Raw genomic sequence first — 115,343 nt, forward strand, 5'->3', positions numbered from 1 at the left:
TTCACCCGCAAGCTGGCTCTTTTTGGTTCCGTAATCAGCTTCCTGGTCACGCTGCCGGTTTACTTTGGTTTTGACGGCTCAACGGCACAAATGCAGTTTGTCGAAAACACGCCCTGGATTGACGCGTTCTCTGCTACCTACCATCTGGGAGTTGACGGTATTTCGATGTGGCTGGTGCTGCTCACTTCCTTTATCACCGTCATTGTTGTACTGGCTGGCTGGGAAGTGATTACCAAGCGCGTTGCCCAGTACATGGCAGCGTTCCTGATTCTGTCCGGTCTGATGGTTGGCGTGTTCGCTGCGCTGGACGGCCTGTTGTTCTACCTGTTTTTCGAAGCCACCCTGATCCCGATGTACATTATCATCGGTGTGTGGGGCGGACCGAACCGCGTCTATGCCGCGTTCAAGTTCTTCCTGTATACGCTGCTGGGTTCTCTGCTGACGCTGATCGCGTTCATCTACCTGTATACGCAGACCGGTTCGTTTGATATTCAGGTCTGGCAGCAGGCCAAGCTGGGTTATACGCCCCAACTGCTGATTTTCTTTGCGTTGTTGGCTGCCTTTGCTGTGAAAGTGCCGATGTGGCCGGTGCATACCTGGTTGCCCGATGCTCACGTGGAAGCGCCCACGGGCGGGTCTATCGTGCTGGCGGCCATCATGCTCAAGCTCGGCGCCTACGGCTTTCTGCGTTTTTCCCTGCCAATTGCGCCGGATGCCTCGCACAGTATGGCAGGCATGATGATTGCCCTGTCTCTGATCGCCGTGATTTATATCGGCCTGGTGGCAATCGTGCAGGACGACATGAAAAAACTGGTGGCCTATTCATCGGTCGCACACATGGGTTTTGTGACACTGGGCTTTTTCCTGTTCAATACGACTGGGATGGAAGGCGCGATTATTCAGATGATCTCGCACGGCTTTGTGTCGGGCGCCATGTTCCTGTGTATCGGGGTACTGTATGATCGGCTGCATACCCGCCGCATTGCCGATTATGGTGGCGTGGTCAATAGCATGCCCAAATTCGTGACGTTCTTCGTGCTGTTCTCCATGGCCAATAGCGGCCTGCCGGCGACCAGCGGATTTGTCGGTGAATTTTTCGTCATCCTGGGTGCGGTCGAGCATAATTTCTGGATCGGCCTGCTTACGGCAACGGCCCTGATTCTGGGTGCATCGTATTCATTGTGGATGCTCAAGCGCGTTGCGTACGGCGAAATCACCAATGAAGCGGTAAAGCAGATGAAGGACGTCAATTGCCGCGAATATGCATTGCTGGCCGTTTTGGCGATCTTCGTGCTGGTAATGGGTATCTACCCGAAACTCTTTACCGACGTTATGCACGTGTCTGTTCAGCATTTGCTGGATCACGTGGCCGTTTCTAAACTGTAAGACTGAGTCATCATGGAAAATCAATTTAATTTTGCACTTGCAGCGCCTGAAATCATTCTGGTGATCATGGCCATGGGCATTCTGGTTTACGATGCATTCAGTCGCGAAGCCACACGCAAAACCACCTATGTGTTTTCTCTGTGCGCGCTGATCATTCTGACAGTGGTATCACTGATTCAGTGGAATAGCGGTATTGGCGGCATCACTTTTTACGGCATGTATGTAGCCGATCCCCTGGCGCACCTGTTGAAGATCGCCTCGTATCTGGCAGTCCTGGTCACACTGATCTATAGCCGTCAGTATGTGGTGGATCGTGATATGTCCAAGTCCGGAGAGCTGTATCCGCTCACGCTGTGCGCGCTCCTGGGCCAGATGGTCATGATTTCGGCCAGCAGCATGCTGACCATTTACCTGGGCCTGGAATTGATGTCCCTGGCCTTGTACACGCTGGTTGCACTGCGCCGTGACTCGCTGAGCGCGACCGAATCGGCCATGAAATATTTTGTCCTGGGTGCACTGGCATCGGGTTTCATGCTTTATGGTATTTCAATGGTGTACGGTGCAACGGGCCATGTGGATCTGGCTGGCGTTATGCAGGTTATTCGCAATGGCGAGGCCGGTGAGATGACGCTGGTGCTTGGCACTGTGTTTGTTGTGGCCGGCTTGGCATTCAAGCTGGGTGCCGTGCCATTTCACATGTGGGTTCCCGACGTATATCAGGGTGCGCCGACGGCGATTACGTTGACTATCGGCGCCGCCCCCAAGCTGGCCGCGCTGGCTATCACGCTACGCCTGCTGATCGAGGGCCTCAATGGGGTGGCTTTAAGCTGGCAGCCAATGCTCATTATTCTGGCCGTGCTGTCGCTGGCCATCGGTAATCTGACCGCGATCATGCAGACCAATTTCAAGCGTATGCTGGCGTATTCGACCATTTCGCATGTCGGCTTTGTCCTGCTCGGATTGCTCTCTGGTGTAGCCGCCAACGGCTCGGTCATCAGCGGCGCTTATGCATCGGCGCTCTTTTATATCGTGACCTATGTCCTGACTACGCTGGCCAGCTTCGGTCTGGTGCTACTCATGAGCCGCAAGGGTTTCGAGTGCGAGCAGATTGATGACCTTAAAGGCCTGAACCAGCGCAGCCCTCTGATGGCTTTTGGCATGCTGTTGTTGATGTTCTCGCTGGCCGGTATTCCGCCGCTGGTAGGCTTTCATGCCAAACTGGTTGTGCTGCAGGCGGTTGTGTCCGCAGGGCATGTATGGCTGGCTGTTTATGCCGTGGTGTGTTCGCTGATTGGCGCGTTCTATTACATTCGCGTGGTCAAGGCGGTGTACTTTGACGAGCCGGTTCAGGATGTTCCTGCGCCTGATACCTCATGGTCATTCCGCAGCGGCGTAATGTCCGTGAACGGTCTGCTGATTATTGTGCTGGGTGTTTTGCCTGGCGGGTTGATGACCCTTTGTGTACAGGTCATCGACGCTTCACTTAAATTCTGACGGTTGCGCCTTTATGTATCCTTCTGAATCCATCTGGATTTTCATTGTTCTCGCCTTTGTTTTCGCCATGGTGCCGTTTCTGACGGAAAGGGCGTTTGTCTTTACACCATGGCAACAAGCGGGCGAGGTCGAAAAACCATTCTGGTTTTATCTGCTGCGCGCCTTTGTTTCATACGCGGCGATTGCCGCCGGTTGCTGGCTGTTAGCGACACAGGCAGGCAATCTGCCCTATATGCTAGCCGGTGTTTTGTTGCTCGGTCTGACGGTGTATACGCCGGGCACCATGGTGAGTCCGTCAGTGCCGGTCAAGCATATCAGTACGCGCTTACTGGAGGTGCTGGCTGGCTATTTCGTTGTCGGTGCCGTCGGGTGCGCCATCGAAGCCAATTATGCGAATCCGTCCCAGAAAAACTGGGAATTCTATGCGATTGCTGCGTGTCTTTACGTAGTGCTGGCCTATCCAGGCTTCGTCTGGCGGCATTTGATGAAACATCCCAGGCGGCCTAAGGCTGCATAAGGCGGGCTAAGGTGGCATCAATGGCCTGTGGGTGCCGGTGTTGACCCTTTGATATCGTGATCCCGGCGGTGCTCGCACCGACCGGGATTTTTTTCGGCTTATCTGTTTTCTATCTCGGCTTATCTGTTTCCTATCGCCCGATGAGTTGTCGGTAATGCCTTTCGGCCGTGGCTAGACGGTTGAGTGTGAGCCATCCTTGTTGCTCGCATTTTTTATTCAGGCACAGGAACAGTTCGGCGCTGGCCAGCGCATCGGAGACCGCATGGTGACGGTGATGATTCCGTATATTGAATAGATGTGTCCAGTCATCCAGGGTCCGGTAATTGAGCGCTTGCTCGCGCAACAGAGCCGGGGCCAGATAGGCCAGGTCTATCCATAGTCTTTGTTGCAGATCGGCCTGCAGCCATGTTTTCAGGCTTTTTTCCAGCATGGTCTGATCAAACGCGACATGGAAGGCGACTAGCGGTGCCGCGCCGATGTATTCAAGAAACTGCATAAGGGCTTCGGCCGGGTCTATGCCGCTGCGCTGCTTTGCGCCGGCAATGCCGTGGACCAGAATATTGCTTTTGCTGCTGGACTGCTGCTGTCGCAAGACGATCTCGAAGGCGTCGTCAAGCATGATACGTCCCTGTTCTATGGCCACCGCGCCAATGGCAATCAGCGTGTCTTTTTTCAGATCCAGACCGCTGGTTTCCACATCCAGCACAACGATTCGGCTGTCTCGAATGTTTTGCTTGCCGTCGGCACGCGGCAAGGTGCGCCAGGCGTTGAAGCGCTCGTCAAGGCAACGCGGACGCGGATGCCGCTGGCCAGCACGGAACAAATCCAGGACATTCATATCGGGATCCTGCTGCGTTCAGGGGTGAATAAAATGGACAGACTCATGTGGGTATCCTGCTGCGACAGATGCGGAACCCGTCCAGCAAACTCATGCTGGTTGCTTGTTGTGGTCGGGCGAGCCGGCCTTTGAGCGTCACGCTGAAAACTACAACGCATATCTCACCGACAACATGCTCTGCAAAGACTTGGCAAGCCGGAATGCTTCGCGCAGGATGCGATTATCAAGGGCGTTTAACGTGCCGGGATCGATCTGGTTAGTATAGGGCTGGTTTTTCTCTGCGGCCTGATGATGTAATTGCATTCGCAATAACTGTATGTATAGGAACGCTTCTGCATAAGCGTCTGCTTGCGCCTGGCGCAGTCCTGCTTGCGGTCCTGCTTCTTTAAGGCGCAGCACCGTATTGGTGTGGCTGCTGCCCGTTTGCAAAGCCAGTATTCTGGCGGCGTCGACAAAGAGCACCGCCGCCTGGGTTTTCAGGTCTAGCATATTGTCCTGGCCGGTCACGAAGTCACGAAAGAGCCCTAGTGGTGGCCTGCGTGATACCGCATTTTGTGTCAGAAAACGCAGGAACAGAGGATGTTGAGCGAGCGTCTGGTTCAGCCACTGACGCAGCGACACTGCCAGTTGTTCATTGCCGTCAAGCGCGCGAAAGTCAAAAAAAATGCTCGAATGCATGATCGCGACAGGATCGGGGCTGTTGATCCAGGCGCTGAAGCGGGCACGCCATTCTTCGGTGCTAAGGCACCATTCGGGATTGGAGGCCATGATATTGCCCTGGCACAATGGAAAGCCACAGGTGTCCAGCGCCTGGTTCACGTCGTATGCAAATGACAGCAGGATTTGCCGCGTCGCCTGCGCTTGCCGGGGGTCTGTGGCGCTGAAAATAATGCCGTTGTCCTGGTCGGTATAAAGTGTTTGCTCCATGCGGCCTTCGGAGCCCAGCGCCAGCCAGCAATAATCTAGCGTTTGTACCTGCGGGTGCCGCTCCCGCATCAGACGCCCGATCTGGCACAACGTCAGATCGTTCAGGGCGGAAATGATCTGTGTTATCTGCTCCACGGCGATGCCCTGCGCCATCATATTGTCGCCGAGCTTGCGGATGTCGCCGCAGCAAGCGGCGACTTGCTCGACAGACTGTGCAGCCTGCAGGCGCAAATTAATTTGCCGCAGACTGATTCGCTGCAGCGAGAACAGATCTTTTTCGGACACCAGGCCGTGCAGCCGTCCGGTATCGGGGTCGGTGACCACGATATGGCGAAAGCCGTGCCTGGCCATGATCAATGCCGCTTCGGAAGCCGGCGCGGTCGGCGGCAGTGAGACCGGATTCGGCGTCATATAGGTGGCAAACGGTGCGTCCAGATCTGCCTGAGGCAGTGTGACGCGAGTGAGCAGGTCCGGCAGGGTAAAAATACCGATAGCCCGCTCGCTGTCATCGACGGCTATGATAGAGCCGACCTGCTGTTCCTTCATATGTTGCAGCACATCACGCAGTGGCTGTGAGGACGGGCAGGTGACGGGCGGCCTTCGAATGAGCTGCTGCACCGGTATGGTCAGCGCCGGTTGTTCTGCATTGCCGCGGCTGTATTGGGCCTGGATAATCTGCTTGGAGTACTCAAGCAGCAGCGCGGTACGTTGCTCGCAGTAGTCCCGGAAAACGGGTGATTCGGCGCGCAGTTGCTGAAAGCCCGCCAGGCTGAGCTCATAGACGAAGGTATCGGTGGCTGCGACAAACTGGCTGCCCGGCGAGCGATTTGCCAGAATGGCCCCTAGCGGAAAGCATTCGCCTTCATGCAATTCGAACGTGTCGCGATACTGGCGCGCTGAACTGGCCAGCTGTTCTGTCTGGACAATGCCTTGCTTGACGATATAAAAGGTATCAGGCGGCGGCGCATTGGCCGGAATAATGATTTCGCCGGCGGCAAAGTAATTGATGGTCAAGCGGCTGGCCAGCGCTTCCAGCACTCGGTCTAGCATATTCTGAAACGGCGGGAAGCGCTTCAGATGATCGACAACAGCCTGGTTCAACTCCATGATAGGCCCCCGGGACAATGGACTTTTGCCGATTTGACAGACGGCGATGTGATTCGCGCCGGTCTATCTTATCGATGTGACACACGCTGGTCTATTTTATACGTTCCGGCGCATTTTCGATATGTACCAGAATATTGATAAGGCGATCAAAGGGGTCGCGTACGTAAAAGCGACGTACTCCCCACGGTTCGACCACCGGCCCGTATTCAATGGCAATCGCCGCTGTCTGACAGCGCTGCAGCGCCTCATCCAGGTCATCGACTTCAACGGACAGGTCAGGCACCGGTGTGTCCGATCCGCCCTGTGTGGCTATACTCAGTTGCGTCTGCATTGTCTCGTTTGAGCCGTAGGTGGCAAGCCAGCCGTGGTCCATCAGCAAGTCCATGCCCAATACGTCTTGATAGAAAGCTCTGGCGACCGAGATGTCGGGGCTCTGGATGTTGGCGACGATGCGTTTGACTTTCATAGGTTTTGCTCCATTGCTGTGGGTAGACACCTGGGCCCCGCAGGAAGGGCAGGCGCCTGACGCCCGGGTGAGGGCCGCTCAGTGGCCCGGTATCTTGACGCCCTGTTGTGCGGTGGGACCTTCGTTACCGGCTGCCCAATGCAAGCGTTTGCCTTCGGTAGTTGTGGCGGCGAACCGAAACCGAAGGCGTTGCAGTGCGAGTTCGGTGACTGCTTAGTCTTCAAACCAGTTAAGCACGGCGTCCAGGCCTGAATAATTGATCCGAAATGCGGCCGCTTTTTGCAATACGGGTTTGGCGCGATAAGCCACCGAATAAGCCGCGTTCGACAACATCTCCTGGTCATTTGAACCGTCGCCAATGGCGATGCACTGCTCGGTCGTGGCGCCCAGCGAGGCCGCGAGCGTTTGCAGATGCGCCGCCTTGCGCTGGCCATCGACAATGTCTCCAATCACCTGGCCGGTCAGCTTGCCATTGTTCACTTCTAGGACATTGGCATGGACACTGTCCAGTCCCAGGCGGGTACGCAGTTTTTCCGTGAAGAAAGTAAAGCCGCCGGAGACCACCATGACATGGACGCCGGCGCCTTTCATGGCGCGAATCAGCTTTTCAGCGCCGGTATTGAGCTGCAGCCGCTCATCGTAAACGCGCTGCAGGTCGGTTTCGGGAACGCCCTTGAGCAGGGCGACGCGCCGGCACAGGCTTTCACTGAAGTCCTTGATCTCGCCGCGCATTGCCGCTTCGGTAATGGCAGACACTTCTGCCTTCTTGCCGACCATGCCGGCGATTTCGTCGATGCACTCAATATTGATGAGCGTCGAGTCCATGTCCATGGCCAGCACTTTCATCTGTGCCAGCGGGCGAATGAGCTGCAGTGCGGCGATGTCAACATGGCGGCTCCTGGCCCAGTCCTGCAACTGCTCCACCGTGGTTTCATCAATATCTTCCAGCCGCATGGCACAGGCATTCAGCGGGGTAATACGGTTGGCGCTGGCCAGGGCGGCGGCCTGTTCGATCAGGTCATGGCGGATGCCGGTAGCTTGGAGTACGAGATGCATGTTCAGGAAAATCCGGGTAAAAAGTAATCAGGCTGCCAGTGTCTTGAGCAGAAGGCGAATGGTATCGATGCGGCGATTGATGTCGGGCATATTGTTCAGTTCAATGCGTAATTTGTCAGCGCCGGAAAAACGGATGTGCTTTTGTTTTTGCACCAGTTCAATCATCTTGAGCGGATCGGCGTTGGTCTTGGGGCCAAAGGCCAGCAGCGCCTGCTCGTCACTGATGTCTACTTTGATGATACCGAGTGCTTCGGCCAGAATGCGCAACCGGTGGGTCGCAATCAGCATGCGCGCAGGCTCGGGCATTTTGCCGAACCTGTCGGTGAGCTCTTCCTGGATGGCCAGCAGATCGTCTTCGCTTTTCGCGTGCGCCAGCTGTTTGTATAGCGACAGGCGGGCGTGGATGTCGGTGCAGTAATCGGCCGGCAGCAGGGCAGAGGTGTGCAACTTGACTTCGCATACTGAATTGAATGGAGTTTCCAGGTCGGGCTCTTCGCCGGCCTTGAGTGCACGCACGGCCTCATTGAGCAGATCGCTGTACATGGTAAAGCCGATTTCGTTGATATTACCTGACTGCGATTCACCCAATACTTCGCCTGTGCCGCGTATTTCAAGATCGTGCATGGACAAAAAGAAGCCCGAACCCAGTTCTTCCAGGGACTGGATGGCTTCCAGCCGCTTTTTCGCATTGCTGGTGATAGCGTCTTCGCCCGGTGTCAGCAAATAGGCATAAGCCTGGTGGTGAGAGCGGCCGACTCGACCGCGCAACTGGTGCAATTGCGCCAGGCCAAGGCGATCGGCGCGATGAATAATAATGGTGTTGGCGCTGGGCACGTCGATGCCGGTTTCAATAATGGTGGTGCATAGCAGAATATTGAAGCGTTGCTGGTAAAAACCCTTCATGATTTCTTCTAGCTCGCGCTCGGGCATCTGGCCATGCGCCACGGCAATACGCGCCTCAGGAAGCAGTTCTTCCAGGCGAGCGCGGCGGTTCTGAATGGTTTCCACTTCATTGTGCAGGAAGTAAACCTGCCCGCCCCGCTTCAGTTCGCGCAGGGCGGCTTCACGGATCGTGCCGTTGTCTTCACGTCGCACGAAGGTTTTGATGGCCAGGCGCTTTTGCGGCGCCGTGGCGATGACGGAAAAATCACGGATGCCTTCCAGGGACATGCCCAGCGTGCGTGGGATGGGGGTCGCGGTCAGGGTCAGAATGTCTACCTCGGCGCGCAGCGCCTTGAGTGCCTCTTTCTGGCGCACGCCGAACCGATGCTCTTCGTCGATAAGAACCAGTCCCAGGCGCTTGAACTTGACGTCTTTGCCCAGCAGTTTATGCGTGCCGATAACGATATCGACGGTGCCGTCTTCCAGCCCCTCCAGCGCAGCCTTGACTTGCTTGGTGCTGCGAAAGCGGGATAATTCGGCGACGCGCACCGGCCAGTCGGCGAAGCGATCAGAGAAAGTCTGGGCATGCTGTTCAGCCAGCAAGGTGGTGGGGCACAGCAGCGCCACCTGCTTGCCATTGGCGACGCACAGAAACGCGGCGCGCAAGGCGACTTCGGTCTTGCCAAAGCCCACATCGCCGCAAACCAGACGGTCCATCGGCTTGCCCGAGGTCATATCGCTAATCACGGCATCAATGGCTGCCTGCTGGTCAGCCGTTTCTTCAAAGCCAAAGCCTTCGACAAAGGTCTGATAGTCGCTAAAAGGCAGCTTGAAGGAAAACCCTTCGCGCGCAGCGCGCAATGCATACAGGGCGAGCAGCTCGGCGGCGGCATCACGAATTTGCTTGGCGGCTTTCTTGCGGGCACGGTCCCACTGGCCTGAACCCAGTTGATGCAGCGGCGCCTGCTCAGGATCGGCGCCGCTATAGCGGGAAATGACGTGCAATTGCGATACCGGCACATACAGTGTGCTGTTGCCCGAGTATTGCAAATGCAATAGTTCGATATTGCCTTCGCCCAGGTCCATGGTGACCAGACCATGATAGCGTCCGATCCCGTATTGCATATGGACGACCGGATCGCCTTCGCGCAGCTCGGACAGGTCGCGCACCATGGCGTCCACGTTGCTGCTGCGTTCCTGTTTTCTACGTCTTCGCTGGGCCACAGACGCCGAGCCGGGGTACAGGTCGTTTTCGGTGACCAGGCAAAGCTGCCGGTCACGAATAATAAAACCGGTGTTCAGCGGTGCAATGGCAATGCCAAAATCAATATCAGACGCGACAAAGTCCTGCACATTGTCGAAAGCGGCGCTTGGCTCCAGTTGCTGTTCGCGCAGCAATTGCAACAAGGTTTCGCGCCGTCCGGCCGAGTCTGCGCACAGTAGCAGGCGTTGCTCGCCCCGCTGCAGCCAGTTGCGCAGTCGCGCAAAGGGATCATCGCTGCGCCTGAGCACGGCGATATCGGGCGCCGGTGCGAAATGATCATTGGCCGTTTGCTCGTTCAGGTGCAGCCGGGCAAAGGCTTTCAGATGGACAAACAGTTGTTCTTCTGAAAGAAACAGGTGGTCGGGTGGCAGCACGGGGCGCTCGCGATCGCTTTTAAGAAACCGGTAGCGGCTGTTCGTATCGTCATAAAACTGTTTGATTGCCTCTTCGATATTGCCGACGGTAACCATGATGGTTTCAGGGCGCATATAATCGAACAGCGTGGCCGTTTCGTCAAAGAACAGCGGTAAATAGTACTCGACCCCGGCAAACGCAATGCCGTTGCCTATGTCTTTGTAAGGCGTCGCCCGCGATGGATCGCCTTCGAACAGGTCGCGAAAGCGCGAGCGAAAATGCGCACGGGCGTCTTCGTCCATGGGAAATTCGCGGCCAGGCAGCAGTTCGACGTCGTTGACCGGATACAGGCTGCGCTGGGTGTCCATGTCAAAACTGCGGATGGATTCTATCTCATCGTCAAACAGATCAATGCGATAGGGCAGTACCGAGCCCATCGGAAACAGATCAATCAGCCCGCCGCGGATACAGAACTCGCCGGGTGCGGCCACTTGTGAGACGTGGGCATAATTGGCCAGCGTCAGCTGTTCGCGAAGTGCGTTTTCATCAAGTTTGTCACCCTTTTTGAATGAAAACGAGTAAGCGGCCAGAAATGCGGTGGGCGCTAAGCGATACAGGGCGGTTGTGACCGGCACCGTCAGTATGTCGACATTGCCCTGCATGAGTGCAGACAGCGTCTTGAGCCTTTCGGAAATCAGATCCTCGTGCGGCGAAAAGCCATCGTAAGGCAGGGTTTCCCAGTCTGGAAACTGGCGCACCCGCAGATTCGGATCAAACAATACCACTTCATCGTGCAGCCGCTGCGCTTGCAGCGGGTCGGCGCACAGCAGTATGAGTGGCTTGCCGGCTTGCTTGGCAAGTTCGGCGCACAGCCACGCGTCTGCCGAGCCCGGGGGACGCGGGTAACTGTAGCGTTGACCAGGTTTGAGCGCGTTCAGAAGCGGGGTGAGGACGGTGTTTGACACAGGGACAGAGACAGGGAATCGAATCTGTTCATTTTATCAGATACCTGGCCCCCGCCGCCCGTGCGGGCAACGGATCGGGGCAGGCCGTGCACGCACGCAAAGGCCGTCGGGTGTTGCAAGGGGCCCGCGATAGGGACCGATGGCTTTTTTTCCTGTCGCCGCTGCGTGCAGCTACCGCGTCGCGCTGCCGCAGCTGCAATGCCGGTGTCTGCGATTTGGTTTGTCTGGCGGCGAGCGTGATATTATCTGATCTCTTGAATGATGCGATGGCCGTTCAATGGCGGCTACCTATATGTCTGACACTATTTTTGCGATTATTCCCGCCGGCGGCGTAGGCAGCCGGGCGCTGGCAGCGGGCCGGCAAATTCCAAAGCAGTATTGCAAAATCGGCGGCGTGACCATGCTGCAGCGTGCCGTTGATGCCCTGCGCAAAGATAACAGAGTGGCCTCGGTCCATATCGGAGTGACGGTCGAAGACAACTGGATCGATACGCTTGAGCTGGACGATCATGTTCACGTGCACCGCACCGCAGGTGCTACGCGAGCTCATACGGTGGCCGCAACGCTGCGGGCTGTGCTGGATTATTACGGTCGTGATGGCTGGGCGCTGGTGCACGACGCGGCAAGGCCGGGCTTGCAGTCTGAATCGCTTACCGCATTGATTGACGCCTGCCTGAGCCAGCAGCAGGGGGGGCTGCTGGCATTGCCAGTGCCTGATACCGTCAAGCGCGCCACGGTCAATGAGCAACAGCAGGTTTGCGTTGCGCAGACGATACCGCGTGAGGGCCTGTGGCTGGCGCAGACACCGCAATTTTTTCCGGCAGGCGCACTGCTGCAAGCACTCAACGACGGGATTGAGACCGGGCTGGATATTACGGACGAAGCCTCGGCCATGGAGGCAGCGGGCATCAGGCCGTTATTGGTGCGCGGTACGGCAGAAAATATGAAAGTCACCTGGCCTGCCGATTTCGCCATGATGGAAAAATGGCAATTGTGATCGCAGGAAATCGTATTGGAACCCGCGATGAGTATCGAGAAAGAATTGTGATGGAATCGCACCGAAGCTGTGGAGCAATTGCGGGGAACCAGGATAGCGCAGCGAGGGCACTGCGACGGAAACCCGATGGAACCGAAAGCGGCCCAGGATTCTACGGTCTGGCGAATGCCTGGCACAGACCATATTTGTAAGTAAGATGTTAACGAATTATGAAGGGAGTGCGTGATGACAATTGGCTTGCGGGTCGGACAGGGATTTGATGTCCATGCGTTGCAAGAGGGACGGCCGCTGATATTGGGCGGTGTCACCATTGCCCATAGTCACGGACTGCTTGGGCATTCCGATGCCGATGCGCTGTTGCATGCCATTACGGACGCAATACTGGGCGCGGCGGCGCTGGGCGATATCGGTCGCTTGTTTCCCGATACCGACCCTGCATTCAAGGATAGTGACAGCCGGGTCTTGCTGCGTGAAGCGTATCGCCGTGTAAGGCAAGCGGGGTGGCAGGTGGTCAACGTGGATGCCACCGTTCATGCTCAGGCGCCCAAGATCATGCCGTATGCGCCGGACATGGTGCGCAACATTGCGGCCGATCTGCAACTGGATCCCGGTTGCGTGAACGTCAAGGGAAAAACCAATGAGCACCTGGGCTACCTTGGGCGCAAGGAAGGAATCGCGGCGACTGCGGTCGCTTTGCTGGCCAGCCTGTGACGTGACGTTTTGCGTACGTAAAAAAGCCGATTCGTACAGCCGCCAGCAGAAAAAAGGCTGTCCCTTGTGCCGCCAGCGCCATTTTTCCCATCTGGCCGGCGCCGCCCGGCGGCGCTGAGCAAGCAAAAAAAGCCGCGACAATGGGTCACGGCGTGGCAGTGTTCAGAACACGGCGATTGTTATTTTCCTGTGGCTGTCAGGGCGAGTGCAGCAGCATTCACAACAGAGGCAATGCGCCCTGCATCACGCAGTTGCTCGATCGTAAAGCCGGCTTTTTTCAGATTGTCGAAATGCGATTTCACGCAGAAGTGGCATTTGCCGACAATTGAAGCGGCCAGGGCAAACAGCTCAAAACGTTCCTGCTCGATGCCCCCATGAGAGGAGTAGGCATTCATGCGTAGCATGGGTGGCAGGCTCTTTAGCTGGCTGTCGTCTGTCATTTCCACATAGGGATACCAGATGTTATTCATTCCCATCAGGGCCGCAGCGGTCAGTACGCCATTGGCATCTTCTTCAGACAAGCCAGCCTTGAACTGTTCGATCAGAAACGCATTTTTGGCCGCATATGCGCAGGCCAGGGCCACCCCGACTGCATCGGCCGGCTTGAGCGAAGAGCGGGCAATAGTGCCATCCAAGTTCAACCGGATATCCTTGGCCCAGTCCGGAATTTCATTTTTTATCGTGGTTAGAAATTGCATAGTTTTTTCCTATTGAAAGGTGGAGGAAAAACCCGGCGAACCGGGTTTGATGCAAATTACAGTGTATCGCCACCCGCAGCGCGATTGCACGGGCACAGTTCATCTGTCTGCAAGCCGTCCAGAATACGCAGGATTTCCTCAGGACTGCGACCCACGTTCAAGTTGTTCACCGAGACGTGCTGAATAACGTTGTCGGGATCAACAATGAAAGTTGCGCGCAGGGCCACGCCTTCGTTGCGCTCGCGCACGCCCAGCTGATCGATCAGCGAGCCGGTGGAGTCGGCAAACGAGTAGTGAGCCAGTTTGTTCAGGTCTGGGTGCTCGCGGCGCCATGCCAGTTTGCAAAACTCATTGTCAACGGAACCGCCCAGCAGCACGGCATCACGATCTTCGAAGTCTTTGGCCAGGTTGTTAAAGCCAACGATCTCAGTCGGGCATACGAAGGTGAAATCTTTTGGATAGAAGTAAATAACTTTCCATTTACCCGGGAAAGAGGATTCTGTTACGTCTTCGAACGCAGATACGCCGTTTTCTTCGTGATTGTTAAAACCCGGTTTGACACCGACGACTTTAAACGATTCAAGCTTTTCACCAACTGTTTTCATAACTTTACCTCATAAGAAGTTGAACAACCGCCCGGTATTGCCGAGCCTGCTTATTGGCCTCGCCAAATGGCGTGGCAAGAGAACGATCCGAATTTCCGCAAGGAGATTCGATCTTCTCCAATATCAATCTTAATCATATTTTACACTATCAAAACTGGGTGTCTAATTGATAATTTCTATCTCGCGCCTTGGGAATTTCTATGTGCCCGACCAGGCCGGTGGGTTGGTTTGGTAGCAGTTTTAAGGTGCCTCCGACGTGCTGTAGCAGTCGCTCGACGATAGAAAGACCCAGGCCGGCGCCAGATACGCCGGTGCGCGCGGCTTCGCCCCGTGAAAAGGGCCGCAGTAGCCTTTCGGTGTCCTTGGCGTTGATACCCGGTCCGTTGTCGCAAATATCGATTTCAATCACGCCGCCTCTTTCCCGTGCCAGCACCAGGATATGGGGCTGGCCGTCAGCGACAGAACGACCGTAGCGTCGGCTGTTTTCAATCAGATTGCTGACAATCCGCTTCAAGTTCAGTTCTCCGATGCGCGCGTACAGATTCGGCTGAATTCTAGTGTGTAGCGTGCCGCCCAGCGATTCTGTATGCGCCTTTTCCCGATCGGTGATGTCCCGCAAAATTACGGAAACATCGATTGCTCTTTCGGGCAGTACAGCCGCAGGCCGGGCATATTCCATCAACTGCCCGATACTGTGATCAATCTGTCCCAGGTCTTCGTCGATCGCGGTGCGGGTTTCGTCGCTCACGTTGCTCAGTTCAATCTCCAGACGCATGCGCGCCAGTGGGGTGCGCAGGTCATGGGAAATGCCGGCGAGCATCAGTTCGCGATCGGCTTCAGTCTGACGGATGTCGCGCGCCATGCGATTGAACGCATTATTGAGTTCACGTATCTCAAGCGGCCCCTGGTCATCCGGCAGTGGGGCGGGGTTTTCACCGCGCGCGACTTGCTGGGCTGCCTTGGCCAACCGAGACAGCGGCGTATTGACAAAACGTACGCTGATGGCAGCGCCGATCAACGCCAGCAACAGGGCAATTACGCCCCAGCCGATCCACTCGCGCATTTGCGGCAGGTTTTCCGTGGATGATTTAAGCAGTAGCCAGTAAAGTTCGTCGCCCACATTGAAACTGATCCAGATGCCCGGTTCTCCGTTCATGCTGGAAGCGATCTTGGTTTCGGTCTGAGTGTCGGAGCGCTGGATCTTGTCGGCGAAGATGCGCCAGAAGGTCGTGTCGGGCAGGGGCTGCAGGACATCATCAAGTTGCCGGGGGAAAACCTGGATGTCTCCGGTTGTGGCCAGGTCAATGACCAGCGCATTGCGATCATTGGGTGGCACGTAGGCCAGCGATTTGCGGGTGATCTTCAGGGCCGTGATGCCGCGTTCGGCCATTTGCGTGGCTCGTGGCTCTTCCTGCATATTGAAAAAAACAATCAGCCAGCACGTCAGACTGACGGCCAGAAGTGCCGCCAGTAAGAAAAAAGACCGGCTGAACAAGCTCAGCCGGATCTTTGATGCGAAATTCTGCAGTTGAGGAAATTGTACCGGAGCAGCAGCCATGGTGGCGCCGTCTTTTTAGTTACCGCCGTCAGGAACGAAGACGTAACCCAGTCCCCAGACGGTCTGGATAAACACCGGTTTGGCCGGATTCGGCTCTATCAGCTTGCGCAGACGGGAAATTTGAACATCAAGGCTGCGGTCAAAGGCTTCGTATTCGCGACCACGGGCCAGCTCCATCAGTTTGTCGCGCGAAAGCGGCACTTTAGGATGACGGGCGAAAACCTTCAATACCGAGAATTCCCCGGTCGTGATGGCTACAACGTCTTCGCCGCGGGACAGCGTGCGAGTCGATAAATTCAGTGTATACGGCCCGAAAGCGATGGATTCGTTTTCCTGGCTGGGTGCGCCCGGATGCTCTTCGGAGCCGCGACGGCGCAATATGGCGTTGACGCGGGCCAGCAGTTCACGCGGATTGAATGGCTTGGAAAGATAATCGTCGGCGCCCATTTCCAGCCCCAGGATACGGTCGATTTCTTCGGCTTTGGCCGTCAACATAATGATGGGGGTGTTGTCGTTGGCGCCGCGCAGCCGGCGACAGATGGACAGGCCGTCTTCCCCGGGCAGCATCAGGTCCAGCACCAGCAGGTCGAAATGCTCGCGCTGCCAGAGCTTGGTCATTTCCTTCCCGTCTTCGGCAACGAACACATTGAAACCTTGTTCAGTCAGATATCGGCGCAGCAGGTCGCGAAGGCGAGGGTCATCATCGACTACCAGAATTTTGCGTGGGGGTGTTGACGAGGCAGTTTGTGGTGTATTCATACTAAATGATTAAGAGCTTCCGAGAGAAGTGACAGGACTATTTGAGCACATGTTACAGTTTCTGCTGTCGCCGATGGCTCAATTTTCACCATCAGTTACACTAAAAATATTTCACCGCGCCTGTATGGGTAATACAGACATATTGATGCAGTTTGTTTCAAAAAGAAACAATAAAGCGCTGGTGTGCTAGCGGGTTGTGGTCAATCGGCAGCATCGGAACGAGCAAGCAGACTACGCTATTCATTTTAGCGCAAATCGGACCGGACACATCCCGCTTCCTGTTTATAATTGCGGGATCAGATGCCAGGCTTGCAGGGGCTGCCCGTTACCGTGCAGCCGGGCATCGACCGCCTGGCCAATACGAACCCATTTTCCGAAAAAGCGCCGTTTATGAATGTCAACCTGATCTCCCTTGAAAGCTCGGCCACCTGTTCGTCGGTGGCGCTGTTGTGCTACGAGGGCGGGCAGTCACAAACCACCGAGCAGGTCAGCAACCAGGCCCAGGGCCACGCAGAACAAGTGCTGCCCATGATTGAGCATTTACTCAATTCCGCCGGCATAAGCCGGAGCGATATCAGCGGTATTGTCTTCGGCCAGGGGCCGGGTGGCTTTACGGGCTTGCGCATCGCCGCCGGCATGGCGCAAGGAATGGGGCTGGGGCTGGATATCCCGGTATTTCCGGTGACCTCGCTGCTTGCCGTGGCTGAAACGGTCAGGCCGGTGGCGCCGTCGACATTGATTGTCAGCTTGCTGGATGCCCGCATGCAAGAGATTTTTCTGGCATGTTTCAGGGAAACGGGCGACAGTGACCTGCAGCAGGTGCAGGCGCCGTGTCTGGTCGCTGCCGAACAGATCCCCTTGTGGCTTGAGCGCGTTCGGCTTGCGGCCGGTAGTAGCTTGACTGAGCAGGGTTCGGGTACGCTATTGCCCGATGCGCCGGCGCTAGTATTGGCAGGCTCCGGTGTCAGGGCGTGCCCGGGGCTGGCGCAACTGGCCGGGGTAAAGCTTGTTCCCGATGCACAGTCGCGTGCGGCGGTCATGGCCAATATTGGTTTGCGAGCGTGGATCGCCGGCCGTTTCATTCCTGCAGATCAGGCAGCGCCGTTGTATGTGCGCGATAAAGTCGCATTTACCACAAGTGAAAGGCAGGGCGGGCAAGGGGGTAATCCGCGCGCCGTCCCCCTGAACCCGGCGCGGAATGAGCAGGATGCAGAGCCGACAACGCTCTCGCAAGCGGCCCGCGAGCGTACTCAGACCATTGAATCACTGCAGCAGCGCCATCTGATACGGCGCATGACGCACGAGGATATCGAGGCGGTCGTGAAAATTGAACGCCGGGTGCAGTCACATCCCTGGACCGAGGGGAATTTCCGCGACGCGTTAAAAGCTGGTTACGAAGCGTGGGTCGTGTGTCACGACGGCGAGGTAGTAGCATTTTCGTTGCAACTAATGGCGCCCGATGTGTCGCATCTGCTGCTAATTGGTGTGAGACCCGATTGGCAGGGTCAAGGCGTGGGGGCAGGTCTGCTTGCCTGGGGAGAGGCGCGCTTGCTTGATCAAAAACTGGACACTCAAGTGCTGGAGGTGCGACCTTCCAATACCCCGGCCATTGCCTTTTATCGCCGCTGGGGTTATGAACAGATAGGCGTGCGCAAGGGCTACTACCCGGATGGACGCGGCAAGAGTGAAGACGCCTGGGTCTTGCAAAAAGCCGTGGTATCCTGATGGCTATGGAATCTTCTTCAGTTTCTGCCGGTACTCAGCCGGTGACGCATCCGGTCAATGTCGCCGTCAATCCCCTGCAGTTGCTCTGGTTGCAGGAGAGCGGGATTGATCGCCTTTGGGGGCGCCCCCTCACCATCTCTGGCCCGGCCGCAGCGGAACAATCAGCACCGGCGCCGTCCGGCAATGTGCCAACAGCTGGCACGGCCTCTGCTGCGCAAACGGTCCGGGCCGAACTTGTGCACAGCGCTGCCGCCCGGCACGATAGCGCGGCAGCAGCGTCGGCGGGCGAACCGGCAGCAGCGCCGGCCGCGCGCACGCATGAGCAGCCGCAAAACTCGCCGGCCCGACAGGCATTGGCAAAACTGCGCGAACAAATGCAGCGCCCCCGACGGACTGCGGGGCAAGCGGGCGCCGCAACGCAACACGCTGCCCCCATGGAACAGGCCGCCCCCTTGGCGCATGCGGATTCAATAGAACAGGCTACCGCAGCGCAAGCGAGCAATGTGAGCGCAGGCGCTGCGGCAGCCCAGCGCGGGGCGGTATTGTCAGAGTCTTTGGCCCGCCCAGCGCCGCCGCCATCGCAATATAGCGATAGCGAGTGGCCGGATTTGGCGGCAACTATCCGGCAATGTACCCGGTGCAGCTTGTCCGAGCATGCGCGCCAGCCGATACCCGGGACCGGCACCGTGACGGCGCGCCTGATGATTATTGATCAGGCACCGGGCGCGCAGGACGAAATCAACGGCGAGCCACTGAGTGGGCAGGCTGGTCAATTGCTGGATAATATGCTTGCTGCTATCGGTCTGTCCCGTGACGCCACGTTTATTACGGATGTGGTCAAGTGCAGACCGATGGTGAGCCGTCCGCCCGAGTCGCATGAAATTGAGGCCTGCGCAGATTTTCTGCAACGGCAGTTTGCCCTGGTGCAACCCGCTTGTGTCCTGTTGTTCGGCAATGCCGCCCAATCTGTGCTTGGCACCTCGAAGCCGGTAGGGCAACTGCGCCAGGACGAAGACCTGACGATCACCATTAACGACAGAGCAGTCCCGGTTATTGTCACTTTCCATCCAAATCATCTGCTGGCCAATCAGGCGGCCAAGCCCCTGACGTGGGAAGATCTGAAGCGACTGAGAAAAATATTGTTGCAGCTATAGCAGGGCGGGGCTTGGCGTTAGCAGGCCACGTCCAGCGTTTGCCGCTCGCAGCGCAACGTTGGGTTTAATGGCCGCTCTGCGCCCGACCATGGCCTTCATCACCGATCTCTGCAAATGTTGCCGGATAGCGTCGCTGGTTGCTGTAGCACCAGACGATGACCAGGGTCATCAGCAGGGCGACGATCATGCCAAAGATAATAATGATCGTATTGATGTGCAGGTCCATTTCCAGCATAAACCAGTACATGGCTACCATGAACAGAATATTCAGCTGTTCGTTGAAGTTCTGCACGGCGATCGAGTGACCTGCCGACAAAAGCACATGTCCCCGGTGCTGCAGCAGCGCATTGAGTGGCACGACGAAAAAGCCGGACAGACCGCCAACCAGAATCAGGGTGAAATACACCGCCCAGGTTTGTTGCACGACCGTCATCAACATAACGGAAAATCCCATGACGATGCCGATAGGCAGCACTTGCAGCGCACGCGTCAGGGGAACCCGGCCGGCCAGCACCGAACCGACAATGGTGCCGATTGCGGCCACGCCCATCAGATTAGCTGACTGTGCAATGCTCAGGTGCAGGTGATCTCGCCCCCATTGCAGCACGATTAGTTGCAATGTGGCGCCCGCCCCCCAGAACAGGGTCGTGACGGCCAGTGAAATCTGCCCGACCTTATCCTTCCACAGGATGCGTACATAGCTGGAAAACACGCTGAGCAGCTTGACCGGATTGGATTCCTGTTTCGGATAGACAAAATGGGTGTTTGGAATCAACAGGTTACAGGCCGCGGCCAGAATGTAAATCCCGCCGATGACGACAATGGCCGCTTCGGCCGGCGTTTTGGCCAGTACCGATATCCATGGCAGCGCAAGCAGGAAGTCGGACAAGGGCGGTTCGATCAGCTTTCCGCCCAGCACAACCCCGAAAATAATGGAAAGGACAGTCAGTCCTTCGATCCAGCTATTGCCCTTGACCAGGTCCCGGGGGGGCAGCAATTCAGTCACAATACCGTATTTGGCCGGAGAGTAGGCGGCTGCGCCAATGCCGACCAGTCCATAGGAAAAGCAGACAATGTAGGCGTGCAGGCTCTTGTCGGACGGCGCCAGCATGGCAAAGCCGAACATCAGCAGACAGCCGGAAATCTTAATGGCATTGGTGACAAACATGACCCGGCCCTTGGGGAAAGAGTCGGCGATGGCGCCCACGAAGGCAGCCAGAATGACGTAGGCAAATGCAAAGAACCATTTCATGGCTGGTGTCATCCAGTCCGGTCCGGAAAGCTCAGCGATAAGGGCAATGGCAGCGATAAAAAGCGCGTTGTCGGCCAGTGACGAAAGTGCCTGAGCCAACATGACGAGAAAGAAACCTTTTTTCAAACTGAATATCCCGTTGTAACTTGTTATCGCTTGCGCGGATCCGGTGATAACACCTGAGAAAACAATGCCAATGCAACGCCATGGGCGACCCTGCGCCATACGTTGTCGTTGAAATGGTGGCTTTTGGGAAGGCCCGGACCGAAGCCGGTTTTTCCGTGGCGCCCAATCGCAACATAATATCAGGTTCAGTGGTGTTTCGTTACCGATTGGCGACACCTTTGGATGAATTAGATGCAAAAGGGCGCGCAAAAAGGGTCGCTAGCCGATAAGGCCATGCCCGGCCCGTACGCATTCGATGTAGCCAATTGAAATATTTGTGTGGCAGCCACCACCGTACCCCTGCCAGCAGCGCAGTTCAAGGTTTGTCGTGACGGTTCTGCGCTTGCAGCAGTGCGGGACCCCGTCTTGGGCCACCGTTGTCGTAACCCAATCGCCAGGCCGTTTTTCACCGGGCAAATATTACGCTTCTGACTGTTGTTGACTATCAAATTCCATCGCCTGAGTTATCATACAGGGCTGGAGCCTGACCGGCGGGCCCGACGTTTATCGGCATCGCCTCAGGATATTTTTTTCACTTTGTATTGTTCCATACGTGCGCCTTACCCAACTCAAACTCGCTGGATTCAAGTCTTTTGTTGATCCTACGGTAATCCCGGTGCCCAGCCAGATGGTGGGCGTGGTAGGTCCCAATGGCTGCGGAAAATCCAATATCATCGACGCCGTGCGCTGGGTGATGGGCGAAACACGCGCCTCTGAACTGCGCGGCGAATCCATGCAGGACGTGATCTTCAACGGCTCGGGCAACCGTAAGCCGGCCGCTCGCGCCTCGGTGGAATTGGTCTTTGACAATAGCGATGGTCGTGCCGTTGGGCAATGGAGCACTTACGGAGAGATTGCCGTGCGGCGGGTGCTGACCCGCGATGGCACCAGCAGTTACTACGTCAACAATCAGCAGGTCCGGCGCAAGGATATCCACGATATTTTCCTGGGTACGGGGCTGGGCTCGCGCGGATACGCGATCATTGGCCAGGGCATGATTAACCGTCTGATTGAGGCCAAACCCGAAGAGCTGCGAGTCTATCTGGAAGAAGCTGCCGGCGTTTCCCGATACAAGGAGCGGCGTCGCGAAACGGAAAATCGTCTTGGCGACACCCGCGAAAACCTCACGCGTGTCGAAGACATTATGCGTGAGCTCGAGTCGCAGCTGACGCGACTGGAGGCGCAGGCCGAAGTGGCGCGCAAGTATCGTGATCTGCAGCATGACGGCGAAAAGAAACAGCATGTGTTGTGGCTGATCCGAGAAGAAAACGCCCGGGCCGACCAGGAGAAAAAAGCGCTGGAAATCGAAAAGGCGCAGACCGAGCTTGAGGCCTCGCTGGCCGAGCTGCGCGCTTCCGAGAGCGAAGTGGAGAAACGTCGCCAGGCCCACTATCAGGCCAGCGATGCGGTCCATGCGGCCCAGGCAGCCATGTATGAGGCAAACACCACAGTCAGCCGCCTGGAAACCGAAATCCGTCATGTGGTTGATGCCCGTAATCGGTTGCAGGCGCGCAAGGCGACGCTCAATACCCAAATGCAGGAGTGGCAGGATCAACTGACCCACTGCACCGAACAGATCGCTGAACTGGAAGAAGAATTGGCTGCCGCGGCAGAGCGCGCAGCCATCGTGCAGGATGAGCTGGAATCGCAGCAAGCCCTGATGCCTGATCTTGACGATAAAGTGCGCAGTGCGGCAGCGGCACGAGAGACGATGCGATCCGAGCTGGCACGCGTTGAACAGAAACTGGCACTGACCGCCCAGACGCAGCGCGATGCTGACAGGCAACTGCAGCAGCTGGAACAACGGCGCGAACGACTGGAGCGAGAACTGGGGGAAATCCAGAGTCCAGATGCGGGCCGCCTGGAGCAGCTGAGCGGCGATCGTAATGCGGCCGAGGCCCAACTGGAAGAAGTGCAGGCCACTTTGCAGGATATGGAAGAGCGTTTGCCGCAGCTGGACGAGGCTCGGCGCACCGCGCAGGCCAATTCGCAACAGGAAACCCAGGATGTGGCCCGGCTGGAAGCCCGGCTCAACGCCCTGAGTGCGCTTCAGGAAGACGTGCAGAAGAAGGGGGCGCTGGAGCCCTGGCTGCAAAAACATGATCTTGCCAGCTTCGGTCGGCTATGGCAGCAAATCCATATTGAGCCGGGTTGGGAAGCGGCGCTTGAATCGGTATTGCGCGAGAAACTGACGGCGCTGCCGTTGCGCGACCTGGATATGGCGCGTGCCTTCACTGACGATCCGCCACCCTCGCGTCTCGCTTTCTATCAGAAACCCGCAGCCGAGGCGCTACCGGCATCGTTACCGGGTCATACGCCGTTGCTGTCGCTGGTGCGCTGCAGTGATCCCGACCTCAAAAGCCTGCTTGGACGCTGGCTGCAAGGCGTCTATACGGCGTCAACGCTGACCGAGGCCCTTGGACAAAGACAGTCATTGCCGGTCGGTGTACAACTGGTGGTGCGTGACGGACACATGATCGATGCGCACGGCCTGTGCTTCTACGCCGCCGACTCCGAGCAGTCCGGCATGCTGGCTCGCCAGCAGGAAATCGACAACCTCAAGCGTGAAATCAAGGCACGCCAACTTATTGCCGATCAGGCCGTGACGCAGCTGGCGCGCAGCGAAGCGGCCTGGACTTCCTTGTCCCAGTCGATGACGCCTGCCCGTCAACGCCTCTCAGAGCTCACGCGGCGTGCACACGACCTGCAAATGGAACATTCCAGGCTGCACGCGCAGATCCAGCAAAGCGATGAGCGCAATGCGCGCATCAACGAGGACCTGGCTGATATCCGGGTGCAGCAGGAAGAGCTATTGGCCCTCAAGGAAGAGTCCGAAGCCGGTTTCGAGACGCTGGACAATGAGTTAGCCACATTGCAGGAAGCCTACGCAGAAGCCGAAATGGCAGGCGAGTCGCTGGCTGAAACGGCCGAAGCGGCGCGCCAGCAGATTCGTGAACTGGAGCGCAGTGTACAGGAAGCGGGTTTTACCCAGCGCGGCCTCACTTCGCGGATTGCCGAGCTGACGCGCAACCGCGACCTGGCAGGCAATCAAATCAACCAGGCCTGCAACGAACTGGAAAACCTGGAAACAGAGCTGTTCGACTTTGATGAGTCCGCTACGCAGGCCGGTCTGCAGGAAGCGCTTGAAACCCGCGTGATTCGCGAGGAAGCGCTGGCCGCCGCCCGGCTTGAGCTGGACAATCTGGCTGCTACACTTCGCGGCGCCGATGAAGTACGCATGCGTACCGAACAGTCTCTGGAACCGCGACGCGCCCAAATTATGCAGTTGCAACTGGACGAACAGGCTGCCCGTCTGGCTGTCGAGCAGTTTTCCGAACAGCTGGACCAGCACGAGGTCGACCGCGCCGCGCTCAAGGCCGATCTGAACGATTTGCCCGAAGACTGGTCTAAAGTGACTTGGCTGCATGCCGAAGTGCAGAAAATTTCCCGGCAGATCGAAGCCCTGGGTTCGGTCAACCTGGCCGCGCTGGATGAACTGACCGAGTCGCGGGAACGCAAGGGGTTTCTGGATGCGCAGCATGCAGACCTGACCGAGGCGATCGAGACACTGGAAGACGCCATTCGTCGAATCGACCGGGAAACGCGTGACCTGCTGCAGGAGACCTTTAATCAGGTCAATACGCATTTTGGCGAGTTGTTCCCTAAACTGTTTGGCGGTGGCGAGGCGCGTCTGTCCATGACTGGCGAAGAGATTCTGGATGCAGGGGTACAGGTCATGGCGCAGCCGCCTGGTAAACGCAACAGTACGATTCATCTGCTTTCCGGCGGCGAGAAGGCGCTGACCGCCACAGCGCTGGTGTTTGCGCTGTTCAAGCTCAATCCGGCGCCGTTCTGTCTGCTGGACGAGGTGGATGCGCCACTGGATGACGCCAATACCGAAAGGTATGCCAACCTGGTTGGCAGTATGAGTGAACAGACACAGTTTTTATTTATTTCTCATAATAAAATAGCCATGCAGATGGCGAAACAATTAATCGGTGTTACGATGCAAGAACAAGGGGTTTCCCGAATTGTTGCTGTGGATATCGAGTCCGCCGTCCAGCTTGTTGGCGAAGCGTAAACAAAAGGGTCAATCACACAATGAGTAATTTGCAACTGGCTTTAATTGCGATCGGAATCGTGCTGATTCTGCTGGTGCTGCTGTTCAATTGGTGGCAGGATCAGCGGGTGCGCAAGCAAATGCACGAGCAATTTAGCATGGGCGACGAACACGAAAACGATGTGTTGCTCAAAGATCGCAGGCAGGTTGCGCCTACCCAGAAAGCGCAGGCCGATCGACGCGATCCGGTGTTTGTTGACAGTGAACCCGACGTCTCGCCTGAAACGGCCGTGCCTGCGGCTGCAGATACCACAATATCCGCAGCGCAATTGGACGAGCATCATGATGAAGAGGCCGTTGATGAAATGACCGAAGGCGTGATCGAACTGCATTTTGCCACGCCGGTCAGTGGCGCCGATCTGCATCGTTACACCCGCACTGCGCTTAGCGCCGGCACCAAGCCGTTACGCTTTTTTGCCGAAACCGAAGAGGGTCTGCATCGCGCTGACCTGCGCGCCGATGAGTATTACGTTTCCCTGCAGATGGCCGTACTGCTGGCCAATCGCGGCGGCGCGCTGGGCGAAATCGAATGGTCGCAGGCATGGGCCAAGGCTGACGAAATTGCCCATGAATTTGATGCCAGCGTCGAGAGCCCAGACGTGCCTGCCTTGCTGCGACGCGCTGAGAAACTGGACCAGGTATGCGCTAACCTGGATACACAAGTGGGCCTGACAGTGCAGCTGACACAGCCGCATCCAGTACGCAGTGTGATCGATGTGGCCCGCGCCAAAGGATTTACCGAATACCGCAATGGCCTGGCCTGGATGAACCATGATGGTTTGCCACGCTTTGTGCTGCTGCTGGCCGGCGAACACGCCGAAGATCCGGCCAACGCCGGCGTCAATCGCGTGGATTTGCTGCTTGATGTTCCGTGCAGCCCGCCCGACGAGACTCCGTTTGCCCGCATGATGGCCGTTGGCCGTGATCTGGCACTGTCGCTTGACGGCCAGCTGATTGATGATTCGGGGCGCCCGGTAATGGAAGGCTCCGAGCACGCCATCGACGAGCAGATTCGCGGCATATACGAAGAGCTGGAGCAACAGGGCCTGCAGGCCGGTTCGCCGCGCGCCTTGCGAGTTTTCTCTTAAGGCACTGTCATGACGCAGGACAAAGAACAACAGTTGCGGGCTGAACTGGAGAGCCTGCGCGCGCAGATCAACGCGCATAATCACGCTTATCATGTTCTGGATGCACCCACCGTCACTGATGCGCAATTTGACGGCCTGATGCAGCGGTTGCTGGCCATCGAGGCCGAGCATCCCGACTGGATTAATGCCGACTCGCCTTCACAACGCGTGGGCAGCGCGCCATTACCTTTTTTTGAAAGCGTTCGCCACGCCGTGCCCATGCTGTCGCTAGGCAACGCATTTAGCACTGAAGAAGTGACCGCGTTTGACAAGCGGGTTTGTGACGCGCTGCGCGCCGCCGGACTACTTGGGCCGGCGCAACAGGTTGAATATAACTGTGAAGTCAAAATGGACGGCCTGGCCATAAGCATTCGCTACGAGAACGGTCGCCTGGTGCGAGCCGCGACACGCGGCGATGGCTTATCCGGCGAGGACGTGACGGCCAATATCCGCACCTTGCGCTCGGTGCCGCTGACGCTGTCTGCCGGCTTTCCGGCAGTGCTGGAAGTGCGCGGCGAAGTGCTTATGCATCGCGCCGACTTTGAAAAACTCAATCAGCTTCAAGCCGCAGCAGGCGACAAGACCTTTGTCAATCCGCGTAATGCCGCGGCCGGCAGCCTGCGCCAGCTTGATCCACGGTTGACCGCCAAACGGCCGTTACGATTTTTTGCCTACGGCTGGGGTCAGCTTGACGGGCTGACCAAGCCCTTGCCGGAAACACATTCGGGAATGCTAGACTGGCTGTCTGACCTCGGGTTATCCGTCGGAAAATACCGAGAGCGCGTGACGGGGCCGGATGAACTTGTCTCTTTTTATGAAGAGATCGCACAATCTCGCGCCACGCTACCATTTGACATTGACGGTGTGGTTTATAAAGTCAATTCACTGAAGGCTCAAACTGAACTCGGGTTTGTCTCGCGCGCGCCGCGTTTTGCGCTGGCCCACAAATTTGCCGCTGAAGAGGCGACCACCCGCCTGCTGGATATCGAAGTGCAGGTCGGGCGCACGGGGGCGCTGACCCCAGTGGCTCGATTGCAACCCGTTTTTGTGGGCGGCGTCACAGTGACCAATGCGACGCTTCACAACGAAGACGAAATACGCCGCAAGGACGTCAGAATTGGCGATACTGTGGTGGTTCGCCGGGCAGGCGATGTCATTCCCGAGGTGCTTCGCCCGGTTTTGGAACTGCGACCTGCCGATGCCCGGCTGTTCGCCATGGCAACATCGTGTCCAGTCTGTGGTTCAGCGGTCGAACGCCTGCCCGACGAGGCGGCAACGCGCTGCACGGGTGGTCTTTTTTGCGCAGCGCAGCGCAAGCAAAGCCTGCTTCACGCTGCAGGGCGCAAGGCCCTGGATATCGAAGGGCTAGGCGAGAAGCTGATTGACCAGTTGGTTGACCATGACTGGGTCCGCTCAATTGCCGACCTGTATTCGCTGTCGGTAGAGAAGGTCATGGGACTGGAGCGCATGGGGCGCAAGTCTGCAGAAAACCTGATTGCGGCGATCGAAGCCAGCAAGCATGTGGAATTGTCCCGTATTGTCTATGCGCTGGGCATCCGGCATGTGGGCGAGACCACCGCACGCGATCTGGCGCGTTACTTCGGTTCACTTGATGCGCTAATCGCTGCCGACGAGGCGGCTTTTCTTCAGGTTAATGATGTGGGGCCGGTTGTCGCCGAGTCGCTGCGGTCATTTTTCGCTGAACCGCATAATCTTGCGGTGCTGCAAGCCCTGCGCGATGCGGGGGTGACCGTCAAGATGCCGGAATCGGTCAAAAGCACGGTTCTGCAGGGCAAGACGTTTGTACTGACCGGAACGTTGCCGACGCTGACACGCGATGAGGCCGGTAAACTGATCATGGAAGCGGGTGGCAAAGTCAGCGGTAGTGTGTCAAAAAAGACCAGTTACGTTGTGGCAGGAGAAGAGGCTGGCAGCAAACTGGAAAAGGCCCGCGATCTATCGGTGCCGATTCTGGATGAAGACGGTCTGCTGAAGTTGTTAAAGGAAAACGACGGTTGATATGGTCTAAGGCCATACGGCTCGGCAAGCCGACACGCGTCAGATGCGTCTGATACGTTCGATACACAGCTAAACCAAATACGTCCAATACTGGCGCGGCGAACAGGCAATAAAAATCCCCCAACTGGCAAAAATCTGCTTGGCAGTTGAGGGATAACCGTCAGTAAATGGGTCAGTCGAATCACCGACCCGGTTTACAAGTGCTTACTGTTTCGGTGCTTCTACTGCGGGCGCAGCATCGGGTTTTTCAGCAGAATCTTCTGTCGCGGTTTTCTCGATCTTGGCTTCATCGCGCAATTTTTTCATTTGCTCTTGCAGCGATTGCTGGCTGAGCATTTGACTGATTTGCGGTTTGGCTTCTTCCAGGCTTGGCACTTTAACCGGACGAGAGTCGGTCACTTCAATGATATGCCAGCCGAACTGGCTTTTTACCGGCTTATCCAGCAACTCTCCTTTTTTGGCGGCCTTTACGGCTTCGGCAAATTCAGGTACGTAGTTCTCGGCAGGTGCCCAGCCCAGATCGCCACCTTTTTTGCCGCTACCTGGATCAATTGAGTTTTTCTGAGCCGCATCAGCAAAACTGACTTTCTTGGCCTTGATGTCCTTCAGCAGGTTGTTGGCAGCCGTTTCGTCCTTGACCAGAATATGCTTGACCTGATACTCGTTCTCACCGTCTGATTGAGTCTTGAATTCCTCGTAGGCTTTCTTGATATCATCGTCGCTGACCGGATGCGTCTTGGCCCAATCGCGCATCATGGAACCAATCAGAATTTCCTGACGGGCGTTTTCGATCGCGAACTGAACTTCGGGATCTTTGTCAACGCCCTGTTTTTCCGCTTCCTGGGCTAACACGGCACTGTTAATCAACTGTTCTGTAATCTGTTCACGTAGCGCAGGACTGTCTGTCGCGCCGCGGGCAATGAGCGTTTTCACCGCCGTATCTACCTGATCTTTGGTAATGGTTTTACCATTCACAGTGGCCACGTTCTGGGCCAGGGCCGGTACTGTCATGGCGCAAGTTACAGCGAGTAAAATAAAACGTTTCATAGTTTTCCTTTTGGTTAAGAAATCGGTTGGGTCTGTATGGACAGAGCATGAATCGGATAGGGGATCAAGTCGCCCAGGGCGTCATAGACCAGACGCTGGCTGGCGACTCGGGACAGGCCATTGAACCGGGCCGACCGAATGCTGAGCCGGTAGTGGCCTGCGCCATTGCTGGCGCCTGCGTGCCCTATGTGCAGATGAGACTCGTCTTCTATATCCAGTGACAACGGCTCCAGCGATGCCAGACGCTCACGGATAAGGGCAATGCGATCTTGGTCAGTCATGGGTTTTCTCCGGCAGGGTCGCGGGTCCTGGGGTGACGGGCGTCTCCTGCATATGACGTCCGAGCCAGACTGATTGGCCAATCGCAAAAATAACCAACAGCACGGTCATGCCGAAGGCCTTGAAGGTGACCCATTGGTCCTGTGTAAAGTAACCGGAAAAGGCCACTGCCAAATTGATGGCGCCGGCAAACAGGAAAAAGCCGGCCCAGCTATCGGACAGACGGTCCCAGATACGGTCCGGCAGGCTCATTTGCGTGGCGAGCATTTTACGCAATACGTTTTTATTCATCAGCAGACGCGCGCCCAGCAGGATCAGGGCAAACATCCAGTAAAGCACGGTTGGTTTCCATTTGACAAAGGTATCGTTATGGAAATAAATGGTGGCGCCGCCAAACACCGAGATGATGATTACATTCATCCAGTTGGTGGCTTCAATCGGGCGGCCACGCAATTTAAGCCACACGATCTGAAGGACGCTGCAGACAATGGCAACCTTGGTGGCCACGTAAATATCGGCAACCTTGTAGGCCACAAAGAACAGGACCAGTGGGAAAAAATCGAACAGGAGTTTTTTCATTCTACGGGATCAAAGCGAAGGGACAGCGAATTGATGCAATAACGCAGACCGGTGGGAGCAGGGCCGTCGGGAAACACATGGCCAAGATGGGCGTCGCAGACATTACACAGCACTTCGGTGCGAGTCATGCCGTGGGAAGTGTCGACTTCTTCGCGGACATTTTGGGGATTAAGAGGCTCGAAATAGCTGGGCCAGCCGCAGCCGGCGTCAAATTTCGTGTCTGATGCAAACAGCGGCGTACCACAGGCGACGCACGTATAGACGCCGGGCTGAAAATGATCCCAGTATTCTCCGGTGAAGGCGCGTTCGGTGCCTTTCTGCCGCGTGACATGATAGCTTTCCGGAGAAAGCAGTTCACGCCATTGCTGTTCGGACTTGATGACTTTCAATGGTGACCTTTACATCAAAAACAGTCGGGGCTATCGAAATCGTGTTGATGCACCGTACCGGGTTTCATTAAAGCGACTGCCTGCAGCGCTGATACAGCACTTGCCTGTAAAGCTGTGAACCGCGTATTCAAAAATGCAGGCTGTAACTACTCTATTTTAGAGTAAATTGGCGCGACATTCCTGAATTGCCTGGACAAAACTGTATGATTACGCGTTTAAGTGTGACATATTATTGTCCGTATCTTGGGACTATAACGTGCAATCGGTGATTGACAGACAATTGTAATAAAGCGAAATCACAATATTTGAGAGACAAATCATGAAAAAGTTCCTGTGCCCTTTACTGGCTGTTGCGCTTTCTGCCACCGCTGCGTCTGTATTTGCCCAACAGAGCACTGTGAATGTTGGCGTTGTCGTATCTGCAACCGGCCCGGCGGCGTCGCTGGGCATGGCCGAGCGCAATACGGTGGCACTGCTGCCACGGCAGATCGGAAAGACGACGGTCAACTATACCATTCTTGACGATGCAACCGATGCGACGCTGGCCGTGCGCAATATGCGCAAGCTGATCAGCGAGAATAATGCAGATGTGATTATCGGCACAACGGCCACACCTGGCTCGCTGGCAATGATCGACGTGGCGGCCGAAAAGAAGGTGGCGATGATCAGCCTGGCGGCCAGCGCCAGCATCGTTGAACCTGTAGAAGGCGCAAGACAGTGGTCATTCAAAACGCCACAGAACGATGTGCTGATGGCCAGCGCTGTGGTAGAGGCCATGGAGAAAGCCGGAATGAAAAAAATCGGCTTCATCGGTTTTTCGGACGCCTATGGACAGAACTGGCTCAAGGAGCTGAAAAATGCGCTGCAGGGCAAGCAAATAGAAATCGTGGCAACGGAAAGCTATGCGCGACCCGATACCAGCGTGACCGGCCAGGTGCTCAAATTGCTTGCCGCAAAACCGGATTCCATCCTGATCGCGGGTTCAGGCACCGCGGCAGCTCTGCCGCAGCGTGAACTTAAGCAGCGCGGGTTCAAGGGCCAGATCTACCAGACCCATGGCGCCGGCAACAGCGAGTTTCTGAAAATGTGCGGCAGCGCCTGCGAAGGATTGATATTGCCGGCAGGCCCGATTCTGGTCGCGGACCAGTTACCGCAGACCAATCCGATGCGCGCGACCGGCCTGGATTACACCCAGAAATACGAGGCGCAGTACGGCAAGGGATCGGTCAGCGGTTTTGGCGGACATATGAACGATGCCGGCGCGCTGGTTGCGGCGGCCATCCCCAAGGCACTGGCCACTGGCGCCACGCCTGGCACCGAAGGCTTTCGTGTGGCGCTGCGTGATGCCCTGGAAAGCAGCAAGGAAGTGGTCGGCGTGCATGGTGTATTCAATATGTCCGCTAAAGACCACGCCGGGCTGGATGAGCGGGCGCGGGTATTGTTGCGCGTCAAAAACGGCCAATGGCAATTTGCCCAGGATCTGAACTGAGCGCTGGGAGACAAGGGATACAACCGGAAAGATAATGGACTGGTCAATCGCAAAGATTCTGATGCAAGACGGGCTGGTGACGGGCGTCATTTATGCATTGCTGGCAGTATCACTGGTATTGGTGTTTGCTGTTACGCGCATTATTTTGATTGTGCAAGGCGAGTTCGTGACCTACGGGGCGCTCACCTTTGCTGTTCTGGCAGACAATCAGGTGCCTGGGACTCGCTGGTTGCTGGTCGCCGCCGGCCTGTTGGTATTCGTGCGTGAACTGTGGCTGGTTTCTCATGGCAAGCCCGTGATGACGCTGGTCCGCTCGGCACTGTTTTGCCTGGTCTTCCCGCTGGTCGTGTTTTTTGCGGTACCTGCCATCCTCGGCGCCACGCCGTCGCTGTGGGTCAAGGCATTAATGACATTGCTGCTGGTCGTCCCGCTCGGGCCCATGCTTTACAAGCTTGCTTATGAGTCGATGGCCGACAGTTCGGTGCTGGCGCTCTTTGTGATTTCCATCGCCGTGCACTTTGTATTTGTTGGCATGGGCCTGGCTTTTTTTGGGGCAGAGGGGCGCCTGGTGGCACAGCCGTTCTTCGACGGGCAACTGGAGCTGTTCGGCTTGAGCTGGACGTTTCAAAGCCTCTTTGTGATTGCAATGACAGCGGTAATCATTGTGGCATTGTGGCTGTTCTTCGGCTATACCCTGTATGGCAAGGCTTTGCGTGCGACTGCCGTGAACCGTCGCGGCGCGCGGCTGGTCGGCATCAGCACCAGTATGTCGGGCTTTCTGACTTTCCTGTTGTCGTCCATCGTGGGCGTGCTCTCGGGCATCATGATTGTCTCGTTCATCTCCATTACTTACGAGACCGGCTTTATGATCGGGCTCAAGGGATTTGTCGGCGCCATCATCGGCGGATTGGTGAGCTATCCGATCGCTGCCGTCGGCGCGCTGCTGGTGGGCATCATTGAATCGTTTTCGACATTCTGGGCAAGTGAGTATAAAGAAGTGATTGTTTTCGCGCTGATCATTCCGATATTGTTGATTCTGTCCGTGACAAACCGTCACGACGAAGAAGAGTAAGCCATGAAAAAATGGCCCGTACTGGTTTTCATTTTGCTGCTCGCCCTGTTGCCGATCGTGCCCGGCGTGCCCGAATTCTGGATCAATCAACTCAATGCGATCGGTATTGCCAGTCTGGTCGTGATCGGGCTGGTTGTGCTCACTGGCGTGGGCGGCCTGACTTCATTCGGGCAGGCCACGTTTGTGGGTATTGGGGCCTACGCAACCGCATGGCTGACTGCCACCATGGGCGGCTCGCCCTGGCTAGGGCTGGTGCTGGGCATTGTGCTGACCTTGCTGCTGGCGTTTGTACTGGCGCAGGTGACATTGCGTCTGTCGGGACATTACCTGTCGCTGGCGACGATCGCGGTATGTCTGATTTTCTACTATTTGTACGGGAATATGCCGTTTCTTGGGCGGCACGACGGCATCCCTGGTATCCCGCCAATTTCGCTCTTTGGCTATCGGCTGCTGCAGGCCCAGAGTATTTATTATCTGATCTGGCTGATGGTGCTGCTGGCGGCATGGACCGCAATCAATCTGCTGGATTCACGCAGCGGTCGCGCCATTCGTGCGATTAAAAACGGCGAGAAAATGGCGGCTTCTTTCGGCATATACACGTTCCATTATAAGGTGATCGCCTTTGTGTACGCGGCGGTACTGGCAGGTCTGGCCGGCTGGCTGTATGCCCACGAGCAGCGAGCGGTTAGCCCCAGCACTTTCGGTATCAACTACGGCATTGAATATCTGTTCATGATGGTGGTGGGCAGTGTGTCCTCGGTCTGGGGTGGCATTTTCGGCGCGGCGGTGATCCTGACACTGAAAGACCAGATCCAGGACATTGCGCCGCGCCTGTTCGATACCTCGACCAACTTCGAGCTGATTGTTTTCGGTGTGCTGGTCGTGCTTGTGCTGCATCATGCGCGTGAAGGACTATGGCCTATCGTGACTCGGTTTTTTTCCGGCGCTGCCGATAAACGCAAAGCAACGGCCGCTCCCGCCGCACAGTGGTGGAGTCATGCCGACTTGCTGGAGAAAAACGGGAAACCAGGGCATGGCGGAGCGAGTAACGGCGGGCCGGGACATGCTTCGCCGGGACATGACGGAGCACATAAAGACCCTAAGTCTAATGGTGCAGCGGACAATAGCGCGCCGCTATTGAAAGTAGAGGCGGCCCGCAAGGAGTTTGGCGGACTGGTGGCGGTCAATGATATCTCGTTCTGTGTTGACGCCGGCCAGATCGTTGGCCTGATCGGCCCCAACGGCGCAGGCAAAAGCACAACGTTTAATCTGATTACCGGCGTCATGCCACTGACCAACGGGTCTATTGCCTTTCGGGGCAAACCCTTGAAATCGGCGAGCGCACAACAGATTGCCCGCCTGGGGATTGCCCGGACCTTTCAGCATACTCAATTGCTGCCGCAGATGAGTGTGCTGGAAAATGTCGCCCTGGGTGCGCACCTGCGTTGCTCTGCCGGGGCAATACGCAGTATCTTGCGACTGGATCGGCACGACGAAGCGGCTTTGCTGCGCGAAGCGGCCACGCAGCTGGAGCGGGTTGGGCTGGGCGACTGCCTGTTCGAGTTGGCAGGCAATCTGTCGCTGGGTAAACAGCGTATTGTGGAAGTAGCCAGGGCCCTGGCGCTTGATCCGACACTGCTGTTGCTGGATGAGCCAGCGGCGGGCCTACGCTATATGGAAAAACGGGAACTGGCTGCGGTGCTCTCGGCATTGCGTGACGAAGGCATGAGCATTCTGCTGGTCGAACACGATATGGATTTTGTGATGAAACTGACCAACCATCTGGTGGTCATGGATTTCGGCACAAAAATTGCAGAAGGCACGCCATCTCAAATTCAGCAGAATGACAAAGTGCTGCAGGCCTATCTGGGTGGGATAGACGACGCGGCTATCGCAGATGAAATTAATGACGATACGGCGGACAACATCGGAGTGCGCGCATGAGCCGGCTATTGGAAACCCATAAGATCAGCGCACAGTATGGCAAAGTGCGCGCCGTCACCGAGGTGTCTCTGGGCATGGATCAGGGGCAGGTGGTCACCGTGATCGGCGCTAACGGCGCCGGCAAGTCAACGCTGCTCAATACTCTCATGGGCGCATTGCCCACCACCGGGCGTGCCCAGGGTCGTATTCTTTACCAAGGCCAGGATATCAGTCGCATGCCGGTGGAAGAACGCGTCGCCGCGGGCCTGTGTCTGGTACCCGAAAAACGCGAGTTATTCACCAGTATGTCGGTGCAGGACAATTTGCTGCTTGGCGGGTTTCGCCAGTATCGGCAGCGTGTTGCCGGCTGGCGCGATACGCTGGATCAGGTTTATCAGCTGTTTCCGCGTTTGCTGGAGCGACGCGAGCAGCGCGCCGGCACGCTTTCGGGCGGCGAGCGGCAAATGCTGGCAGTAGGACGGGCGATGATGGCAAGACCCACGGTGCTGATGCTTGATGAACCCAGCTTGGGACTGGCGCCGCGCGTGGTGCAGGAAGTGTTTCGCATTATCCTGCGCTTGCGTGAAACCGGCGTATCGATATTGCTTGTTGAACAGAATGCGCGTGCGGCATTGCAGGCCTCTGATTACGGCTATGTGCTGGAGATGGGCGAGGTCGCGATGGAGGGCTCATCGCAGATTTTGCGCGCCGATCCCAAGGTGGCGCAAAGTTATCTGGGATTGGGTCACAGCGATAGCACTCAAGCGCAGGACGGTTCCAAATTTCAAGATGGGGACAGGTGACGCGGGCGGGGTGCTAAGCCGCGCTGATGTCGAAGTTTTCACAGAATGATAGAAAATTTCTTTAAATCGAGAATGAAGTCGTTATGGTTATGCGGGACCCGGACCTCCATATTGCCTGATCTGTACTTTGCTTGATGTCGATTGATAAAGACTAAAGTTCGTCATATCGGTTTGGCGAAAAATAGTGTATCGATTTAAGCGGACTATTTTCTTAACGTTTATTGGTTTTTTAAGAAACTCAATATCGATGTTCCGAGACTTCGACCACTGACTATGCTTGTGCGTTCGCGATAAATCTGCAAGCGGAGAAGGGGGCTACCAAGGCCCAACACGCAAGGCTGTGTCATGTACGTATCCAAGATGGCGGGTCGACTTGCCCCATCACATAGCGCTTGGCAGGGCCCTTGCATTATGCTCCGTACTGCTTTGATTGCGCCCGGCGTATGCACCAGGACAGAGTAAGGGCTAGCAGACAGATTCCTGCGATAATCACAAATGTGATTGTAAAGGCCCGGGCAACACCGTCTGCCGCAGTGTCGGCAATGCCCTGTGGTCCAAGTGCCATGGCGAACACGCCAGACATGAGCGATGCGCCGGTCATCAATCCCAGATTGCGTGATAATCCCAGCAATCCCGAGAGCAAGCCGCGTTGCGCCTGGGATGCGCCTAGCATGATGACAGTACTGTTGGCTGCCAGAAAGAGCTGAAAGCCAGGGGTTAGCAGTACCAGCGCCATGATATAGCCGGCGACGCCCAGCAACCGCGGAAAATAGGCCAGCGCAATCAGACCGAGCGTGGTCTGGATCAGGCCGGCCATGCGCGTGCGCTGCGCGCCAATGCGGTCGGCCAGGCGACCCGCGGGTACCCCGGAGACGGCTGCCATCAACGGACCGACGGCCATCACCAGACCGATTCCGGCTTCGCTTAAACCAAGCCCGAAGGACAGGAAAAAAGGACCAATTACCAAGGTGGCCATCATCGGAATGGACACCAGCAGATTCATCAGCAGCGCCGTGCCGGTAAGCGGATCGCGCAAGTGTGCGAGCGGGACCAGAGGCGAGGGCACGCGCGACTGGACCCGAATAAACAGGACAAGCGCGCCGGCGGCGCACACCAATAGCAGGGTTGAGCGCATTGCCGTATTGCTGTCGCCGCCGACCGTGCCTAGTCCGTACAGAATGAGCGTTGCCGTCAGCAAGGTGGCACCCACCCAGTCTGGTGAGGCGGCGCTCGGGCTTCTGTCGCTCGTTACAGCCGGGATGACCCTGCCTGCAAATATCAAGAGACCGGCGCCAAGAATAGCCAGCATGATGAACGCTGCGCGCCAGCCCATATTGCCAATGAGCACACCCCCGAGCGAGGGACCCAGGGCGGTGCCGATGGCGGACATGGTCCCGAATAACCCCATCGCTGAGCCGATCCGCTCCTTGGCCACGAACTCATGCGCAATCGAGATGGGCAATGCCATCAGAGTTGCGCCACCCACGCCCTGAACCACCCGCCCCAGTACCAGCATGTCCAGGGTCGGCGCGGCCGCGCAAAGTCCTGATGCCAACATAAAAAGCGTTAGCCCGACGATGAGCACGCGTCGATGACCGATAAGATCACCGAGCTTGCCCGCCAGGACGATTGCAACTGTGATTGTGATTAGGTAGGCAAGCATGACCCATTGCACGGCGGGCAGCGTTGCGTTGAAATCCCGCGTGAGGGCGGGCAGCGCCACCGTGGCGATACTGACCCCAAGTGATGCCAGCAGCATTGCACCAGCCAGTGCCATCAATATGAGTGTCGTTGTTTGTTTCCCGGGAAGTCCATGCATGATTTTTCCTTGCCTGCAGATGTCGTGGCAAGTATTATGCAACTTCAAGCCAACTTTAAGTCAAGCCATGAATCTGATTGATATTGCCGCGCTGTCTCAAAGCAGTGGCGTGCCGCCTTCGACCTTACGTTACTATGAAGAACTCGGATTGATTCATTCCTGCGCGCGGCATGGTCTTAGGCGCCAGTACGATGAGCAAACGCTTACTCAACTGGCCTTGATATCATTGGGAAAGGCTGCCGGTTTTTCTCTGGAACAGATCAAGGGAATGTTCCGCCAGGATGGGTCACCGAACCTGTCGCGTCCCATTCTGCATGAACGTGCCGATGCGATTGAAAATCAGGTCCGCCGCTTAAAGGCGCTGCGGGATACCTTGCGACATGTGGCTGATTGTTCGGCGCCCAGTCATATGCAGTGTCCGAAATTCCAGCAGCTTTTAAGGGTCATACACCCACAAGCAGCCGGCGCACCGCCCTGGCGGCCGAAAAGGCGAAGACAGGGCGAGTGAGTCGCCTGACATTGGCAGCCCGTGTGAGCCAAGGCGTCACCCAAGTGCACGAATCCGATAGTGTGCGGATGATAAAAGAGGGCACAAGGCAAGTCTTACAAACGTTTTTGCAAAAGCAAAATGGGGCTGCCAGCTCTTCGGCCATAGAACACAAAGGTGTTAACAGCCTGTTATGCCGCTTTTTTCAGCGTCTTTTTGACCGGTTTTACGGTCTTTTTAATGCGGCCTTCTTTGCCGGCCGGGCTGTGCCCGTTTTTCTGGCTGATCGACGCTCAGCGCTCGCCAAATTCTTTTCTTTGAATTCACACAGGTCTTCAATCCCGCATTGCGCACACTTGGGCGCGCGCGCCACGCAGATATACCTGCCATGCAGAATCAGCCAGTGATGCGCGTCCAGCAGGTATTCCTTTGGCACGAAACGCATCAGTTTGTCTTCGACTTCCCGTACGTTCTTGCCCGGCGCCAGGCCGGTTCGATTTGACACGCGAAAAATATGCGTGTCTACGGCCATGGCAGCCTGGCCAAAAGCGGTATTGAGAACAACGTTCGCGGTTTTTCGTCCCACGCCGGGCAGCGCTTCCAGCGCTTCGCGCGTGTCGGGCACCACGCCCTGGTATTGCGCTTGCAGGATGGCACAGGTTGCCAGTGCGTTTTTTGCCTTGGTTTTGTAAAGCCCGATCGTGCGAATTTTTTCGGTAAAGGTCTCCAGGCCCATGTCCAGGATATCTTGGGGCGTTTTGCAGATATCGAAAATATGGCGGGTGGCCAGGTTGACCGATCTGTCGGTTGCCTGCGCCGACAGCAAAACGGCGATCAGCAACTGGAATGTGTTTTCGTATTCGAGCTCGGTTGTGGGATTGGCATTGGCAGCGGCCAGCCGCTCGAAAATGCGTTTGCGTTTTTCTGCGTTCATGCGTCGTTGCCCGAGGGGCTTGTTGTTTTGCGGCGTGCGCGCGCCCGTTGCAGCGCCAGCGCAATAGCGGCTTTTTTGGCTTCTTCAGCTGATGGCGGGCCCGATCCTGCGCCGGATGCCTCGTTCGCAGTGGTGTCGGCTACAGGTGCACAATGGCTGGCGCCGGAACGTGCCGGTTCGCCGCCAAGGGCGGCCTGGGCACTTGCGTGGCGCATGCGCTCTTCTTTCTCAATGGCCTCGCGTTGCAGACGCTGCGCCCGTTGTTCATGTCGTGTTCGGGCGGCGTCGGCGTCGTTCTGCGTCCACTCGCGTTTGGCCTGAACCATGGTAATGCAGTCCACGGGACACGGGGCAACGCACAGATCGCAGCCCGAGCATAGGTCGGGAATGACTGTGTGCATGAATTTGTTGGCGCCCATGATGGCATCTACAGGACAGGCCTGAATGCATAGCGTACAGCCTATGCAATGCGCTTCATCGATAACGGCCAGCAGCAGGGGGCCTGGCTGTCCACAGGACGGATCCAGCGGCAGAATCGGCGTATCCAGCACGGCAGCCAGTTTTGCGACGCCTGCGTCGCCGCCCGGAGGGCAACGGTTAATTGGCGTTGTGCCTTCGGCCAGTGCCTGCGCGTACGGACGACAGCCGTCGTAGCCGCATTGGGTGCATTGCGTTTGAGGAAGTACCGCGTCTATGCGGTCGATGAGGAGGGCGTGATTCATAGGGGTAATAAGAAAAGAACGCAGCCGCAGCCACGTCCCCTTCATTGTACCGAAAATGACAGCGCCAGTTGCTCTCAGGCAGTGGCTTTCTCGGGAATGCGGTGTTTTTCTTCGGTTTCGGTAATAAAGGCGTCAACCACGGGGAAAATTTGTTTTCTCCATTTTGAGCCGGAAAAAATGCCGTAGTGCCCGCAGCCTTTGGCCAGGAAGTGTTTCCTGTCGGCTTTTTTCAGACCCGAACATAGTTTCTGCGCCGCCTCGGTCTGGCCATAGCCGGTGATGTCGTCGTTTTCGCCTTCAATGGTCAGCAGACGGGTGCGGGTAATGTCCTGGGGTCTGACCCGTTGATCACGGACTTTCCATTCGCCTTTAGGTAGCAAATGGTCCTGGAATACGACGCGAATGGTGTCCAGATAATATTCGGCGGGCAAATCCAGTACGGCATTGTATTCATCATAAAAGCGCCGATGGTGTTCGGCCTCTGACAACTGATCGGACATCAGGTTCATATAGAAGTCATAATGCGCTTCCATATGCTTGTCCGGATTCATGGCGACAAAGCCTGCATGTTGCAGAAAGCCCGGGTACACCTTGCGCCCAGCGCCCGGGTAGCGTCCGGGCACGACGTGGATCAGCTTGTTTTCGAACCAGGAGTACGGATTGGAATCTGCCAGGCTGTTGACCTGTGTGGGCGACAGGCGTGTGTCGATGGGGCCGCCCATCATGACCATGGATCTGGGCATGGCGTCGTGTTCGCCTGCGGATGCCATGAGCGATACTGCTGCCAGCACCGGCACAGTGGGCTGGCATACCGACATGATATGCATGCCGGGGCCTACCACATGGATGAATTCGCGTACATAATCGACGTAGTCGTCCAGGTGGAACGCTCCTTTGCTGGGCGGCACCATGCGGGCATCAATCCAGTCTGTGATGTACACATCGAAACCGGTGAGCATGGTTTTGACCGTATCGCGCAAAAGCGTGGCGTGGTGGCCCGACAGCGGGGCCACGATAAGCACTTTGGGGTCGCCGTTCGGGTTTTTGCTGTGTTCGCGTTCGAAGTGAATCAGGTTACAGAATGGCTTGGCCAGCGTGGTGGTGAGGGTGACAGCGCTTTTTTTATTTCCCACCGTGACCGTGTCGATATTCCATTCCGGCTTTTCGTAATCCTTGCCCAGACGGTGGAACAGCTCGAAGCTGGCCGCTATGTTTTTTGACAGGGGAAGATAGGTGTAAGGACTGAACGGGTTGGTGAACAGGTTTGAGCCGATTTGTGTGAACGAGGCCATCGGCGAAAGAAAGCTGCGGGTTAGCTCATGGAGCTGGTAAAGCATAATCATAGTCTGTCCATATCCAACGAAGGTTGGCGTTCAATGAAAATTCTAACACTCAGCACGGTTAATCGTGTGAAAGTGTGCGCAGTTGCCTGTTAAGAATCGCCAAGAGGCGAGAATATGTTGCTGCGCAGCAATAGTTGATTGAAACAATAGTAGCAAGAAAGCTGGCCAAATGCCATGCGGTTATATACGGACGTCCGAGGCGGCCGTGACCAGTAAATAACCCGCCGGCCGGCGGCCTGGACGATGTAATCAGTGGTAAACGGCCAGCAAGGGCTCAAAAACCGTGACCACGTCTTTCCTTTTGGCTGGTATGCCGGCCAGACCGTCGTTACCAGTAGTTTTCCACAGCCAGGTTGCCCGGCACACCACGACGCCCCGGCGCAAAGCCCCGGTCGGCCAGAATTTTACGGGCATCGGTCACCATTGCCGGGTTGCCGCAGAGCATGACGCGGGCGATGGCCGGATCCAGCCCGGCGCCGGTCAGTTGCTCCAGTTGCCCGGAGCTGATCAGCGTCGTAATGCGCGCTTGCGGCGTGTTGGGCAACGCCTCGCGCGACGCCAGCGGCAGGTAGACAAACTGTTGCTCGTTGACTGCGTATTTTCGAGCAAGGCTTGCGATCTGCTCCTGATAGGTCAGCTCATTGGCCTGTCTTACGCCATGCACCAGGATGATGCGTTCAAACTGCCGCCATGTTTGCGGGTCGTCCAGCATGGGCAGGTAGGCCGACAGGCCGGTGCCGGTGGCCAGCATCCACAGTTGTCCTCCCTGGGGGAAGCGCTCAATGGTCATGAAGCCGAAAGCGGTTTTATCGACGTATATTGCATCGCCCACCTGCAAATCGTGCAGGCGCGGGCTGAACTGACCTTCGGGCACGACAATCGAATAAAACTCCAGGCCATCGGCATGGGCCGGGGTGACCATGGAATAGGCCCGCCAGATGTCGGGTTTCGCATCGTCGAGGGCATTTTCCGGCAGGCCAAGCCGGGCGAATTGGCCCGGCACAAACTGGAATGCGGGATCTTTGGTCGTCACAATCGAGAAAAGTTTGCCGGGAATCCACTCTGTCCGGCCGGTGATAATCTGGCGAGTGTATTTTTCCTGTGTCATACAGCGGATGCGTGCCTTGTTCAGCGTTCGAGATACTGCAGTTTATCTTCTTTCCCGTTCCATTCGTCGGCGTCGGGCAAAGGCTTGACCGATCGGCTGATGGTTGGAAAGTCAGCACTGAGCTCGGCGTTAATGGCAATAAATTTCATTTGGTCCTGGGGTACATCTTCTTCTGCAAAAATGGCATTGGCCGGACATTCGGGAATACAGACAGCGCAATCGATGCACTCATCCGGATCAATAATCAGAAAATTGGGACCTTCTTTGAAACAATCCACCGGACAGACATCGACGCAATCGGTGTATTTACATTTGATGCAGTTTTCGGTCACGACGTGAGTCATTACCACTCCAGATTAAATATTTATTTGTCAAATTAGGATTTTACCTAATCTTTGGGTGAATATGCTCAAAACCCTATAGCTGTGATATGGTTATGAAAACATAATGACGTCATCATGATCATCCAATCCCTACTCGATACCGATCTGTACAAGTTCAGCATGATGCAGGTGGTACTGCACCATTTTCCGGGAGCGCAGGTCGAATACCGGTTCAAGTGCCGATCCAAGGGCATAAACCTGCAGCCGTATATCGAAGAAATCCGTAGCGAAATCCACGATCTGTGCCAGCTTCGGTTTTCCGAAGATGAACTCAATTATCTGCGTAATCTGCGCTTTATCAAGGGCGATTTTGTTGAGTTCCTTGGCCTGTTTCATCTGCCCGAAAAATGCATCTTCGTGACACCGGGCCAGGAACCGGGCGAAATTTCCATTGAAGTCAAAGGGTCCTGGCTGCACACCATCCTGTTCGAAATACCCGTGCTGGCGATCGTCAACGAAGTGTATTTCCGTAACAAGGCGCCGGGCCTGGACTATGAAGAAGGGCGGCGGCGGCTTGAAGAAAAAATCCAGCTCATCACCAGCGCTGCCGACATGGCCAGCTTCAAAGTGGCCGAGTACGGCACCCGCCGCCGTTTTTCGGGTGAGTGGCATCACGAGGTGGTGCAGACATTGCAAAAGCAGATGGGCGTCAACTTTGCCGGCAGCAGCAATGTGCTGATGGCCAAGCAATATGGTGTCACGCCGCTGGGCACCATGGGTCACGAGTATTTGCAGGCCTGCCAGGCATTGGGGCCGCGCTTGCGCGACTCCCAGGTGTTTGCCCTGGAAAAATGGGCCATGGAGTATCGAGGCGATCTTGGGATTGCGTTGTCCGATGTTTACGGGACCAATGCGTTTTTGCGCGACTTCGACATGTATTTTTGCAAGCTGTTCGATGGGGCGCGGCATGATTCGGGCGATCCTTTCGAATGGGGCGAGCGCTTGCTAGCTCACTACCGCAATAACCGGGTTGACCCGTCAACCAAGACGCTGGTGTTTTCAGACGGCTTAAGCTTCCCGGTGGCAATGGACATTCATCGGCGCTTTAGCGGACGCTGCAAAGTGTCCTTTGGCATTGGCACCAACCTGACTAACGATCTGGGCGTCAAGCCATTGCAGATCGTTATGAAGATGGTTCGCTGCAACGGCCAGCCGGTTGCCAAGGTGTCAGATGAACCCGAAAAAACCATGTGCGATGATCCTGCTTATCTGAGTTATTTGCGTCACGTGTTTGACCTGCCTCCCGCCTGAAAAAATGACGCCGCGGTTGTGTCCGGATGGCGCAGGCTGTGTGATAATGCACGCTTTTCACAACGTTCAGACAGGAGTAGTCATGGGTGATATCAAGCGTACCAATGTGGGCAGCCGCCTTTCCGATATGGCCGTATTCAACGGCGTCGTCTACCTGGCCGGTCAGGTCCCTGAAGATGTCACGCTTGATATGGAAGGCCAGACCAAACAGGTATTGGGTATCATCGACTCGCTGCTCAAGGAAGCCGGCACCAGTAAGGAACGCCTGCTGATGGTGCAGATTTTTGTGGCGAACATCAAAGAATTCGATCAGATGAACAAGGTGTGGGATCAGTGGGTCTCCAAAGAAAACGCGCCGCCACGCGCCACGATCGAAGCGCGCCTGGCCAACCCTGACTATAAAGTAGAAATCATCGCGACTGCGGCAATATAAGCGGGCAACGCCGTCATGGGCGGCATTGTTGGCAGGTAATCGGCCCGTGCTGCTGCCCGCCGGCAGCGCCTTCCAGGTAGAGGCCGAGCGCCTGCCGCCTGCAATGCGGCAGCAGGCCAAACCGCGTTGCTTCACATATTAAGCTATAGCAAGGCAAACAGCGTTGCGCCAATTTCCCGCGCTTGCGCCAGTTGCGTCGGCGACAGGGTCTTGGGCGCCAGAATGGCGGCTTCGGTATCGCTTTGCATGTTAAGGATAATGCCAGGCACACGCTCATTCAGCCTCCAGCCACTGCAAATACGCCGCAACTGGCGTAGCGCACCTTCTCCATCGCTTCCGGCGGTAATAATCACGCTAAAGAGCCGGCCTTCGATGCGATGCAGCAGCGGATAATACAAGCGGTCAAGACATTCTTTCATTTCCCCGCTGAGCGAAGCCAGGTTTTCCGGCGCGCAAAACAGATAGGCTGATGCTTCAAGCATGTCCTGGGGTGTTACATCACAGGCGCGCTTGATGTGTACATTGTGGCTTTCGCCAAGCTCGGCGCGGATGGCCCCAGCCGCTTGGCAGGCTTCTCGCGCTGCAGACTCGGCAGCGCCTGTCCTGGAGTGCCACAGGATCAGCAGCGAACCGGGAGTAATTTCAGTTGGCATAAAATACATTGCCGGCTGGTCTGGGGCTGAGTGTCGTCAAGCCTGTTGCTCGAATACTCGAGAGCCAGCACCGCGTCTCCTGTCGATGACGGTTAATAAAATGAGCAAAGGCCATGCCAGCGTGGGCGGCCGCATTGCAAGAGGCAAGGGGCCAAGCCCGCTTGCATGGGCAACTGCGCAGGAATGGCCTTCTGCCAAATCCCAGGGTTACGGCGTTATTCAAATTGTCTACCGGATGAACAAATCACGCAAGCCCGCTCTTTTTTGCGCCAGCGGCGTTAAAATACGGCTTTGCATGAATGTGCCGCAGCTCGCCGGGTTATTTGTGTCCGCTTATGGCAGGTGCAATACAATGGGTATCCAGGGACGATGGCGCATAATGCTCCTATAGACATTCCGAATATAGCCTTTGGCTTTTGCACATGAAAACAACAGAACCCGAGTTCATACCGGATTCCTTCCAGGACGAAGCGTGGATGAATGCCGTATGTGCCGGTCTGGATGATGCCGGACGCAATATGGTGCAACAGGCGATCAACTGGTGTGACCCTCTCTTGCAAAACGGTGCCATCGCAACCGGAGAGCCGTCTATCCACCACGCCAAGGGAATGGTGCAAATCCTGGCGCTTCTGCAACTGGATGCACCCACGCTTGTTGCGGCGCTGGTGCTGGCCATTCCCATTGATCTGGATGACGAATCCGCACAGGATCGGAAAAATGAGCTCATCGATCTTTTCGGCCTGGAAACGTTCAGCCTGATTAACGGTTCGCGTGCACTGCTGCGGATTGGCGCCATTGCCCGTAATGCCTCGTCCCAGGGACGCAATGAATCGTCGGGACAGCGGGAGATGCTGCGCAAAATGCTGCTGGCCATGGCCAGCGATCTTCGCATTGTGCTCATCCGCCTGGCCTCGCGTTTGCAAACCTTGCGCTGGTACGCAGAAACGAAAAATCCGTGCCCGATCGAACTGGCCGAAGAGACCCGGGATGTCTATGCGTCCCTGGCCAACCGCCTGGGAATCTGGCAGATCAAGTGGGAAATGGAAGATTTATCCTTCCGATTCCTTTCGCCTGAAGTCTACAAGGACATTGCCCGCAAGCTGGAAGGCAAGCGCATCGAGCGCGAAGCCCGTATTCAGTCGCTGACCGATGACATCGCAGGTTCACTGGCAGATATGGGTATCGAGGCGGATGTCTCGGGGCGGGCCAAGCATATCTACAGCATCTACAATAAGATGCGCAACAAGGGCCTGAGTTTCGACCAGCTGTACGATCTGCTGGCCATCCGTATCATTGTGGCCAATGAACGTGATTGCTATGCCACGCTGTCGCTGTTGCAGGCGCGTTGGACGCCGGTCATGAATGAATTCGATGACTATATTGCGCGGCCCAAGCCCAATGGCTATCGGTCGCTGCACACCGTGCTCAAAACGGCTGACGGACATACTTTTGAAGCGCAGATCCGTACCCGCAAGATGCATGATTTTGCCGAGTACGGGATGGCGGCGCATTGGCGCTACAAGGAAGCCGGGCCCAAGGGCGGCCAGGTCGCCGCCGTGTCCATGTACGATCGCCAGGTGTCGTGGATGCGTCAGTTGCTGGCATGGCGCAAAGAGGTCGGCCTGCCTGTCAGTGATCCTGTTGGCGCTTCCCCCGAGGTGCCGGCAGCGATCACCGATAAGGCGGGGGCCGCGCAATCGGATAAGGCCCGGCCGGCGGGGCCGGCTGCGCCACAGTCCAAGGCGCAGCCCTCGCGGCAGGAGCGCGAGAACAAAAAAAACACGGAACGCATTTATGTGCTGACGCCGCAGGCGCGCGTGATCGAGCTGCCCGAAGGGGCGACACCGGTCGATTTTGCCTATCATTTGCATACAGACCTGGGCCACCGGTGCCGGGGAGCGCGGGTCGACGGGCAGATGGTGGCGCTCAACACCAAGCTGCTCAATGGGCAGACGGTGGAAATTATTGCTGCCAAATCCGGCGGACCATCACGTGACTGGATCAACACCCAGCTTGGGTATCTGGCCAGTCCGCGGGCGCGCGCCAAGGTGCGCTTGTGGTTCAATGCCATCGAACTGCAAAAGCGGATCACCACCGGCCAGGACCTGGTCGAAAAGGAATTGGCCCGATTGGGTAAAACGGCGGTCAACCTGGACCAACTGGCCGAGAGACTGGGCTTTGCCAATTGCGATGATCTGTACGTGGCGGTGGCCAAGGACGAGTTCAGTCTGCGCCAGATTGCCACTGCCTTTCAGGAGCCCGATCCCGATCCCGCCGCTGCGTACGATACCATTGTCGCGCGCGAATCAGGCGCGCAAAGTGCGGCCAAGACAGGCAAAAGCGGCGTGCTGGTGGTTGGGGTCGACTCCTTGCTTACGCAGCTGGCACGCTGCTGCCATCCTGCGCCGCCAGATCCGATCGGCGGCTTTGTCACGCGGGGACGGGGCGTATCCATTCACCGCAGCGATTGCCCGTCTTTTGCCGTCATGAAATCCAAGAGTCCCGAGCGTGTTATCGAAGTGACCTGGGGCGATACCGGAGATACCGTTTATCCGGTCAATATTGCCATTCACTCGCAAGATCGCAACGGTCTGCTCAAGGATCTGACCGAGTTGTTTTCCCGAATGAAACTGAATGTGGTGGGTGTCAACACCCAGAGCAAGGCTTCAATCGCCCATTTGCATTTCACGGTAGAGGTCCGGGACGGGGAACAACTGCGAAAAGCCATGAATGCCATATTGGATATCCCTGGAATTATCAGCGCTTCACGCTGTTAAAACATGTAAAATAGCCCTTTACTTCTCGTCTGAAGCCGACGCCAGGAGCCAATTTGACTGCTTATTCCTTTCCCGACAACAGGGGCCACTTCGGTCGTTACGGTGGCGTTTTCGTTGCCGAAACGCTGATGCACGCTGTTTCGGAACTGAATGAAGCCTACGAAAAATACAAGGAAGACCCTGACTTTGTTGCCGAGTATCGTTACGAACTGGCGCACTTTGTCGGGCGTCCCAGCCCTGTGTATCACGCCCGCCGCTGGTCCGAGCAACTGGGCGGGGCGCAAATCTGGTTCAAGCGCGAAGACCTGAATCACACCGGTGCGCACAAGATCAACAATTGCATCGGGCAGATTCTGCTGGCCCGCAAAATGGGCAAAACACGTATTATTGCAGAAACCGGGGCAGGCCAGCATGGCGTTGCAACGGCCACGGTCGCTGCGCGTTATGGCATGGAGTGCGTGATCTACATGGGTGCCGAAGACGTGCGGCGCCAGGCTTCAAACGTCTATCGCATGAAGCTGCTTGGCGCCACGGTGGTGCCCGTTGAATCGGGCTCGCGCACACTCAAAGACGCACTGAACGAAGCTATGCGCGACTGGGTCACCCGAATTGAGGAGACCTATTATATTATCGGCACGGTCGCCGGTCCTCACCCTTATCCGGCCATGGTGCGCGATTTTCAGCAAATCATCGGTCAGGAATGCATAGAACAAATGCCGGCCTGCGCCGGGCGCCAGCCGGACGCGGTTATTGCGTGTGTTGGCGGCGGCTCCAATGCCATGGGCATTTTTTATCCCTATCTGGCGCATGCCAAAGTCAAGCTGATCGGTGTTGAAGCGGCCGGCCAGGGGCTGGATACGTCCCGTCACGCAGCCTCCATCAACGGTGGTCAGGTGGGCGTGCTGCATGGCAATCGTACTTATGTATTGCAGAACCGCGACGGGCAGATCCGGCAAACCCATTCGGTATCGGCTGGGCTCGATTACCCCGGTGTTGGCCCCGAACATGCCTGGCTTCATGACAGCAACCGCGCCGCCTATGTGGCCGTTGACAACAATGCGGCTCTGGATGCGTTTGGTCAATGTTGCCGTCTGGAAGGCATTATGCCGGCCCTGGAGTCGGCGCATGCGCTGGCCTATGCCGCCGAGCTGGCCCCAACCTTGTCGCGCGACTCCATTTTGCTGGTGTGTTTGTCGGGCCGGGGCGACAAGGATATGCATACCGTTGCCGAATATACCGGCGTTGACCTGTAAGGAATGGCAATGAGCCAGCAACGGATCAATAAAACATTTGCAAGACTGGGGCGGCGCACTGCGCTGATTCCCTACATTGCAGCAGGCGATCCTGAACCGGCAGCAACGGTTCCGCTGATGCATGCATTGGTCAGGGCAGGCGCCGATATTATCGAGCTTGGGGTGCCTTTTTCAGACCCCATGGCTGACGGGCCGGTCATACAGCAGGCCACTGCGCGCGCCATCGCCAAGGGCGTAGGTCTGGCGGATGTGCTCGGCATGGTTGCCACGTTCCGCAAGATGGACCAAAGTACCCCGGTCGTCTTGATGGGGTATGCCAACTCCATCGAAGCCATGGGCCAGCACGCCTTCGCAAGCGAAGCCAGTAAATCGGGCGTGGACGGAATACTGATTGTCGACTGTCCGCCAGAAGAATATGATGATCTTTCCGATGATCTTCGCACCTACGGTATTTCGCCCATTTTCCTGCTGTCGCCCACCTCGACCGAGGCGCGTATTCAGGCGGTAGCAAAGCGAGCTGAGGGGTATCTTTATTATGTCTCGCTCAAGGGCACGACCGGCTCATCGGCCATTGATTTGAACGATGTGCGGGAACGGGTGGCGCGCATCAAAAAATATGTTTCCATCCCGGTCGGCGTGGGATTCGGTATCCGGGATGCAGCCAGTGCTGTACAGGTTGCCGACGCTGCCGACGCAGTCGTGATTGGCAGTCGCTTGATAGAAACCATTGCACAGGCGATCTCCCTACAACCATCGGCAAACCCGTCCGAGGTGGCAGTGACTGCTGCCTCGGACTGGTTGCGACAGATCCGGCAGGCGCTGGATCAGAACAGAAAATAAGCATTCAGAAATAAGGATTGATAATGAGCTGGTTAGACAAGATTCTTCCACCACGCATCAACAAGAAAACCGAGCAGCAGGGGCGTCGCGTACCCGAAGGCCTGTGGGTAAAATGCCCATCCTGCGAATCGGTGCTGTATAACGATGACCTGGTTGAAACCGTCCACGTATGTCCCAAATGCAGCTATCACATGCGATTGAATGCGCGTGCACGCATTGAAGCGCTGCTCGATGCAGACGGTCGGGTAGAAATCGGCGAAGGCATTCGCTCTACCGATCCGCTCAAATTCAAGGACAGCCGTAAATATCCCGAGAGACTGGCAGAAGCCACGCAAAAATCAGGAGAATCTGATGCGCTGGTCGTCATGAGTGGCAGCATCTGCACGGTTCCGGTTGTGCTTGCCTGCTTTGAATTCGATTTCATGGGTGGCTCCATGGGCTCGGTCGTTGGCGAGCGTTTTGTGCGCGGGGTTCGTGCTGCAATCCAGAACAAAACACCCTTTATCTGTGTGGCGGCCTCGGGCGGCGCGCGCATGCAGGAAAGCCTGTTTTCGCTGATGCAGATGGCAAAAACCAATGCCATGCTTACCCGCCTTGCCCAGGAAGGGCTGCCGTTTATCAGTGTGCTGACCGACCCGACCATGGGCGGCGTCTCGGCAAGTTTTGCTTTCATGGGCGATGTGGTCATTGCAGAGCCCAAGGCGCTTATCGGTTTTGCCGGACCGCGCGTGATTGAGCAGACCGTTCGCGAGCAGTTGCCCGAAGGCTTCCAGCGTGCCGAGTTCCTGCTTGAGAAAGGCGCTGTCGACATGGTGGTTGACCGACGCCAATTGCGCACGGAACTGGCGCGACTGATGGCCTTGCTCACTCGTCAGTCCAGTGAAGCGGTTTCTGCCTAAGGCAGGAGGCACGGATGGAATCTGACGCGTTTCGACTCGAAAAAACGCTGACCTATCAGTTACATCAATTATCCAAACTGATTGATCGGCGTGTCGACTACTCAGACATTCAACGGATCGCCCTGAATGCCGGGGAAGGGCGCACGATCGCCGTTCTTGGTTACTACGGGACCCTGTCGGTCATACAGCTGGCCCGGCTGGCCAACCTTGATAAAAGCCAGGCAAGCCGGGCGGTCGTCTCCCTGGTCGGAAAGGGCATTATTGAAAAGCGCAGCGACAACCGGGATGCCAGGGCGTTCGAGCTGTTCCTGACCGAGGCCGGGCAACAAGTCTATACCGACATTGTCGATCTCATCGTTGAGCGCAATGAAGTGGCGCTCAAATCCCTCACAGCCCGGGAAAAACAATTGCTGTTCGGCCTGTTTGGAAAAATTCATCAAAACCTGACTGATTGAGATCAGCGCGCATATAAGTCGGCGTACTGGTCGCAACATGTGCGGGATTGTCTGTATCCTTGGCATCATCGGCGTTCACCACATCTTCACATCTTTACATCTCCACATCTTCACATCTTCACATCTTCACATCTCCTGACTCGCGTCTCCTGCTTCGGTATTTTCGGGTAAGTACGAATGCTGGCGTGCTTGAGATCAGTTGATTTGTCGATTAAATTGCGGCGCTGATCAAATAGTGGAAAGTGCCACTATGCATAAAGCGAACGCAGTGGCATCATTTACTGGGTTTATAAGCTCTCTTGTATACGCACTCTTCTCTTGTATAAAGCACTGCCATAAAAGCGGTGCCAGTAATAGAGCTGCCTGTAGAAGAGCTGCTTGTATCAACGACATTTGTATCAAAGCCGCTTATATCAAACATGCCTGCGCTTCTGTGCCGCCATAAAACCCGCCTATATAAAAATCGATTCATGGAGAAACTGAATATGAATATCAAACAATGGTTGTCGTTGGTCGTCCTGAGCGTGGCTGTGACGGGCGCTCACGCTGCGTGGCCGTAAGGCCCGGTAACCTGGGTAGTTCCGTATCCGGCCGGTGGCGGGACAGACGTGATTGCCAGGACTGTTGCGAAGTCTCTGGAGCAAAAGCTGGGGCAAACCATTGTGGTAGAGAACCGGCCTGGCGGCGGAACCGCCATTGGGGCGTCCGCAGTCTCACGGGCCAAGCCCGATGGCCATACAGTGGGTACGGCCGATTCAGGGACGCTGGCCTTCAATCCATCGCTGTATAAAAGCCTGACGTATGATCCGGCCAAATTTACCTATATTGGCGGATTGGCTCGCTTCCCGCTGTTGCTGGCCGTGCCCGCCAGCTCCCCGTACAAGACGGTCAGCGAGCTGATTGAAGCAGCCAAAAAAGAACCGGGCAAACTGTCGGCCAGTTCGGCCGGTGCGGGCTCGCCCCACCACCTGGCGCTCGAGCGCTTCAAGCAATTGACCAAAACCGATATCGTTCATGTGCCCTATAAGGGCGCGGCGCCGGCCTTGCAAGACCTGATCGGCGGCCAGGTCGATCTGATGTTCGGCGACTTGGGAGCGTCACTGCCCAATATCAAGGCCGGCAAGGTGCGTGTTTTGGCCGCAACCGTACCTGAACGTCTGGCTTTGTTGCCGGATGTGCCCACCATGGCCCAGGAAGGGGTGGGCGATTTTGTCGCCTATGCCTGGCAGGGCCTGGTTGGTCCGGCCGACATGCCCGATGAGGTGGTAGAAAAACTGGATTCTGATTTGAAGGCCACACTGCAAAGTGATGAAGTGCGCAAGAAAGTGGAAGCCATGGGTGTGGAAATCATGCCCATGACGTCATCTGAATTCAAATCCTACGCTGACAAGGAGCGGGAAGACTGGGCCAAGATTATCGAGGCCGGAAACATTACGCTGCAGTAACGGGCAAGCCTTGCGATAGATCACTCATTTTTGGGTGTGCAGCCAACAAAAAGCCCCTTGTTGTTGTCCCGCTGTAATGGCTACAGCGAAACAGACAAGGGGCTTTTTTACATTGCGTGGCCAGTTTCCAAGCGGGGAGACCGGCCCACAATGCTTACACGTCGCGGGTTTCGACGATCTCCAGCGGCTCGGCCTCAACCTGATTGCGAGCTTTGCGCGGCCGTCCTGCAGGTTTTGGAGGAGGAGCCATCATCGCTTCTTCCGTGAGGCCAGAGCGGGTTTCTACCCATTCCATGCCAACACCAGAAACGATTTCTTTGAGCGCTTCTTTGTTGGTGGCATTGGCCGGTGCTGAAACGGCAGCTGCCGCGTCGACCGTCTCTGAAGCCGATTCCGGGGCTGCGTCTGAAGCCGAGTTCAAAGTTGGTTCTGAAGCCGATTCCGGCGCGGCATCTGAAACGGACTTTGGAGCGGCTGCAGTAGGTGCCGGTTCTTCGGCAATTGCGGCCGATTGCGGCTCTGTCTGCGGCTTAGCCTGTTTGGCAGGGGGCTGGGCCGGAGTCACGGCATTTTCCGGGACATCAGCAGTTGTCTCGGTTGCAGCAACGTTAGCGGTTGCTGGTGCCGGGGCACTGTCAGAAGCAACAGCGGCAGCCGGTTTCGCTGGTTTGGCAGACTTGCCTGATGTCGCTGGCTCAACTGGTGCGGCTGGTGTCGCTGGTTCAGGGGGCGTGCCTGAGATGGCAGGCTCAACTGATTCGGCCGGTGTTGCTGCTTCAGCGGGTGTTGATGGCGCAACGGGCTCGGCTGCTGCGCTAGCTGGTTCGGTCAGGGCAGCCACCGGATGATCAGCCGCTGGTGTGGCAGCGTCTGCGGTTTTGGACGCAGTGGTATCCATTGCAGTCTTTTCCGAGCGGGCAGTCGACTGATTACCTTGTCCAGACGATGCAGTCTCGCCTGAAGCGACCGTGCTTTCTGCCGGTGTGGAAACAGCTTTGCTGTCTGCATCACCTGTCTGTGCTGATGCGACGGCCTCAGCAGCGGCACCCGCGCCTGTGGCCAGCAGCACTTCATTGGGCACGAAAGACGCTTTTTCACTGTCTGTCGTTTCTACCGAATCATTCTGACGGCGGCCACGACGGCTGCGACGACGACGGCGACGCGGTTCGGCATCACCCGTCTGGGTGTCTTCGCCGTCTGTGGCGCGATCGTTTTCCTCTTCCGAATCGTCGTCGATCAGATCCTGTTCTAGCGGAGTCGGGCGGGCGGCAGCTTCTGCGCTGGCCTGACGACCACGTCGTGGCGCGGGCGCTGCGTCCGTTTGTGCAGAGTCCGATGTCGGCGTTTGTGCGGCGTCTACCGCGGTAGCAGCGCCGGTTGCTGTTGCGACTTCGGTTTCATCCCCGGTGTTGCGTCGGTTGCGGCCGCGTCCACGGCGATTGCGGCTGCGACCTGGGGTCTCTTCCGTGCCGGCGCTCGCCTGGCTGGCTGCGATCGTTGGCGCTTTGCTATCGGCCGCGCTGTCCTGCGTGCCGGTATCATCCTGCTTGCGCTGGCGTCCACGCGGACTGCGGCGGTTTTCGCCTTCCTCTTCAGATTTGGCCGTTGTGCGTTTGTCGCCACGGCGATTGCGTCCACCGCGCTCGCCACGTTCACTGCGTTCACCGCTGGCAGAGGAACGCGAACCGCTACGTGTATTGCGTCCGCCCGTTTTTTCGGTTGGGGATGCTACTTTTTTCGGCTCGGCAGGCGCCGCTGTTTTCGGACCGGCAAGCCAGGACAGCACTTTCTGGAATATTCCCTGAATGCTTGGCGGGTTGCTAGCAGCGCTTACCTGGGGCTGTGCAACCACCGGTGGTTTGATTGCGCTGGGCGCCGGCTGGTCTGGAGAAATCCCTTTGACCAGCGCTTCTGGGCGCTCGTTATGCTCGGATTTTTCCTTGGTCGATTCCCACGTGACCGTGGTGTCCGGCGCTTCAATCAGTTCGATGCTGGCTTTCGGATCATCCAGGCGTGAATCGTCATAGCGAATGCGTTCGATATGATGGTGTGGCGTCTCGAAATGCTTGTTCGGGATCAGGACCAGATTGACTTTCAGGCGAGATTCAAGCTTGACGATATCGGCCCGTTTTTCGTTCATCAGGAACGTGGCCACTTCCACTGGCACCTGTGCGTGCAGGGCAGCGGTATTTTCCTTCATGGCTTCTTCCTGCAACAGGCGCAGCACATTCAGAGCGCTGGATTCGACGTCACGGATGACGCCCGTGCCGTTACAGCGTGGGCAGGTGATATGCGAGCCTTCGTTCAATGCCGGGCGCAGGCGCTGGCGCGACAGTTCCATCAGACCAAAACGGGAAATTTTTCCCATTTGGACCCGGGCGCGATCCACATGCAGGGCATCGCGCAGTTTCTGTTCGACCGCACGCTGGTTTTTGTTGTCTTCCATGTCGATGAAGTCGATCACGATCAGACCACCCAGGTCGCGCAGGCGCAGCTGGCGGGCCACTTCTTCGGCCGCTTCCAGGTTGGTGCGCATGGCGGTTTCTTCGATATCGGCGCCGCGGGTAGAGCGGGCCGAGTTCACATCAATGGCAACCAGCGCTTCTGTGTGATCAATAACGACAGAGCCGCCGGAGGGCAACTGGACGGTACGTGAATACGCGGTTTCAATCTGGTGTTCGATCTGGAATCGCGAAAAGAGGGGAATATCATCCTGATAGCGTTTGACGCGATTGACATTGTCAGGCATGACGTCCTGCATGAATGCCGTTGCCTGTTGTGTAATGGCCTCAGTGTCGATCAGGATTTCGCTGATGTCGGGCGAGAAATAATCGCGGATGGCGCGAATAACCAGGCTCGATTCCTGGTAAATAAGGACTGGGGCAGGGTAGTCTTTGGCGGCGGCGTCAATGGCGTTCCACAGTTGCAGCAGGTATTTCAAGTCCCACTGCAGTTCGGGCACGCTGCGGCCAATGCCGGCGGTACGGGCAATAATGCTCATGCCCGAAGGCAGATCAAGCTGCTCCATGGCATCGCGCAGTTCCTGGCGGTCTTCGCCTTCGATGCGACGCGATACGCCGCCACCACGCGGGTTGTTGGGCATCAGGACCAGATAGCGGCCCGCCAGGGATATGAACGTGGTCAGGGCTGCGCCCTTGTTGCCGCGTTCTTCCTTTTCCACCTGAATAATCAGTTCCTGGCCTTCGTGCAGGGCGTCCTGGATGCGTGCAGTGCGCACATCCACGCCATCCTTGAAATAGCCGCGGACGACTTCCTTGAAAGGAAGAAAACCGTGGCGATCGTGACCATAATTGACAAAGCAGGCTTCCAGGCCGGGTTCAATACGTGTGATGACCCCTTTGTAGATGCTTCCCTTGCGTTGTTCACGGCCGGCGGTTTCGATATCGATGTCGATGAGCTTCTGGCCATCGACAATCGCAACGCGTAATTCTTCTTGATGCGTTGCGTTGAATAACATGCGTTTCATAGAGCAGTTTCTCCGTTAAACGAGTGCAACGAACGCCGTTGCACTCACCACGAATAACTGGTGAAACGTAAGAACAGACGACTGACTCGCGCGGATCCCGCGCGAAGTCGGGGCGCTTTATGTGGGACTATCTGCCGTCGGGTGTCGACGTGCAGCAGAGCCGGTCAGAAAATTAACAGAGTAAAGTAATTTCAATTGTTGAATTCTTCTGTGTTCTGTCCTGCCGCCCCTTGCGGTGGCGTCAGGACAGAATAAAAACTAGGGCGCTTCGTTCATTCTGTACGCTTATAAACACAATGGCGGTGATATCTGTGGGCAGATGATGTATGGCCTGCCGCCTTAATAACAGATACGACAGGCGCCGCAGTGTTTACAAACCAGTCACTCAAAAGACTGAAATACAGATAGCGGATTGACGTTAGGACGGTACAATGCGTATTTGGCTGACGGGCGGAGACCTGCTTGCAGTTTCTTGGACTACGGGTTTCTCAACGCCGGACGGTTTTAATTCAGTCTTTTTGTGGTCTCCGAATTATAAGGCTCTTTTGAGTATGTGCAAACAAACTTCTGATAAAAAACCAACTTTTTCTGTTCGGCTGGTTCGGGCCGATGCCGGATCCGACGGTCAGCGTATTGATAATTTTCTCATTCGCGAGTGCAAGGGTGTCCCAAAAAGCCATCTTTACAAGGCGATTCGTAGCGGCCAGGTGCGTGTGAACAAGGGCCGGGTCCAGGCAGAATATCGGGTAAAAGAGGGCGATGAAATCCGGATTCCGCCCTTGCGGGTAGCCACCCCCGACGAAAAGCGGGTGGTGCCGGCCGGCCGATTTCCTATTGTTTTTGAGGACGACGCGCTGATTGTCATTGACAAGCCGTCTGGCGTTGCCGTGCACGGGGGCAGTGGCGTGTCTTTCGGGGTCATCGAGCAGATGCGCGCGGCCCGTCCCGAGGCACGCTTTCTGGAGTTGGCCCACCGCCTGGACAAGGAAACCTCGGGTTTGCTGATGATTGCAAAGAAACGCGCGGCGCTGGTCGCACTGCACGGGATGCTCAAGGAAAGCCAGGGCCGCAAATGTTACCTGGCCCTGGTCGAGGGCGATTGGGTGAACGACCGGCAGCATATACGATTGCCCTTGGAGAAATACCTGACCCGCGAGGGCGAGCGGCGGGTGCGGGTACGACCCGAAGGCAAGTCCGCCCATACAATTGTGAGCATGCAAATGCGTTTTGGCCGATATACGCTGGTCAAGGCCGAACTGCGCACGGGGCGCACCCACCAGATACGGGTGCATTTGGCCGCTAGCGGTTTCCCCATTGTGGGCGACGAGAAGTATGGTAATGACGACACCCGCATGGCGTTCGCGCGGCAGGGATTTGCCCGCATGTTCCTGCATGCCCATACGTTGGACATTGCCCATCCCCTTACTCAGGAGCCGCTGTCCCTGGTTGCGCCGCTACCCCTTGTATGCCAGCAGCTGCTGGATACGCTGGCCCTCCGCCGCTGAGTGCAGCCGTCCGGTTGTTGCGGTAATTAGCTTTAGCGTTTTATCTGATCATTTCATAATACGGAATTAAAAATGCCTTACTCTCTTGCCATCTTCGATTGGGATGGAACGATTATGGATTCAACCCATACCATTGTCGCCGCGATTCAGGCTGCCTGTCGCGATATGGATTTGCCGGTGCCCACGGTGGCGCAGGCCAGCTGGGTCATTGGCCTGTCGCTCGATCAGGCCCTGCATCGCGCTGTGCCGGATTTGACGGCATCTCAGTTGCCGCGGTTCCTGGAACGATACCGCATCCACTACCTGCTTCGGGACCCTGATTTGCGCACATTCGACGGTATCATGGCGATGCTTGATCAGTTAAAGAGCCAGGATGTCTTGATGGCTGTGGCAACGGGTAAAAGCCGCATCGGGCTCGATCGCGTTCTGAATGGCATGAACATGGGACATTATTTTGATGCTTCCCGTACCGCAGACCAGACATTTAGCAAGCCGCACCCGAAAATGCTGGAGGAAATTCTGGAACAATTGGATGTGCCTGCCGCTCAGGCTATCATGATCGGTGATACATCGCATGACATCCAGATGGCCCAGGCTGCAGGCATGGACAGCATTGCTGTTACCTATGGCGCACACACGGCCGAGGAACTGGTGGCGAGCAAACCCACCCTGATCGCACACACGCCGGCACAACTGCATGGATTTTTGCTGGAACATTGTCAGAAAATGGCTGTCTAATCGATCAAGAAGCGATATTCGCATTTCGAGTAGCGGTCGTGTTTCTGCGTTACGAAGCGATATTCGTACTTATTGTTGCCTTTTTCGAGGCCACAAGTCATCGGAGTCAATCATGTCCTCACGCTTGCGATATCCCCGTATTCCCGCTTCCCAGATTACGCCTGAGTCCGTTTGGCAATCACGAAGGCAATGGATGCAGCAAATGGCGGGCATCGCCGCCGGAACAGGCCTCACCGGTCTGGGCGCGGTGCTGCCTCAGACGGCGGCCGCCGCTTTGCCCGCCATGGACGGCATACAGCCCAATCCGCAATATTCCGCAGCGAAAATCGATCGCAAACTGACCACGGAAAAGGACATCACGTCCTACAATAATTTTTATGAGTTCGGTACTGGCAAGAGCGATCCGCTGGATTATGCGGGGAAGATGCGTATCGAGCCCTGGCAGGTACAGGTCAGCGGTGAAGTGGAGAAGCCGCGCACATTTGATCTGGATGAGCTGGTCAAGCTGGCGCCGCAGGAAGAGCGGGTGTATCGGCTGCGTTGTGTTGAGGCCTGGTCCATGGTTATTCCGTGGGTGGGCTACCCGCTGTCGGCGTTGCTCAAGCAGGTGCAGCCGACGAGCAAGGCCAAATATGTCCAGTTTGTGACCGATACCCAGCCCGAGGCCATGCCGGGGCTGAATGATCGCATCATTCCCTGGCCCTATCGGGAGGCCCTCAGAATGGATGAAGCTATGCATCCGCTTACCTTGCTGACTTTCGGGCTTTACGGCAAGCGCCTGCCCAATCAGAATGGGGCGCCGTTGCGCATTATTGTTCCCTGGAAATATGGCTTCAAGTCGGGCAAGTCCCTTGTCAGAATTGTGCTTTCCGAAAGCAGACCTGAGACTAGCTGGGTGGCGATTGCGCCATCGGAATACGGCTTTTATGCCAACGTGAACCCCGATGTTCCGCATCCGCGCTGGAGCCAATCGCACGAACGGGTCATTGGTGGCGGTTTTTTCGATCCGAAAGTGCCAACCTTGAAGTTTAATGGTTATGCCGAACAGGTCGCCTCCTTGTATAGCGGTATGGATCTGCGCGCCAATTATTGAGCCGGGGGCTGGCTACTATGACTGAACCGACCGGTACCGCCTCGCCAGCGGCAGGCGCACGGGTTGCGCCGGTGGCACGCAGGCGCTGGACAGCCAAACAGGTGGGACGCGGCAAGCCCCTGGTGTTTCTGCTTTGCCTGATTCCCTTTTTGCGCTGGTTTTATCTGGGCTACAACGACGGCCTGAGCGCCAATCCGGTCGAGTTCATTACCCGCTCGTCCGGTTTCTGGACGCTGTTCATGTTGTTGCTTACGCTTGCCGTGACGCCGCTACGCCAAATGCTGGATCAGCCGGCGCTGGTGCGCTTGCGGCGTATGCTGGGCCTGTTCGCCTTTTTTTATGTCACATTGCATCTGCTGACTTGGATTGTGCTCGATCGCAATATGGACCTGTCTTCGATGATCACCGATGTGCTGGATCGCACCTTCATTTTTGTCGGCATGGCGGCATTTCTGCTCATGTTGCCCCTGGCGCTCACCTCCACCCAGGGCTGGATGCGCCGTCTTGGCATGAGCTGGACGCGTCTGCATCGAAGTATTTATGCAATCGGCGTGCTGGGTATTGTCCATTACTGGCTGATGCGCGCGGGCAAGAACGATTTTGCCGATCCGATCCTGTATGGTACGCTGCTGGCTCTGTTATTGCTGTGGCGGGTGGCGCGGGCATGGCGTAATCGCCGCCGTCTGGCTGAGACATAGAAGCGAGTGGCCCATAACCGCCGCCTTCCATTGTTTATCTCCCACCACCGCCGCCATCCATCGTTTACCGTATATCAAAGAGAGGACATGACCATGCAAAGACGGGCCTGGCTGTTGGTGCTGGTAGCCGCCTCATTATGGCTGGGCGGCTGCGCCACCGGCTTGCGGGTCGATACGTCACAGCGCGCCGCAGCGCAGGACAGCAGGGTGCGCTTTATTGTGCTGCACTATACCTCGGAAAATCGTGCCGACTCCCTCCGCTTGCTTACCCAGGGCCGCGTCAGTGCCCATTACTTAATTACCGATGAACCGGTCAAAATCTATGCGCTGGTCGATGAAAACCGGCGCGCCTGGCATGCGGGCCTGAGTCAATGGTTTGAATACCCGAACCTGAATGGTATGTCCATTGGTATTGAAATTGTCAATGCGGGGCCGCTGGATACCGCGCAAACACGCTGGGCGCCATATCCGGACTCACAGATCAGGGCGCTGGCGGCGTTGCTGCGTGACATTCAGTCGCGCCATCAAGTCAAGGCGTGGAATATCGTGGCGCATAGCGACATCGCGCCCTTGCGCAAGACCGATCCGGGTCCGGTTTTCCCGTGGCGGGAACTGGCCCGGCAGGGGCTGGGGCGCTGGTACGATGAGCAGGCAGTGGCGCGGCGAATACCGCAAGTGACGGCGGACATGCTCGCGGATGCACAGTATATTCAGCGCCTGCTGGCGCATATTGGCTATCCGATACGACAAAGCGGGGTATGGGACAGCCAGACGCAACAGGTTATTCGCGCATTCCAGATGCATTACCGGCCCAAAGACATCAGCGGTCATGCCGACGCGCAGACTGTGGCCATTGGCCAGGATCTGGCGGGCCAAATGTCTACGCAGCAGCAGTAATGCCACAGGCTAGCGCGCAGGATCTCGCGGCCGCCGTAAGGGCACAGGCCGGCGCCTAAACCTGGTGGCTACCGTAACGGAGCAGGTCTGCGCTGCGCGTAACCTTTTGCGCAGCAGTCACGACATAGCTCAGTGTGTAAGCCCTCACTGCAGCCCACACCGCCGCCCTGTCATGCCAGGAATAGAAACAAAGTGGGGAACTTGTCCAGGTCCGGTAGCGGGGCTCGTTTCCATCCGGCAATGGTGTCGGTCCGGATCCATTCATCGGCGGTGGTCAGCGCCCGCGCAACGCACAGTCGGGTCGACGGGTTCAGGGTGCCAAGCAGAGTGGTAAACATGGCCTGATTGCGGTAAGGGGTTTCAATAAACAGTTGCGTCTGGTTGTGGCGCGATGAGAGCTGTTCCCAGCTCTTGAGCTGTTTGCCGCGCTCTGCCGGTGCAATCGGCACATATCCATGAAAGGTAAAACGCTGGCCGTCCAGCCCGCTGGCCATCAGGCCGAGCAAAATGGAAGACGGGCCTACCCACGGCACCACGTGTATGTTCAACTGGTGAGCCAGCAATACGACGCGTGCTCCCGGATCAGCCACCGCCGGGCAGCCGGCCTCGGAAACAAGCCCGATCTGGCCGCTGGTTTCAGTCAGCCACCGCCGTATCTCTGCCTCGGGCGTTTTTGCGCCCAGCGTATGAATCGTGACGTCCTGTATTGGGCCCGTGGTGCCCGTTTGCTTCAGATAAGCGCGCGCCGATTTTGCATTTTCAGCGATATAGGTTTTCAGTTCCGACGCCTGTTGTCGGGCGCCGGCGGGTAGCCATTGCTCCAGGGGCGCCTGCCCGAGGCTGACGGGGAGCAGGTGAAGCGTACTAATCATAATGGTTGGGCCAGCAGGGTAGGGTTCAGTTTGAAACTGCGCAATATGCGCGACAATTCAATCAGCGGCAGCCCGATAATGGCAGTGGGGTCGTCGCTGTACATTGACTCCATCAGGCTGATGCCCAGGCCTTCTGCCTTGGCGCTGCCGGCGGTGTCAAACGGCTTTTCCATGTTCAGGTAATGCTCGATTTCCTGGTCGGTCAGGGCGCGAAACCGGCAGTGGGTAACCACATCGGCCACGGCGCTGCGCACGCCGTCGGTGACCGCCAGGGCACTGTGAAACGCCACGGTTTTTCCTGACAGTTCGCGCAGCTGCTCAAAGGCGCGCGCATGCGATCCAGGTTTTCCTATCGGTTTGCCGTCATGGGTGGCAACCTGATCCGAACCAATGACCAGGCTATTGGGGTATTGGCCGACTACGTGTTGTGCCTTGGTCAGCGACAGGCGTTGCGAGAGCGCCTCGGGTGTTTCGCCGGGCAGGGCGGACTCGTCGATATCCGGGGACACGGTATCAAACGGCAGCCCCAGGCGCTGCAGCATGGTCTTGCGATAGATTGATGATGACGCGAGAATAAGACGCGGAGGGGAAAATGACATGGTTTTCATTGACTTATCGGATGTGAACAAGTTATTATCTTATGTTTTCCGGGGATTGTGTGGGTCTGTTGTAGAAACCCGCTGCGAAACCTGGGTCGCCGAATTTGTTTGTCAGTGCAATTAGCAGTCGTTTTTGCAATCGATTTGGCAGTCTGAAATCGGGCCTCATAGGTGGCTCAGCAGTACCGGATTTGTTGTGTTTGTTGTGTATCCGGTCGTTATATCGGGTTTGTTGTCGGATAAAGGTGCAGAACCGGTTTGTGATAAAACCGATTTATTGCGCATTCGATCGCGGGCTCTGTTTAATAACCAGGATTTATGAAATGTCTTTTTTGATAGGGATATTGGCATAAAACATTTATAATGCTCAGCAAGCAGATATCTGTAATACAATATTTGGCTATTTTATGAAACCCGGTCATCCTGTGATCGACGTACTGGATTTTATCTCTCGCAATGCAGAGCAACGCGGGGAGACGCCGTTATCGGCATTTTCACGGATAAGTGACCTATTGCCAGCGCAGGTTTTGCCCGTGGGCGATGCCGATAGCGCTGGCGCAGTCGATGGCCTGGTACGCTGGTCTGTGCGTGGAGAACGCACTCAACACGGAAAACGTTATCTTCATCTGGAAGTCAGCGCCAGACCGATCCTGATCTGTCAGCGTTGTATGCGACCTTTTGTCTATGAGGTCGAGAGCGTTGTGCCGCTGGAAGTGGTCACGCATCAGGCGGCGCTGGACGAAGACAGCGAGATCGACGATCCGGATATGGATGCGCCGGACCGCATTCTGGCTCAGGCCAGTCAGTCGGTGCTGGAACTTGTGGAAGACGAATTAATCCTGAGTCTGCCCTACATACCCAGGCATGATTATGCATGCGTGCAGTATGACAATCAGGAAACACCTGAGGGGACAGACAAGAAACCATCGCCGTTCGCGGCGCTGGCAGCTTTAAAGAAGCAGTAACTTAACTTATTTTTTGCATAATTTTCGGGTTGTGCAGTATTTATTTTCGGAGTCATCATGGCCGTTCAACAAAACAAAAAGACACCTTCAAAGCGCGGTATGCACCGTTCGCACGATTCTCTGACGGCGCCTGCCACAGCGATCGAGCCAACCACCGGTGAACTGCACCTGCGTCACCACATCAGCCCCAACGGCGTATACCGTGGCCGCAAAGTTCTGAAAACCAAAAACGACGAATAATTCTCTGTTTATCCGGTAAGAGAAGGGCAGCCTGTCGGCGGTAATCTCCGGTAAGATGCTGACCGCTTCGATTTATTACCGTAACGGAAACATTATTTATAGTGATCAGAATTGCAATTGACTGTATGGGAGGCGATCATGGCCTTCCCGTCACCGTTCCGGCGGCCGTTCAGGTCGCCGCGAAGTTTCCTGATACCTGTTTTCTATTGGTTGGTCTGCCTGATCAGGTAGAGGCAGCCCTGAAACAGGCGCGTCCGGCAAATCCCGCACAATTTGAAATTGTCGCCGCATCCGAAGTGGTTACCATGGATGATCCGGTGGACATGGCCCTGCGCAAGAAAAAAGATTCCTCTATGCGAGTGACGGTCACCTGTGTCAAGCAGGAGCGGGCCGATGCCTGCGTGTCTGCCGGCAATACGGGTGCCTGGATGGCCATTTCGCGATACGTGCTCAAGACCCTGGAAGGCATTGATCGGCCGGCCATAGCGGCGGCCATTCCGAATCAGCGTGGCGGCACAACCACCGTGCTGGATCTGGGCGCCAATGTCGACTGCACAGCTGAGCATCTGCTTGAATTTGCCATCATGGGCGCCGCGCTGTCCCAGTCGGTGGAACATATTGAAAACCCCTCGATCGGCCTGCTCAATATCGGGCAGGAGGCCATCAAGGGCAACGATGTGGTCAAGGAAGCGGCCGAGCTGCTGCGCGCCAGCAACCTGAATTTCTATGGTAATGTAGAAGGCGACGACATCTTCAAGGGGACGACCAATGTGGTGGTCTGTGATGGATTTGTCGGCAATGTGGTGCTCAAGTCCGTTGAGGGTTTGTCCAAGATGATTGGAAGCATGATTCGTGGCGAATTCATGCGTAACCCGTTCACCATGGCAGCCGGCCTGGTTGCGCGGCCCGTTCTGAATCGCTTTCGCAACCGGGTCGATTCACGCAACCATAATGGCGCTGCATTGCTTGGCTTGCGTGGCGTTGTTATCAAAAGTCATGGCTCGGCCGATATCTATGCCTATACGGTCGCACTGGAGCGCGCACGCGAGGCGGTGGCCAGCAAACTGTTGGAGAAAACCTCCAGCTCTGTCCTGCAGATCAGTCAACTCATTCGCTCAAAAAATACGGAAAGCAGCGCATAATAGCTATAAAAACTATAAAATTGCCTGCTTTACTTATTTATATTGTCTTCGGAGCCATACATGACTTATTCAACCATCGTGGGTACGGGAAGTTATTTACCCGCAAACTGTGTCACAAACACGATGCTTGCTCAAGATATGGCCCAGCGCGGTCTTGAGACCTCCGATGAATGGATTGTGACGCGTACTGGTATTCATCAGCGACATCTGGCTGATGCCGGCGTCACCTCCAGCGACCTGGGTTTTCTGGCGGCCGAAAAAGCGCTTGCCGATGCCGGTATCGCTGCGGCCGATCTGGATCTGATCATTGTCGCTACCTCTACACCCGATTTCATTTTTCCCAGCACCGCCTGCATGATTCAGGCAAAGCTTGGCGCCAAGGGCGGCGCTGCGTTCGATGTTCAGGCCGTTTGCAGCGGCTTTGTGTACGCGCTGGCGACTGCAGACAGTTTTATCCGTGCGGGCAACGCGCGTAACGCGCTGGTCATCGGCACCGAAGTGTTCTCGCGGATTCTGGACTGGAATGATCGCGGCACCTGCGTGCTTTTCGGCGATGGCGCCGGCGCCACGGTTCTGAAGGCTTCTGACGAGCCGGGCATACTGGCTTCACAGCTGCATGCCGACGGCTCGCTTCACACGATTTTGAACACGACCGGCCGGATCGAAAACGGCCAGGTGACCGGCGATCCCTTCCTGCGCATGGACGGTCAGTCCGTGTTCAAGCAGGCTGTGACGGTTCTGGATAAGTCGGCGCGCCAGGTATGCGAAAAAGCCGGTGTGCAGCTTAGCGACCTGGACTGGATGGTACCGCACCAGGCCAATATCCGGATCATTGATTTCCTGGGCCGCAAGCTGGGTATCCCCAAGGAAAAAGTCATCGCTACGGTCGCTGAGCACGCCAATACCTCGGCGGCCAGTGTGCCGCTGGCATTTGATGTGGCACGCCGTGACGGTCGTATCAAAAAGGGCGATCTGGTTCTTATGCAGGGCGTCGGCGGCGGTTTCACCTGGGGCTCGGTACTTGCCCGTATCTGAATTCTTACTTCAACACTGAAAATTATGAAACTCGCATTCGTATTTCCGGGACAGGGTTCACAAACCGTTGGCATGCTTGCCGGATGGGCGGGCAACCCCGTCATCGACGCTGCCATGCAGCGCGCCTCCTCGGCACTGGACCAGGATCTCGTGGCTCTTGTCGAGCAGGGCCCGGCCGAAGAACTCAATCTCACCGTCAATACCCAGCCCGTCATGCTGGCCTGCAGTGTCGCCATGTATGAGGCGTGGTGTCAGGCTGCAGGCCCCAGGCCGCAAGTGATGGCTGGGCACAGCCTGGGCGAATACTCGGCGCTGACGGCTGCCGGCACGTTCTCGCTTGAAGATGCCGTGCGCCTGGTGCGTATTCGCGCCAGCGCCATGCAGGACGCGGTGCCGGTGGGCACGGGCGGTATGGCGGCGATTCTGGGGCTGGATGACGACACGGTGCTCGCCGTGTGCAACGAGGCCAGCGCCGATAACATTGTGGAGCCGGTCAACTTCAACGCGCCCGCCCAGGTGGTGATTGCGGGAAATAAGGAAGCTGTACAGCGCGCGTGCGAACTGGCCAAGGCCCGTGGGGCGAAGCGGGCCCTGCCTTTGCCAGTGTCGGCGCCATTTCATTCCCGGCTTCTGCAGCCGGCGGCCGCAGTGCTGGAGAAGGCGCTGGGCGGTCTGACGCTGGCCATGCCAAGCGCTGCAGTCATTAATAATGTCGATGTCGAAATTGCGCCCAATACACAGGCCATTGCCGATGCCTTGGTGCGCCAGGCCTGGCACCCGGTACGCTGGGTAGAAACAGTCCAGGCGATGAAGGCGCAGGGCGTCACCCACGTGGTGGAGTGTGGTCCGGGCAAAGTGCTGGCCGGACTGATCAAGCGTATCGAGCCCGAGCTGGTAACGATATCAATCAACGATCAGGCATCCCTGGATGCCGCGCTTAGCCAAATCAACGCATAAGGAACAGGCATGTCAGAACAAAACGAACTTTCCGGACAAATTGCGCTGGTCACCGGCGCCAGCCGCGGGCTGGGCAAGGCAATTGCCCTTGAACTGGCCAAACGCGGCGCAACCGTCGTGGGTACGGCCACATCGGAATCGGGCGCGCAAGCGATCAGCGAGATGCTGGCAGCAAACCAGGGTCGCGGCGTGGTGCTCAATGTTACCGATGGTCCCGCTTGCGATGCCTTGCTTGCCGAGCTGGCCAAAGAAGGCGGTCCTCATATCCTGGTCAATAACGCTGGTATTACGCGTGATGGCCTGGCCATGCGCATGAAAGACGAAGACTGGTCCGCCGTTATCGGGACCAATCTGGAATCTGTATTCCGGCTCTCGCGCGGCGTGCTGCGGGTTATGATGAAAGCGCGCGCAGGCCGTATCATTAACGTGACTTCGGTTGTTGCTTCTGCCGGCAATCCCGGGCAGGCCAACTATGCCGCCGCTAAGGCAGGCGTAGCAGGCATGACGCGGGCGCTGGCACGCGAGCTGGGCAGTCGCAACATCACTGTCAACTGCGTGGCCCCCGGATTTATCGATACCGATATGACGCGCGCGCTGGGCGATGACCAGACCGCTGCGCTGCTGGGCCAGATTCCGCTTGGCCGCCTGGGCCAGCCGGCAGATGTGGCCAACGCTGTTGCCTTCCTGGCAGGGCCCGGCGCAGGTTATATTACGGGTACAACGGTGCATGTGAATGGGGGTATGTTCATGCAGTAAGTGGGTTTGGCCGTACAATGGCAGCCGCTGTCAGGCGGCGCTTTGAGGCGGTATCCTGGCTTGCTGATGCCGATAAGCCCATGGGGCAAGGCAGGCAGGGCAGGTAATTTGAGACAGTCGGGTTCTTTTTCTTATACAGAGCTGAAATTTTACTAAAATGCAGGATACGTAAAAGAGCAGTTGTTTATTTTTAAACTGTGTTTTAGTTTTACTGTTTTCATAAACCAGTTTCGCTAAAATATTTTTTTCACATAAAGCCTTTTGCAATCGGTTTGTAGTTGGCTAAAATTGCGGGATTTTCCCCCTTTGGAGATTTACATGGATAGCATCGAACAACGCGTCAAGAAGATCGTCGCAGAACAACTTGGTGTAAATGAAGCAGAAATCAAAAACGAGTCTTCATTTCTTGACGACCTGGGTGCAGATTCACTGGACATGGTCGAGTTGGTCATGGCGCTTGAAGACGAGTTCGAAACAGAAATTCCTGACGAAGAAGCTGAAAAAATCACAACCGTTCAGCAGGCAGTCGACTATATCAACTCTCACAAAGCATAATTTGTGCGGGTCAACCGGCCTGCGCAAGCAGCCGGTTGCAATAAAGAAAGCGGTTTTGGAAAGTGGCTCACGTCTCATCCCCTGGATTCAGACGGTATAAACCTTTTCCAGGCCCTTTTTTTATTTCAGGGTTTTGATTCATATTTACTTCAGTATAGGGTAGGAGCCAACCGTGAAAAGACGCGTTGTCATCACCGGACTGGGAATTGTGTCCCCGGTCGGAAATACAGTACCGCTGGCCTGGGATAATATCGTCAACGGCCGTTCCGGCATTGACCGCATCACACGCTTTGATGCCTCCGGGTTCAATGCGCAGATCGCGGGTGAAGTCAACGATTTTGACGTCACCCAATACCTGTCTGCCAAAGAAGCCAAGCAAATGGACACCTTTATCCATTACGGCATCGCCGCCAGTATCGACGCCTGGAAAGACGCAGGCTTGACGGCGACTGACGAGAACGCTGATCGTATCGGCGCCATTGTCAGTTCAGGAATCGGCGGGCTTCAGCGCATTGAAGAGACCCAGACCGAGTACCTTGCCAAAGGTCCGCGTCGCATTTCTCCATTCTTTGTTCCTGCTTCGCTTATCAATCTGATCTCTGGTCAGGTGTCGATCATGCTCGGGCTCAAAGGGCCAACTTACGCGGTCGTCTCGGCCTGCACAACGGGTTTGCATTCCATTGGCGATGCAGCCCGGTTGATTGAATACGGCGATGCCGATGTCATGCTCGCCGGTGGCGCTGAATCCACCGTGTCTCCGCTAGGCATTGGCGGGTTTGCGGCCATGCGGGCGCTGTCTACCCGCAATGACGATCCTCAGGCGGCCTCTCGTCCCTGGGATGTTGATCGCGATGGCTTTGTGCTGGGCGAAGGCGCAGGCGTGCTGGTGCTTGAAGAATACGAACACGCCAAAGCCCGTGGCGCTCGCATTTATGGCGAGTTTGCCGGTTATGGCATGAGTTCCGATGCGCACCATATTACTGCGCCGGATCGTGATGGCCCGCGTCGCGGCATTCTGAATGCCCTGAAAAACGGCAAAATTAACGCCGATCAGGTGGATTATGTCAATGCGCACGGCACCTCTACGCCCCTGGGTGACAAGAACGAAACCGAGGCGCTCAAGCTGGCCCTGGGCGAGCATGCCTACAAAACGGTCATCAATTCCACCAAATCCATGACGGGTCATTTGCTGGGTGCGGCTGGCGGGATCGAGGCGGTGTTTACCACGCTGGCAGTTCATCACCAGATTTCGCCCCCCACAATCAACCTGGTCAACCAGGATCCCGAGTGCAATCTGGACTATTGCGCCAATACCGCGCGCGACATGAAAATTGATGTGGCGCTATCGAACTCTTTTGGGTTTGGTGGCACCAACGGGTCCATGATTGTTCGACGGGTCTGATTTGCAGTACGACCTGAACCGGCACTGGCAGGTTCGACTTCGTGTCGGGCAACCCGGTTACATTACGGTTTGCCGCGGTATCCTTGTCGCCTTGGCGATGCTTTGCATTGCCGGGCCCCAGGCGGCAGTCTTGTTTTTCCTGCTGGCCCTGGCCGCTCGCCGCCATGTTACCCATGGCCAGGTCGACAAAGATACCGTTCTTGAAGTAACACCCGATGGCCATTACCGGCTTTATCCCCTTGGCACGCAAGAGTACCCCAGCCACGGCACTGCTCGCGTGCTATTGCGGTACTGGCAGGGGCCTTTCTGGTTTACCCTGGTTTTACGCGATCCCTATTTTCCGCTTTCTCCTCCCAATATCGTCACCGTCTGGTCTTCAGGGCAGGCACCTGACGCCTGGCGGCGGTTTTGCGTACTGGTGCAGTCTGCCCAATGGGCAAATACCCAGGGCGGCGCAGCAAGGCATGCGATATGAGCGAGCGTGACGTTGACTGGGAGCTGGTGCAGCGGGTTCAGAAAGGCGACAAGAAGGCGTTCGATCTGCTGGTGCTCAAGTATCAGCGCAAGATCATGGGGCTGCTTGCCCGCATGATCGGCAGTCACAGCGAAGTCGAGGATATCGCGCAAGAAACGTTTATCAAGGCGTACCGCGCCATTCCTCAATTTCGGGGCGAGAGCGCGTTTTATACCTGGCTATACCGGATTGCGATCAATACCGCCCGCAATTGGCTGTCGTCTTCGGATCGTAAACTCAGCTATCCGGATACGCTCGAAAACAAAGACGGTGAAACTTTTTCCCATTCAGACAATCTTATAGATATTGCCACGCCTGAATCGAGCATGGTAACGCAGGAAATTGTGCAAACAGTCAACGAGGCGATCGAATCGTTGCCTGAGGACTTGCGTATGGCAATTGTGCTAAGAGAACTGGAAGGCCTGAGTTACGAAGAAATTGCACAGGCAATGGCCTGCCCGGTTGGTACGGTACGCTCCCGTATATTCCGTGCACGGGAAGCCATTGCGGCGAAGCTCAAGCCTGTTATGGGACAGGCTATGGATCGCCGCTGGTAAGGAATACACAATGGAAAACAAACTGACTCGTTCTGCGATTGACTGGAATGAATCCATCTCCGAAATGGTGGATGGCGAATGCGAAACATTTGATGCATCCAGAATCGACACGCCCTATGGTCGCCAGACTTGGGATAACTATCATCTGATCGGTGACGTGATGCGCAACGAGCATCTGGCCATCAAGCCTTCCGATCTTTTCAATGCCCGGATCAGCAAGCTCATCGCTGCCGAACCAACGCATCATGTCGGCCCTGGCCGGGGCTACCTACGCTGGGGAGCATCCGGTATTGCAGCCGCTGCAGCTGTGGCGGCACTTGTGTGGTTCAACGATCCCTTTGAAGCGGACGTGGCCGCGCCAGCGACGCCCACGCTCGCTGTCAGCCCATCGCCGTCGCCAGCCGATATCCCGCAGAATGAGTTTCAGGATTACGTCGCGGCACACAGCCAGATGGTGGGCGCTTATCCGGTGCGCCGGGTCTCGTATGAAATCGGGGACGTGCAGTGATCAGACAGGACAGGCGGCGATTGACATCAGGTTGTTCCCGTTACGTCATGCTGGCGGTATGCGCCTTGGCGCCCAGTGGGCCGGTATTGGCCGTGACGCCCGCGCAACTGCTGATGCAGATACAGAAAGCGGCAGAGACCACCGACTATAGCGGAACGTTCCTGTATCAGCAGGGCAATGTCATGATTACCTCCAGGGTGACGCATGTGGTTGACGGCGAGGGCGTCAAGGAGCGCCTGGAGGTGCTGGACGGGGACGCCCAGGAGTACCTGCGCAATAACAACGTTGTTGAGAGCCTGATACCCGCCAGAAAAATAGTGATCGTAGACAAACCGCGCAAGGATCGCTTTCCGGCCTTATTGCTCGGCCCTATCGACAATCTCGAAAAATATTATGACGTTCGTGCCGGTCGTGGCAGCACCCGGGTCGCAGGTCGCCCTTGCGATATGATAGAGGTGCATCCACGGCTGGATGATCGTTACGGCTATCGGTTTTGCGCTGATGAAAAATCCCGGTTGCTGCTCAAGTCTCAAACCGTGGACGAGCAGGGAACGGTAATTGAGCAGGTGACATTTACCGGCCTGTCTTTGGGCAGCGATGTCGATACGGCCAATCTGAAATCGTCGTTTGACTACACGCAGTGGAAGCGCATCGCCCACAAGCCGGTGGCCGTGGACCTGATGCTGGAGGGCTGGCGGATCCGTTATCCGGCGGGCTTTGCGCCTATCATGAGCATTGTTCGTCCCAAAGGAACTAAAGGGGACGTAAAGCAACTAATACTTACAGACGGCCTGTCTTCTATTTCAGTGTTTCTTCAGAAAGTGAAAGATTCGGAAAAAACCTTTAATAATCAAGGTAATGCCAAGGTGGGTTCGATGAATGTCTTTCGCCAGCGTATTGATGACTACTGGCTTACCGCCATCGGGGCCATCCCTCTGACGACGCTGAAAGACCTGGCCGTTTCGACAAAATTCATTCAACCTGTTTCAAAACAGTAAAACTGAAAAGGGCTACTCATGAATAACAAGGTCAAAAAACCGCTACAGACCGCTATCGTCGCGGCAATGATCGGACTGGGCAGTGCAACGGTGCTGTTGCCGCAAGCCGCGCTGGCGCAGAATGCGCCCGCCGCTCCGGTGCCAACCTCAACCGCTGTAACGGCACTGCCGGACTTTACCTCAATTGTGGCTGCGACCGAGAACGCCGTGGTCAACATTCGCACCATGGAGAAAATCTCCACGCGCGCCCCCCAGGGGTTTGGCCCGGGCGACAGCCCCGATGATTTGTTCCGCTTTTTCTTTGGCCCGGATTTTATGCCGCCGTCGCGTGACCGAGATCCACGCCCGGGCCGCACGCCACGTGGTGGCGGTGAAGAGCGTAGCGTGCCGCGCGGGGTGGGCTCCGGATTTATTATTTCCAAAGACGGCTACATCATGACCAACAATCACGTGGTCGATGGTGCCTCAAAAATCGTGGTCACCATGAACGATGGCCGAGAATACCAGGCCAAGGTAATCGGCACTGACAAACGCACTGATATTGCGCTTATCAAGATCCAGGCCGATGATCTGCCCGTTTTGAAAATCGGTGATTCCACGGCGCTGAAAAAAGGCCAGTGGGTCCTGGCTATTGGTTCGCCGTTCGGGCTGGATTCCACAGTCACTTCGGGTATTGTGAGCGCGATTAACCGGGATACCGGTGAGTATCTGCCGTTCATTCAGACAGATGTCGCGGTCAATCCCGGCAACTCCGGTGGCCCGTTGATCAATCTGTCCGGCGAAGTGGTGGGTATCAACTCGCAGATCATCTCGCAAAGTGGCGGTTTCATGGGTATTTCCCTGTCCATTCCGATCGATGAAGCGATGCGTGTCGTAGAACAGCTCAAGGCCACCGGCAAGGTGACGCGCGGCCGCATTGGTGTACAGATCGGCGAAGTGAGCGAAGAGGTGGCCAAGGCCATCGGCTTGCCCAAGGCTGCTGGCGCGCTGGTCAGTAATGTGGAGCAGGGCGGCCCTGCCGACAAGGCCGGGGTGCAGGCCGGTGACGTTATTACCAAGTTCCATGGAACAGAAGTGAAAAAATGGTCCGATCTGCCACGTCTGGTAGGCCAGACCAAGCCAGAGTCAGACTCGCCGCTGGAGGTCTGGCGCCGTGGTAAATATGAGACATTGAATGTCAAGGTTGCGGAAATCCCTAGTTCGCCAAGCGACGCCGTTAACAGTAACGAGCCTCAAGAGCAGGCCGGCGCAGCCGATCGCCTGGGCCTGATTGTGGAGTCTGTCCCATCCTCGCTGCAAAGCCGTATGCGGATCAAGGGCGGTGTGCTGGTCAAGGACGTCAAGGGTGCTGCGCTTGAAGCCAGCATCCAGCCTGGCGACGTGATTCTTGCCTTGAATAACCAGGACGTCAAAGATGTGTCGCACTTCCGTGAAGTCGTGAGCAAGCTTGAAAAAGGCAAAGCGGCGGCGCTGTTGATACGGCGTGATAATTTAACCCAGTGGGTGCCTGTAACACCTGCAAAATAAGGCTACAATACGATATGCAGGCCAAGGGGCGCTTCATGCGCCCCTTTTTTGAGTCTGGACCGCTGGGACAGGCCGGCTCGCGACATGTCCGAGCCTGGTCACAGCCCGAGTGCAGGCTCTGCAGCCCAACCATTCCCGATGCCGCAGGCATCCTTACTGTGGTGTAACAGGCGTGCTAACTCTATTGAGTCTTCCGCCGGCACTGCATTTTTGCGCTTTTTATGCAACATATACGTAATTTCTCGATTATTGCCCATATTGATCACGGCAAATCCACGCTTGCGGACCGCCTTATTCACCGTTGCGGCGGACTGGCAGACCGGGAGATGTCCAAGCAAGTGCTCGACTCCATGGAGATTGAGCGCGAACGGGGCATCACCATCAAGGCACAGACCGCTGCGTTGCACTACAAGGCCCGCGACGGGAAGATTTATAACCTGAATCTGATCGACACACCGGGACATGTCGACTTCTCCTATGAAGTCAGTCGTTCGTTATCTGCGTGCGAAGGCGCCTTGCTGGTGGTTGATGCCACCCAGGGCGTAGAAGCGCAGACGGTCGCCAACTGCTATACCGCTATTGAATTGGGCGTGGAAGTCATTCCCGTGCTCAACAAAATGGATTTGCCTTCGGCTGAGCCCGAGGAAGCACGCCAGGAGATCGAAGACGTCATCGGCATTGACGCCAGTGAGGCGATCAAGGCAAGCGCCAAGACCGGCGAGGGCATTGACGAGATCCTGGAGATGATCGTGGCCAAAGTGCCGCCTCCGGTCGGCAGTGTCGAAGAGCCCTTGCAAGCGTTGATTATCGATTCCTGGTTTGACAATTATGTGGGCGTGGTCATGCTGGTCAGAATCAAGAACGGCGTGCTGCGGCCCAAGGACAAAATTCTGTTCATGGCCACCGGCGCCACCCACCCGTGTGAGCAACTGGGTGTATTTGCGCCCAAGTCCCAGTCCCGCGATCTGCTCTCGGCCGGCGAAGTCGGTTTTGTCATCGCCGGTATCAAGGAGCTGGCGGACGCCAAGGTGGGCGACACCATCACCAGTGCCGCCAAGCCGGCCAGCAAGCCGCTACCCGGCTTCAAAGAAGTCAAGCCGCAGGTGTTTGCCGGCCTGTACCCGGTAGAAAGCAGCGAATATGACCAGCTGCGTGATTCGCTGGAAAAACTTCGTCTGAATGACTCCTCGCTCATGTTTGAACCTGAGGTCTCGCAGGCGCTAGGGTTTGGCTTCCGTTGCGGTTTCCTGGGCCTATTGCACATGGAAATCGTGCAGGAAAGGCTTGAACGTGAATTCAACATGGACATTATCACCACTGCGCCAACGGTGGTGTATGAGGTCCAGCGCAACGATGGTGAAATACTCAGCATCGAGAGCCCTTCGCGCATGCCCGAAGTGGGCCAGATCACCGATATTCGCGAACCCATTGTGACCGTGACGCTGTTCATGCCGCAGGAATATGTTGGTGCCGTCATCACGCTGTGTATCGCCAAGCGCGGCAACCAGATCAACATGAGCTACCATGGTCGCCAGGTGCATCTGGTGTACGAAATACCTCTGGCCGAAATCGTGCTCGATTTCTTTGATCGACTCAAATCGGTATCGCGTGGCTATGCGTCTATGGATTACGAATTTCTGGAATATCGGTCCGCTGATGTCGTCCGCGTCGATCTATTGATCAATAACGAAAAAGTCGATGCGCTGTCCATGATCGTGCACCGTGCCAATGCCCGTTACCGTGGTCGTGAAGTGGTTTCCAAAATGCGCGGGCTGATTCCGCGCCAAATGTTCGATGTTGCCATTCAGGCAGCCATCGGCGCCGAGATTGTCGCGCGTGAAAACGTCAAGGCATTGCGCAAGAACGTGCTTGCCAAATGTTATGGCGGAGATATTTCACGCAAGAAAAAATTGCTGGAAAAACAAAAAGCCGGAAAAAAACGGATGAAACAGGTAGGTAGCGTGGAAATTCCACAAGAAGCATTCCTGGCGATCCTTCAGGTTGAAGACAAATAAGGAAGTAAAAGATGAATTTTGCGTTAATCCTGTTTACACTGCTGGTTATCACAGGCTTGGTAAAGCTGCTTGATTTTTTTGTTTTTCGCAAGCAACGCTTGGCCCGCTACGGTGACGATGAACAGGCGCATCGTCCGTGGTGGATTGAGTATTCCCTGAGTTTTTTTCCTGTCATCCTGTTTGTGTTCGTGTTGCGATCGTTTTTGTTCGAGCCGTTCCGTATCCCGTCGGGTTCCATGTTGCCAACACTGCAAAATGGCGACATGATTCTGGTTAACAAGTTTACGTATGGTATCCGCCTGCCTATCATTGATCAGAAAATCATTCCGATCAATACACCGCAGCGGGGCGACGTGATGGTGTTTCGCTATCCGGTCAATCCGGATATGGATTTTATCAAGCGCGTGGTGGGCGTCCCGGGCGATGAAGTGCTCTACCAGAACAAACGCCTGAGCATCAACGGCCAGCAAGTGCCTGTCACCCGCGTGGGGCCTTACGTCAATCCATCACAGCAAAGCGGCTCGCCCGAAGCGCTTGAAGAGAAACTGGGCGAGCACCAGCATGCGATTTTGAACATGCCCGGCATGGGCGCGCTGCTTGGCATGACAAATTTCCCTGGCAGGGAAAACTGCGAATACATGGGCACGGACTTTCGCTGCAAGGTGCCGCAAGGGCAGTATTTTGTCATGGGCGACAATCGTGACAACAGCGAGGACAGCCGATACTGGGGTTTTGTCCCAGACAACCATATTGTGGGCAAGGCGTTTTTCATTTGGATGAACTTCGGCGATCTGGGTCGCATCGGCTCCTTTAAGTGATGAATCTTTCAAGACTGGAACGGCTGCTTGATTATCAGTTCAAGAACCAGCGCTTGCTGGTCCAGGCACTGACGCATCGCAGCCACAGTGCGACACATAATGAGCGCTTTGAATTTCTGGGCGACTCCATCCTCAATTTTACTGTGGCCGCCATTCTGTTTCATCGCCTGCAACGCGAAGACGAAGGCGATTTATCCCGTATCCGGGCAAGCCTGGTCAAGCAGGCCACCTTGGCCGATATTGCCCATCGGCTGGAACTGCCGCAGTTTCTGCAGTTGGGGGAAGGTGAGCTTAAAAGCGGCGGGTTTCGCCGTCCGTCGATACTGGCCGATGCGCTTGAGGCGCTTCTTGCCGCAATCTATCTGGACAGCGATGTGCCAACGGTGCAGGCGGTCATTGAAAAATTGTACGCCCCGTTGCTTGATTCGGTAGACTTCAACACCTTGGGCAAGGATGCCAAGACGCTGTTGCAGGAAGTATTGCAGGGTCGCAAGTTTGCGCTGCCGGTCTATAACGTTGTCGCCACCAGCGGCGCTGCCCACGATCAGCAGTTTGAGGTCGAATGTTTTATTGCCGAGCTGGACTTGCGCAGTCAGGCTACCGGCAGCAGTCGCAGGGCAGCGGAACAGGCCGCTGCGCGCAAAATGCTCGATGCGCTGGAAAAGGTCTTGCCCAAAGGCAATGCCAAAAAGCGGGTGCGCAAGGTCTCGCAACTTACCCTGCCGGTTGCTGTAGAACAGGAGAAAAAATGAGCCAGGAACCCATTGTGCCCGACGAATCGGGCAGCACGCCCGATACCCCGTCAAAAACCGGCTTTATCGCTGTTGTCGGACGCCCGAACGTGGGCAAATCCACACTGACCAACGCGCTTATCGGCAGCAAGATATCCATTGTGTCGCGCAAGGCGCAAACCACCCGCCATCGTATTCATGGCGTTCTGACGCGCGACAATACGCAGTTTGTGTTTGTTGATACGCCAGGGTTTCAGACGCGTCATGGCGGGACAATGAATCGCATGATGAATCGCGTCGTCACGCAAGCGCTGGCCGAGGTTGACGTTATCGTTCATGTGGTAGAGGCCGGCAAGTGGTCTGAGGGAGACGAGCAGATCGTACCCCTGCTGCCCGTGTCAAAAAAATGCATCTTGGCTGTCAGCAAAGTCGATACGCTCAAAAACAAGAACGCCCTGTTTGATTTTGTCAGCCGTATCATGGGCAAGTTTGCCTACGATGCCGTGGTTCCTGTGAGCGCGGTAAAAAGCGTGCAGCTTGATACCTTGCTTACTGAGATCGAACAGCGTTTGCCCGAAGGTCAGTTCATGTTCGAAGAAGATGCGCTCACGGACAGACCCATCCGGTTCATTGCAGCAGAACTTATCCGCGAAAAAATTTTCCGGCTGGTCGGCGACGAGCTACCCTACGCGTGTACCGTTGTCATCGAACAATGGGACGAAGACGACAGCGCAGCCCGCATTGCGGCCTGCGTGATCGTGGAGCGCGACAGTCACAAGCCGATTCTGCTTGGCGCCAAGGGTACGCATATGAAGCGCATTGCGACTGAAGCGCGCCAGGATATTTCCGGCCTGTTGGACAAGCCGGTGTTTCTGGAAATCTACATCAAAGTGCGTAAAGGCTGGTCGGAAAAGGAAAGTGCCCTGCGCGACCTGGGCTATGAGTAAACGGAGCAGCCGGGTACAAGAGACCAGCGCCTATTTGTTGCAGGCAACCGCCTGGAGCGAGTCTTCGCTCATTGCCCGGCTGTTTGCTCGTGATTACGGCATCGTGACTGTGGTCGCCAAAGGGGCCAAACGCCCATATTCGGTGCTGCGCCCGGTGCTTTCCGCGTTCGAACCGCTGCTGGCGTCCTGGTCGGGGCAGGGCGAAGTCAAGACGCTCACCCGCGTTGAACTGGCCGGCTTGCATGGCCTGACAGGCAAATCACTGATGTCTGCCTGGTACATGAATGAACTCCTGATGCGTATGCTGCCGGGCGAAGATGCTCATCCACAATTGTTTGATGCCTATCGACAGGCTCTGCAGCAACTGGCGACCGGCGAGCGCGCTTCGGGCTCCTTACGCCGGTTCGAGTGGATTTTACTTCAGGAAACCGGCTATGGCGTGCCGGGCGTCCGTCCTGATTTTGACGAACCGGCAGCCGAGCCCGGCCTGCGGCGCATGCTGCGCGAGCGCATTGATGAACACCTTGAAAAACGACCACTGATGACCCGGAATGTATTGTTGTCACTTAAACAATACTGAACGTGGTGCGTCATTGACCCGCCGCTTGTACTGAAGCAAGGTCTTCGCGCAACGACGACGGGCCGGATGCAAGTCAGGAGCGCTTTCACGCATGAACCTGACTCAGCCGGCAACATGGGGCAGGCGGTGTTATCGCGCAGGCGCAGATATCGCACAAATACCGCTATCTCATAAGCCTGGACCTCGGGCAAGCATCAATATCACACGAATACACATATGGGGTCATATTGACGCCACCAAAGTAGATACGATATTTTGCGGCGGGCCGTCGGCGGTCGGCGTCAACCTCGGTTATGATTCCGAATAAGACTTCCGGAGAGCATCTATGAGTGAACATCCTTTTGCATCTAACCGCACTTATCACCGGGGCGTGGGACAGTCTGGCCGTCGTCAGTGCAACGCGCTGCAACTGCGTGTGCTGGCCGGTGCGCTGCTGTTCGCCTTGCCCGTATCGCATGTTTACGCCGATACACTGGACGCCGTGTCGCGCATCGATAGTGTCACGGTCTATCCGGACCGCGCGTTGGTACATCGGGTCGCGAGCCAGCCGATTCCAGCCGGTGAGCATGAACTGGTTTTTACCAATTTGCCGGCTGACATGGATGAGAACTCGCTGCAGTTCAATGCCAATGCTTCCGGTGGCGGGTTACAAATTCTGCATGTTTCCAGCACGCCGGACTATGAACGGGTAACGGAGCCAGCCGGCCTGAATGAGGTTGCCGGCCAGATCGATGCGCTCACAAAACAAGTGGCGGGGCTGGACGATCAGATCGACGTGGCTGACAGTCAGATCAATTTCATTCGCAATTATCAGAACGGGCATAGCGTGCAGACCAAAGATGCGCCGGCTTTGTCGACCGATGGGTTTCTCGATCTGATGAAATTTACCGAAGAAAATTTACTCAAGGCCATGCAAACGCGGCGTGAACGCCAAGTGCAAAAGGAGCAATTGCTGGCCCGTATTAAAGTGCTTAAGCAGCGTCAGCAGCAGCTGAGACCGAGCGCCAGGAACGAAACACGCAAAGTGGTGGTGACGCTAAACGCAGCGCAACCGGCCACAATAAACAGTGTGCTCAGCTATGTGGTTAACGGTGCTGCCTGGTCTCCGGTTTATGACGCACGGTACGACTCGGGCAGCGGCAAACTTACCCTGAATTATTTTGGCCAGGTCAGCCAAAGTACGTCAGAGGACTGGTCGGATGTGGCCCTTACCCTGTCCACTGCGCAACCGGTTACAGGTGTCACGCTACCACAACTGCAGCCGTGGCGGGTAGACGTCGCAACGCCAGCCAAGCCCGTTCCAATAGCCCGGATGTCGGCCAGGCGGTCTGCAGCGCCTGCCATGGAGATGGCCGATTCCGCAAGCTACGCCTCGGCCAATGCGAACACCGGCAGCACCAACACAACGTTTGAAGTTCCCGGCAAGCAGACCATCAGAACCGGCGGACAGCAACAGCGCGTGCCATTGACCACCTTGTCGGAAACGGCCGACCTGTCTTATGAACTTGTCCCGTCAAAGGCATCTGCCGTATTTGCGACTGTGAAGATCAACAACGGAAAAGACTTCCCGTTGCTGGCCGGTAGCGTCAATGCTTTTTTTGATAATGAGTTCATTGCGGCTTCGGACATTAAAACCGTCTTTCCCAAAGAGAAACTGGAATTGGCGATGGGCGTGGACCAGGCTATTTCCGTCAAGCGCGAGCCGCTGCAGCGTTTTACGGAATCTACCGGTCTGACCGGCAGCGGCACACGCCTGACGTACGAATACAAAACCGTCATCCGCAACAACCGCAAGCAGCCGGTCGAACTGGTATTGCACGACAGGTTCCCGGTTTCAGCCGATGAAAAAATAGATATCAAGCGACTGGAACCCTCCGGTAGCGGTATCGCCCTGAAGGGGGACGGACGCTATGAACAGACGTTGACGCTGGCGGCCGCAGAAGAGCGCACCGTGCTTCTTAAGTTCACTGTGCAGTATCCCAAGAGCCTGGACGTTGAAGGCTTGCCCTGAGGGCCGTAGAGCCGGTCAGCGACTAAAAGCGCGAAATCGCCCCACTCATACACTGGTTATGAAGGCAAGTCCCCGCAAGAACAAACGTCCCAGTAACCTAAGTTGAATCAGCATGCATCAACGAGAAAGCCGGAGTTTTTACTCCGGCTTTCTCATGCAACGGCCTGCGACCGTTACTGCAATTCAATCAGCAGCACTGGCCTTTTGTGCGCGTAACCGTGTCGGGCGGCATGTATCAGGCCGGTGTGGAACGTTTATTGAGGCTTGACGTCTGCTTTCTTGAATAGTTCGGCCCATACTGGAATTTGCTCTTTGACTTTGGCATCCAGAGCCTGCGGGGTGGCCTGTTCGGTCAGGATCGTGGCGCCCAGTGCGTCCATGCGTTCCTTGAATCTGGGGCTGGCCAAACCGTCTTTGAGTGCGGTTTGCAACTTGTCCACCACATTGTCCGGCGTCTTGGCCGGAACCCACATACCATGCCAGATACCGACGTTAAAGTCCTTAAAGCCTTCTTCCTGCATCGTGGGCAGGTCAGGCAGCTGGGCATTGCGTTCGTCGCTGGTAATGGCATAGGCCTTTACCGTTTTAGCCTTGATGTGCTGGGTGGTATTGGTTGTCTGATCGCACAGCAGATCAACCTGTTTACCCAGCAGATCGTTCATTGCCGGGCCGGCGCCTTTATAAGGCACGGTTAGCAGTTTCACACCCAAGGTATCCATCAGCATGGTGCCGCAAAGATGGCTGGCTGCCCCAACGCCCGCATTGGCCAATGTGACCTTATCCTCATTGGCTTTCAGGTACTCAACCAGCTCTTTCATATTGTTTGCCGGAAAATCAGCGCGGGCCACCAATGTCATGGGCACGTCTACGACCAGGCCAACGGGTCGGAAACTTTTTTCCGGATCGTAACCGAGACGCTTGTACAAGGAGGGCGCTGTGGAGAATCCGATATGCATCAGTAGTACGTTGTAGCCATCAGGTTTCGCATTGGCGACCTGGGTCGTACCGATGGTTCCACCGGCACCGGCCTTATTTTCAATCACAACCGTTTGTCCGAGAGACTTTTGCATGGCTTCGCCAAGAGAGCGGGCGACGTTATCAGTGGGACCACCGGCAGTGAACGGAATAATCATGGAGATAGGACGTTCGGGATAGTCTGCTGCCATGGCGGGCCCCGCCGACAATGCGAAAGCCAGTGCAATAGAGCCGAGCAGGCGGCCGTTTTTCAGTGTGTGTAACATTTGGTTCCTGTATTCTGTTTATTGATTTGAAATCGTGCGGACGAAACAACGGCAAGTCTAGTCAGGTTCTTGAAAGCCGTCACTAGATAATTACCCTTAAACCAATGAAAACAATTGAAAAAATAAGAACGAGACACCGTTATAGCGACCCCGGTCGGACACTGGCGGCTAAGGTGCATTACACAATACACAAGAAAAAAACCGCTATCACAGTTGTGCGTGATAGCGGTTTGAGTCAAGTTTCCTGCTGCGCTAGGGCTGCAGCGTGTCGACAGCGTATAGGCGCGCTGTATTGCAGCGCTTATTCGCGGCTGCCGCCGAAGATGCCCAGCAGAGCCAGCAGATTGGCGAACACGTTGTAGAGGTCCAGATAAATGGCCAGTGTTGCCGAAATATAATTGGTTTCGCCACCGTTGACCACGCGCTGTACATCAACCAGCATAAAGGCCGAAAATATAACAATGGCCATGATGGAAATGGTCAGCACCAGTGCAGGGATCTGCAGGAAGATATTGGCCACGGCAGCCAGCAGCAGAACAATCGCACCAATGAACAGGGTTTTTTGCATGCCGGTGAAATCGCGCTTGCTGGTCGTTGCGATGGTAGCCATTGCACCGAAGATTACCGCGGTGCCTCCGAAGGCTAGCATGATCAACTGTGCGCCATTACCAAAGTCCAGCACATGGCCGATTAGCCGCGACAGCATCATGCCCATGAAGAACGTAAACAGCAGTAACAGGCCAACGCCCAGAGAGCTGTTCTTGTTCTTTTCTATGGCAAACATCAGGCCGAAGGCTCCCACCAGGAAGACAATTGTGGAAATACCCGGAGCCAGAAGGGCGTTCAGATTCAATTGCAGCGCAAGGGCGGCACCCAGCACGGTGGGAACGAGGGAGGCAGCAAGCAGCCAGTAGGTATTGCGCAATACACGATTGCGCACCACCTGGCCCGGTGCATATCCTTCCTGAGGTAGAGTCTGGCGCAAGTCAGTCATGGTCTCTCCAATTACAAATCAATTATCGTGAATTTCAGTATACATCAGACCGCAAATCAGTCTGACAGTTCCCTGAATTTTACCTGAAATGCGTAAAATTCAATAGTCGCTGATGACATCTGCTATTTGTTGTGGCGATATTTGGCAATAATTTCCGGGATCTCTTCCAGAAAGCGTCTTTTTAGGTAGTCATGGGATTCGTCCAGCAACTCGGTAACCAGCGCATCAATTTCCGCCTGCATCTGTGACGATGGATCGGAAGGCGAAAGCTCAGCCGGCGCCACTGAACTTGCCAGGGCGTTTGCCCGCGATGGCGCACGAAACAGCGATGCATCAAACGTTGGCCGGCGCGCAGTGGGCTCGATCCGGTTCAGTGTGAAATCGGATTTTGCGGCCTGGGCGAAAGCGTCATTCTCATCATCCGACCACACATACAATTCCGGCTTGCTGTGATGCCCATGCGAATCCCGGGCCTGATTTAAAAACGGTGCGTAGTCTTCGGCAGTGGGGTGGCCGGGGAACGAGGATGCATCGTCAACGCTGGCCGCAGAGGCCGCAGCAGGAGAAGAAAACGTAGCGCCCGGTGACTTTGCTCCCGTTGCAGGATCAAATGGCGGCACTTGCGTTGGGCGCTGGGCTGGCATCAGAACAGGCATATCGTCATCCTCGTCCTGCCAGGCGGGTTTGTGTGGGTCGCCCGACCGGCTGCGCGTAACTGCCGGTGGGGGTGGAATGTGGACGGCGGGCTCACGAACTCGATGCCCGATCGGGGAGGCAGGCTCTGCGGATTCAGCCATCCGAGGTTCAGCCATCCGGGGTGCTGCTTGAGGTCCGTCAGACGGTGGTGGGCCGTGGCGGGGCGCGGGCATACTTGGGGCAGTGTGCCGCCCGGCTTGATGCGCCGATGGCGAGGTTGGGGGATGCAGGACCGGAATATCGTCATCGTCCGGCGCTTCTTCCAGCCGGGCGTCGATCGAATGCAGATCCAGATGCGGCTCCTTGGCTTCTGGTGGAACCGAGACAGTATGATCAGGGCGTTTTCTGAAGATGATGGACATAATAATAGAGGCTCCTTCCGGCAATGGGCCGGCGTGTCATTGGCTCGAGATATTATGAGCCCGGACATCATGGCGGGCAGCAGTGTACTGTTTGTAGCGAACGCGGGCAGCGGCCTTGTCCAGTTCATGATTGGAGACGATTTCCAGCAGTCGCGCAAACCTGTCAGTATCGGGTGGACATGCCAAGTCCAGATTCAGCAGCCAGGGCACCGGCACACCTTCCTGCAGCGCCTGCGCAGGGCTGTGGCGTGTCACTCGCACCGGACTGTCTGCCGGCGTATCCGGCCCGGCTTCATCGTGCGGAATAAACAACGTATCTTGCAGCGCCCACAGCTTGCGCGAAAATACGGCCAATCGTTTCGGATCTGTGCAATAAATCAGGACCGGTTGCCCGGCCTGATACTGCTTGCGCACGACCTCGCAGGCCATACCAAGCCTGTCGGTCGCGCCGAACGCAAAATCAATCCGCATTCGCTTGAGCCTGCCTTTCAATCAGAAACTGGCACAGCATGGGGACGGGGCGTCCGGAAGCGCCTTTGTCCTTGCCGCCCTTGAGCCAGGCCGTTCCGGCGATATCCAGGTGCGCCCAGCGATAGGCTTTGGTATAGCGCGCCAGAAAACATGCAGCGGTCACTGAACCGGCAGCAGGCCCCCCAATATTGGCCATATCGGCGAAATTGGATTTGAGCAGGTCCTGGTACTCCTCATCCAGCGGCATACGCCATGCGCTATCCAGGGCGCGCTTGCCCGCGCTTAGCAACTGATCGGCAAGGGCGTCGTCGCTTGCATACAGTCCGCTATGGAAATTGCCAAGTGCCACGATGCAGGCGCCGGTCAGTGTTGCGATATCCACGACGACAGCCGGCTCAAAGCGTTCGGCGTAAGTCAGGGCGTCACACAAGATCAGCCGGCCCTCGGCATCGGTATTGAGAATTTCGATGGTCTGGCCAGACATGCTGGTGACGACGTCGCCCGGTTTGGTGGCGCGTCCGTTTGGCATGTTTTCCGTGGCCGGAATCAGGCCGATGACCTCGGTATCCAGCTCCATATGGGCCAGCGCCTTGAACACGCCCAGTACGGAAGCGGCGCCGCACATGTCGAATTTCATTTCATCCATGCCCAGGCCGGGTTTGAGTGAAATGCCGCCCGTATCAAAAGTGACGCCCTTGCCGACCAGGACAACAGGGCCTTCGGATTTGCGTTTTTTCTTGCTATTACCGCGCTCGGGCGAATACTTGAGTACGATAAAGCGTGGCGGCTGATCAGAGCCTGCGGCTACCGATAAAAAGGCATTCATCTTCAATGCTTCAAGCTGCTTGCGCTCCAGCACTTCTGCGGTGATGGATTTATGCTCCTTGGCCAACTGACGGGCCTGGTCACCCAGGTAGGCTGGCGTACATACATTGGCCGGCAGGTTGCCCAGCTCGCGTGTCAGATGCAGGCCCCTGGCAATGGCAGCACCGTGTTGCACGCCTTCTTCAACCTGTTTCTGGTCGGGCTTGTCTACGGTGAACGTGAGTTTCTTGAAGGTCGAGGGGTCGGACCGCTTTTCTTTACTGAAGGTGGCGGTGAATTTATAAGTGGCATTACCGGCAGCAGTGGCTGCCAGTTGCGCGCTGTGGCGCAGGGTGGCTGCCGGGCAAGGCTCTTCAAGCAGCGTGGAAACCGCTTCGGCGAGCGAGCCGTCGGTGCAATAACCGGCAATGGCCACATGCGCTTTGGACATGACATTGCTGTTGAACTTTTCCTTGGCGCCAAGTCCGACCAGCACGACGCGTGCGGCGCGCATGCCGGGCAGGGCACGCAAGTCAAACAGCGTGCCGGGCGCCGCCTTGAACTCCCGTTTGAGCACGGCATCAAGGGCCCCGTCAGATGCATGGTTGACGAGTTTTGCCGTCTCTCCAAGCACACCCTCGGTGTACACCCCGACGAATAAGGCGGGGGTCTTGATTTGATGAATCGAGCGGCTTGTTTGTGTGTTAAATTCCATGTTGTTTCTACCTTGAGACGTCGGAAAGATGTCCTCATTATCCCCCATCTTTACTTATGTCGCTATTCAAACGGTCCGTTGTTGCAGAAATCACCAGTCACGGTGGCGTTGTCTTTTCAACGCTGATTATCGTTTGGCTAAGCGTGCTATTGGTTCGGCTGTTGGGTCAGGCTGCAGCTGGACAGATCGGCGCGGACATCGTGTTGGGTATTGCGGCGCTCTCCAGTATCACGGCCTTGCCTACCATTCTCGCAGTGGCGCTGTTCATTGCCACCATTACAACCGTTTCACGCAATTACCGAGAGTCGGAAATGGTGGTCTGGTTCGCCAGCGGCGTATCGCTCAAGAACTGGATTTCTCCCGTCTTGCGTGTTGCGCTTCCAGTCTGCGTGTTAATCGGGATTTTGACGCTGGAAGTGACGCCCTGGGCTTATCGACAGATCGAGGAGTATCGTCAACGCTACGAACAGCGCTCAGATCTGTCCAAGATCACCGCGGGGCAGTTTATTGAATCGGCAGAAGGCGCGCGCGTTTTTTTTACTGAAGAGCCCAAAAATCCCGAGGACGAGATCGGCGCTGTCTTTGCACGTGTCCTGGATCAGGATTGGTATACGATTGTGACTTCCCAAAACGCCCGTATCCGTCGCGAAGACAACGGCGATCGCTACGTGGTTCTGGGCCCCGGCAACCGCTATGATATGAAAACCGACAGCGCAGAATTCCGGATGGTAAGTTTTGACTCCTACACATTGCGTCTGGAGAATTCGTCCGGAACCAGCGCCGACGAAATCGCGCGCCAGAATGCGCTGACCCAGATGAAATCGCGTCCTACCGTTAATTTGATTCAGGATCGCAAGGCTGAAAGTCAGGCGCAAATCATGTGGCGTGTTTCCCTGCCGGTGGCTGCGCTGAACCTGGCATTGCTGGCCATCCCGCTAGGCGCGGTCAATCCGCGACTGGGCCGGTCCGCAGACGTGTTGCTCGCGGGTCTGGTTGGTCTGCTTTATATGAACATGATTAATCTCATGCGAGGCTGGATCGGTAACGGTAAAATTGATTTTCTCACCGGCACACTGTCTTTGCATGTGATCGTCCTTGCCCTGTGTCTGTATGCGTTCTATACCCGAATGCGCCTGAAAACGCCCAAAAAATCAGCAGCTTAATAAGCGTTCCTGGATATCGGCTGAGTATTTCATCTGTAATAGACTATATGTATATATAAATTAATTATATAAAAACGATTTGTTATAACTTATAATCCGTTAATGTGTATCGCCGCGGGCGGCGATGCGCTGTCACCACCAGCAGGTAGCACGACGCTCCTGGCCTATGGCCTCTGAGCTGTTGTCACTGTTCCGGCGTTCCAGCTGCAGCGACTTGGGTGGTTCAAAAAGGCAAGGATAATGAATCTACAGCAATTTCGTTTTATACGTGAAACCATCAGACGTAACTACAACCTGACCGAGGCGTCCCGGATCCTGTTCACTTCGCAACCCGGTGTGTCCAAAGCCATTATCGAGTTTGAAGACGAGCTGGGTGTCAAGGTCTTTGAGCGTCATGGCAAGCGTATCAAAGGCCTGACCAAACCGGGGCAGGCAGTGGCCAGCATTATCGAGCGCATTATGATCGAAGTCGATAATTTGAAGAAAGTGAGCGACGAGTTTGCGCGACGTGACGAGGGTAGCCTGGTCATTGCATGTACCCATACTCAGGCGCGGTATTTTTTGCCGCGATTCATCCCGGAGTTCCGGCGCCGCTTCCCCAAGGTTCACGTCTCCCTGGCCGAAGGCAGCCCGCTGCAATTGGCGCAAATGGTCTTGCAAGAGCAGGCCGACATTGCTCTGGCGACCGAGTCCCTGTCCGAAGTGACCGGCCTGGCGACATTGCCCTGCTATAGTTGGGAGCACACCCTGGTGGTCAAGCCAGACCATCCGCTGACAGAACTGACTTCCTCGCAGGCAAAGAACCTGTCGCTGGAACAGATCGCGCAATTTCCTCTCATTACCTATGATCGGGCTTTTTCGGGACGCACTTCTATCGACCAGGCCTTTGCCAGCAAGGGCCTGAAACCGGATATTGTCCTTGAGGCCATTGACGCCGATGTGATCAAAACCTATGTCGATGTGGAAATGGGTATCGGTATTATTGCTGGTGTGGCCTTTGACCCGCGGCGTGACGCCGGTTTTGTCGGTATTCCGGTAGGCCATCTTTTCGGTACGCACACTACCCGCATCGGTCTGAAAAGCGGTGTTTTCCTGCGCGATTATGTTTACGATTTCCTGGCCATGCTCACTCCTGAGCTGAGTCGCGATGTCGTTGAAGCCGCGGTCAATTGCACGGGCACAGGCGATACCGATAGCGGCTATGCGCCACCGCTGCGCCGCGTATCGTAGACCGCTTATACCGTCGCCGCGACATTGGTTGATGAAACAGCGTTATGAAAGAGCGTCAAGACATGGTGTCGGGACAAGACACAGTGCGGATAGTGACAAGCCTGTTCGGCAGTCAGAAACAGTACACACACCGAGCAATACTAACAGCCCTGAATACCAAGTAGCACGCTTCAGGGCTGTGTTCTCGATGCCGCCTGTCACGGTCTGCGCTTTCTGTCCAGCGTTAACCCTGGCGGGACGCCTGCTTGCAGCACGTGGCAGCCTGCGCATTTATTCCAGGGTCAATCCTGTGGGGATGCCTGCTTGAGTTCACGTTTGAGAATTTTGCCCACCGGCGATTTGGGCAATTCATCACGAAACTCAACGATCTTGGGCACCTTATAACCGGTCAGTTCGGTCCTGCAAAAATCGATCAATGCGCTTTCCGTCAGCGACGGATCTTTGCGGACCACGACGATTTTGACTACTTCGCCGGATGCGCCGTTATCAGCGCCGATGGCCGCCACTTCGTTAACACCGGGATGCGAAGCCACAACCTCTTCGATTTCCGATGGGTATACATTGAATCCCGAAACAATGATGAGCTCTTTTTTGCGATCGACAAGGAAAATATATCCGTCCTCGTTGATATATCCCATATCTCCAGTGCGCAGGAAACCGTCAGGTTCGAAAGCCTTTTGGGTGTCGGCCGGCCTGTTCCAGTACTCACGCATGACTTGAGGTCCCTTGATACAAAGTTCGCCGGTTTCATTAACGGCCAGCTCCGTGCCCTGGTCGTCGCGAATTGAAATATCGGTAGAAGGAACCGGCAGGCCGATTGAGCCATTGAATTGCTTCAGATCCAGTGGATTGATGGTTGCCGCCGGTGAAGTCTCAGTCAGGCCGTAAGCCTGCGTCAGTGGCTTGCCAGTCAGTTTTTTCCAGCGTTCGGCCACGGTTCGCTGAACTGCCATGCCGCCGCCGAGCGTGAGCGTCAAATTGTCAAAAGATACCGATTTGAAATCGGGATTGTTCATCAGCGCATTGAACAGTGTGTTAACGCCGGTGAAGGCGGTAAACGGATACTTGCGTAGTTCCTTGATAAAAGCCGGAACGTCGCGCGGATTGAGGATTAGCAGATTGGTGGCCCCAAGTTTGATGAACGTGAGGCAATTGGCGGTCAGGGCAAAAATATGATAAAGGGGCAGGGCCGTGACAATGAAGTCTTTACCATCCTCTTTTGCATGCGGTTTTACCCAGGCATAGGCCTGGCACAGATTGGCCACCATATTACCGTGGGTGAGCACCGCGCCCTTGGCAACGCCTGTAGTGCCGCCGGTATATTGCAGGAATGCCATATCCGAATGATCCAGGCTGACCACCTTGAAATCTGCTACGTTGGTACGCTTCATGATATCGGCAAAGCGAAGATGTCCGGGCAATGACCAGCCAGGCACCATTTTTTTGACATGCCGTACGATCAGATTCAAAGCCAGGCCTTTGACCGCGCCCAGCATATCACCCAGCGTGGTAACCACCACATGCTTGAGCTTGGGCAATTCCGGTATGGCCACTTCAAGCGTGTGTGCAAAGTTTTCCACCACGACCACGAACTCTGCTTCGGCATCCTTAAGCTGGTGTTGCAGTTCACGGGCCGTATATAGTGGGTTGCAGTTGACGACCGTGCAGCCGGCAAGCAGGGTGCCAAACAGGGCCACTGGATATTGCAGGACGTTAGGCATCATCAATGCGACCCGTGTTCCCCGTGTTGCGCCCTGTGCCTGCAGCCAGGCCGCAAAGCGACGGGCAGATTCGTGCAGCTGTGCGTAGCTGAGCGACTGTCCCATGGAAATATAGGCCGTCGAGTCGGCAAAGCGCTCGCAACTTTCATTGAACAAGTCCGCCAGAGAGGCGTAATCGTCCACATTGATTTCGGCCGGAACCCCTTTTGGATAATTTTTTAGCCAGATTTTTTCCATTTCTTATCCTGCTCGTAAAGGACAATTAGCGGAACGCTGTGAGCAGCGTCAATTAGCACCCAGCAGGGCTTGCTTCAATGACGACTGAGCCGGATCTTGGCCCAGCCATACGGCAAGCAGCGCCCGCGCAAAAGCCGCGTCGTCAACGGCGCCTTGTTGCGCTCCCTGCGCAGACACGGACACCCGCGATCCTGAGAATACAATATCGATCACACTGCCTCGCTTAAGACTTTTCTGTTTGAGCAGCAGGCTGGCAAACTGTTTTGCCGAAGGCTGTATGGCCTGCCACTGGCGCTCATCGGTGTTATCCCGCAAGCCCTCATCCAGTGCGTCTGCCAGTGAAGCGCTGTCAACGTCGCGCAGCAAAACCAGCCGCATGGCACGCGGTGCAGTACTATTAATCAGCGCCTGTGCCTGGTCGGTTTTCTCCCCAGTGTACAACGCAGCAAGATATACGTCGAATACAACTTTCTTTCGAATGCCCGCACCGTTGAGAATCAGCTGCGTGTTGGCAACGTGTAACGTATCGGGCACGGTATGACCGTTTACCGTCCGCGCGCTGGCGTCTATTCCGTGGATCGACCCAATCGCGACTGCGCCTGCCAGAAAAATTGCGGTCAATTTCATTGTTTGTCTCCGAATAAAATCCTTGTGCTGTGCAGTCCGCGGCGCATGGACCGGAGAGAGTCCGGCCCATGCGTCTTGCAGCTACAGCCAACGCAGTTGCGGTCTATCAGAAGCGGTGCGAGACCTGCAGGCCAACGATATGGCCATGGGCCTTGAAGCTGCCGCTCAGGCGACCGTATTGCGCAAGGTTGCCGTCGTTGGTATTGTCTACCCGTGATTTTTTCAAATACATGTAGCTATAGCCGACGTCGATTGCGGTATTTTCTGAAGGCTTGTACTGTGCACCGACAGAAAACCAATAGCGGTCGTTATCAGGCAGGGACGCCGGCCGGTGTTCAGCCGAGCGCACCGGAGACTGATCCCAGGCAACGCCCGCTTTCAGCTTCCACTGTGGTGCCACTTGATACATGGCGCCCACGGCAAGACGCCAGGAGTCCTTGAATCCCAACTGCAGGCTGGCGCTGGGCAGGGTATCGCTCTTGATGGTCAACTCCGGCAGGCTGCTCCATCCGGTCCACTGGATGTCTCCCAGCAATTCCCAGCGCGGACTGACGCGCTGATAAATACTGAGCAGGGCTGTATCAGGCAGCGTCACACTGGCGCTTGATGACGAGGTGAGCGAAGCGGGCACCAGGCCGTAGATTTGCTGTAGCTGCGCAGGCAGCGCGCCAATCATGGCCGCCGATGGGCGATGGATATCGACATCGGTATCGCCGGTTGCCTTGTATTTGATACGGGAACGATATGACAGGCCGATGCGGGTGTCCTCACTCGGATGGAACATGACGCCGATATTCCAGCCGAACGCGGTATCGTTCATTTTTACCTTGGCATCACCTTCCAGAATGGGACCATACTGGTCACCCGCTGCCTTGCCCATGGCGGCGGCCTGCTGTGGCGGAACGCCGGCGGCCAGATATTGTTGTGTGATTGCACCTGTGACCTGGCTGCGCAGATCGACCACGGTGCTCTTCTCATATTCGGCCTTGATACGCTGAATATTGATGCCCGCGCCGATCGACCAGTCGTTATTGAGCCGGTAGGCCAGCGACGGATTGAAGTTCATGGTCTTGATTTCAAATCTCTTGGAATGGTAGCGGCCCATGAAACCATCCCCATAGTCGGTCGCCAGGCCAAATGGCGCGCCTATACCCAGACCGGCGAACAGACGGTCGGATACCTGCCACGAGACATAAGCATTTGGTACGAATGCACCGCCGCCCGCGTTGTCGCCTTCATCGCCCAGGCGTGCTCCGGAAAGCGCAGCGTTGGGGGTGCGAAAGGCTGAAGGCAGTGAGCTGCGATCGTTGCTGAATTTGAAGGCGGGAACGATATAGTTGCCCCCTAGCGATACGTTAACACCGGGCAGATTCGTCATGCCCGCCGGGTTGTAGTAGATGGTAGAGGCGTTATCCGCCACGGCGCCACTGCCCGCATATGCCAGGCCCAGTCCGCTGGCATTCTGTTCCAGCAAATTGAAACCTGCGGCATGCACCACTGTGACGCCTGATATTCCCATTCCGAGCAGTGCCGCGCTCAGAAGCGTGCGCTGGAGTTTGTGTGTATGTCTCTTCATACGTCCATCCTAAGTGTAAAACCGGTGATCGCTACAATCACGGCCAAGGTGATATCCGGGTCGTGTTAGTGCTATCACATTTGTAATTGAGGGGATTCAGTTCTGTTTCCCTGTCTTTATCGTCATATGCCTCCTTTACTTTGCTTGTAATGTATGGGTCCTCCCGTAAATGGTGCAAACCCTGTTCCAAAAATTACGCCGGCATCGGCAAGATCTGCGTCCTGCACAATGTTCTGCGCGAGCTGCTTTTCAGTCTGTTCGATCAGCGGCTTGATCAGGCGCTGCGCCAGTCCCTGCGGAATGGTTTTATTGCTGCGCTGATCATGCTTGCGATTTTTCCAGACATAGAAACCTTCACCGGTTTTGACGCCAAGCTTGCCTTGGGCAATTTTGTTCTGCAGGCAACGTGGCGGCTCCTGTCCTTCTGACAACTGTTTGCCGGCGGCCATGGCAATGTCCAGGCCAACCGTATCGGCCAGCGCGATGGGCCCCATGGGCATGCCAAATTCCAGCATTGCCGTGTCAATGACTTCGGGGTCCATTCCCTCGTCGATGCAGCGCATAGCTTGCAGCATGTACGGAGCGAGCACCGCATTGACTAGAAAGCCCGGGGTATCCTGAACCGGCAGCGGCAGTTTGCCAATTTTGCCGACGAAAGCCGCAGCGGTGTCCAGAGTCTGTTGCGCTACGCCGTCGGCGTGCACGACTTCAACCAGTGGCATGCGCGAGACCGGGTTGAAAAAGTGGATGCCGACAAAGCGTTCGGGTTGCGCCAGCGCGCTGCGCAGCTCAGTAATGGACAGGCTTGAGGTATTGGTGGCCAGCACGGCACCTTCTTTCATCTTCGGCTCAATATGTTGGTATAGCGACTGCTTGGCCTGGGAGTTTTCGCTGATCGCTTCAATCACCAGATCGGCCGTGGCAACGCCATGGCCTTCCAGGTCGGGGATCAGTCGGTCCCGGGCTGCCTGCGCGGTATAGCGATCCTTGCGGGCGTAGAGCGAAGCAGCGTTCTTGAACGCACCGGCAATGCGCTGGGCGTCGGTATCCTGCAAGGTGGTTTTGATGCCCTGCAAGGCGCACCAGGCAGCAATCCCGCCGCCCATGACGCCGGCGCCGATAACGTGCACATGCTTTACAGGCCGGGCATTGTCTTTTTTGCCGAATGCCTTGAGCCGCTCCTGCAAGTGGAATACGCGGATCAGGTTGCGTGTTACATCTGATTGCAACAGCCGGGTCAGCGCCTGTGGATCGGCCAGCGGATCGCCGTCATGTTGTTGCCAAATATCCAGCATGGTCAGCGTGGCAGGGTAGTGACCGTAGGGGTCTTTTTTCCGGACCTGCTTGCGTGCCTGCGACGCTATCAGCGACTTGAACGGAGCGCGGGTGAGCATGCCGGCAAGCCCCTTGGCCTGGCGTGCAGGTTTGTCCGAGGTGACCAGATCGACGGCAGATTTTTCAGCAATCCGCGGGGCGACCAGCAGATCCACCACACCGGCGGACTTGGCCTTGCGGCCATCCAGTGTGCGGCCGGTCAGCATCATGTTCAGCGCGGTTTGTGGCCCGATCAGGCGCGGCAGTCGCATCAGGCCGCCCCACGCCGGGAAGATTCCCAGTTTGACTTCCGGCAGTCCAATGACGGGTTTGGGCGAGTCTACCGCGATCCGATAGCGGCACGCCAGGGCCAGTTCCAGGCCGCCGCCCAGGCAGGGTCCATGTATTAGCGTCAACGTTGGAAAGGGGAGTTTTTCGACGCGGTTAAACAGATGCCAGCCTCGTTCAATCAGCTTGCGGCCGTTGTCGATGTTGTCCACATTCTGAAACTCCTTGACGTCAGCCCCCGCGATGAATCCATTGGGCTTGCTCGAGCGGATGATCAGAGCTTTGGGCGGCGTCGCTTCGAGGTGACTGACAATATCGGCCAGTTCTTCCATGACGTCGCTGGCCAGCGCATTCATGCTGCGGTCCGGGCAGTCTATGGTCAGCCATGCAATATTCTGCGCATCGTTCTGTATGGTCCAGTTCTGGTATGTTTTCACAGTTGTCATGATTGGTCCTTACTACAGTGTTTCAACGAGCATGGCGCCACCCTGGCCGCCGCCGATGCAGATGGCAGCCATGCCGCGTTTCAGATTGCGCGCACGCAGCGCCTGCAGCAGATGCAGCACAATGCGCGCGCCAGAGGCGCCAACAGGATGGCCCAGGGCAATGGCGCCGCCATCCACATTCAATTTATCCTGATCCAGCGTACCCAAAGCCGGCATGCCAAAGTGCGTCTGGCAGTACTTCTCGCTTTCAAAGGCGCGCAGGCAGCCAAGCACCTGTGCGGCAAAGGCTTCATTGATTTCCCACAGGTCAAGATCATTGACGGCAAGCCCGTGGCGCTGCAATATGGGCGCACTGGCGTGAACCGGACCCAAGCCCATTTGCGCAGGATCCAGCGCAGCCCATTGGGCGTCGACAATGCGACCGATAGGTTGCAGGTTCCATTTGCTCACGGCGTCTTCGGAAGCCAGCAGTAGTGCGGCGGCGCCGTCTGTGACCTGGGAGCTGTTGCCTGCCGTTATGTTGCCGCTGGGCTTGTCAAATACCGGTTTGAGCTTGCCCAGTTTATCCGCCGTGGAGTCGCGGCGGATACCATCGTCTTCAGTATAGGCGTTTCCTTTTGCGTCGATAATCGCGCTGATCTCGTCGAAGGCCTGGCGATTGATTCCGCAGATGGCACGCTCATGGCTGCGCACACTGAATTGATCCATTTCGCGACGGGTAATGCCAAATTCCCAGGCCAGATTCTCGGCTGTCTGTCCCATGGAAATGCCGATGACCGGGTCGGTGAGGCCTTTGAGCAGTCCGATGACTGGCGCCAGATAGCCGGGCCTGAACTGGCGCAGCAGTCCAAGTTTTTGGCCCGTCGATTTTGCACCGTTCCATTTGGCCAGCCATCTGACCATGGCATCGGAAAATAGCAGGGGCGCACGCGAAAGCGCATCGGTGCCGCAAGCCAGTACCAGGTCCGAGCGGCCGGTTTGAATATTGGCGCATGCCGAGTCCAGTGCTTGCATGCCCGAGGCGCAGTTGCGCATGACGGTCCAGGCCGGTACGCGATGACCCGTGCCCACGCGCAACCCGACCACGCGTCCGATATTGGTTTCGTCGGGAGTGGGGGCGGCGCAGCCGACAATGACTTCGGACAGCGACGTGGCCGGGACAGGCTGGCGCAGCAGCAGTGCGCGACCGGCCTGTACAGCCAGGTCGCCGGCAGAAAACGGCCCTGGGCCGCCACGCACCTTCAAAAAGGGTGTTCTGGCACCATCAACGACATAAACAGGTTTGAATGTCATAGTCAGGATTCCTTGGTGGTGTATGTGGTTGAAGAACCGGACGTGGCCTGCATTCTGGCCAGGCCAAGGTCAAAAGGAAAATCATCGACATGAATGACCTTGTCGCGCAGTCTGTCGCGCTCACGCAGCAAGGCGTATTCCGGGTCGCTGATCTGGTTCATTTGATGCGCCAATTCAGAAATGTCGCGCACATTGCCAGCCGGGTGGCCATCGAACACGCCGCGTTTTTCGGCGTCGCGGATTTTTGCGTCTACCGGTTCGGCGCGCATTGTCGCCACCAGGGCTTTTTCGATGACGCCAATCGGATCTTCGTCGGTGTCAGGCACGTAGCAATTTGCCGTCAGGCGGTCGCGTGCCGCACTGGGCTGCATCAGTTGCTCGCAAATGGCGCGATCAAGCCGGTCTTTAGGGCGTCTGAATACACCGCCCCATGGAAAGACAACCAGACGCAGCATGACGCCGACCCCGCGGTGGGGAAAGTTGCGATACACGTTGAGCAACGCCGCTTGTGCCTTTTCCAGCGCGTCCTGAACCGACCAGTGAACAAAAGCTGCATCGTCCGCTTGCGCACCCTGGTCTTCAAACTGTTTTAAGGTGGCTGAGGCCAAATACAACTGGGACAGAACGTCGCCCAGACGGGCGGAAATTTTCTCGCGCTTTTTCAGGCTGCCGCCCAGGACCAGCATGGCTACGTCGGCGCTAAGCGCCAGCGCTGAAGACAGCCTGGTGATTTGTCCATAATAGGGACGCATGGCAGAAGAGGTGCCGGCTTTTACACCCAGCACGCCCGCGCCGAACAGACCGCTGAACAATGATCGCAAGCCGTTTTTGAAGGCAAAGCCGATATGACCGAAGAGAGCATCGTCGAATTTGTCCAGTGCGATCTTGTGATCCGGTTCCTGCACGGCTGCCATTTCTTTGAGAACGTAGGGGTGGCAGCGTATTGCGCCCTGTCCGAAAATGATCAGGCTGCGCGTCAGAATATTGGCGCCTTCCACGGTAATACCGACTGGGATCTGTTGGTACGCACGGCCAAGGAAATTGGACGGGCCAAGGCATATGCCTTTTCCGCCGATAATGTCCATGCCGTCATTGACTATCACCCGGGCCCGCTCGGTGACGTGATACTTGGCAATGGAAGAGACGACGGACGGTTTTTCGCCCAGATCCACCGCGCCGGCTGTCATGACGCGCACGGCATTGGTCATGTAAGTGTAGGCGCCCATCCGGGCAAGGACTTCCTCGATGCCTTCGAATTTGCCGATGGACAAATTGAACTGCTTGCGAATTCGCGCATAAGCGCCTACGGCGCGCACGGTCATCTGCGACATACCCACATTGGACGAAGGCAGCGAGATTGAACGGCCCGCAGCCAGGCATTCCATGAGCATGCGCCAACCCTGGCCCGCCATTTGTGGTCCGCCGATGATAAAATCCAGCGGCATGAAAACATTATTCCCTTCGGTAGGACCATTCATGAACATGGCGTTTAAGGGGAAATGTCGGCGGCCGATCTGTACGCCCGGATGGTCATGCGGGACCAGCGCGCAGGTAATACCGATATCTTTTTTGTCGCCAAGCAGGCCATCGGGATCGAACAGGCGAAACGCCAACCCCAGCAGTGTGCAAACGGGCGCCAGCGTGATGTAGCGCTTGTTCCATGATACCGACATCCCAAGCACCTGTTCCCCGTTCCATTCACCCATGCACACGACACCGCTATCGGGAATGGCCGCGGCGTCGGAGCCGGCCCAGGGGCTGGTCAGCGCGAAAGCAGGGATATCTTCGCCTCGCGCCAGGCGCGGCAAATAGTGATTTTTTTGTTCATCGGTGCCGTAGTGCACCAGAAGCTCGCCCGGGCCGAGAGAGTTGGGCACCATGACCGATACTGCCAGCGCCGAGTTGCGCGTGGAAAGGCGGGTCATGACTTCCGAGTGGGCGAAGGCCGAAAAACCAAGGCCGCCATATTGCTCTGGGATGATCATGCCAAGAAATCGTTTGGACTTGATGTAATCCCATGCCTGGACGGGAAGGTCGAAATCTTCTGTTGTGATTTTCCAGTCATCGACCAAAGAGCAGGCATGCGGCACTTCATTGTCCAGGAAGGATTGCTCAGCTTCAGTGAGAGTGGGCTTGGGGAATTGTTGCCACAGTGACCAGTCTGGCTTGCCGCTGAACAACTGCGCATCCCACCATACCGTTCCGGCCTCGATGGCATCCCTTTCGGTGTCCGACATGGCCGGCAATACCTTCTTGAACTTGCCCAGCAGGGGACGACTGATATGACGTTTGCGAAACGCTTTAATGTGTTGGGAGAGGGGCACGCAGTCCTCCTAATAAAAAGCTCATTAATCGGGGCAGCAGCAGTTCGTCGTACGCATTTTCATCCACCAGCGGTGAAGTCATGTTGGGCAGCACGCCCTGCAAAATATTGATACCGGCAATCGCGTAGGATGTTGCGCCAAGCATGAAATGGAAGCGCCAGATAATTTCGGCCTCGGGTACATCGGGCATGGCTCGCACTAATGCGGCTTTGTATCGGGCGACAACTTCCATGTATTCCTGCGCGAACAGTGTTTTGATGAAACTGGATGGATCGGTCATGGTGCGCTCGAGCAGCCGCATGAAAATGTTCGCGTCGTGTTCGGGATCGGATGCATGACGCAGCAGTGTGCCAAAAAACGCATCAACCAGTTGCGAAGGCTTGACTGCATTGGGTGCAGCCGCCAGTTCCAGCTCATCCAGCAACCGGATGCGTTCGCGATTGATCCATTCCAGACGGCGTTTCAGGACTGCCCGTACCAGTTCTTCTTTACTGCCGAAGTGGTAGTTAATAGAAGCCAGATTGACGCGGGCTGCCGATGTAATTTGGCGCAATGATGTTGCGTCGTAGCCCGCCTTTACAAACAGGGTTTCGGCGGAATCAAGGATAGCCTTGCGAGTTACTTCACTACGATTGGTTGGCATAGTTAAACATGTGATTTAAACGAGTGTTTTAATTCTATGCCTCTTCCTCACGCTTGACTATCGAGTATTAACCCTAGCTGAATGCACAAAATAGACGGAACAAGCAGCAAGGGAAGCAGTACGCCCCGTACCGGAGTGACATACACGGGAAACTCCTAATATTGAGCTGGAATAAATTTATGAAAAATAACATTGCTAATAATAATGATTCTCATTTATAATCAATTTCAGTTTTTAGGAGAAGACTATGATTGGAAACATGAGTGCAGTAGTGGTTGGCGCAGATCGTCTGGGCAATATCCCGGTGCTTCTAAAAGATCATAATATTGAAATCAAGCAGCACATCAGCGGGCGTGAACCGTCACATCAGAAGAAAACCTATCAGTTGCCAACCGGAACGCAAATGGTGATTTTGCTGACGGACTTTCTTGGCCATAACGTCATGAAGTCTTTCCGTTCGGCCGCGCAAAAGGCCGGGGTGCCTGTGGTCGCTTGTCGCCGTTCACTTTGTAGCATGCAGCAGGCGCTCACACAGTCGGGATTTCGTTGCGTCGATTGTCCGCAACGCAAAGCCGGCAAATGTGATTAGTCATTCCCGAGCGGCCGACCTGTATTATTAAGTGCCGCTTTGCCGGAGCGATATTGACGGCCAGGCCGGGGATATTGGCTATTTCTCATCTGCTCACTGGCTCATTGGCTCATTGGCTCATTGGCTCATTGGCTCATTGGCTCATTGGCTCATTGGCTCATTGGCTCATTGGCTCATTGCGCAGAAAGCCATGTTTCCACAAATCGCCGGCTTGTCCGGGAAGCGGCCTCGCTTTTCGACTGCATACCAGATGTCTATTTACTGCACCGGTTTTTTTGTGCCTGTCATGGGCCGTGCCGATGCGCTCAAATAAAAGTGCGGAAGTAAGCGCGGAGCTGACGAGACAGGCAGAGAATGTCCAACGACGCAAGGCCGGATACGGGCAGGGTGAAGAAACAGGAAGAATTGATGAAGTAAAGCCGGATGAAGTACGAGCGATGAAGCAGGATCCGATTAAAGCAAGACCGATTAAAGGATGCCAAACAAAAGCCGGCCACTCTCAACAGAAAATGGCCGGCTTTTGTTCGGGTTTCAGTTTACGTCAGGGCTAACCGTGGGCCTGGCTCATGACGCTTGCCAAATCAATCAGCGTGAGGCAACGCGTTGACCTTCAAGACGACGTGCGCCGTTATAACGCTTGTTCCAGTACACGTTGTCCATCTTGTCTACGCGTACGACAGCGCCGGTGCGCGGAGAATGAACAAACTTGTTCTCGCCGACATAAATACCGACATGCGAGTAGCGTTTGCCGCGGGTATTGAAAAACACCAGGTCGCCGGGTTGAAGTTCGTCACGTTTGACTGATTCGCCTACCTGGGCCATAGACGAGGCAACGCGAGGCAGATTTACGCCCATATACTTGCTGGCTGTATAGTAAATAAGCCCGGAGCAATCAAAGCCACCCTTTGGTGTTGTGCCGCCAAAGCGATAACGTACGCCCAGATAGTTGAGCGCGGCTTCTGCCAGTTCGCTGGAGGCCGATACCGGTGAATCAATGGCAGCGTCCATGTTGTTGCGGCGGAGCTTGGCCTGGGCAATCAGATCGCCAATCGGATCTGAAATGCGCGGATCCCATTCCGATACCGGTTTATCAGTTGTTGCATCAACCACGCCATTTTGCGTGATGACAAGTTTCTGAGCCTGGTCCTGATCAAGATCGTCGGCAGCTGCGACGTGGGAGAAAGAGAATGTACTGAGGGAAATGCAGAGGAGGGAGAGCAATGACCGTTGGATACGGGTACGGAAATTACCGAAACTGACAGGGTAGTGTGGGGGCATAGTCGTTACATATCGTAAATTATAGGGTGTCCGAGCTAGCTTTTCCAAAAGCTGAGCAAATTCTACATAAAAATCAACGCAGTCACAACCGATTTCTAAAGATTTTCTAGAACGAAATTAAGAAAAATTTACATTGTGAGCTCAGAATTCGCATTTTGCTTTTTACGCTCATTCAGCTTTTGTAGAAGCCAGAAGTTAGCGTATTTTCGCTGCATGTTGATCGCAACCTGCCGTTATGTTGCATTCAATTGAATGTCAGCGTTGTTTCGCCCTAAATGTAAAAATAAAATTCAATTGTCACGTAATGTGCTATAGCCTGGGCTGGCCGGCGACATACTTTTGCGCATTTGCCACTCGGATTGCCGGGCAACAAGACATGCGGTCAAAACAAACTTCAATATTATTGCAATCTATTCGTGCGCGATATGACTTGAATCAAATTACGATCATAGGGTTCATTATATTTTCTTGACACCATATTGTGCATGCCGGATATGGTGAATGCATAATATGGCGATTCCGTGATTAGACGCTTGGGAGAATGTCTACGCATGCCAAGTGGATGGTGCCGGAAAAACAAACCGGCAGGCTCGTACGAGTCTGGGGCCGATGGCGGCGGGCACGGGTTGAATCGGCACACCGGATGCGCAAGATACAGGTTGTTGCTGATGACTATTTCATTTATTCTCGGCTAATATATATGCAATAAGGCGGTCGCACACACGATGCGACCAGCCCGCAATGCAACTTTCGTTTTAACTATTTCACACTATACGTTTACAGGAGACCGCTTTTATGTCCACTTCAATTGAGTCCGTGCTCGTCGAAAACCGCGTATTTCCGCCCAATGACGACTTCGTCCGGAACGCGGTGGTATCGGGTATGGATGCTTATAAAGCACTCTATAAGGAAGCAGAGGATGACTTCGAGGGTTTCTGGAAGCGTCAGGCAAATGAACATCTTCGCTGGATCCGACCGTTCACCCAGGTGCTGGACACGTCGGGGGCGCCATTTTATAAATGGTTCGCAGACGGCGAGCTTAATGTTTCATATAACTGCCTGGATAAACATGTGGTCGAAGGTCGCGGTGACCAGACTGCGGTCATTTTCGAGGCCGACGATGGCGCCGTTACGCAGGTGACTTATAAGGAGCTGCTTGCACGTGTCAGTCGTTTTGCCAATGCGCTCAAACAAGGCGGATTCAAAAAGGGCGACACTGCGATTATCTATCTGCCCATGTCCATCGAAGCCGTGGTGGCCATGCAGGCTTGTGCACGCCTGGGCATCATTCACTCGGTTGTGTTCGGCGGTTTCTCGGCCAAGAGTCTGCATGAACGTATTGTCGACCTCGGCGCGTCACTGGTCATTACGGCAGACGGCCAGTATCGCGGCGGCAAGGCGCTGCCCCTGAAGTCCGCTGTTGACGAAGCGTTGGCGCAGAGCAATACAGAAAAAATACGCAAAGTGGTGGTATATCGTCGCACGGGCGTCGATACCGATTGGACCCCCGACCGTGATGTGTGGTGGAATGAATTCGAAGACCAGCAGTCCGATGTTTGCGAGCCGGTCGCGATGAACTCCGAAGACCCGCTATTCATTTTGTATACCTCGGGCTCTACTGGCAAGCCCAAAGGTGTGCAGCATTCATCCGCGGGTTATCTGCTGTGGGCGCAAATGACCGTAAAGTGGACATTCGACCAGCAGCCAGGCGATGTTTTCTGGTGCACGGCGGACGTCGGCTGGATTACTGGCCACACGTATGTTACCTATGGTCCGCTGGCGGCCGGCCTGACACAAGTCGTGTTCGAAGGTGTGCCAACGTATCCGAATGCCGGTCGCTTCTGGGACATGATCGCTCGTCACAAAGTCACTACATTTTACACAGCGCCCACAGCGATCCGCTCGTTGATCAAAGCATCCGAAGCGGACGCCAAGGTCCACCCAAACAGCTTCGATTTGTCCAGCCTGCGCATTATCGGCTCTGTGGGTGAACCCATCAATCCGGAAGCGTGGGTATGGTATTACAAGAATGTGGGTAAAGAGCGTTGCCCCATTGTTGATACCTGGTGGCAAACAGAAACCGGCGGGCAAATGATTACGCCATTGCCAGGTGCAACGCCGCTCAAGCCCGGATCTTGCACATTGCCACTGCCTGGCATTTTTGCAGCCATTGTGGACGAAACCGGCGAAGACGTGCCCGATGGCAACGGCGGTTTCCTGGTCATCAAAAAACCGTGGCCGGCCATGATCCGTAACGTATGGGGAGATTCCGAGCGTTACAAGAGCAGCTATTTCCCACCGGAATACCGGGGTTACTACCTGGCCGGTGATGGCGCCCAGCGGGATGCGGACGGTTACTTCTGGATCATGGGGCGAATTGACGACGTGCTGAACGTTTCAGGCCACCGCCTGGGAACCATGGAAGTGGAGTCGGCGCTGGTATCCCATGAGCTGGTTGCCGAAGCGGCAGTCGTTGGCCGCCCAGATGCGACCACGGGCGAAGCCGTTGTGGCCTTCGTGGTGCTCAAGCGCGATCGTCCGCACGGTGACGAAGCCAAGGAAATAGCCAAACAGTTGCGCGACTGGGTTGCCAAAGAGATTGGCCCGATTGCCAAGCCCAAGGATATTCGCTTTGGTGACAATCTGCCGAAGACGCGCTCAGGCAAAATCATGCGTCGACTGCTGCGTGTGGTCGCCAAGGGAGAGCAGGTCACGCAGGACGTGTCCACACTTGAAAACCCGGCCATACTGGAGCAACTGAACGAGTCTGTCTGAAGCGTTCAGGATAGCCGTCGCAGGGAATCCGGATCCTGGTGTATCCGGTAGACGGCGGACGGTATAAGGGCTGAAGTTCCTGTTTTGGGGACTTCAGCCCTTATAATTTTAGCTATCTGAGGACTGCGGCCCGGACAGTGGGGGCTTTGTGCGCAAGGCCCGGCCCAAATCCACAGTAAATCAAAGACCGTTATATACCGGACCTTCGCCACCCTGTGGTGCGACCCACACGATATTCTGCGTGGGATCCTTGATATCACAGGTCTTGCAGTGAACACAGTTTTGCGCATTGATTTGCAGGCGATCCTGATTCTGCTCATCTTTAACGAACTCGTACACGGCGGCGGGGCAGTAACGCTGCTCGGGTCCGGCGTACACGCGCAGATTGGTCTGGACCGGAATCGAGGCATCTTTCAGCGTCAGGTGCACCGGTTCGTTTTCTTCATGGTTGGTATTGGAAACAAACACCGACGACAGTTTGTCGAAGGTCAGCTTTCCATCCGGTTTGGGGTAGTCTATTTTCGTGCACTCTGCCGCCGGCTTAAGGCATTCGTGATCGGCTTTCGTGCGATGAATAGTCCACGGCATTTTGCCTTTGAAAACCAGCTGCTCGATACCGGTCATCAGGGTTGCAACCAGCCGTCCTTTCTTAAACCACTGCTTGAAATTGCGCGACTTATTCAGCTCGGCGTGCAGCCAGCTTTGTTCGAAGGCAATAGGGTAGGCCGACAGAACATCCTGGCTGCGCTCGGCAGTTAATGCGTCAAAAGCGGCTTCGGCTGCCAGCGCGCCGGTCTTGATGGCTGCATGACTGCCTTTGATGCGACTGGCATTAAGAAAGCCGGCCTCACAGCCGATAAGCGCGCCGCCTGGGAACACCAGCTTGGGCAGAGACAGTAGGCCGCCGGCCGTGATGGCGCGGGCGCCGTAAGCGATGCGCTTGCCGTTTTCAAAATACGGACGGATGCTCGGATGGGTTTTATAGCGTTGGAATTCTTCAAAGGGCGACAGCCACGGGTTGGTGTAGTCCAGGCCTACAACCATGCCGACCATCACAATATTGTCTTCCAGATGGTAAAGGAACGAACCGCCGTAGGTATCGGAATCCAACGGCCAGCCAGCCGTGTGCACCACCAAGCCTTTTTTGAATTTTGCCGGATCAATTTCCCACATTTCCTTGATGCCGATACCGTAACTTTGTGGGTCGCGACCCTGATCTAGCTTGAACTTCTCAATCAGTTGGCGTCCCAGTTGGCCACGGGAACCCTCGGCAAACAAAGTATATTTGGCATGCAGTTCCATGCCGGGCTGGTAATGTGCTGTCTGATTGCCGTCGCGATCCAGCCCCATGTCGCCGGTGGCAACGCCTCGAATTGCGCCGGTATCGTTGTACAGTAATTCCGTGGCCGCAAAACCGGGGAAAACGTCTACGCCCAGCGCCTCGGCCTGTTCGCCAAGCCAGCGCGTGACATAGCCCAGGCGCACAATGTAGTTGCCTTCATTATGAAAACAGGGTGGCAAAGCCCATTTCGGTGTGGATTTGTGCCCTGTTTCGTTCAAAAACAGGAACTGGTCCTCGGTCACCTCTACGCCCATTGGCGCGCCTTTGTCTTTCCAGTCGGGAATGAGTTCAGTCAGTGCCTGAGGATCCATGACCGCGCCGGAAAGAATATGCGCCCCGATTTCGCCGCCTTTTTCCAGCACACAGACTGAATAGTCCTGTCCTTTTTCCTGGCAGAGCTGTTTGAATTTGATCGCGGCCGCCAGCCCGGCGGGCCCGCCGCCGACGATGACAACGTCATATTCCATTGATTCGCGTTCTGACATTCGCGCTAACTCCTGAGATAATGTAATTCTGTGTTAATGACGATTGTATTGCAATGAGCGCGCAATTGCAGTTCTTTATGGCTGAAGTCGTTGTTAACTGCGCTGAAACTGCCAATTGAACTGACAGGCGGAATTGGTCGCGAGCAAGCGTTCTGGTGGTTGGAATCCCAGGCTTGTACTATCCCACGTTTGCCACGAGTTACCGTTAGCAATCCCGGGGCGTACAACCTCTACATTGGCAACCGATCCCATCCTGCAACACGGACGGTCTGCCACCGCTTAAATCCTAAAGCGTCAGGCAGCCCGCCTCTGTGTAAAGTAGACCGACAGAGGGGTGTCGCGTAGCGAAAAAAACCGGGTGGTGCCTGCGCCGGTTTCCAATCCGAAGCGCTTACCTAGGACAAGTACCAATAAGATAGGCGGGTGTCGGGTAGGTGAAACAGAAATCTGCTACAGTATCTTCAGTTGGAAACAAGGTTTTATCAAAGGAGATCGTTCATGCCCGATAGTTTGTTGCCGTCCGGGGCGCAAGACGATTCCCGTCCAAGAGAACATCGCCACGTGTTTGCTTTGCGCTGGGCCGATATGGACATGCTGCGGCACGTGAACAATACCGTCTATTTTCGCGCCATAGAAGAAGCGCGCATGCAGATTTTTGGTCCGCTGCTCCCGCTGTTTGCACCCGGTACCGGGGTTGTGCTGGCGCGTGCCGAATGCGACTTTCTCAAGCCCATGAGCTGGCCCGGCAATATTGAAATTGTACACCGACTCGCAAGAATCGGTCGCTCCAGTCTGGACTGCAATATTCTTATACGCAGGGAAGGCGAGCCCGATACCGTTTATGCCCGTTCTCGGGCGATTGTGGTCCTGAGCGATCTGGCGTCGGGAAAGTCAAGCCCATGGTCAGCTGCGCTGCTGGAGCAATTGCAAAAGCAGTTTGCGGCAACCCCCTCATAATCCGGCGCCTCACTGTGAAAGGCGCAGGCCACTTGTCGTTAATGTTTCATAGTTAGTAAAGGAAGAGTAAATGGATAAGGTATTTACAAATGCCAATCAGGCGCTCGACGGCATCGTAGCCGACGGGCAGATGATCGGCGTTGGCGGCTTCGGTCTTTGTGGTATTCCCGAAGCGCTCATTGCGGCCCTGCGGGATTCTGGCGTGAAAAAACTCACTTGCGTGAGTAACAACGCCGGTGTAGACGGATTCGGTCTGGGGCAGTTGCTCGCGACACGGCAGATCAGCAAAATGATTGCATCCTATGTCGGTGAGAACAAGGAGTTCGAGCGTCAGTATCTGAATGGAGAACTCGAGCTGGAATTTACGCCTCAGGGAACGCTGGCTGAAAAACTGCGCGCCGGGGGTGCGGGAATCCCTGCTTTCTTTACGCGCACGGGGGTGGGCACCATTGTTGCTGATGGCAAGGAAATCCGCGAGTTCGACGGGCATCAGTATGTGATGGAACGTTCGCTCGCACCTGATGTGTCCCTGGTCAAAGCCTATATCGCCGATCGCAGCGGTAATCTGATTTTCCGCAAGACAGCGCGCAACTTCAATCCCAACGTGGCAATGGCCGGCAAAATCACCGTGGCCGAAGTGGAAAAAATCGTTGAGGTGGGCGAACTGGATCCCGATCAAATTCATCTTCCCGGCATTTACGTGCAGCGCATCGTACTGAACGAGAATCCTGAGAAACGGATTGAACAACGCACGACACGTCCGTCCAAAGGAGAATAAACATGGCTTGGAATCGCGATCAAATGGCTGCGCGTGCAGCAAAAGAACTGCAGGACGGATTCTATGTGAATCTGGGTATCGGTCTTCCAACGCTGGTGGCCAACCATGTGCCAGCGGGTGTGGAAGTGTGGCTGCAATCAGAAAATGGCCTGCTCGGCATTGGCCCTTTTCCTACAGACGAGGAAATTGATCCGGACATGATCAATGCCGGCAAGCAGACTGTCACAACACTGCCCGGCTCATCCATTTTTTCATCGGCCGATTCATTTGCCATGATTCGTGGTGGCAAAATCAATCTGGCTATTCTGGGCGCCATGCAGGTCTCGGAAAAAGGGGATTTGGCCAACTGGATGATTCCGGGCAAGATGGTCAAGGGCATGGGCGGCGCAATGGACCTGGTGGCCGGCGTCGGTCGTGTGATTGTCCTGATGGAGCATATCGCGCGTAAAAAAGACGGTACGACCGACATCAAATTGCTGCCCGAGTGCACCTTGCCGCTGACCGGCGTGGGCGTTGTTGATATCATCATTACCGACTTATGCGTCATGGAAGTGACGGAAAACGGCTTGAAAGTTATCGAGCTGGCACCCGATGTCACCGTCGAGGAAGTGCAGGAAAAAACCAAGGCAAAATTGGATATTTCAGCCCTGGCCTGACCGACATCTGTCTGTCCGATAAGCGCCTTGCGCCGCCTGGCGCATTCACTGAATTTTCGTACGTGGATGTGTCAAGGGTGCCGGGCGCTTTTTCTCCTGCTGCAGGTGTGGGCGGCTATTGCCCGCCTTTACTGCCCGCAGCCAATGCCAGGCATAACCAGCCAGCCAGAAAACATACGCCGCCGATTGGCGTAATGGCGCCAAGCCATTTCACATTGCTCAGTACCAGCACGTACAGGCTGCCGCTGAAAATAACAATACCAGCTGCAAAAAGCCGACCGCTCCAGCGCAGCGCTTGCTGGTTCACATGCGCGGCCACACCCACTAGCATCAACAGCGCCAGCGTATGAATAAGCTGATAGAGTACGGCGGTATGCCAAATGGGCAGTAGCGCCGGGTCTACATGGTTTTTCAAGCCATGAGCACCGAAAGCGCCGGCGGCCACGCCAACAAAGCCGCTAATGGCAGCGCCGCGAATTAAAGCAGAGTGGATAGTCATAGAGCAACCTCTTGGAATGTATCTGGGTCGACCGCATGTTTTTTTTGCGGTGATGGTGTATTGTAAATGTTTGCGCACCACTGCGATGACTGTTGCGGTGATGCATATATGATTGTTTCCCGGAGTTCCCGCTTACTATGTCAACCGCTTTTGAACGCCTTCAGCAATTGCGTATCGCGATGGCTGCGCAGCATATTGATGCCTATCTGATTCTGTCTGCAGATCCTCACCAGTCGGAATACCTTCCCGAGTACTGGCAGGGACGACGCTGGCTCAGCGGCTTTACCGGTTCTGTCGGAACCGTGGTCGTGACCAACGATTTTGCCGGGCTCTGGGTCGACTCGCGCTATTGGGAGCAGGCGGAAAAACAGCTATGCGATAGTGGCATAGCCCTGATGAAACAGGGCCAGGCCGATGTCCCCAGCGTCAATACGTGGCTGGAGGCGCATCTGGCAAACCGGCAGGTGGTTGGGGTAGACGGTCATGTGCTCAGCCTGAAAGCCGCGCAGGAATTGCGTCAAGCACTGACGCGCAGCGACAGCATTTTGAAAACCGATAGCGACCTGCTGGCGGCAATCTGGCCTGATCGACCCGGTTTGCCTGCAGCGCCTGTCATGGAACATAACGCTCCTTTTGCCACACGCAGTCGCCAGCAGAATTTGCAGGCGGTGCGCCAGGCTATGACTGAAGCCGGCGCGCAATGGCATTTGATCAGCGCGCTGGACGATATTGCCTGGGCATTGAATCTGCGAGGCTCCGACGTTTCCTATAACCCGGTATTTCTGTCGCATTTGCTGATCGGAACCGAGACCGCTGTGCTGTTTGTCGACAAGACAAAAATGGCTGCCGAACTGATAGCACGACTGGCAGCAGACGGCGTTTCGATCCAGGGATATGATGATATTCAAAATGCATTAACGACGCTGCCGCATGAGACGTTGCTGGTTGATCCAGCTCGTACAACGGTGGGGCTGCTTGCGCATGCCCAGTCGGTATCATTGATCGAAAAGCTCAATCCCTCGCAGCGTTGCAAATCCATCAAAAACCAGGCCGAGATTGCGAACGTGCGACAGGCCATGGAACAGGACGGCGCTGCGCTATGTGAGTTTTTCGCCTGGTTCGAGGCGGCCATGGAAAACGGCGAAACCATAACCGAGCTGACGATTGATGAGCAAATCACCGCAGCCCGCGCCCGTCAGCCCCATTTTGTGTCGCCCAGTTTTTCTACCATCGCCGGTTTCAATGCCAATGGCGCCATGCCGCACTATATGGCAACACCTGAGTCGTTTTCCGTCATTGAAGGCGATGGCCTGCTATTGATCGATTCAGGCGGGCAGTATCTGAACGGCACGACCGATATCACCCGGGTGGTGCCCGTTGGCAATATCGATGCCCAGCATCGTCGCGATTTTACGCTGGTGCTCAAGGGCATGATTGCCCTGGCTACTGCCGTTTTTCCGGAAGACTATCCAGGCCCGTTGCTCGATACGCTTGCGCGCGCACCGTTGTGGTCGCAGTTGCTGGATTTCGGACACGGAACCGGGCATGGGGTTGGATATTTTATGAATGTGCACGAAGGCCCGCAAATGATCTCGCATCGCGCTTACCGTTTTCCCAACACCGAGATGAAAGCCGGCATGATTACGTCGGATGAGCCTGGCCTGTACCGGCCCGGGCAGTGGGGCATTCGAATTGAAAACCTGATCTGTACGGTGCCAGCGGGCCAGTCTGAATTCGGTCATTATCTTAAGTTTGAAACGCTGACGCTATGCCCGATCGATACACGCTGCATTGAACGGCAATTGCTCAATGAGCAGGAACTGTCATGGGTAAATAGCTATCACGAAGAGGTGTATCGCCGACTCGCGCCGCGGGTTTCCGGCCCTGCATTGGCCTGGCTGCAAGCCAGAACCGCAGCGATTTGATTTGCCCTTAGCGGGTCCGGGTAACATCAAGTTGCCGCTGCGGCCAGACGCGGCATGGGTTTATGCCTTGCGCTTATCCATTGCCAGATTATCCGTTGTCAATGAGGAATGCAAAAAAACCGCCTTGCGATTAAATCAAGGCGGTCTATTTGCGGGCCAGGCAACTGTCAGCGCTTCTACATCTGACCCATGGCATATTGCACGATCAGGCTGCTCACTGATACGGCCATCCATACCAGAAAACCCAGCAGGATAGGGCGCGGCCCCGTTGCAAAGATTTTGCGCATATCGGCAGACAAGCCAACTGCAGCCAGTGCGACGACGATCAGGAACTTCGCCGCGACGTTGATCCAGTCGAGCATGATTTCGGGCATAATACCGGTGCTTCGCGTCAGCGAAGCGAGTAGAAACCAGACGATAAACCATGGAAATATTTTTGCCAGACTGACAGACTGATTACCTTGCCGGCGATTGCGCATACCGACCAGAACAACCAGAAACAGGCAGATCGGAATAATGAGTGTGGCGCGTGTCAGCTTGACGATTGTGGCAAAATCCCCGGCCGCATGACTATAGGCGTAACCGGCAGCCACCACAGAAGACGTATCGTTGATTGCGGTGCCCGCCCACATCCCAAAGCCGTAATCGCTCAGGCCCAGCATATGGCCCATGGCAGGGAAGGCGAGCACAGCCAGAATATTGAACAGGAAAATGGTGGAGATGGCAAACGCGGTGTCATGCTCCGACGGCTTCAAAATGGGCGTGACCGCTGCAATAGCCGACCCGCCACAAATGGCCGTACCGACCCCGATCAACGTGGTCAGATTGGAAGGCGTGTGCAGCAGGCGTCCTAGCAACCAGGCACTTACGAATGCCACCGTCACGGTCACCAGCGTCACCGCCAGCGATTCCCCGCCTGTTGCCATAATCTGAGTAAAACTCAGGCCGAAACCAAGCAGGATGATAGAGACCTGCAAGATTTTCTTGGATGAAAAAGTGATGCCGGGCTGCAGCGTGGCATGCAGGCCGAAAGCGCTTCGATACACAATGCCCAGCAGTATGGCGAAGACCGGCCCCCCGATAATTGGCATGGCACGTCCGGCGAATTCGGCCACCAGAGCGATGGCGATGGACAGAAACAACCCCGGCCAGAGCGAATTTTTGCGAGGCTGGGCTGTACTGTTGCCTTTGGCCGAAGACCCGATGCCAGCATCAGGTGATACAGTGGCTGACAAAGCCTGAGAGGATGCTACCGTGAGTGTCATAATATATTAAATTTCCATTAGCTTATTACTGATTAATATCGATCATAGGCGCGAATATGGTATAAGTAAAGTTACAATAATTTATAACTCAAATAAGGAATATTGATGGCTTCGTTCAGTCCGAAACAACTCGACGTGTTTATCAGCATCGCGCGCCTGGGTAGCGTCAAGGCTGCGGCTGATTCCTTGCATCTGTCCCAGCCCGCCGCAAGCATGGCGCTGGCCGAATTGGAAAAGCAACTGAGTGGTCCGTTGTTTGATCGCGACAAGGGCAGGCTGTATTTGAACGAAAAAGGCCGACGCCTATTGCCGCTGGCTCAGGAAATCATCGAAAGAATGATTGAATTTCGCCAGCGCGCCGATGACCAGGCCGACGTATTAACCGGCGAATTTCGTATTGGCGCGAGCAACACGGTGGGCAATTACCGGGTCGGCGACCTGCTAAGCGGATTTGTGCTCAATAACGACAGAGTCACCGTTTATCTGAATGTTGCAAACACCGATGAAATTGTCCGGCAAATTGTCGATCACAGCATTGATGTGGCGTGCGTCGAAGGTCAGGTTCATCATGAAGTCGTCGAATCCGTGCATTGGATGGACGACTCACTGTGTGTATGTACTCGTCCGGATCATCCGCTGGCGGCTATCACGCATTTGCAGCCGGCCGATTTTATGGATGCGCGCTGGATCTTGCGTGAGCGCGGATCGGCCACGCGTGCGGTCAGTGATGTCGAGCTGGATAAACTACCGCAAGCCAAGGTGGTCATGGAACTGGGGCAAATCGAGGCCATCAAGCAGGCAGTGATTGCCGGCCTGGGCATTGCATTTTTACCGCAAGTGGCAGTGACCCATGCTGTGAGTTCGGGCAGACTGGCATTGCTGCATACACCGTTTTTGAACCTGTCCAGGCAGCTGTCGATAATTTATCATCGGTCGCGCTACCAGGGCAGATTGATGCGCGCTTTTCTCGATTCTGTTAAGCATCCCGGAACACCGGCGTCTTGAAAAACAGCGCGCTGTAGGCGGTCCCGATTCGACATACAACTCGGCGATCCTCGCCGTAATTTAAGTCGCTTTCAAATTCCCGAGCCTGGCCACATCCCGTACCGACATACGCCTGTTCCAGCCGGGATACGACTTTCGCATCCATCGGAGAATGGGGGGAATTTTTTATTTCGATAACGAATGAAAAATAAGGTATGTGTTAAACACACTCGCACTTGTTAGTAAATTCTGTATCGAAATCAATTTATGCAAGGAAAATAAATGGCTTACGGCTATCGCTCAAGCGTGAACAATGCAACTAGACTTCCTCGGCACTTTATTTAGGACGAGGTATGTATTCAGACCAAGAGCGAATTGTTGGGTCCTGCGAGAAGTGTCGAATCTTGACAGAGATATCAGGAGACGATCCGCGGTGAAAATGCCCTGTATGTAGTGAAACGCTGGTTAGAACACTCTCGGTAGCAAACAAAACCGCGCCCGAAATAGGCTCGCGCACTTTGTCTGACCACGAGGTTGCATTTCAATGCCCCAGGTGCTTGCAGTTTAGTGCTTGCCCAGAGAATGCATTCCCGGATGTTCTTTGGGATTAAAGTGGATCCTTGCCATTCAGCCTTGTAAGGAACTCATTTACGGTAAATAGAAATGAAAACACTAAAGGATAAGGCAGTCGTATATGGAATGATGATCCTCGTATTAATGCCCATCATTCTCATCATTGGTAACGCAATAGAATTTATATGGCGGCCTGTTACGGGTAAGTTGTGAAACTACGAGTTATCCAAAAAGCAGTCACCCGTACGCTGTTATTCTCGCAGAGATTTGTATGGAAACATAGCCACTGAGTGGCAATAAAAGCCAGGAGGAGGGCAACTACAGGCTAAAATTAAAGGAAAGAAAGTACTTGCATGTCTATCCACTTAGTTATAGTAAGATCGTGGTTGGTTTGCTCAAATAAATCTACAGTTAGCACATCGATTGCTTTATCGACTAGAGTGCGGACTATTTTCCTACATTGGCCTTTATATGCCGCGTCCCCTTTCTTTTCCTCAACTTGAAGCTTTCAAGGCTGTTGTGCTCACTGGCACTACTGTTGCTGCAGCTCGAATGCTGCATACAACACAACCTACAATCAGCAGACTCTTAAGTCAGGCACAGTCTGCTACTGGCTTAAAACTATTCGTCAATGATAGAGGCCGCCTCCAGCTCACGAGAGAGGGTCGTCATCTGTTTGAGATTATTCAGGTAAATTTCCAAGGTTTAGGAAGAATCGAACAGGCGGTCGTTGCACTGCGAGAATCAGGTGCAGGTGTTTTTCGCGTTGCGGCGACGCCTTCGTTAGGGCAAAGTCTGCTTCCCGCTGCAATGGAACGATTTTCCCATGACTACCCTCAAGTGCGTTTTAATGTTCAAACACTGGGAAGACGACAGATTGAAGAAGGATTGCGCTTAGGGCTTTACGATATCGCGTTAACGAATTCCATGCCAGACGGGGCCGAATTTGAGGGTACGGCAGTGCATAATGCGCAGGCAGTCTGCGTTTCATCTCACGACCATCCTTTTGCGCAACGTGACTATGTCACGATAACAGATCTTAAAGATCAAATACTGATAAGTTTGCCAGGCGACGATGTCATAGAAATGGAACTACAACAGGCGTTCAAAAAATCGGGGATTAACAATCCGACGAATATCGAAACGATCTATACGTCAACAATCTGTATATATGCTTCACGGGGTTTAGGTGTTGGAATAGTAAACCCATATATGGCCTCTGTATTCAGAGACCGTCTATGCATAAGGAATTTTCGCCCGAAAATACCTGTTATGACTTATGCTGCTTTCGCTCGGTTCACACCGCCGTCTGAGTTGGCTCAGCATTTTTTGCACAATGTGGTAGAGTCATGCCATACCGAGCAGTTCGGTGTGTGAGTACGGATTTCTATAGAAAAATACCGTCCTGCATAAAAAAGCAGGACGGTGACGATCAGCTCTCTTAGAGCGCAACAACGTCTGCTACATCAATAATATACATGTTGCGATCATGTTCGTGTACAGAATCAATGCAAACCTCCAGGCCATCCGGTCTCCATCGAGGGTGTAGATCACATCGGTTTTCTTTGCTTAATGAAGGGTCAGCGTAGAACGATCCTAGATCATGGCGCTTACCCGTGTCCATATCATAAAGAAAGAGTACACGCTCATGAGTTGTGCTGTCGGGGTAGGTATCGCTCAGCAACCAACGCGGATTTACGGGAGAATATGTCATATGGCCATTTTCTATAAGCACGCCGTCTCCAACCACAGCAATGTTACCGCCATCTCGATCTTCGTAAAGATGATAATGGATATCTCCGTTATGTGGCCCCCAGACGATAATCTCATGATCGGCGCGCCACAGAGGATGAGAAATTTGCCATTCCGATTTCTCGTAATCAAATGTCCCCACTTTGGCTGGGTCGAAGTCCTCTTTCAATTGTGGTAATGGATGATCTGAGCATTCCAGAAGTCGCAAATCGGACCCATCCGGATTCATCGTAACCAGGCGATGCAAAAAACATGTCTCATCTTTCACTCGCTCCGTCCAACGATGCAGAAAAAGTACCCGAGTAGCAGAAGGATTAATCTCAATGTGGCTTACCCAATGAATGGCTTTGCGCATGGACTCACACGGATGAAACGCGGCCAGATCTGTATAGCTGACTGCCAGTTCTATTGCCCCGGTTTCTAGGTTCATATACATGATACCGTCGTCACTGGGACAGTTTTCCAAATCAGGCCTAAAACGATCGCAGGGATATCCTATGGTCTCGTGCGTCACATATAAGCGGCGGTAATCTACGCTAAGCGCCCACTGACCATCGGGTGCTGCAACATACACCGGTAATGGTAATCGTCGGCGCTCACCACTATCGAGGTCAACAATCTCAGAAGCAAAATATGGGTACCGTGACACTGAATCATTGGTTCG

General features: G+C 55.7%; 98 protein-coding genes and 1 pseudogene (2 of these 99 running past the window's edge). 58 read left to right on the plus strand and 41 right to left on the minus strand.

The features are described from left to right. The 3 genes in view from CAP48_RS09390 to CAP48_RS09400 are tightly spaced (at most 13 nt apart) and all read left to right on the plus strand, a layout consistent with a single transcriptional unit that may run on beyond the window. Positions 1–1,386, plus strand: partial view of an NADH-quinone oxidoreductase subunit M gene (locus tag CAP48_RS09390; RefSeq protein WP_100696752.1) — the 3' portion only. It extends 96 nt beyond the left edge of the window; 1,386 of the gene's 1,482 nt are visible here — the last part of the coding sequence; its start codon lies beyond the left edge, outside the window; it ends in the stop codon at positions 1,384–1,386. A gap of 9 nt (positions 1,387–1,395) precedes the next feature. Further along, positions 1,396–2,880, plus strand: coding sequence for an NADH-quinone oxidoreductase subunit NuoN (nuoN, locus tag CAP48_RS09395; protein ID WP_100695837.1), 1,485 nt, complete (start codon positions 1,396–1,398; stop codon positions 2,878–2,880). A 13-nt stretch (positions 2,881–2,893) separates the two neighbouring features. Then, positions 2,894–3,397 (plus strand): DUF2818 family protein, encoded by a 504-nt coding sequence (locus CAP48_RS09400; protein ID WP_100695839.1) that lies wholly within the window; start codon positions 2,894–2,896, stop codon positions 3,395–3,397. Between the two features lie 130 nt (positions 3,398–3,527). On the opposite strand, the gene CAP48_RS09405 is transcribed toward CAP48_RS09400, so the two are convergent. From CAP48_RS09405 to mfd, 5 genes are all read right to left on the minus strand, one after another. Next, positions 3,528–4,235 carry a PolC-type DNA polymerase III gene (locus tag CAP48_RS09405; RefSeq protein ID WP_100695841.1) on the minus strand — a complete coding sequence of 236 codons (708 nt, stop codon included), beginning with the start codon at positions 4,233–4,235 and terminating at the stop codon, positions 3,528–3,530. A gap of 147 nt (positions 4,236–4,382) precedes the next feature. Then, a complete protein-coding gene (locus CAP48_RS09410) occupies positions 4,383–6,269 on the minus strand; it encodes a DUF294 nucleotidyltransferase-like domain-containing protein (RefSeq protein ID WP_100695843.1) in 1,887 nt (628 codons plus the stop codon). Positions 6,270–6,360: 91 nt separating this feature from the next. After that, positions 6,361–6,735 carry a VOC family protein gene (locus tag CAP48_RS09415; RefSeq protein ID WP_100695845.1) on the minus strand — a complete coding sequence of 125 codons (375 nt, stop codon included), beginning with the start codon at positions 6,733–6,735 and terminating at the stop codon, positions 6,361–6,363. Between the two features lie 213 nt (positions 6,736–6,948). Then, the gene (serB, locus tag CAP48_RS09420) at positions 6,949–7,791 is read right to left on the minus strand and encodes a phosphoserine phosphatase SerB (protein WP_100695847.1); all 843 of its coding nucleotides are present in this window, start codon (positions 7,789–7,791) and stop codon (positions 6,949–6,951) included. 27 nt (positions 7,792–7,818) lie between these two features. After that, entirely contained in the window at positions 7,819–11,256 is a 3,438-nt protein-coding gene (mfd, locus tag CAP48_RS09425) for a transcription-repair coupling factor (RefSeq protein WP_242444375.1), read from the minus strand. 292 nt (positions 11,257–11,548) lie between these two features. Here mfd and ispD point away from each other — a divergent pair, with 292 nt between their 5' ends. After that, on the plus strand, positions 11,549–12,253 hold the full coding sequence (gene ispD / locus CAP48_RS09430; protein WP_100695851.1) for a 2-C-methyl-D-erythritol 4-phosphate cytidylyltransferase: 705 nt from the start codon (positions 11,549–11,551) through the stop codon (positions 12,251–12,253). 225 nt (positions 12,254–12,478) lie between these two features. Continuing rightward, positions 12,479–12,964, plus strand: coding sequence for a 2-C-methyl-D-erythritol 2,4-cyclodiphosphate synthase (gene ispF, locus CAP48_RS09435; RefSeq protein ID WP_100695853.1), 486 nt, complete (start codon positions 12,479–12,481; stop codon positions 12,962–12,964). A gap of 179 nt (positions 12,965–13,143) precedes the next feature. Here the strand turns inward: ispF and CAP48_RS09440 are convergent, their stop codons facing one another. The 4 genes from CAP48_RS09440 to ompR all read right to left on the minus strand — a co-directional run bounded on the left by CAP48_RS09440 (position 13,144) and on the right by ompR (position 16,584). Then, positions 13,144–13,662 (minus strand): carboxymuconolactone decarboxylase family protein, encoded by a 519-nt coding sequence (locus CAP48_RS09440; RefSeq protein ID WP_100695855.1) that lies wholly within the window; start codon positions 13,660–13,662, stop codon positions 13,144–13,146. Positions 13,663–13,718: 56 nt separating this feature from the next. After that, the gene (locus CAP48_RS09445) at positions 13,719–14,267 is read right to left on the minus strand and encodes a peroxiredoxin (RefSeq protein ID WP_100695856.1); all 549 of its coding nucleotides are present in this window, start codon (positions 14,265–14,267) and stop codon (positions 13,719–13,721) included. 148 nt (positions 14,268–14,415) lie between these two features. Then, complete coding sequence (locus CAP48_RS09450) at positions 14,416–15,825, minus strand: sensor histidine kinase (protein ID WP_100695858.1); 1,410 nt, start codon at positions 15,823–15,825, stop codon at positions 14,416–14,418. 15 nt (positions 15,826–15,840) lie between these two features. Beyond that, positions 15,841–16,584, minus strand: coding sequence for a two-component system response regulator OmpR (gene ompR, locus CAP48_RS09455; protein WP_100695860.1), 744 nt, complete (start codon positions 16,582–16,584; stop codon positions 15,841–15,843). 300 nt (positions 16,585–16,884) lie between these two features. Between ompR and tsaB the strand changes: the two genes are divergently transcribed. Together tsaB and CAP48_RS09465 are read left to right on the plus strand one after the other, a co-directional pair. Further along, complete coding sequence (tsaB, locus tag CAP48_RS09460; RefSeq protein WP_100695862.1) at positions 16,885–18,309, plus strand: tRNA (adenosine(37)-N6)-threonylcarbamoyltransferase complex dimerization subunit type 1 TsaB; 1,425 nt, start codon at positions 16,885–16,887, stop codon at positions 18,307–18,309. A gap of 5 nt (positions 18,310–18,314) precedes the next feature. Continuing rightward, complete coding sequence (locus tag CAP48_RS09465; protein ID WP_161495227.1) at positions 18,315–19,463, plus strand: uracil-DNA glycosylase; 1,149 nt, start codon at positions 18,315–18,317, stop codon at positions 19,461–19,463. A gap of 64 nt (positions 19,464–19,527) precedes the next feature. Here CAP48_RS09465 and lplT read toward each other — a convergent pair whose 3' ends face one another. Beyond that, positions 19,528–20,841 (minus strand): lysophospholipid transporter LplT, encoded by a 1,314-nt coding sequence (gene lplT, locus CAP48_RS09470; RefSeq protein WP_100696754.1) that lies wholly within the window; start codon positions 20,839–20,841, stop codon positions 19,528–19,530. A gap of 592 nt (positions 20,842–21,433) precedes the next feature. Here lplT and smc point away from each other — a divergent pair. The 3 genes from smc to ligA are packed head-to-tail and all read left to right on the plus strand — an operon-like array spanning position 21,434 to position 28,146. After that, positions 21,434–24,961, plus strand: a complete 3,528-nt coding sequence (gene smc / locus CAP48_RS09475; protein WP_100695866.1) for a chromosome segregation protein SMC — start codon at positions 21,434–21,436, stop codon at positions 24,959–24,961. 20 nt (positions 24,962–24,981) lie between these two features. Continuing rightward, complete coding sequence (locus CAP48_RS09480; RefSeq protein ID WP_100695868.1) at positions 24,982–26,088, plus strand: cell division protein ZipA C-terminal FtsZ-binding domain-containing protein; 1,107 nt, start codon at positions 24,982–24,984, stop codon at positions 26,086–26,088. A 9-nt stretch (positions 26,089–26,097) separates the two neighbouring features. Continuing rightward, the gene (ligA, locus tag CAP48_RS09485; protein ID WP_100695870.1) at positions 26,098–28,146 is read left to right on the plus strand and encodes an NAD-dependent DNA ligase LigA; all 2,049 of its coding nucleotides are present in this window, start codon (positions 26,098–26,100) and stop codon (positions 28,144–28,146) included. Positions 28,147–28,350: 204 nt separating this feature from the next. On the opposite strand, the gene CAP48_RS09490 is transcribed toward ligA, so the two are convergent. From CAP48_RS09490 to msrB, 4 genes are read right to left on the minus strand one after another with little or no spacing between them, the layout of a single operon-like run. Beyond that, the gene (locus CAP48_RS09490; protein WP_100695872.1) at positions 28,351–29,193 is read right to left on the minus strand and encodes a peptidylprolyl isomerase; all 843 of its coding nucleotides are present in this window, start codon (positions 29,191–29,193) and stop codon (positions 28,351–28,353) included. A gap of 14 nt (positions 29,194–29,207) precedes the next feature. Beyond that, positions 29,208–29,474, minus strand: coding sequence for a BolA family transcriptional regulator (locus CAP48_RS09495; protein ID WP_100695874.1), 267 nt, complete (start codon positions 29,472–29,474; stop codon positions 29,208–29,210). Then, positions 29,467–30,051: a septation protein A gene (locus CAP48_RS09500; protein WP_100695876.1), complete on the minus strand. Its 585-nt coding sequence runs from the start codon at positions 30,049–30,051 to the stop codon at positions 29,467–29,469. Before CAP48_RS09500 ends, CAP48_RS09495 begins: the two co-directional genes overlap by 8 nt. Next, the gene (gene msrB, locus CAP48_RS09505) at positions 30,048–30,440 is read right to left on the minus strand and encodes a peptide-methionine (R)-S-oxide reductase MsrB (protein ID WP_100695878.1); all 393 of its coding nucleotides are present in this window, start codon (positions 30,438–30,440) and stop codon (positions 30,048–30,050) included. Before msrB ends, CAP48_RS09500 begins: the two co-directional genes overlap by 4 nt. Positions 30,441–30,759: 319 nt before the next feature. Here msrB and CAP48_RS09510 point away from each other — a divergent pair, with 319 nt between their 5' ends. Genes CAP48_RS09510 through CAP48_RS09525 form a run of 4 tightly spaced genes read left to right on the plus strand, consistent with a single transcriptional unit; the run spans position 30,760 to position 35,727 of the window. Continuing rightward, positions 30,760–31,929 (plus strand): ABC transporter substrate-binding protein, encoded by a 1,170-nt coding sequence (locus tag CAP48_RS09510; RefSeq protein WP_100695880.1) that lies wholly within the window; start codon positions 30,760–30,762, stop codon positions 31,927–31,929. Between the two features lie 34 nt (positions 31,930–31,963). After that, a complete protein-coding gene (locus CAP48_RS09515; RefSeq protein ID WP_100695882.1) occupies positions 31,964–33,001 on the plus strand; it encodes a branched-chain amino acid ABC transporter permease in 1,038 nt (345 codons plus the stop codon). 3 nt (positions 33,002–33,004) lie between these two features. Continuing rightward, entirely contained in the window at positions 33,005–34,945 is a 1,941-nt protein-coding gene (locus tag CAP48_RS09520) for an ATP-binding cassette domain-containing protein (protein ID WP_100695884.1), read from the plus strand. Further along, positions 34,942–35,727 (plus strand): ABC transporter ATP-binding protein, encoded by a 786-nt coding sequence (locus tag CAP48_RS09525; RefSeq protein WP_100695886.1) that lies wholly within the window; start codon positions 34,942–34,944, stop codon positions 35,725–35,727. Before CAP48_RS09520 ends, CAP48_RS09525 begins: the two co-directional genes overlap by 4 nt. Before the next feature lie 409 nt (positions 35,728–36,136). On the opposite strand, the gene CAP48_RS09530 is transcribed toward CAP48_RS09525, so the two are convergent. Continuing rightward, positions 36,137–37,546 carry an MFS transporter gene (locus CAP48_RS09530; protein ID WP_242444376.1) on the minus strand — a complete coding sequence of 470 codons (1,410 nt, stop codon included), beginning with the start codon at positions 37,544–37,546 and terminating at the stop codon, positions 36,137–36,139. 67 nt (positions 37,547–37,613) lie between these two features. On the opposite strand from CAP48_RS09530, the gene CAP48_RS09535 reads away from it, so the two are divergent. After that, positions 37,614–38,054, plus strand: a complete 441-nt coding sequence (locus CAP48_RS09535; protein ID WP_100696758.1) for a helix-turn-helix domain-containing protein — start codon at positions 37,614–37,616, stop codon at positions 38,052–38,054. A 205-nt stretch (positions 38,055–38,259) separates the two neighbouring features. Here CAP48_RS09535 and nth read toward each other — a convergent pair whose 3' ends face one another. The 5 genes from nth to fdxA all read right to left on the minus strand — a co-directional run bounded on the left by nth (position 38,260) and on the right by fdxA (position 42,484). After that, a complete protein-coding gene (nth, locus tag CAP48_RS09540) occupies positions 38,260–38,967 on the minus strand; it encodes an endonuclease III (RefSeq protein ID WP_100695888.1) in 708 nt (235 codons plus the stop codon). Further along, entirely contained in the window at positions 38,964–39,689 is a 726-nt protein-coding gene (rsxB, locus tag CAP48_RS09545; protein WP_242444377.1) for an electron transport complex subunit RsxB, read from the minus strand. The genes nth and rsxB overlap by 4 nt, the downstream gene beginning before the upstream one ends. A 74-nt stretch (positions 39,690–39,763) precedes the next feature. Continuing rightward, a complete protein-coding gene (locus CAP48_RS09550; RefSeq protein ID WP_100696760.1) occupies positions 39,764–41,026 on the minus strand; it encodes a polyhydroxyalkanoate depolymerase in 1,263 nt (420 codons plus the stop codon). Positions 41,027–41,360: 334 nt separating this feature from the next. Beyond that, complete coding sequence (locus CAP48_RS09555) at positions 41,361–42,140, minus strand: ferredoxin--NADP reductase (protein WP_100695892.1); 780 nt, start codon at positions 42,138–42,140, stop codon at positions 41,361–41,363. Positions 42,141–42,160: 20 nt separating this feature from the next. Continuing rightward, positions 42,161–42,484 (minus strand): ferredoxin FdxA, encoded by a 324-nt coding sequence (gene fdxA / locus CAP48_RS09560; protein WP_100695894.1) that lies wholly within the window; start codon positions 42,482–42,484, stop codon positions 42,161–42,163. A gap of 114 nt (positions 42,485–42,598) precedes the next feature. On the opposite strand from fdxA, the gene pncB reads away from it, so the two are divergent. Together pncB and CAP48_RS09570 are read left to right on the plus strand one after the other, a co-directional pair. Beyond that, positions 42,599–43,774, plus strand: coding sequence for a nicotinate phosphoribosyltransferase (gene pncB / locus CAP48_RS09565; RefSeq protein ID WP_100695896.1), 1,176 nt, complete (start codon positions 42,599–42,601; stop codon positions 43,772–43,774). An 82-nt stretch (positions 43,775–43,856) separates the two neighbouring features. Continuing rightward, positions 43,857–44,207: a RidA family protein gene (locus tag CAP48_RS09570; protein WP_100695898.1), complete on the plus strand. Its 351-nt coding sequence runs from the start codon at positions 43,857–43,859 to the stop codon at positions 44,205–44,207. Positions 44,208–44,350: 143 nt separating this feature from the next. On the opposite strand, the gene CAP48_RS09575 is transcribed toward CAP48_RS09570, so the two are convergent. Beyond that, on the minus strand, positions 44,351–44,860 hold the full coding sequence (locus CAP48_RS09575) for a flavodoxin family protein (protein ID WP_100696762.1): 510 nt from the start codon (positions 44,858–44,860) through the stop codon (positions 44,351–44,353). Between the two features lie 422 nt (positions 44,861–45,282). Between CAP48_RS09575 and CAP48_RS09585 the strand changes: the two genes are divergently transcribed. From CAP48_RS09585 to CAP48_RS09610, 6 genes and pseudogenes are all read left to right on the plus strand, one after another. Further along, positions 45,283–47,637: a bifunctional (p)ppGpp synthetase/guanosine-3',5'-bis(diphosphate) 3'-pyrophosphohydrolase gene (locus tag CAP48_RS09585; RefSeq protein ID WP_369806334.1), complete on the plus strand. Its 2,355-nt coding sequence runs from the start codon at positions 45,283–45,285 to the stop codon at positions 47,635–47,637. 53 nt (positions 47,638–47,690) lie between these two features. Continuing rightward, complete coding sequence (gene trpB, locus CAP48_RS09590) at positions 47,691–48,890, plus strand: tryptophan synthase subunit beta (protein ID WP_100695904.1); 1,200 nt, start codon at positions 47,691–47,693, stop codon at positions 48,888–48,890. Positions 48,891–48,893: 3 nt separating this feature from the next. Continuing rightward, positions 48,894–49,730, plus strand: a complete 837-nt coding sequence (gene trpA / locus CAP48_RS09595) for a tryptophan synthase subunit alpha (RefSeq protein ID WP_369806335.1) — start codon at positions 48,894–48,896, stop codon at positions 49,728–49,730. A gap of 23 nt (positions 49,731–49,753) precedes the next feature. Next, the gene (gene accD / locus CAP48_RS09600) at positions 49,754–50,629 is read left to right on the plus strand and encodes an acetyl-CoA carboxylase, carboxyltransferase subunit beta (RefSeq protein WP_100695908.1); all 876 of its coding nucleotides are present in this window, start codon (positions 49,754–49,756) and stop codon (positions 50,627–50,629) included. A 14-nt stretch (positions 50,630–50,643) separates the two neighbouring features. Further along, positions 50,644–51,084: a MarR family winged helix-turn-helix transcriptional regulator gene (locus tag CAP48_RS09605; protein WP_100695910.1), complete on the plus strand. Its 441-nt coding sequence runs from the start codon at positions 50,644–50,646 to the stop codon at positions 51,082–51,084. 479 nt (positions 51,085–51,563) lie between these two features. Continuing rightward, a pseudogene (locus CAP48_RS09610) lies at positions 51,564–52,529 on the plus strand (Bug family tripartite tricarboxylate transporter substrate binding protein). 154 nt (positions 52,530–52,683) lie between these two features. Here the strand turns inward: CAP48_RS09610 and CAP48_RS09615 are convergent. Beyond that, positions 52,684–56,016 carry an Rne/Rng family ribonuclease gene (locus tag CAP48_RS09615; protein ID WP_100695912.1) on the minus strand — a complete coding sequence of 1,111 codons (3,333 nt, stop codon included), beginning with the start codon at positions 56,014–56,016 and terminating at the stop codon, positions 52,684–52,686. Positions 56,017–56,567: 551 nt separating this feature from the next. Here CAP48_RS09615 and CAP48_RS09620 point away from each other — a divergent pair. From CAP48_RS09620 to CAP48_RS09640, 5 genes are all read left to right on the plus strand, one after another. Next, positions 56,568–57,521, plus strand: coding sequence for an RluA family pseudouridine synthase (locus tag CAP48_RS09620; protein ID WP_100695914.1), 954 nt, complete (start codon positions 56,568–56,570; stop codon positions 57,519–57,521). Between the two features lie 72 nt (positions 57,522–57,593). Beyond that, a complete protein-coding gene (locus CAP48_RS09625; protein WP_100695916.1) occupies positions 57,594–58,259 on the plus strand; it encodes an HAD-IA family hydrolase in 666 nt (221 codons plus the stop codon). A 112-nt stretch (positions 58,260–58,371) separates the two neighbouring features. After that, positions 58,372–59,352 carry a protein-methionine-sulfoxide reductase catalytic subunit MsrP gene (gene msrP, locus CAP48_RS09630; protein WP_100695918.1) on the plus strand — a complete coding sequence of 327 codons (981 nt, stop codon included), beginning with the start codon at positions 58,372–58,374 and terminating at the stop codon, positions 59,350–59,352. A gap of 17 nt (positions 59,353–59,369) precedes the next feature. Then, on the plus strand, positions 59,370–60,050 hold the full coding sequence (locus tag CAP48_RS09635) for a sulfite oxidase heme-binding subunit YedZ (protein ID WP_100695920.1): 681 nt from the start codon (positions 59,370–59,372) through the stop codon (positions 60,048–60,050). Positions 60,051–60,143: 93 nt separating this feature from the next. Then, positions 60,144–60,947 carry an N-acetylmuramoyl-L-alanine amidase gene (locus CAP48_RS09640; RefSeq protein WP_100696764.1) on the plus strand — a complete coding sequence of 268 codons (804 nt, stop codon included), beginning with the start codon at positions 60,144–60,146 and terminating at the stop codon, positions 60,945–60,947. Between the two features lie 170 nt (positions 60,948–61,117). On the opposite strand, the gene CAP48_RS09645 is transcribed toward CAP48_RS09640, so the two are convergent. After that, entirely contained in the window at positions 61,118–61,819 is a 702-nt protein-coding gene (locus CAP48_RS09645) for an SAM-dependent methyltransferase (protein ID WP_100695922.1), read from the minus strand. After that, entirely contained in the window at positions 61,816–62,418 is a 603-nt protein-coding gene (locus tag CAP48_RS09650) for a Maf family nucleotide pyrophosphatase (RefSeq protein WP_192871304.1), read from the minus strand. Before CAP48_RS09650 ends, CAP48_RS09645 begins: the two co-directional genes overlap by 4 nt. 407 nt (positions 62,419–62,825) lie before the next feature. Between CAP48_RS09650 and CAP48_RS09655 the strand changes: the two genes are divergently transcribed. The 19 genes from CAP48_RS09655 to CAP48_RS09750 all read left to right on the plus strand — a co-directional run bounded on the left by CAP48_RS09655 (position 62,826) and on the right by CAP48_RS09750 (position 80,676). After that, positions 62,826–63,383, plus strand: coding sequence for a DUF177 domain-containing protein (locus tag CAP48_RS09655; protein WP_100695926.1), 558 nt, complete (start codon positions 62,826–62,828; stop codon positions 63,381–63,383). Between the two features lie 57 nt (positions 63,384–63,440). Then, positions 63,441–63,623: a 50S ribosomal protein L32 gene (rpmF, locus tag CAP48_RS09660; protein ID WP_100695928.1), complete on the plus strand. Its 183-nt coding sequence runs from the start codon at positions 63,441–63,443 to the stop codon at positions 63,621–63,623. 101 nt (positions 63,624–63,724) lie between these two features. Further along, positions 63,725–64,765, plus strand: a complete 1,041-nt coding sequence (gene plsX, locus CAP48_RS09665) for a phosphate acyltransferase PlsX (RefSeq protein WP_100695930.1) — start codon at positions 63,725–63,727, stop codon at positions 64,763–64,765. A gap of 60 nt (positions 64,766–64,825) precedes the next feature. Further along, a complete protein-coding gene (locus CAP48_RS09670) occupies positions 64,826–65,800 on the plus strand; it encodes a beta-ketoacyl-ACP synthase III (RefSeq protein ID WP_100695932.1) in 975 nt (324 codons plus the stop codon). A 24-nt stretch (positions 65,801–65,824) separates the two neighbouring features. After that, positions 65,825–66,757 carry an ACP S-malonyltransferase gene (fabD, locus tag CAP48_RS09675; RefSeq protein ID WP_100695934.1) on the plus strand — a complete coding sequence of 311 codons (933 nt, stop codon included), beginning with the start codon at positions 65,825–65,827 and terminating at the stop codon, positions 66,755–66,757. Positions 66,758–66,766: 9 nt separating this feature from the next. Then, positions 66,767–67,513, plus strand: a complete 747-nt coding sequence (gene fabG, locus CAP48_RS09680; RefSeq protein ID WP_100695936.1) for a 3-oxoacyl-ACP reductase FabG — start codon at positions 66,767–66,769, stop codon at positions 67,511–67,513. A 318-nt stretch (positions 67,514–67,831) separates the two neighbouring features. After that, positions 67,832–68,068, plus strand: coding sequence for an acyl carrier protein (gene acpP / locus CAP48_RS09685; protein ID WP_024005532.1), 237 nt, complete (start codon positions 67,832–67,834; stop codon positions 68,066–68,068). 172 nt (positions 68,069–68,240) lie between these two features. Continuing rightward, the gene (fabF, locus tag CAP48_RS09690; RefSeq protein WP_100695938.1) at positions 68,241–69,470 is read left to right on the plus strand and encodes a beta-ketoacyl-ACP synthase II; all 1,230 of its coding nucleotides are present in this window, start codon (positions 68,241–68,243) and stop codon (positions 69,468–69,470) included. Continuing rightward, entirely contained in the window at positions 69,454–69,945 is a 492-nt protein-coding gene (locus tag CAP48_RS09695; RefSeq protein ID WP_153045673.1) for a hypothetical protein, read from the plus strand. Before fabF ends, CAP48_RS09695 begins: the two co-directional genes overlap by 17 nt. Beyond that, the gene (gene rpoE, locus CAP48_RS09700) at positions 69,942–70,541 is read left to right on the plus strand and encodes an RNA polymerase sigma factor RpoE (protein WP_100695942.1); all 600 of its coding nucleotides are present in this window, start codon (positions 69,942–69,944) and stop codon (positions 70,539–70,541) included. Before CAP48_RS09695 ends, rpoE begins: the two co-directional genes overlap by 4 nt. 10 nt (positions 70,542–70,551) lie before the next feature. Continuing rightward, positions 70,552–71,049 carry a sigma-E factor negative regulatory protein gene (locus CAP48_RS09705; RefSeq protein ID WP_100695944.1) on the plus strand — a complete coding sequence of 166 codons (498 nt, stop codon included), beginning with the start codon at positions 70,552–70,554 and terminating at the stop codon, positions 71,047–71,049. A gap of 20 nt (positions 71,050–71,069) precedes the next feature. Next, positions 71,070–72,047 (plus strand): MucB/RseB C-terminal domain-containing protein, encoded by a 978-nt coding sequence (locus CAP48_RS09710; protein WP_153045674.1) that lies wholly within the window; start codon positions 71,070–71,072, stop codon positions 72,045–72,047. Positions 72,048–72,113: 66 nt separating this feature from the next. Further along, on the plus strand, positions 72,114–73,574 hold the full coding sequence (locus CAP48_RS09715) for a DegQ family serine endoprotease (protein ID WP_369806346.1): 1,461 nt from the start codon (positions 72,114–72,116) through the stop codon (positions 73,572–73,574). 221 nt (positions 73,575–73,795) lie between these two features. Further along, positions 73,796–75,589, plus strand: coding sequence for a translation elongation factor 4 (gene lepA, locus CAP48_RS09720; RefSeq protein ID WP_100695950.1), 1,794 nt, complete (start codon positions 73,796–73,798; stop codon positions 75,587–75,589). Positions 75,590–75,600: 11 nt separating this feature from the next. Beyond that, positions 75,601–76,407 carry a signal peptidase I gene (gene lepB, locus CAP48_RS09725; protein WP_100695952.1) on the plus strand — a complete coding sequence of 269 codons (807 nt, stop codon included), beginning with the start codon at positions 75,601–75,603 and terminating at the stop codon, positions 76,405–76,407. Continuing rightward, positions 76,407–77,159: a ribonuclease III gene (gene rnc, locus CAP48_RS09730; protein ID WP_100695954.1), complete on the plus strand. Its 753-nt coding sequence runs from the start codon at positions 76,407–76,409 to the stop codon at positions 77,157–77,159. Before lepB ends, rnc begins: the two co-directional genes overlap by 1 nt. Continuing rightward, positions 77,156–78,085 carry a GTPase Era gene (gene era / locus CAP48_RS09735; protein WP_100695956.1) on the plus strand — a complete coding sequence of 310 codons (930 nt, stop codon included), beginning with the start codon at positions 77,156–77,158 and terminating at the stop codon, positions 78,083–78,085. Before rnc ends, era begins: the two co-directional genes overlap by 4 nt. Beyond that, positions 78,078–78,665, plus strand: a complete 588-nt coding sequence (gene recO, locus CAP48_RS09740) for a DNA repair protein RecO (RefSeq protein ID WP_100695958.1) — start codon at positions 78,078–78,080, stop codon at positions 78,663–78,665. Before era ends, recO begins: the two co-directional genes overlap by 8 nt. Positions 78,666–78,990: 325 nt before the next feature. Then, the gene (locus tag CAP48_RS09750) at positions 78,991–80,676 is read left to right on the plus strand and encodes a mucoidy inhibitor MuiA family protein (RefSeq protein WP_100695962.1); all 1,686 of its coding nucleotides are present in this window, start codon (positions 78,991–78,993) and stop codon (positions 80,674–80,676) included. 254 nt (positions 80,677–80,930) lie between these two features. Here the strand turns inward: CAP48_RS09750 and CAP48_RS09755 are convergent, their stop codons facing one another. From CAP48_RS09755 to CAP48_RS09775, 5 genes are all read right to left on the minus strand, one after another. Next, the gene (locus CAP48_RS09755) at positions 80,931–81,842 is read right to left on the minus strand and encodes a tripartite tricarboxylate transporter substrate binding protein BugD (protein ID WP_369806347.1); all 912 of its coding nucleotides are present in this window, start codon (positions 81,840–81,842) and stop codon (positions 80,931–80,933) included. A 376-nt stretch (positions 81,843–82,218) separates the two neighbouring features. Further along, entirely contained in the window at positions 82,219–82,911 is a 693-nt protein-coding gene (locus CAP48_RS09760; RefSeq protein WP_100695966.1) for a Bax inhibitor-1/YccA family protein, read from the minus strand. 122 nt (positions 82,912–83,033) lie between these two features. Then, positions 83,034–83,969: a hypothetical protein gene (locus CAP48_RS09765; protein WP_100695968.1), complete on the minus strand. Its 936-nt coding sequence runs from the start codon at positions 83,967–83,969 to the stop codon at positions 83,034–83,036. 36 nt (positions 83,970–84,005) lie between these two features. Next, positions 84,006–84,440 (minus strand): DNA polymerase III subunit chi, encoded by a 435-nt coding sequence (locus tag CAP48_RS09770; protein ID WP_100695970.1) that lies wholly within the window; start codon positions 84,438–84,440, stop codon positions 84,006–84,008. After that, positions 84,430–85,959 (minus strand): leucyl aminopeptidase, encoded by a 1,530-nt coding sequence (locus CAP48_RS09775; RefSeq protein ID WP_100695972.1) that lies wholly within the window; start codon positions 85,957–85,959, stop codon positions 84,430–84,432. Before CAP48_RS09775 ends, CAP48_RS09770 begins: the two co-directional genes overlap by 11 nt. 56 nt (positions 85,960–86,015) lie before the next feature. Between CAP48_RS09775 and lptF the strand changes: the two genes are divergently transcribed. Beyond that, positions 86,016–87,122, plus strand: coding sequence for an LPS export ABC transporter permease LptF (lptF, locus tag CAP48_RS09780; RefSeq protein WP_100695974.1), 1,107 nt, complete (start codon positions 86,016–86,018; stop codon positions 87,120–87,122). Positions 87,123–87,362: 240 nt separating this feature from the next. After that, positions 87,363–88,352, plus strand: a complete 990-nt coding sequence (locus CAP48_RS09785) for a CysB family HTH-type transcriptional regulator (RefSeq protein WP_100695976.1) — start codon at positions 87,363–87,365, stop codon at positions 88,350–88,352. Positions 88,353–88,633: 281 nt separating this feature from the next. Here the strand turns inward: CAP48_RS09785 and CAP48_RS09790 are convergent, their stop codons facing one another. The 7 genes from CAP48_RS09790 to CAP48_RS09820 all read right to left on the minus strand — a co-directional run bounded on the left by CAP48_RS09790 (position 88,634) and on the right by CAP48_RS09820 (position 98,821). Next, entirely contained in the window at positions 88,634–90,310 is a 1,677-nt protein-coding gene (locus tag CAP48_RS09790; protein ID WP_100695978.1) for an AMP-binding protein, read from the minus strand. A 48-nt stretch (positions 90,311–90,358) separates the two neighbouring features. Next, the gene (locus tag CAP48_RS09795; protein ID WP_100695980.1) at positions 90,359–90,937 is read right to left on the minus strand and encodes a chalcone isomerase family protein; all 579 of its coding nucleotides are present in this window, start codon (positions 90,935–90,937) and stop codon (positions 90,359–90,361) included. A gap of 106 nt (positions 90,938–91,043) precedes the next feature. After that, positions 91,044–92,513, minus strand: coding sequence for an OmpP1/FadL family transporter (locus CAP48_RS09800; protein ID WP_100695982.1), 1,470 nt, complete (start codon positions 92,511–92,513; stop codon positions 91,044–91,046). Between the two features lie 122 nt (positions 92,514–92,635). After that, the gene (locus CAP48_RS09805) at positions 92,636–94,561 is read right to left on the minus strand and encodes a 3-hydroxyacyl-CoA dehydrogenase NAD-binding domain-containing protein (RefSeq protein ID WP_100695984.1); all 1,926 of its coding nucleotides are present in this window, start codon (positions 94,559–94,561) and stop codon (positions 92,636–92,638) included. Between the two features lie 12 nt (positions 94,562–94,573). Continuing rightward, on the minus strand, positions 94,574–95,854 hold the full coding sequence (locus CAP48_RS09810) for an acetyl-CoA C-acetyltransferase (protein WP_100695986.1): 1,281 nt from the start codon (positions 95,852–95,854) through the stop codon (positions 94,574–94,576). Between the two features lie 2 nt (positions 95,855–95,856). Further along, positions 95,857–98,178, minus strand: coding sequence for an acyl-CoA dehydrogenase (locus CAP48_RS09815; protein ID WP_100695988.1), 2,322 nt, complete (start codon positions 98,176–98,178; stop codon positions 95,857–95,859). Beyond that, positions 98,156–98,821, minus strand: a complete 666-nt coding sequence (locus CAP48_RS09820; RefSeq protein ID WP_100695990.1) for a TetR/AcrR family transcriptional regulator — start codon at positions 98,819–98,821, stop codon at positions 98,156–98,158. Before CAP48_RS09820 ends, CAP48_RS09815 begins: the two co-directional genes overlap by 23 nt. A gap of 247 nt (positions 98,822–99,068) precedes the next feature. Between CAP48_RS09820 and CAP48_RS09825 the strand changes: the two genes are divergently transcribed. Together CAP48_RS09825 and CAP48_RS20195 are read left to right on the plus strand one after the other, a co-directional pair. Then, positions 99,069–99,410 carry a DUF2325 domain-containing protein gene (locus CAP48_RS09825; protein WP_100695992.1) on the plus strand — a complete coding sequence of 114 codons (342 nt, stop codon included), beginning with the start codon at positions 99,069–99,071 and terminating at the stop codon, positions 99,408–99,410. A 53-nt stretch (positions 99,411–99,463) separates the two neighbouring features. Next, complete coding sequence (locus CAP48_RS20195) at positions 99,464–99,961, plus strand: hypothetical protein (RefSeq protein WP_161495228.1); 498 nt, start codon at positions 99,464–99,466, stop codon at positions 99,959–99,961. A gap of 34 nt (positions 99,962–99,995) precedes the next feature. On the opposite strand, the gene CAP48_RS09835 is transcribed toward CAP48_RS20195, so the two are convergent. Beyond that, the gene (locus CAP48_RS09835; protein ID WP_100695996.1) at positions 99,996–100,688 is read right to left on the minus strand and encodes a C40 family peptidase; all 693 of its coding nucleotides are present in this window, start codon (positions 100,686–100,688) and stop codon (positions 99,996–99,998) included. A gap of 795 nt (positions 100,689–101,483) precedes the next feature. On the opposite strand from CAP48_RS09835, the gene acs reads away from it, so the two are divergent. Beyond that, positions 101,484–103,463, plus strand: a complete 1,980-nt coding sequence (gene acs / locus CAP48_RS09840; RefSeq protein ID WP_100695998.1) for an acetate--CoA ligase — start codon at positions 101,484–101,486, stop codon at positions 103,461–103,463. Between the two features lie 180 nt (positions 103,464–103,643). Here the strand turns inward: acs and CAP48_RS09845 are convergent, their stop codons facing one another. Further along, positions 103,644–105,290 carry an electron transfer flavoprotein-ubiquinone oxidoreductase gene (locus CAP48_RS09845; RefSeq protein WP_192871305.1) on the minus strand — a complete coding sequence of 549 codons (1,647 nt, stop codon included), beginning with the start codon at positions 105,288–105,290 and terminating at the stop codon, positions 103,644–103,646. 498 nt (positions 105,291–105,788) lie between these two features. Between CAP48_RS09845 and CAP48_RS09850 the strand changes: the two genes are divergently transcribed. The 3 genes from CAP48_RS09850 to CAP48_RS09860 all read left to right on the plus strand — a co-directional run bounded on the left by CAP48_RS09850 (position 105,789) and on the right by CAP48_RS09860 (position 107,681). Further along, entirely contained in the window at positions 105,789–106,247 is a 459-nt protein-coding gene (locus CAP48_RS09850) for a thioesterase family protein (RefSeq protein WP_100696000.1), read from the plus strand. Positions 106,248–106,317: 70 nt separating this feature from the next. Further along, complete coding sequence (locus CAP48_RS09855) at positions 106,318–107,025, plus strand: CoA transferase subunit A (protein ID WP_100696002.1); 708 nt, start codon at positions 106,318–106,320, stop codon at positions 107,023–107,025. A gap of 2 nt (positions 107,026–107,027) precedes the next feature. Next, positions 107,028–107,681 (plus strand): CoA transferase subunit B, encoded by a 654-nt coding sequence (locus CAP48_RS09860; protein ID WP_100696004.1) that lies wholly within the window; start codon positions 107,028–107,030, stop codon positions 107,679–107,681. A gap of 115 nt (positions 107,682–107,796) precedes the next feature. Here CAP48_RS09860 and CAP48_RS09865 read toward each other — a convergent pair whose 3' ends face one another. Continuing rightward, positions 107,797–108,180: a DUF423 domain-containing protein gene (locus CAP48_RS09865; protein WP_100696006.1), complete on the minus strand. Its 384-nt coding sequence runs from the start codon at positions 108,178–108,180 to the stop codon at positions 107,797–107,799. A gap of 137 nt (positions 108,181–108,317) precedes the next feature. Between CAP48_RS09865 and CAP48_RS09870 the strand changes: the two genes are divergently transcribed. Continuing rightward, positions 108,318–110,105, plus strand: coding sequence for an aminopeptidase P family protein (locus tag CAP48_RS09870; protein ID WP_100696008.1), 1,788 nt, complete (start codon positions 108,318–108,320; stop codon positions 110,103–110,105). A 176-nt stretch (positions 110,106–110,281) separates the two neighbouring features. Here the strand turns inward: CAP48_RS09870 and CAP48_RS09875 are convergent, their stop codons facing one another. Next, positions 110,282–111,370, minus strand: a complete 1,089-nt coding sequence (locus CAP48_RS09875) for a YeiH family protein (RefSeq protein WP_100696010.1) — start codon at positions 111,368–111,370, stop codon at positions 110,282–110,284. Between the two features lie 105 nt (positions 111,371–111,475). On the opposite strand from CAP48_RS09875, the gene CAP48_RS09880 reads away from it, so the two are divergent. Further along, complete coding sequence (locus CAP48_RS09880) at positions 111,476–112,375, plus strand: LysR substrate-binding domain-containing protein (protein WP_100696012.1); 900 nt, start codon at positions 111,476–111,478, stop codon at positions 112,373–112,375. Positions 112,376–113,398: 1,023 nt separating this feature from the next. Further along, positions 113,399–114,304, plus strand: coding sequence for a LysR family transcriptional regulator (locus CAP48_RS09885; protein WP_100696014.1), 906 nt, complete (start codon positions 113,399–113,401; stop codon positions 114,302–114,304). Positions 114,305–114,368: 64 nt separating this feature from the next. Here the strand turns inward: CAP48_RS09885 and CAP48_RS09890 are convergent, their stop codons facing one another. Then, on the minus strand, positions 114,369–115,343 hold the 3' portion of the coding sequence (locus CAP48_RS09890; RefSeq protein ID WP_100696016.1) for a hypothetical protein. 297 nt of this gene lie beyond the right edge of the window; only the last 975 of its 1,272 coding nucleotides appear in the window; its start codon lies off the right edge, out of view; the stop codon is at positions 114,369–114,371.

The sequence above is a fragment of the Advenella sp. S44 genome (assembly GCF_002810445.1).
GTDB lineage: Bacteria > Pseudomonadota > Gammaproteobacteria > Burkholderiales > Burkholderiaceae_B > Advenella.

Bases quoted from the DNA above. Each gene is read 5' to 3' on its own strand.
- CAP48_RS09555 (WP_100695892.1), bottom strand. From the start codon at position 42,140: ATGACACAGGAAAAATACACTCGCCAGATTATCACCGGCCGGACAGAG.
- CAP48_RS09645 (WP_100695922.1), bottom strand. From the start codon at position 61,819: ATGATTAGTACGCTTCACCTGCTCCCCGTCAGCCTCGGGCAGGCGCCC.
- CAP48_RS09625 (WP_100695916.1), top strand. From the start codon at position 57,594: ATGCCTTACTCTCTTGCCATCTTCGATTGGGATGGAACGATTATGGAT.
- CAP48_RS09835 (WP_100695996.1), bottom strand. From the start codon at position 100,688: ATGCCCCCACACTACCCTGTCAGTTTCGGTAATTTCCGTACCCGTATC.
- CAP48_RS09465 (WP_161495227.1), top strand. From the start codon at position 18,315: ATGGAATCTTCTTCAGTTTCTGCCGGTACTCAGCCGGTGACGCATCCG.
- CAP48_RS09650 (WP_192871304.1), bottom strand. From the start codon at position 62,418: ATGTCATTTTCCCCTCCGCGTCTTATTCTCGCGTCATCATCAATCTAT.
- CAP48_RS09750 (WP_100695962.1), top strand. From the start codon at position 78,991: ATGAGTGAACATCCTTTTGCATCTAACCGCACTTATCACCGGGGCGTG.
- CAP48_RS09850 (WP_100696000.1), top strand. From the start codon at position 105,789: ATGCCCGATAGTTTGTTGCCGTCCGGGGCGCAAGACGATTCCCGTCCA.
- CAP48_RS09810 (WP_100695986.1), bottom strand. From the start codon at position 95,854: ATGACATTCAAACCTGTTTATGTCGTTGATGGTGCCAGAACACCCTTT.
- CAP48_RS09530 (WP_242444376.1), bottom strand. From the start codon at position 37,546: ATGCATGGACTTCCCGGGAAACAAACAACGACACTCATATTGATGGCA.
- CAP48_RS09770 (WP_100695970.1), bottom strand. From the start codon at position 84,440: ATGCGGATTGATTTTGCGTTCGGCGCGACCGACAGGCTTGGTATGGCC.
- CAP48_RS09640 (WP_100696764.1), top strand. From the start codon at position 60,144: ATGCAAAGACGGGCCTGGCTGTTGGTGCTGGTAGCCGCCTCATTATGG.
- CAP48_RS09615 (WP_100695912.1), bottom strand. From the start codon at position 56,016: ATGAAACGCATGTTATTCAACGCAACGCATCAAGAAGAATTACGCGTT.
- accD (WP_100695908.1), top strand. From the start codon at position 49,754: ATGAGCTGGTTAGACAAGATTCTTCCACCACGCATCAACAAGAAAACC.
- CAP48_RS09855 (WP_100696002.1), top strand. From the start codon at position 106,318: ATGGATAAGGTATTTACAAATGCCAATCAGGCGCTCGACGGCATCGTA.
- CAP48_RS09785 (WP_100695976.1), top strand. From the start codon at position 87,363: ATGAATCTACAGCAATTTCGTTTTATACGTGAAACCATCAGACGTAAC.
- acpP (WP_024005532.1), top strand. From the start codon at position 67,832: ATGGATAGCATCGAACAACGCGTCAAGAAGATCGTCGCAGAACAACTT.
- CAP48_RS09510 (WP_100695880.1), top strand. From the start codon at position 30,760: ATGAAAAAGTTCCTGTGCCCTTTACTGGCTGTTGCGCTTTCTGCCACC.
- CAP48_RS09410 (WP_100695843.1), bottom strand. From the start codon at position 6,269: ATGGAGTTGAACCAGGCTGTTGTCGATCATCTGAAGCGCTTCCCGCCG.
- CAP48_RS09500 (WP_100695876.1), bottom strand. From the start codon at position 30,051: ATGAAAAAACTCCTGTTCGATTTTTTCCCACTGGTCCTGTTCTTTGTG.
- CAP48_RS09605 (WP_100695910.1), top strand. From the start codon at position 50,644: ATGGAATCTGACGCGTTTCGACTCGAAAAAACGCTGACCTATCAGTTA.
- CAP48_RS09575 (WP_100696762.1), bottom strand. From the start codon at position 44,860: ATGCCAACTGAAATTACTCCCGGTTCGCTGCTGATCCTGTGGCACTCC.
- CAP48_RS09620 (WP_100695914.1), top strand. From the start codon at position 56,568: ATGTGCAAACAAACTTCTGATAAAAAACCAACTTTTTCTGTTCGGCTG.
- ispF (WP_100695853.1), top strand. From the start codon at position 12,479: ATGACAATTGGCTTGCGGGTCGGACAGGGATTTGATGTCCATGCGTTG.
- CAP48_RS09655 (WP_100695926.1), top strand. From the start codon at position 62,826: ATGAAACCCGGTCATCCTGTGATCGACGTACTGGATTTTATCTCTCGC.
- CAP48_RS09480 (WP_100695868.1), top strand. From the start codon at position 24,982: ATGAGTAATTTGCAACTGGCTTTAATTGCGATCGGAATCGTGCTGATT.
- fdxA (WP_100695894.1), bottom strand. From the start codon at position 42,484: ATGACTCACGTCGTGACCGAAAACTGCATCAAATGTAAATACACCGAT.
- CAP48_RS09490 (WP_100695872.1), bottom strand. From the start codon at position 29,193: ATGAAACGTTTTATTTTACTCGCTGTAACTTGCGCCATGACAGTACCG.
- nth (WP_100695888.1), bottom strand. From the start codon at position 38,967: ATGAACGCAGAAAAACGCAAACGCATTTTCGAGCGGCTGGCCGCTGCC.
- CAP48_RS09845 (WP_192871305.1), bottom strand. From the start codon at position 105,290: ATGTCAGAACGCGAATCAATGGAATATGACGTTGTCATCGTCGGCGGC.
- CAP48_RS09520 (WP_100695884.1), top strand. From the start codon at position 33,005: ATGAAAAAATGGCCCGTACTGGTTTTCATTTTGCTGCTCGCCCTGTTG.
- CAP48_RS09870 (WP_100696008.1), top strand. From the start codon at position 108,318: ATGTCAACCGCTTTTGAACGCCTTCAGCAATTGCGTATCGCGATGGCT.
- CAP48_RS09800 (WP_100695982.1), bottom strand. From the start codon at position 92,513: ATGAAGAGACATACACACAAACTCCAGCGCACGCTTCTGAGCGCGGCA.
- CAP48_RS09550 (WP_100696760.1), bottom strand. From the start codon at position 41,026: ATGCTTTACCAGCTCCATGAGCTAACCCGCAGCTTTCTTTCGCCGATG.
- pncB (WP_100695896.1), top strand. From the start codon at position 42,599: ATGATCATCCAATCCCTACTCGATACCGATCTGTACAAGTTCAGCATG.
- CAP48_RS09875 (WP_100696010.1), bottom strand. From the start codon at position 111,370: ATGACACTCACGGTAGCATCCTCTCAGGCTTTGTCAGCCACTGTATCA.
- serB (WP_100695847.1), bottom strand. From the start codon at position 7,791: ATGCATCTCGTACTCCAAGCTACCGGCATCCGCCATGACCTGATCGAA.
- CAP48_RS09515 (WP_100695882.1), top strand. From the start codon at position 31,964: ATGGACTGGTCAATCGCAAAGATTCTGATGCAAGACGGGCTGGTGACG.
- CAP48_RS09535 (WP_100696758.1), top strand. From the start codon at position 37,614: ATGAATCTGATTGATATTGCCGCGCTGTCTCAAAGCAGTGGCGTGCCG.
- CAP48_RS09755 (WP_369806347.1), bottom strand. From the start codon at position 81,842: ATGGCAGCAGACTATCCCGAACGTCCTATCTCCATGATTATTCCGTTC.
- CAP48_RS09765 (WP_100695968.1), bottom strand. From the start codon at position 83,969: ATGTCCATCATCTTCAGAAAACGCCCTGATCATACTGTCTCGGTTCCA.
- CAP48_RS09825 (WP_100695992.1), top strand. From the start codon at position 99,069: ATGATTGGAAACATGAGTGCAGTAGTGGTTGGCGCAGATCGTCTGGGC.
- lepA (WP_100695950.1), top strand. From the start codon at position 73,796: ATGCAACATATACGTAATTTCTCGATTATTGCCCATATTGATCACGGC.
- CAP48_RS09570 (WP_100695898.1), top strand. From the start codon at position 43,857: ATGGGTGATATCAAGCGTACCAATGTGGGCAGCCGCCTTTCCGATATG.
- ligA (WP_100695870.1), top strand. From the start codon at position 26,098: ATGACGCAGGACAAAGAACAACAGTTGCGGGCTGAACTGGAGAGCCTG.
- CAP48_RS09705 (WP_100695944.1), top strand. From the start codon at position 70,552: ATGGAAAACAAACTGACTCGTTCTGCGATTGACTGGAATGAATCCATC.
- fabD (WP_100695934.1), top strand. From the start codon at position 65,825: ATGAAACTCGCATTCGTATTTCCGGGACAGGGTTCACAAACCGTTGGC.
- era (WP_100695956.1), top strand. From the start codon at position 77,156: ATGAGCCAGGAACCCATTGTGCCCGACGAATCGGGCAGCACGCCCGAT.
- rpoE (WP_100695942.1), top strand. From the start codon at position 69,942: ATGAGCGAGCGTGACGTTGACTGGGAGCTGGTGCAGCGGGTTCAGAAA.
- CAP48_RS09820 (WP_100695990.1), bottom strand. From the start codon at position 98,821: ATGCCAACCAATCGTAGTGAAGTAACTCGCAAGGCTATCCTTGATTCC.
- CAP48_RS09525 (WP_100695886.1), top strand. From the start codon at position 34,942: ATGAGCCGGCTATTGGAAACCCATAAGATCAGCGCACAGTATGGCAAA.
- CAP48_RS09860 (WP_100696004.1), top strand. From the start codon at position 107,028: ATGGCTTGGAATCGCGATCAAATGGCTGCGCGTGCAGCAAAAGAACTG.
- CAP48_RS09865 (WP_100696006.1), bottom strand. From the start codon at position 108,180: ATGACTATCCACTCTGCTTTAATTCGCGGCGCTGCCATTAGCGGCTTT.
- lepB (WP_100695952.1), top strand. From the start codon at position 75,601: ATGAATTTTGCGTTAATCCTGTTTACACTGCTGGTTATCACAGGCTTG.
- CAP48_RS09885 (WP_100696014.1), top strand. From the start codon at position 113,399: ATGCCGCGTCCCCTTTCTTTTCCTCAACTTGAAGCTTTCAAGGCTGTT.
- CAP48_RS09495 (WP_100695874.1), bottom strand. From the start codon at position 29,474: ATGACTGACCAAGATCGCATTGCCCTTATCCGTGAGCGTCTGGCATCG.
- trpA (WP_369806335.1), top strand. From the start codon at position 48,894: ATGGCAATGAGCCAGCAACGGATCAATAAAACATTTGCAAGACTGGGG.
- CAP48_RS09790 (WP_100695978.1), bottom strand. From the start codon at position 90,310: ATGGAAAAAATCTGGCTAAAAAATTATCCAAAAGGGGTTCCGGCCGAA.
- CAP48_RS09795 (WP_100695980.1), bottom strand. From the start codon at position 90,937: ATGAAATTGACCGCAATTTTTCTGGCAGGCGCAGTCGCGATTGGGTCG.
- CAP48_RS09880 (WP_100696012.1), top strand. From the start codon at position 111,476: ATGGCTTCGTTCAGTCCGAAACAACTCGACGTGTTTATCAGCATCGCG.
- acs (WP_100695998.1), top strand. From the start codon at position 101,484: ATGTCCACTTCAATTGAGTCCGTGCTCGTCGAAAACCGCGTATTTCCG.
- fabG (WP_100695936.1), top strand. From the start codon at position 66,767: ATGTCAGAACAAAACGAACTTTCCGGACAAATTGCGCTGGTCACCGGC.
- ispD (WP_100695851.1), top strand. From the start codon at position 11,549: ATGTCTGACACTATTTTTGCGATTATTCCCGCCGGCGGCGTAGGCAGC.
- CAP48_RS09670 (WP_100695932.1), top strand. From the start codon at position 64,826: ATGACTTATTCAACCATCGTGGGTACGGGAAGTTATTTACCCGCAAAC.
- CAP48_RS09450 (WP_100695858.1), bottom strand. From the start codon at position 15,825: ATGGCTGCTGCTCCGGTACAATTTCCTCAACTGCAGAATTTCGCATCA.
- msrP (WP_100695918.1), top strand. From the start codon at position 58,372: ATGTCCTCACGCTTGCGATATCCCCGTATTCCCGCTTCCCAGATTACG.
- recO (WP_100695958.1), top strand. From the start codon at position 78,078: ATGAGTAAACGGAGCAGCCGGGTACAAGAGACCAGCGCCTATTTGTTG.
- CAP48_RS09415 (WP_100695845.1), bottom strand. From the start codon at position 6,735: ATGAAAGTCAAACGCATCGTCGCCAACATCCAGAGCCCCGACATCTCG.
- lptF (WP_100695974.1), top strand. From the start codon at position 86,016: ATGTCGCTATTCAAACGGTCCGTTGTTGCAGAAATCACCAGTCACGGT.
- CAP48_RS09400 (WP_100695839.1), top strand. From the start codon at position 2,894: ATGTATCCTTCTGAATCCATCTGGATTTTCATTGTTCTCGCCTTTGTT.
- CAP48_RS09805 (WP_100695984.1), bottom strand. From the start codon at position 94,561: ATGACAACTGTGAAAACATACCAGAACTGGACCATACAGAACGATGCG.
- rnc (WP_100695954.1), top strand. From the start codon at position 76,407: ATGAATCTTTCAAGACTGGAACGGCTGCTTGATTATCAGTTCAAGAAC.
- CAP48_RS09585 (WP_369806334.1), top strand. From the start codon at position 45,283: ATGAAAACAACAGAACCCGAGTTCATACCGGATTCCTTCCAGGACGAA.
- CAP48_RS09405 (WP_100695841.1), bottom strand. From the start codon at position 4,235: ATGAATGTCCTGGATTTGTTCCGTGCTGGCCAGCGGCATCCGCGTCCG.
- CAP48_RS09635 (WP_100695920.1), top strand. From the start codon at position 59,370: ATGACTGAACCGACCGGTACCGCCTCGCCAGCGGCAGGCGCACGGGTT.
- CAP48_RS09715 (WP_369806346.1), top strand. From the start codon at position 72,114: ATGATCGGACTGGGCAGTGCAACGGTGCTGTTGCCGCAAGCCGCGCTG.
- tsaB (WP_100695862.1), top strand. From the start codon at position 16,885: ATGCCAGGCTTGCAGGGGCTGCCCGTTACCGTGCAGCCGGGCATCGAC.
- CAP48_RS09440 (WP_100695855.1), bottom strand. From the start codon at position 13,662: ATGCAATTTCTAACCACGATAAAAAATGAAATTCCGGACTGGGCCAAG.
- ompR (WP_100695860.1), bottom strand. From the start codon at position 16,584: ATGAATACACCACAAACTGCCTCGTCAACACCCCCACGCAAAATTCTG.
- CAP48_RS09445 (WP_100695856.1), bottom strand. From the start codon at position 14,267: ATGAAAACAGTTGGTGAAAAGCTTGAATCGTTTAAAGTCGTCGGTGTC.
- CAP48_RS09760 (WP_100695966.1), bottom strand. From the start codon at position 82,911: ATGACTGACTTGCGCCAGACTCTACCTCAGGAAGGATATGCACCGGGC.
- CAP48_RS09775 (WP_100695972.1), bottom strand. From the start codon at position 85,959: ATGGAATTTAACACACAAACAAGCCGCTCGATTCATCAAATCAAGACC.
- rsxB (WP_242444377.1), bottom strand. From the start codon at position 39,689: ATGAATCACGCCCTCCTCATCGACCGCATAGACGCGGTACTTCCTCAA.
- rpmF (WP_100695928.1), top strand. From the start codon at position 63,441: ATGGCCGTTCAACAAAACAAAAAGACACCTTCAAAGCGCGGTATGCAC.